At 39.5% G+C, this 115343-nt stretch carries 106 protein-coding genes and 2 tRNA genes (2 of these 108 only partly in view); 55 read left to right on the plus strand and 53 right to left on the minus strand.

The features are described 5' to 3' along the window. Positions 1-1347, minus strand: partial view of a cytoplasmic membrane protein ImpL63 gene (gene impL63, locus EHQ52_RS01365; RefSeq protein WP_135613501.1) — the 5' portion only. 330 nt of this gene lie to the left of the window's left edge; only the first 1347 of its 1677 coding nucleotides appear in the window; it begins with the start codon at positions 1345-1347; its stop codon lies beyond the left edge, outside the window. 336 nt (positions 1348-1683) lie between these two features. Between impL63 and EHQ52_RS01370 the strand changes: the two genes are divergently transcribed. The 3 genes from EHQ52_RS01370 (at position 1684) to metW (ending at position 4822) form a co-directional block, all read left to right on the plus strand. Next, the gene (locus tag EHQ52_RS01370; RefSeq protein WP_135613502.1) at positions 1684-2988 is read left to right on the plus strand and encodes an O-acetylhomoserine aminocarboxypropyltransferase/cysteine synthase family protein; all 1305 of its coding nucleotides are present in this window, start codon (positions 1684-1686) and stop codon (positions 2986-2988) included. 116 nt (positions 2989-3104) lie between these two features. Further along, on the plus strand, positions 3105-4214 hold the full coding sequence (gene metX, locus EHQ52_RS01375; protein ID WP_135613503.1) for a homoserine O-acetyltransferase MetX: 1110 nt from the start codon (positions 3105-3107) through the stop codon (positions 4212-4214). Continuing rightward, positions 4211-4822: a methionine biosynthesis protein MetW gene (gene metW, locus EHQ52_RS01380; RefSeq protein ID WP_135613504.1), complete on the plus strand. Its 612-nt coding sequence runs from the start codon at positions 4211-4213 to the stop codon at positions 4820-4822. Before metX ends, metW begins: the two co-directional genes overlap by 4 nt. Positions 4823-5031: 209 nt before the next feature. Here the strand turns inward: metW and EHQ52_RS01390 are convergent, their stop codons facing one another. Then, entirely contained in the window at positions 5032-5259 is a 228-nt protein-coding gene (locus tag EHQ52_RS01390; RefSeq protein ID WP_135613505.1) for a hypothetical protein, read from the minus strand. Positions 5260-5492: 233 nt separating this feature from the next. Continuing rightward, on the minus strand, positions 5493-6548 hold the full coding sequence (locus EHQ52_RS01395) for a D-alanine--D-alanine ligase (protein ID WP_135613506.1): 1056 nt from the start codon (positions 6546-6548) through the stop codon (positions 5493-5495). A 38-nt stretch (positions 6549-6586) separates the two neighbouring features. Between EHQ52_RS01395 and EHQ52_RS01400 the strand changes: the two genes are divergently transcribed. The 5 genes from EHQ52_RS01400 (at position 6587) to EHQ52_RS01420 (ending at position 11284) form a co-directional block, all read left to right on the plus strand. Beyond that, positions 6587-7987, plus strand: coding sequence for a hypothetical protein (locus EHQ52_RS01400; protein ID WP_135613507.1), 1401 nt, complete (start codon positions 6587-6589; stop codon positions 7985-7987). Positions 7988-7992: 5 nt separating this feature from the next. Continuing rightward, positions 7993-8772 (plus strand): MlaE family ABC transporter permease, encoded by a 780-nt coding sequence (locus EHQ52_RS01405; protein WP_135613508.1) that lies wholly within the window; start codon positions 7993-7995, stop codon positions 8770-8772. 2 nt (positions 8773-8774) lie between these two features. Further along, a complete protein-coding gene (locus tag EHQ52_RS01410; protein WP_135613509.1) occupies positions 8775-9542 on the plus strand; it encodes an ABC transporter ATP-binding protein in 768 nt (255 codons plus the stop codon). A gap of 68 nt (positions 9543-9610) precedes the next feature. Next, a complete protein-coding gene (gene mce, locus EHQ52_RS01415; RefSeq protein WP_135613510.1) occupies positions 9611-10360 on the plus strand; it encodes a mammalian cell entry protein Mce in 750 nt (249 codons plus the stop codon). A gap of 45 nt (positions 10361-10405) precedes the next feature. Next, complete coding sequence (locus EHQ52_RS01420) at positions 10406-11284, plus strand: NAD(P)-dependent oxidoreductase (RefSeq protein ID WP_135613511.1); 879 nt, start codon at positions 10406-10408, stop codon at positions 11282-11284. On the opposite strand, the gene EHQ52_RS01425 is transcribed toward EHQ52_RS01420, so the two are convergent. The 6 genes from EHQ52_RS01425 to EHQ52_RS01450 form a co-directional block, all read right to left on the minus strand. Continuing rightward, positions 11256-11816, minus strand: coding sequence for a GDYXXLXY domain-containing protein (locus tag EHQ52_RS01425; RefSeq protein ID WP_135613512.1), 561 nt, complete (start codon positions 11814-11816; stop codon positions 11256-11258). The two genes, EHQ52_RS01420 and EHQ52_RS01425, sit on opposite strands and share 29 nt — an antisense overlap. Further along, on the minus strand, positions 11813-13006 hold the full coding sequence (locus tag EHQ52_RS01430) for a DUF2157 domain-containing protein (RefSeq protein WP_135613513.1): 1194 nt from the start codon (positions 13004-13006) through the stop codon (positions 11813-11815). The genes EHQ52_RS01425 and EHQ52_RS01430 overlap by 4 nt, the downstream gene beginning before the upstream one ends. 100 nt (positions 13007-13106) lie before the next feature. Next, positions 13107-13970, minus strand: coding sequence for a M48 family metalloprotease (locus EHQ52_RS01435; RefSeq protein ID WP_135613514.1), 864 nt, complete (start codon positions 13968-13970; stop codon positions 13107-13109). Between the two features lie 8 nt (positions 13971-13978). Further along, the gene (locus EHQ52_RS01440; RefSeq protein WP_135613515.1) at positions 13979-14833 is read right to left on the minus strand and encodes a DUF2797 domain-containing protein; all 855 of its coding nucleotides are present in this window, start codon (positions 14831-14833) and stop codon (positions 13979-13981) included. Further along, positions 14830-15432 carry an LIC_11883 family protein gene (locus EHQ52_RS01445; RefSeq protein ID WP_135613516.1) on the minus strand — a complete coding sequence of 201 codons (603 nt, stop codon included), beginning with the start codon at positions 15430-15432 and terminating at the stop codon, positions 14830-14832. The genes EHQ52_RS01440 and EHQ52_RS01445 overlap by 4 nt, the downstream gene beginning before the upstream one ends. Before the next feature lie 31 nt (positions 15433-15463). After that, entirely contained in the window at positions 15464-16723 is a 1260-nt protein-coding gene (locus tag EHQ52_RS01450) for an exo-beta-N-acetylmuramidase NamZ family protein (RefSeq protein ID WP_135613517.1), read from the minus strand. Positions 16724-16789: 66 nt separating this feature from the next. Here EHQ52_RS01450 and EHQ52_RS01455 point away from each other — a divergent pair, with 66 nt between their 5' ends. Then, the gene (locus tag EHQ52_RS01455; protein WP_135613518.1) at positions 16790-18037 is read left to right on the plus strand and encodes a lipoprotein LipL46; all 1248 of its coding nucleotides are present in this window, start codon (positions 16790-16792) and stop codon (positions 18035-18037) included. A 65-nt stretch (positions 18038-18102) separates the two neighbouring features. On the opposite strand, the gene EHQ52_RS01460 is transcribed toward EHQ52_RS01455, so the two are convergent. From EHQ52_RS01460 to EHQ52_RS01495, 8 genes are all read right to left on the minus strand, one after another. Next, positions 18103-18654 (minus strand): SRPBCC family protein, encoded by a 552-nt coding sequence (locus tag EHQ52_RS01460; RefSeq protein WP_135613519.1) that lies wholly within the window; start codon positions 18652-18654, stop codon positions 18103-18105. Between the two features lie 2 nt (positions 18655-18656). Continuing rightward, positions 18657-18977 carry an ArsR/SmtB family transcription factor gene (locus EHQ52_RS01465; RefSeq protein WP_135613520.1) on the minus strand — a complete coding sequence of 107 codons (321 nt, stop codon included), beginning with the start codon at positions 18975-18977 and terminating at the stop codon, positions 18657-18659. Positions 18978-19130: 153 nt separating this feature from the next. Continuing rightward, complete coding sequence (locus EHQ52_RS01470; protein ID WP_008590488.1) at positions 19131-19979, minus strand: flagellin N-terminal helical domain-containing protein; 849 nt, start codon at positions 19977-19979, stop codon at positions 19131-19133. 455 nt (positions 19980-20434) lie between these two features. After that, the gene (locus tag EHQ52_RS01475; RefSeq protein ID WP_008591598.1) at positions 20435-21280 is read right to left on the minus strand and encodes a flagellin N-terminal helical domain-containing protein; all 846 of its coding nucleotides are present in this window, start codon (positions 21278-21280) and stop codon (positions 20435-20437) included. A 402-nt stretch (positions 21281-21682) separates the two neighbouring features. Further along, positions 21683-22393: a DUF1361 domain-containing protein gene (locus EHQ52_RS01480; RefSeq protein ID WP_135613521.1), complete on the minus strand. Its 711-nt coding sequence runs from the start codon at positions 22391-22393 to the stop codon at positions 21683-21685. A gap of 67 nt (positions 22394-22460) precedes the next feature. Further along, the gene (creD, locus tag EHQ52_RS01485; RefSeq protein ID WP_135613522.1) at positions 22461-23795 is read right to left on the minus strand and encodes a cell envelope integrity protein CreD; all 1335 of its coding nucleotides are present in this window, start codon (positions 23793-23795) and stop codon (positions 22461-22463) included. Positions 23796-23877: 82 nt separating this feature from the next. Then, positions 23878-25305, minus strand: a complete 1428-nt coding sequence (gene creC / locus EHQ52_RS01490) for a two-component system sensor histidine kinase CreC (RefSeq protein WP_135613523.1) — start codon at positions 25303-25305, stop codon at positions 23878-23880. 4 nt (positions 25306-25309) lie between these two features. Beyond that, positions 25310-25987, minus strand: coding sequence for a response regulator (locus tag EHQ52_RS01495; RefSeq protein WP_135613524.1), 678 nt, complete (start codon positions 25985-25987; stop codon positions 25310-25312). A gap of 152 nt (positions 25988-26139) precedes the next feature. Between EHQ52_RS01495 and pdhA the strand changes: the two genes are divergently transcribed. The 4 genes from pdhA to fliG are packed head-to-tail and all read left to right on the plus strand — an operon-like array spanning position 26140 to position 30503. Beyond that, complete coding sequence (gene pdhA, locus EHQ52_RS01500) at positions 26140-27120, plus strand: pyruvate dehydrogenase (acetyl-transferring) E1 component subunit alpha (protein WP_135613525.1); 981 nt, start codon at positions 26140-26142, stop codon at positions 27118-27120. Continuing rightward, a complete protein-coding gene (locus tag EHQ52_RS01505) occupies positions 27120-28094 on the plus strand; it encodes a pyruvate dehydrogenase complex E1 component subunit beta (RefSeq protein WP_135613526.1) in 975 nt (324 codons plus the stop codon). The genes pdhA and EHQ52_RS01505 overlap by 1 nt, the downstream gene beginning before the upstream one ends. Positions 28095-28138: 44 nt before the next feature. Then, positions 28139-29461 (plus strand): pyruvate dehydrogenase complex dihydrolipoamide acetyltransferase, encoded by a 1323-nt coding sequence (locus tag EHQ52_RS01510; RefSeq protein WP_135613527.1) that lies wholly within the window; start codon positions 28139-28141, stop codon positions 29459-29461. Positions 29462-29483: 22 nt separating this feature from the next. Further along, positions 29484-30503, plus strand: coding sequence for a flagellar motor switch protein FliG (fliG, locus tag EHQ52_RS01515; RefSeq protein ID WP_135613528.1), 1020 nt, complete (start codon positions 29484-29486; stop codon positions 30501-30503). A gap of 38 nt (positions 30504-30541) precedes the next feature. Here the strand turns inward: fliG and EHQ52_RS01520 are convergent. Beyond that, positions 30542-30615 (minus strand) — tRNA-Asp (locus tag EHQ52_RS01520). Positions 30616-30743: 128 nt separating this feature from the next. Between EHQ52_RS01520 and EHQ52_RS01525 the strand changes: the two genes are divergently transcribed. The 4 genes from EHQ52_RS01525 (at position 30744) to lysS (ending at position 33754) form a co-directional block, all read left to right on the plus strand. Beyond that, positions 30744-31415 carry a CDP-alcohol phosphatidyltransferase family protein gene (locus EHQ52_RS01525; protein ID WP_135613529.1) on the plus strand — a complete coding sequence of 224 codons (672 nt, stop codon included), beginning with the start codon at positions 30744-30746 and terminating at the stop codon, positions 31413-31415. Between the two features lie 63 nt (positions 31416-31478). After that, positions 31479-31561: transfer RNA gene (locus EHQ52_RS01530), tRNA-Leu, on the plus strand. A 56-nt stretch (positions 31562-31617) separates the two neighbouring features. Beyond that, positions 31618-32253, plus strand: a complete 636-nt coding sequence (locus EHQ52_RS01535) for a hypothetical protein (protein WP_135613530.1) — start codon at positions 31618-31620, stop codon at positions 32251-32253. A 1-nt stretch (position 32254) separates the two neighbouring features. After that, positions 32255-33754 carry a lysine--tRNA ligase gene (lysS, locus tag EHQ52_RS01540; protein WP_135613531.1) on the plus strand — a complete coding sequence of 500 codons (1500 nt, stop codon included), beginning with the start codon at positions 32255-32257 and terminating at the stop codon, positions 33752-33754. Positions 33755-33831: 77 nt separating this feature from the next. Here the strand turns inward: lysS and EHQ52_RS01545 are convergent, their stop codons facing one another. Continuing rightward, complete coding sequence (locus EHQ52_RS01545; protein WP_135613956.1) at positions 33832-34377, minus strand: hypothetical protein; 546 nt, start codon at positions 34375-34377, stop codon at positions 33832-33834. Between the two features lie 111 nt (positions 34378-34488). Here EHQ52_RS01545 and serA point away from each other — a divergent pair, with 111 nt between their 5' ends. From serA to EHQ52_RS01600, 11 genes are all read left to right on the plus strand, one after another. Continuing rightward, positions 34489-35712, plus strand: a complete 1224-nt coding sequence (serA, locus tag EHQ52_RS01550) for a phosphoglycerate dehydrogenase (protein WP_135613532.1) — start codon at positions 34489-34491, stop codon at positions 35710-35712. Positions 35713-36210: 498 nt separating this feature from the next. Beyond that, entirely contained in the window at positions 36211-36789 is a 579-nt protein-coding gene (locus EHQ52_RS01555) for a papain-like cysteine protease family protein (protein WP_135613533.1), read from the plus strand. 40 nt (positions 36790-36829) lie between these two features. Further along, positions 36830-37990 (plus strand): hypothetical protein, encoded by a 1161-nt coding sequence (locus EHQ52_RS01560; protein ID WP_135613534.1) that lies wholly within the window; start codon positions 36830-36832, stop codon positions 37988-37990. A 57-nt stretch (positions 37991-38047) separates the two neighbouring features. Beyond that, the gene (locus tag EHQ52_RS01565; RefSeq protein WP_135613535.1) at positions 38048-38428 is read left to right on the plus strand and encodes a hypothetical protein; all 381 of its coding nucleotides are present in this window, start codon (positions 38048-38050) and stop codon (positions 38426-38428) included. A gap of 174 nt (positions 38429-38602) precedes the next feature. Then, a complete protein-coding gene (locus EHQ52_RS01570; RefSeq protein WP_135613536.1) occupies positions 38603-39889 on the plus strand; it encodes a hypothetical protein in 1287 nt (428 codons plus the stop codon). After that, entirely contained in the window at positions 39890-40939 is a 1050-nt protein-coding gene (locus tag EHQ52_RS01575) for a polyprenyl synthetase family protein (protein WP_135613537.1), read from the plus strand. It begins immediately after the preceding gene. Between the two features lie 25 nt (positions 40940-40964). After that, on the plus strand, positions 40965-42683 hold the full coding sequence (locus tag EHQ52_RS01580; RefSeq protein WP_135613538.1) for a hypothetical protein: 1719 nt from the start codon (positions 40965-40967) through the stop codon (positions 42681-42683). A 2-nt stretch (positions 42684-42685) separates the two neighbouring features. Further along, positions 42686-43375, plus strand: a complete 690-nt coding sequence (locus tag EHQ52_RS01585; protein WP_135613539.1) for an endonuclease/exonuclease/phosphatase family protein — start codon at positions 42686-42688, stop codon at positions 43373-43375. A 23-nt stretch (positions 43376-43398) separates the two neighbouring features. Next, positions 43399-44085: an exonuclease/endonuclease/phosphatase family protein gene (locus EHQ52_RS01590; RefSeq protein ID WP_135613540.1), complete on the plus strand. Its 687-nt coding sequence runs from the start codon at positions 43399-43401 to the stop codon at positions 44083-44085. A gap of 23 nt (positions 44086-44108) precedes the next feature. After that, complete coding sequence (locus EHQ52_RS01595; protein ID WP_135613541.1) at positions 44109-44924, plus strand: endonuclease/exonuclease/phosphatase family protein; 816 nt, start codon at positions 44109-44111, stop codon at positions 44922-44924. Between the two features lie 34 nt (positions 44925-44958). Continuing rightward, entirely contained in the window at positions 44959-48726 is a 3768-nt protein-coding gene (locus tag EHQ52_RS01600) for a hypothetical protein (protein ID WP_135613542.1), read from the plus strand. On the opposite strand, the gene EHQ52_RS01605 is transcribed toward EHQ52_RS01600, so the two are convergent. Both EHQ52_RS01605 and EHQ52_RS01610 read right to left on the minus strand, forming a co-directional pair. After that, positions 48723-49718 carry a hypothetical protein gene (locus tag EHQ52_RS01605; protein WP_135613543.1) on the minus strand — a complete coding sequence of 332 codons (996 nt, stop codon included), beginning with the start codon at positions 49716-49718 and terminating at the stop codon, positions 48723-48725. The genes EHQ52_RS01600 and EHQ52_RS01605 overlap by 4 nt on opposite strands. After that, positions 49715-51211 carry an FAD-binding oxidoreductase gene (locus tag EHQ52_RS01610; RefSeq protein ID WP_135613544.1) on the minus strand — a complete coding sequence of 499 codons (1497 nt, stop codon included), beginning with the start codon at positions 51209-51211 and terminating at the stop codon, positions 49715-49717. The genes EHQ52_RS01605 and EHQ52_RS01610 overlap by 4 nt, the downstream gene beginning before the upstream one ends. A 526-nt stretch (positions 51212-51737) precedes the next feature. Here EHQ52_RS01610 and EHQ52_RS01615 point away from each other — a divergent pair. After that, positions 51738-52043 carry a PilZ domain-containing protein gene (locus EHQ52_RS01615; RefSeq protein ID WP_208653431.1) on the plus strand — a complete coding sequence of 102 codons (306 nt, stop codon included), beginning with the start codon at positions 51738-51740 and terminating at the stop codon, positions 52041-52043. A gap of 69 nt (positions 52044-52112) precedes the next feature. Here the strand turns inward: EHQ52_RS01615 and EHQ52_RS01620 are convergent, their stop codons facing one another. The 4 genes from EHQ52_RS01620 to EHQ52_RS01635 form a co-directional block, all read right to left on the minus strand. Continuing rightward, positions 52113-52322 (minus strand): hypothetical protein, encoded by a 210-nt coding sequence (locus EHQ52_RS01620; RefSeq protein ID WP_008590531.1) that lies wholly within the window; start codon positions 52320-52322, stop codon positions 52113-52115. A gap of 168 nt (positions 52323-52490) precedes the next feature. Then, positions 52491-53384, minus strand: a complete 894-nt coding sequence (locus EHQ52_RS01625; RefSeq protein WP_135613545.1) for an alpha/beta fold hydrolase — start codon at positions 53382-53384, stop codon at positions 52491-52493. 4 nt (positions 53385-53388) lie between these two features. Then, positions 53389-53871, minus strand: coding sequence for a DUF309 domain-containing protein (locus EHQ52_RS01630; RefSeq protein ID WP_135613546.1), 483 nt, complete (start codon positions 53869-53871; stop codon positions 53389-53391). Then, complete coding sequence (locus EHQ52_RS01635) at positions 53855-55336, minus strand: aldo/keto reductase (RefSeq protein WP_135613547.1); 1482 nt, start codon at positions 55334-55336, stop codon at positions 53855-53857. Before EHQ52_RS01635 ends, EHQ52_RS01630 begins: the two co-directional genes overlap by 17 nt. A gap of 228 nt (positions 55337-55564) precedes the next feature. On the opposite strand from EHQ52_RS01635, the gene EHQ52_RS01640 reads away from it, so the two are divergent. From EHQ52_RS01640 to EHQ52_RS01650, 3 genes are read left to right on the plus strand one after another with little or no spacing between them, the layout of a single operon-like run. Further along, complete coding sequence (locus EHQ52_RS01640) at positions 55565-56266, plus strand: succinate dehydrogenase cytochrome b subunit (protein WP_135613548.1); 702 nt, start codon at positions 55565-55567, stop codon at positions 56264-56266. Further along, entirely contained in the window at positions 56266-58182 is a 1917-nt protein-coding gene (locus tag EHQ52_RS01645; RefSeq protein WP_135613549.1) for a fumarate reductase/succinate dehydrogenase flavoprotein subunit, read from the plus strand. The genes EHQ52_RS01640 and EHQ52_RS01645 overlap by 1 nt, the downstream gene beginning before the upstream one ends. Next, positions 58182-58913, plus strand: coding sequence for a succinate dehydrogenase/fumarate reductase iron-sulfur subunit (locus EHQ52_RS01650; RefSeq protein ID WP_135613550.1), 732 nt, complete (start codon positions 58182-58184; stop codon positions 58911-58913). The genes EHQ52_RS01645 and EHQ52_RS01650 overlap by 1 nt, the downstream gene beginning before the upstream one ends. Positions 58914-58973: 60 nt before the next feature. Here EHQ52_RS01650 and EHQ52_RS20000 read toward each other — a convergent pair whose 3' ends face one another. Next, on the minus strand, positions 58974-59864 hold the full coding sequence (locus EHQ52_RS20000) for a hypothetical protein (RefSeq protein WP_167492146.1): 891 nt from the start codon (positions 59862-59864) through the stop codon (positions 58974-58976). A gap of 116 nt (positions 59865-59980) precedes the next feature. Here EHQ52_RS20000 and EHQ52_RS20335 point away from each other — a divergent pair, with 116 nt between their 5' ends. Beyond that, positions 59981-60226 (plus strand): membrane protein insertion efficiency factor YidD, encoded by a 246-nt coding sequence (locus EHQ52_RS20335; RefSeq protein WP_244244762.1) that lies wholly within the window; start codon positions 59981-59983, stop codon positions 60224-60226. Here the strand turns inward: EHQ52_RS20335 and EHQ52_RS01660 are convergent. From EHQ52_RS01660 to EHQ52_RS01685, 6 genes are all read right to left on the minus strand, one after another. Continuing rightward, entirely contained in the window at positions 60213-60767 is a 555-nt protein-coding gene (locus EHQ52_RS01660; RefSeq protein ID WP_135613552.1) for a peptidase associated/transthyretin-like domain-containing protein, read from the minus strand. The genes EHQ52_RS20335 and EHQ52_RS01660 overlap by 14 nt on opposite strands. 129 nt (positions 60768-60896) lie before the next feature. Further along, positions 60897-61796, minus strand: coding sequence for a PALP domain-containing protein (locus tag EHQ52_RS01665; protein ID WP_135613553.1), 900 nt, complete (start codon positions 61794-61796; stop codon positions 60897-60899). 3 nt (positions 61797-61799) lie between these two features. Next, the gene (lepA, locus tag EHQ52_RS01670; protein ID WP_135613554.1) at positions 61800-63605 is read right to left on the minus strand and encodes a translation elongation factor 4; all 1806 of its coding nucleotides are present in this window, start codon (positions 63603-63605) and stop codon (positions 61800-61802) included. 104 nt (positions 63606-63709) lie between these two features. Further along, entirely contained in the window at positions 63710-64090 is a 381-nt protein-coding gene (locus EHQ52_RS01675) for a TIGR04452 family lipoprotein (RefSeq protein WP_135613555.1), read from the minus strand. A gap of 102 nt (positions 64091-64192) precedes the next feature. Next, positions 64193-65185 (minus strand): UDP-3-O-acyl-N-acetylglucosamine deacetylase, encoded by a 993-nt coding sequence (locus tag EHQ52_RS01680; RefSeq protein WP_135613556.1) that lies wholly within the window; start codon positions 65183-65185, stop codon positions 64193-64195. Between the two features lie 6 nt (positions 65186-65191). Next, a complete protein-coding gene (locus tag EHQ52_RS01685; RefSeq protein ID WP_135613557.1) occupies positions 65192-65875 on the minus strand; it encodes a DUF6989 domain-containing protein in 684 nt (227 codons plus the stop codon). A gap of 126 nt (positions 65876-66001) precedes the next feature. Here EHQ52_RS01685 and eno point away from each other — a divergent pair, with 126 nt between their 5' ends. The 7 genes from eno to lcpA are packed head-to-tail and all read left to right on the plus strand — an operon-like array spanning position 66002 to position 70876. After that, positions 66002-67300, plus strand: a complete 1299-nt coding sequence (eno, locus tag EHQ52_RS01690; RefSeq protein ID WP_135613558.1) for a phosphopyruvate hydratase — start codon at positions 66002-66004, stop codon at positions 67298-67300. A gap of 6 nt (positions 67301-67306) precedes the next feature. Beyond that, on the plus strand, positions 67307-67771 hold the full coding sequence (locus EHQ52_RS01695; protein WP_208653432.1) for an FtsB family cell division protein: 465 nt from the start codon (positions 67307-67309) through the stop codon (positions 67769-67771). Between the two features lie 10 nt (positions 67772-67781). Further along, positions 67782-68384 (plus strand): ClpP family protease, encoded by a 603-nt coding sequence (locus EHQ52_RS01700; RefSeq protein WP_135613559.1) that lies wholly within the window; start codon positions 67782-67784, stop codon positions 68382-68384. A gap of 10 nt (positions 68385-68394) precedes the next feature. Further along, positions 68395-68751: a hypothetical protein gene (locus EHQ52_RS01705; RefSeq protein WP_135613560.1), complete on the plus strand. Its 357-nt coding sequence runs from the start codon at positions 68395-68397 to the stop codon at positions 68749-68751. A 3-nt stretch (positions 68752-68754) separates the two neighbouring features. Beyond that, entirely contained in the window at positions 68755-69756 is a 1002-nt protein-coding gene (locus EHQ52_RS01710) for a YheT family hydrolase (protein ID WP_135613561.1), read from the plus strand. 27 nt (positions 69757-69783) lie between these two features. Next, entirely contained in the window at positions 69784-70329 is a 546-nt protein-coding gene (locus tag EHQ52_RS01715; protein WP_135613562.1) for a DUF4416 family protein, read from the plus strand. After that, the gene (gene lcpA / locus EHQ52_RS01720) at positions 70304-70876 is read left to right on the plus strand and encodes a complement regulator-acquiring protein LcpA (RefSeq protein ID WP_135613563.1); all 573 of its coding nucleotides are present in this window, start codon (positions 70304-70306) and stop codon (positions 70874-70876) included. The genes EHQ52_RS01715 and lcpA overlap by 26 nt, the downstream gene beginning before the upstream one ends. A gap of 29 nt (positions 70877-70905) precedes the next feature. On the opposite strand, the gene EHQ52_RS01725 is transcribed toward lcpA, so the two are convergent. Together EHQ52_RS01725 and EHQ52_RS01730 are read right to left on the minus strand one after the other, a co-directional pair. Next, positions 70906-71658 carry a diacylglycerol/polyprenol kinase family protein gene (locus tag EHQ52_RS01725; RefSeq protein ID WP_135613564.1) on the minus strand — a complete coding sequence of 251 codons (753 nt, stop codon included), beginning with the start codon at positions 71656-71658 and terminating at the stop codon, positions 70906-70908. Between the two features lie 37 nt (positions 71659-71695). Beyond that, positions 71696-72046, minus strand: a complete 351-nt coding sequence (locus EHQ52_RS01730; RefSeq protein WP_008590048.1) for an STAS domain-containing protein — start codon at positions 72044-72046, stop codon at positions 71696-71698. A 45-nt stretch (positions 72047-72091) separates the two neighbouring features. Here EHQ52_RS01730 and EHQ52_RS01735 point away from each other — a divergent pair, with 45 nt between their 5' ends. From EHQ52_RS01735 to EHQ52_RS01750, 4 genes are all read left to right on the plus strand, one after another. Then, complete coding sequence (locus tag EHQ52_RS01735) at positions 72092-72796, plus strand: hypothetical protein (RefSeq protein ID WP_135613565.1); 705 nt, start codon at positions 72092-72094, stop codon at positions 72794-72796. An 18-nt stretch (positions 72797-72814) separates the two neighbouring features. Beyond that, complete coding sequence (locus EHQ52_RS01740) at positions 72815-73162, plus strand: hypothetical protein (protein ID WP_135613566.1); 348 nt, start codon at positions 72815-72817, stop codon at positions 73160-73162. A gap of 40 nt (positions 73163-73202) precedes the next feature. Then, the gene (locus EHQ52_RS20005) at positions 73203-74738 is read left to right on the plus strand and encodes an LIC12015 family putative lipoprotein (RefSeq protein WP_167492150.1); all 1536 of its coding nucleotides are present in this window, start codon (positions 73203-73205) and stop codon (positions 74736-74738) included. A 303-nt stretch (positions 74739-75041) separates the two neighbouring features. After that, positions 75042-75449 (plus strand): helix-turn-helix domain-containing protein, encoded by a 408-nt coding sequence (locus EHQ52_RS01750; protein ID WP_010515694.1) that lies wholly within the window; start codon positions 75042-75044, stop codon positions 75447-75449. A gap of 115 nt (positions 75450-75564) precedes the next feature. On the opposite strand, the gene clpB is transcribed toward EHQ52_RS01750, so the two are convergent. Next, the gene (gene clpB / locus EHQ52_RS01755) at positions 75565-78132 is read right to left on the minus strand and encodes an ATP-dependent chaperone ClpB (protein WP_135613567.1); all 2568 of its coding nucleotides are present in this window, start codon (positions 78130-78132) and stop codon (positions 75565-75567) included. Positions 78133-78315: 183 nt separating this feature from the next. On the opposite strand from clpB, the gene EHQ52_RS01760 reads away from it, so the two are divergent. From EHQ52_RS01760 to EHQ52_RS01770, 3 genes are read left to right on the plus strand one after another with little or no spacing between them, the layout of a single operon-like run. Next, positions 78316-80124 (plus strand): sodium-dependent transporter, encoded by a 1809-nt coding sequence (locus EHQ52_RS01760; protein ID WP_135613568.1) that lies wholly within the window; start codon positions 78316-78318, stop codon positions 80122-80124. Positions 80125-80129: 5 nt separating this feature from the next. After that, complete coding sequence (locus EHQ52_RS01765) at positions 80130-82127, plus strand: ATP-dependent DNA helicase (RefSeq protein ID WP_135613569.1); 1998 nt, start codon at positions 80130-80132, stop codon at positions 82125-82127. Further along, positions 82124-82987, plus strand: a complete 864-nt coding sequence (locus EHQ52_RS01770) for a hypothetical protein (protein ID WP_135613570.1) — start codon at positions 82124-82126, stop codon at positions 82985-82987. Before EHQ52_RS01765 ends, EHQ52_RS01770 begins: the two co-directional genes overlap by 4 nt. On the opposite strand, the gene EHQ52_RS01775 is transcribed toward EHQ52_RS01770, so the two are convergent. Together EHQ52_RS01775 and asnS are read right to left on the minus strand one after the other, a co-directional pair. Continuing rightward, a complete protein-coding gene (locus EHQ52_RS01775) occupies positions 82956-83750 on the minus strand; it encodes a tetratricopeptide repeat protein (protein WP_135613571.1) in 795 nt (264 codons plus the stop codon). The two genes, EHQ52_RS01770 and EHQ52_RS01775, sit on opposite strands and share 32 nt — an antisense overlap. Before the next feature lie 157 nt (positions 83751-83907). After that, a complete protein-coding gene (gene asnS / locus EHQ52_RS01780; protein WP_135613572.1) occupies positions 83908-85215 on the minus strand; it encodes an asparagine--tRNA ligase in 1308 nt (435 codons plus the stop codon). A gap of 80 nt (positions 85216-85295) precedes the next feature. Between asnS and folD the strand changes: the two genes are divergently transcribed. The 5 genes from folD to EHQ52_RS01805 all read left to right on the plus strand — a co-directional run bounded on the left by folD (position 85296) and on the right by EHQ52_RS01805 (position 90642). Beyond that, the gene (folD, locus tag EHQ52_RS01785) at positions 85296-86150 is read left to right on the plus strand and encodes a bifunctional methylenetetrahydrofolate dehydrogenase/methenyltetrahydrofolate cyclohydrolase FolD (protein ID WP_135613573.1); all 855 of its coding nucleotides are present in this window, start codon (positions 85296-85298) and stop codon (positions 86148-86150) included. A gap of 16 nt (positions 86151-86166) precedes the next feature. Next, positions 86167-87132 carry an acetylxylan esterase gene (locus EHQ52_RS01790; protein ID WP_135613574.1) on the plus strand — a complete coding sequence of 322 codons (966 nt, stop codon included), beginning with the start codon at positions 86167-86169 and terminating at the stop codon, positions 87130-87132. Further along, positions 87129-88538, plus strand: coding sequence for a cysteine--tRNA ligase (gene cysS, locus EHQ52_RS01795; protein ID WP_135613575.1), 1410 nt, complete (start codon positions 87129-87131; stop codon positions 88536-88538). Before EHQ52_RS01790 ends, cysS begins: the two co-directional genes overlap by 4 nt. Next, positions 88535-89278 (plus strand): 23S rRNA (guanosine(2251)-2'-O)-methyltransferase RlmB, encoded by a 744-nt coding sequence (gene rlmB, locus EHQ52_RS01800; protein ID WP_135613576.1) that lies wholly within the window; start codon positions 88535-88537, stop codon positions 89276-89278. Before cysS ends, rlmB begins: the two co-directional genes overlap by 4 nt. A 191-nt stretch (positions 89279-89469) precedes the next feature. Beyond that, positions 89470-90642 carry an esterase/lipase family protein gene (locus EHQ52_RS01805; protein ID WP_135613577.1) on the plus strand — a complete coding sequence of 391 codons (1173 nt, stop codon included), beginning with the start codon at positions 89470-89472 and terminating at the stop codon, positions 90640-90642. A gap of 173 nt (positions 90643-90815) precedes the next feature. On the opposite strand, the gene hisF is transcribed toward EHQ52_RS01805, so the two are convergent. From hisF to hisD, 10 genes are read right to left on the minus strand one after another with little or no spacing between them, the layout of a single operon-like run. Next, complete coding sequence (gene hisF, locus EHQ52_RS01810; RefSeq protein WP_135613578.1) at positions 90816-91583, minus strand: imidazole glycerol phosphate synthase subunit HisF; 768 nt, start codon at positions 91581-91583, stop codon at positions 90816-90818. Continuing rightward, positions 91580-93040 (minus strand): Asp-tRNA(Asn)/Glu-tRNA(Gln) amidotransferase subunit GatA, encoded by a 1461-nt coding sequence (gene gatA / locus EHQ52_RS01815; RefSeq protein WP_135613579.1) that lies wholly within the window; start codon positions 93038-93040, stop codon positions 91580-91582. The genes hisF and gatA overlap by 4 nt, the downstream gene beginning before the upstream one ends. Beyond that, positions 93037-93327: an Asp-tRNA(Asn)/Glu-tRNA(Gln) amidotransferase subunit GatC gene (gene gatC, locus EHQ52_RS01820; RefSeq protein WP_100709968.1), complete on the minus strand. Its 291-nt coding sequence runs from the start codon at positions 93325-93327 to the stop codon at positions 93037-93039. The genes gatA and gatC overlap by 4 nt, the downstream gene beginning before the upstream one ends. A 22-nt stretch (positions 93328-93349) precedes the next feature. Further along, positions 93350-94765, minus strand: coding sequence for an undecaprenyl-phosphate glucose phosphotransferase (locus EHQ52_RS01825; RefSeq protein ID WP_135613580.1), 1416 nt, complete (start codon positions 94763-94765; stop codon positions 93350-93352). Position 94766: 1 nt separating this feature from the next. Next, positions 94767-97712: an LPS-assembly protein LptD gene (locus EHQ52_RS01830; protein WP_135613581.1), complete on the minus strand. Its 2946-nt coding sequence runs from the start codon at positions 97710-97712 to the stop codon at positions 94767-94769. A gap of 29 nt (positions 97713-97741) precedes the next feature. After that, complete coding sequence (locus EHQ52_RS01835; protein WP_135613582.1) at positions 97742-98587, minus strand: undecaprenyl-diphosphate phosphatase; 846 nt, start codon at positions 98585-98587, stop codon at positions 97742-97744. 22 nt (positions 98588-98609) lie between these two features. Continuing rightward, a complete protein-coding gene (locus EHQ52_RS01840; protein ID WP_135613583.1) occupies positions 98610-99350 on the minus strand; it encodes a lipoprotein LipL31 in 741 nt (246 codons plus the stop codon). A 50-nt stretch (positions 99351-99400) separates the two neighbouring features. Further along, complete coding sequence (gene mfd, locus EHQ52_RS01845; RefSeq protein WP_135613584.1) at positions 99401-102838, minus strand: transcription-repair coupling factor; 3438 nt, start codon at positions 102836-102838, stop codon at positions 99401-99403. 6 nt (positions 102839-102844) lie between these two features. After that, entirely contained in the window at positions 102845-103696 is an 852-nt protein-coding gene (gene panC / locus EHQ52_RS01850) for a pantoate--beta-alanine ligase (protein WP_135613585.1), read from the minus strand. After that, entirely contained in the window at positions 103693-104985 is a 1293-nt protein-coding gene (gene hisD, locus EHQ52_RS01855; RefSeq protein ID WP_135613586.1) for a histidinol dehydrogenase, read from the minus strand. The genes panC and hisD overlap by 4 nt, the downstream gene beginning before the upstream one ends. 64 nt (positions 104986-105049) lie before the next feature. Between hisD and EHQ52_RS01860 the strand changes: the two genes are divergently transcribed. Next, positions 105050-105823 carry an exodeoxyribonuclease III gene (locus tag EHQ52_RS01860; protein ID WP_135613587.1) on the plus strand — a complete coding sequence of 258 codons (774 nt, stop codon included), beginning with the start codon at positions 105050-105052 and terminating at the stop codon, positions 105821-105823. Between the two features lie 2 nt (positions 105824-105825). Here the strand turns inward: EHQ52_RS01860 and EHQ52_RS01865 are convergent, their stop codons facing one another. Both EHQ52_RS01865 and EHQ52_RS01870 read right to left on the minus strand, forming a co-directional pair. Further along, positions 105826-106194 (minus strand): hypothetical protein, encoded by a 369-nt coding sequence (locus EHQ52_RS01865; protein WP_208653433.1) that lies wholly within the window; start codon positions 106192-106194, stop codon positions 105826-105828. A gap of 159 nt (positions 106195-106353) precedes the next feature. Beyond that, positions 106354-107391 (minus strand): diguanylate cyclase, encoded by a 1038-nt coding sequence (locus EHQ52_RS01870; RefSeq protein ID WP_135613589.1) that lies wholly within the window; start codon positions 107389-107391, stop codon positions 106354-106356. Positions 107392-107569: 178 nt separating this feature from the next. On the opposite strand from EHQ52_RS01870, the gene EHQ52_RS01875 reads away from it, so the two are divergent. After that, a complete protein-coding gene (locus tag EHQ52_RS01875; RefSeq protein WP_135613590.1) occupies positions 107570-108040 on the plus strand; it encodes a four-helix bundle copper-binding protein in 471 nt (156 codons plus the stop codon). On the opposite strand, the gene EHQ52_RS01880 is transcribed toward EHQ52_RS01875, so the two are convergent. The 4 genes from EHQ52_RS01880 to EHQ52_RS01895 all read right to left on the minus strand — a co-directional run bounded on the left by EHQ52_RS01880 (position 108037) and on the right by EHQ52_RS01895 (position 112712). Beyond that, complete coding sequence (locus tag EHQ52_RS01880) at positions 108037-109461, minus strand: sensor histidine kinase (protein WP_135613591.1); 1425 nt, start codon at positions 109459-109461, stop codon at positions 108037-108039. The genes EHQ52_RS01875 and EHQ52_RS01880 overlap by 4 nt on opposite strands. After that, on the minus strand, positions 109458-109901 hold the full coding sequence (locus EHQ52_RS01885; protein ID WP_135613592.1) for a response regulator: 444 nt from the start codon (positions 109899-109901) through the stop codon (positions 109458-109460). The genes EHQ52_RS01880 and EHQ52_RS01885 overlap by 4 nt, the downstream gene beginning before the upstream one ends. A 2-nt stretch (positions 109902-109903) precedes the next feature. Continuing rightward, on the minus strand, positions 109904-112132 hold the full coding sequence (locus EHQ52_RS01890) for a PAS domain S-box protein (RefSeq protein WP_135613593.1): 2229 nt from the start codon (positions 112130-112132) through the stop codon (positions 109904-109906). A 124-nt stretch (positions 112133-112256) separates the two neighbouring features. After that, positions 112257-112712 (minus strand): peptidylprolyl isomerase, encoded by a 456-nt coding sequence (locus tag EHQ52_RS01895; RefSeq protein ID WP_135613594.1) that lies wholly within the window; start codon positions 112710-112712, stop codon positions 112257-112259. A gap of 216 nt (positions 112713-112928) precedes the next feature. On the opposite strand from EHQ52_RS01895, the gene EHQ52_RS01900 reads away from it, so the two are divergent. Then, positions 112929-115343, plus strand: partial view of an adenylate/guanylate cyclase domain-containing protein gene (locus EHQ52_RS01900; RefSeq protein ID WP_135613595.1) — the 5' portion only. It continues 243 nt past the right edge of the window; 2415 of the gene's 2658 nt are visible here — the first part of the coding sequence; the start codon lies at positions 112929-112931; the stop codon falls past the right edge of the window.

Consider the following 115343-nt stretch of genomic DNA (forward strand, 5'->3'; position numbering starts at 1 on the left):
GGATGTGAAATATCCTTTCAGCCTTGCAGCATCCGGATCCAGAAGTTTAGCTGCTTCCAATTTTGTTACTGGAAGTTGAGAATTTACATTGGCTTGGTATCTTTCTAACTCATAAAAGCTATCGAAGTACATTGGAATATAATTCGCATCCATATTCCTGTATTCAGGTTTGATCTTAGCGTAAATATCTTTTCCGCCGAATCTGAACATTGCACCAGTGTGAGTTCCTTTAGAATTCAATATCTTGATCGTGTTTACATCATAGTAAGGAGTAACTTCTACATATTTTGTACTGATCAGTTTGTATTCTGCATCCATACCTTGGATGACCAATTTTTCTGATTGTTCGACAAGAGGATTATTATTGGAATCCAAACGTAAACGACCAGTTGTATCAAATGCAAGTTGTGTAGGAGCTTTTGTATCGAATGCAGTAGTATATCCTATAGAAAATCTATTCGCAAAATTGTCCTGATTGAAGAACTCTTTTAATTTTTCCTTACGAGACTCTGGTTTTTTCTCGATAGGGATCATTTCTTCTCTGATCTGGTGAGTCTTTTGGTCTTCTACCAATGCTCTGTATTTTTCTCTATCTTCTGGCTCTACTCCAGCTTCTTCATAAACTTTTTTTCGACCGGCCTCGTCTGCTACGTTTCCTTGTCCAAGTTGTAACATTCCGAATAGCTGGGATCTGCCTGTAAATAGATCAAATAATTTGAATGCGATTGCAAACGGACGAACGTACCCTCTGGCAGCACCTATCTCGTGAGTATAAACAGAGTTTGTAAATACCTGCAATCCACCATAATCATTATTAAAATCAGCCATGAGGCCAACATTATAAATGTCTATCCTCTGGTTATTCACATAACGGTTTACGATGGTTCCATGCCCTATATATCCATCAAAAAGTTTCCCTGCATAAAATGAAAAGGTTGTTTCACCTGGTTTATAAAGTCCGTACGTCCCATACCAAATATTATTGATAAGCCTTAGATAATCACTTTTTTGATCGTAATCAATTTTACGAATACTTCCCACTTTTAAGGTTGGATCTTTTGGATCCTGGTCATACGCAAGAAAGTTCATCGGAGCAGTGAGTGATAGTCCGAATTCTCCGCCAAAATTCAAATTTAAGGTAGGAGCAAGATATAGATAATAATCGTTATTAAACTTGTTCACCCCTGCATCAAATGTGAATGGATCAGGAGGTTGCATGAACTGTCTGCCAGGAGGCATCCAGAGCTGTGCTTCAAGCTCTTCCCCTGGTACTAAATAAAGGGAGAGAAGTATAATTCCCGGAAGTATTAGAGATTTCTTAATTAAATTCAAAAAGTTTAATTTCATATTTGAGCCGGAATTTCTCCGGGGACCGATTTCAATTCATCCAAAAATAGTACCACTAGTATCGTATTACAAACGTGGAATCTAAATGACTTACCGATTCTACCAGAACCTTGCGTTGAAAAACCAATAAAACAGGAACATTTCTCGTATTTTAGAAAATATTTTCCAAAATCTATAGATTTTCATTTCTTAAGGGATGAATTTTCGAAAGAAATTGCAAATCTGTTCTGAAACCCCCAACTTCCGCTATAGCGATTATTTTATCTTATTTATTAAATTTTAGATGGACATTGTAGAATAAATTTCTACACTCAGTAAAAAGGAGCCCTACTAGCGATGGCAAGAAACTATAAACCAGAAACAATCGTTCTTCACGGAGGACAGTCACCGGATCCAACTACCACATCCAGGGCAGTCCCTATTTACCAAACAACGTCCTATGTTTTTAAGGATACAGATCATGCAGCGAGATTATTCGGTCTCCAGGAATTCGGTAATATTTATACAAGGATTGGTAACCCAACTACTGATGTTCTAGAGCAAAGAGTTGCTGCATTAGAAGGTGGAGTTGCCGCCCTAGCAACCGCTTCCGGCCAATCCGCGGAAACATTAGCACTTTTGAATATAGTAGAAGCTGGACAGGAGATCGTAGCATCTTCTTCTCTTTATGGAGGAACTTATAATCTTCTTCACTATACTTTCCCTAAGTTGGGCATCAAAGTCCATTTTGTGGACCAGTCCAATCCGGAAAATTTCAAAAAAGCGATCAATGATAAGACTAGAGCAATCTTTGCTGAAACCTTAGGAAATCCTAAGTTGGATACTCTTGACATAGAAGCAGTTGCTAAGGTTGCTCACGAAGCTGGAGTTCCTCTTGTAATCGACAATACCCTACCTTCTCCTTATCTGATCCGTCCTATTGATTTTGGTGCGGACGTAGTAGTTCACTCTTTGACCAAGTTTTTAGGCGGTCATGGAACTTCCATCGGTGGGATCATTGTAGATTCAGGTAAATTCAATTGGGGAAACGGTAAGTTTAAGAATTTCACCGAGCCTGATCCAAGTTATCATGGCCTGAAATTCTGGGATGTATTCGGTAAGTTCGAACCATTTGGCGGAGTGAATATTGCATTCATCATTAAGGCTCGTGTCCAAGGTTTAAGAGATTTAGGACCTGCGATTTCTCCATTTAATGCGTTTAATATCCTACAAGGTATTGAAACTCTTCCTTTGAGGATTACTCAACATTCTCAGAATGCTCAGAAAGTTGCGGAATATCTTTCTAAACATCCTAAGGTAACTTGGGTGAACTACCCTGGTCTTCCAACTGACAAAAACTATGCTCTGGCTAAAAAATATCATACCAGAGGATTGTTCGGAGCGATCATAGGGTTCGGAGTGAAAGGTGGAATTCCTGAAGCGAAGAAGTTGATAGACGGTCTAGAATTATTCTCCTTGCTTGCAAACGTAGGAGATGCGAAATCACTTGCCATCCATCCGGCTTCTACTACTCACCAACAGTTGAGTCCAGAAGAACAATTGGCCGCGGGGGTGACTCCTGAGTTTATCAGACTGTCGGTTGGTCTAGAGCATATAGACGATATTATCACGGACCTGGACGAAGCACTGAAAAAGGTGTGACTTCCGACTCCGTTCAAAAAATCGTCTAATAATCGGCCACTTTCTCTTTTTACTTTCCTAAGCTTGCTTTGGATCGTCGAAAAAGGAAAGTGGCTTAGTTATTTGGAACTTAAATCATGGGATCGAATCAATCCGTTGGAATAGTAGAACCTAAAACCGCAGTGCTGGGAGATCTACGCCTGGACAACGGCTCCGTTCTTTCCCCTACCATAGTAGCCTACGAGACTTATGGAACTCTTTCTCCAAACAAAGACAATGCAATCTTAATCTGCCATGCACTTTCAGGTGACGCTCATGCAGCAGGCTTTCATTCAGAAGCAGACAAACGTCCTGGATGGTGGGATGAATATATTGGCCCTGGCAAATCATTTGATACAAATCAATATTTTATAATATCTTCTAATGTGATCGGTGGATGTAAGGGGTCGTCCGGACCTATGAGCACCAACCCAGTCAGCGGTAAACCTTATGGATCGAGCTTTCCTTTCGTTTCCATTAAGGATATGGTAGCTGCTCAAAAACTTTTAGTAGAATCTTTCGGTATCCAAAGATTGCTCTGTGTTGCTGGCGGCTCCATGGGTGGAATGCAAGCTTTACAATGGAGCATTTCTTATCCGGATGCTTTAGAGAATTGTATAATCCTTGCTTCTTCTGCTGAACATTCTGCGATGCAAATCGCTTTTAATGAAGTGGGAAGGCAAGCTATCCTCTCCGATCCGAATTGGAATAACGGCTTATACGAAGAGAGTGCAACTCCTAGAAAAGGTCTTGCACTCGCTCGAATGATGGGGCATATCACTTATCTTTCTGACCATAAGATGAGAGAAAAATTCGGCAGGAAACCTCCTATCGGAAACTTATTAAACTCTGATTTTGCGGTCGGAAGTTATCTGATCTATCAGGGAGAAAGTTTCGTAGATCGTTTTGATGCAAATTCATATATCTATGTGACCAAGGCATTAGATCATTTTAGCTTGGGCAAAGGACAAGAACTTACTAAAGCTCTTAGTCCAGCTCAATGTAGATTTTTAGTGGTCTCTTATAGTTCTGACTGGCTTTACCCACCTTCTCAATCCAGAGAGATCGTAAGAAGTTTAGAAGCTTCTGATAAAAGAGTCTTTTATGTGGAGCTTACTACGAACGAAGGCCATGATAGTTTTCTTCTTCCAAACCAAAGACAAGAAGATGTGATCCGAGGTTTTCTAAATATGCCGGTGAACGAATGATAGATTCTAAGATCTTAAGTAGCACTACTCTGAGTGAAAGACCGGACTTCGCGTATATTCTGGATACAATCTCACCAGGCTCCAGAGTTTTGGACCTTGGCTGTGGTAATGGAGATCTTCTCTATCTTCTAAAACAAAAAGGAATTAGAGGACAAGGGATCGAGAAGGATGAGGACGCAATCGTAGAATGTATCCGCAAGGGTGTGTATGTTCACCATGGAGATATTGACGAGGGCTTAAATCATCACGAAGACAAACGTTTTGATTATGTGATCTTAAACCAAACCATCCAAGAGACTAGACATCCCGGCGATATCATTAAGGAATGTTTGAGGATCGGTAAACGAGTGATCATCGTTTTCCCGAATTTTGGATACTGGGAAGTTCGTTTCAGAATCTTATTCCAAGGAAAAACGCCTGTTACGGATCTTCTTCCTTATCGTTGGTTCAATACACCAAACCTGCACTTTTTATCCGTTCTGGATTTCCAGGAATTCTGCGATATTCGTGGTTTTACGGTAGAAGACAGAGCATTCTTCACTGACTTAAAGCAGGTAAAGTTTAGTCCGAACTTTTTTGCAAAGTTAGCGCTTTTCCAGATTAGATAGTTTCGCACAGAGATCGCTGAGGACGCAGAGAATTTTCTCACGCAGAGACGCCAAGGCGCGGAGGGTCTCTTGTAGGAGTTCCACAACTGGGACCTGTCTATCTTAACAACTTTTGAAATTCCCTACTTTGGTGCAAGACCGCGTATAATAGTTTACAGAATGAAAAATATCTTCTTCAGCGCTAGGCTTAATTCTGACTTCTAAATTTGTCACTTTTTAGAATGTAAGATCCGATTTTTAAGCTCTGTCCAAGATATTCCGACTGTATTTTGTTCACTAGCAAATCTTTCATCCAATAACTGCTTATCTTCTTTAGAAACGTGAATCGCAGGATTTTTTAAGGCAATTTGATCCCATATAGTGGAAAGAGCATCGATCTGCTCTTCGATTTGCATACTTTGAATCTCACCTATCGTTATTTTAGGAAGGATATTCATTATTTAAATTTATACATCAAAATGTATCCAAAATCAAGTCAGAAATCTGAAAGATTTTCGCACGGAGTTCGCAGAGAACACAGAGATTTTCTCACGCAGAGACGCGAAGCCGCAGAGATCGGAAAGAAATTGCGATGTTGGGGTTCCTACATGCGAGTATAAAGTGGGGTGTTAGAGTTCCTACATCGCACACACAAAAAATCTCTCCGTGAACTCTGTGTTCTCCGCGCGAACTAGCCGACAGCGATCTTCCCTGCTCTTTCTAATGCCTGGTCGATCAAAGACTGGTACAATGTTTGGATTGGAATTCCTGCAGCTTTTGCTTGTTGAGGGATCAGACTAGTTTCCGTCATTCCGGGTAACGTATTTGTTTCGAGAACGAATGGAATTTCTCCCACGACTATAAAATCTGTTCTAGAGTAACCTTCGCATCCTAAAGTTTTATGAGCTAGGATGGATTGTTCCTGGATCTTGGAGATAATTTTTTCTGGTAAACGAGCAGGAGTAATCTCTTGAGAAAGTCCAGGTTTGTATTTGGATTCTACGTCGAAAAATTCACCACCTGGAATGATTTCAGTAGGAGGAAGTGCTTCTAAAATTCTTTTGGTATCTTCTTTCTTTTCCCAAACTCCGCAGGAAACTTCCGTTCCTTTTAAGAATTTCTGCAAGATCGCATGTTCCTCTGCATCAAAGAATTCAGGTAATCTTTTACGAAGATCTTCCGGTCCTTCTATCCTGAATGTATGAAAACTAGAACCGCCTTCTACCGGTTTTAGAAAAAGTGGATATTCTAAAGCTGAGTTTTCGACCGAAGTCGGATTTTCAGAATATTCTTTTTTCTTCAATTCCCAAAATGGAGCAACTGACATTCCAGCAAGTTGGAATAATCGATTTGCTCTGATCTTGTCCATTGCAAGCGCAGATGCTTTTACGTCTGAACCAGTGAATGGAATTCCAAGAACTTTTAAGAATCCTTGGACAGATCCGTCTTCACCGCTGGTTCCATGTAACCCTAAAAATGCTATATCACAATCTAATGAGGAAAATGCTCCGGCTACAGTAGAATGAAGTTCTTCGAATTCTTTTAAATACTCTTCTGGATTTTTGGAATTTCCTTCCGGAAACTCGGGTCGATACTCTTTAGGGATCACCCATCTGCCGTCTCTGGAAATCAGAATGGGTTTGACCGAATGTCCCATGGAAGACAAAGTTTTACTTATGAAAGTGCCTGTGCGCAGGGAAATTTCGTGTTCTGTGGAAGTTCCGCCGAATAAAACTGCAATTTTCAATGATCTAATCCCCTGTTGCTTAGGATTTCCTGGGAAGAATGATAAATAAGAATCTAGTACTGATCCTTTTCTTCCTAGTTTGTACGGAAAGTCTATTTTCAGAATACCCTTTCAAACCGGTTTCTCCTTATCCTTCCGATTACAAACAATTTTGGTTCTTATACCAATCTGAAAAAAGATTGGGAGAAGAAGAACATATCTTCAGACCATTCTTCTCCACTTATAAAGAAACCAAATCCAATTATAGATACGATACTTTCTTATTTCCGATTTACTATTCTGAAAAGACTGATTATTGGAGGGTCTGGAGTTTTCTATTCTTTGTTAGTGGAACAGAAACCTACCATGATGATATTGGTTGGGACGAGGACACTCTTTCTCCATTTCTGATCTGGGGAAAAGGAGAAACTGCTAGAGAGTCTTATTTAGGATTTTTTCCTTTGTTCGGAAGATTGCGAGGTAAAGCAAGTTATTCCGAACTGAACTTTACACTCTTCCCTCTTTATTCTAATTGGAAGTACAAGAATTATAATGCCCACGGGATCTTATGGCCTCTCGTCATGTGGGGAGGTTCAGAAGTCAGAAATGATTTACGGATCTTTCCTTTTTATTCTCATAAGATCCATAAAGGAAAATACGAACGTTATTCTGTTCTTTGGCCATTTATTCAATGGGGAAGTATCAATGAAGACAAGAGAGAACCATTCACTTATAAAATGTTTTGGCCCTTCTACCTTGCTAAGGATTCTGAATTTGGAAATATGAAAGCAAGAGCTTTTCTTTGGCTTCCTGTTTTAGGTTCTTTGTTTTCTTATGGGTACGATAAAAGGACGCATGAAAAAGATCTGAATGTTCTGTTTTTCCTTTTCCAATATGGCCAGAACGATGACGAGGATTACAGAAAATTAATCCTATTTCCTTTTTACGGTTATTATAGATTTGCGTACAAGGAAACCCGATTTTTCACTCCATTCTATTTTCGCTTGAGCACAGACAGCCATCATCTTAAATCTTCTGAAACTTATTTCATTCCATTTTGGTGGAGAACAAACAGGACTTACGTTCAGTGGGGAAGAGAAGATAATTATTATAAACTATGGCCGCTCTTTCGTTGGCATGAAGACAGAGAGGGCAACCTGACTTGGAATTTCCTTTCTTTATTTCCTATAAAATCAGAACTTGTGGAAAGGATCTGGGATCCAATTTGGTCCATCGTCGAGTATCAAAAATTATCTAATGGAGAAAAAAGACTCTCTTTTTTAATGAGATTTTATACCCAGAGATGGAACGAAGAAGAATTGCATATCCATGTGCCTTTGCTCGTGGAATACAGTTCAACTCCGGAAAAAACTTCTTATCAATTTTTATACGGTCTATTCGGATTAGAAAAAACTAAGAATAAGACTACGGTGCAGATTTTTTGGTGGATTAGGCTCTAATCGAAATGTTGGAATCCCTTAAAGAAAAAACGAATGATACTCTTTACTCTGCAGGTTATACGATTGTACTAATTGCAGAGACCTTCTTAAACCTAAGATTCACCGTTGAAAAACGGAAAGAAATTTTAGATCAAATGTTTATCGCAGGTGTAGGAAGTTTGTTTGTGGTATCGGTGGTTGCTGTTTTTACAGGAATGCTTCTTACCCTAAACACAGGACTTGGTCTAAAAGATTTCGGGGCAGAAGGACAGATCGGACTTCTTCTTACAATCACTCTCACCCGAGAGATGTCCCCTTTTATGACTGCGCTTATCTTAGCAGCATCAATTGGTTCTGCGATCGCTGCTGAGATCGGGACCATGAAAGTTTCTGAAGAAATAGATGCTCTCGAAGTGATGTCAATTGATCCAGTCAGATTTCTTGTATTTCCGAGAGTATTAGGTTTTTCTTTAATGGTTCCTGTGCTTTGTGTATATTCCAGTATATTAGGAATTTTAGGTGGAGCGATCGTAGGACATTTCCAATTGGGAATTGAATATATAGTATATTTCCAGGACGTGAATGAAAGGATCACTTCAATTCCAGGTCTAAAAGATCTTTATACGGGTTTATTCAAAGGTTATGTATTCGGTCTTATCATTTCTGCAATATCTTGTTCTCATGGTCTCCGAACTTCAGGTGGAGCCATAGGTGTGGGTAGAGCCACAAGAGAATCAGTTGTGACTTCTTTCTTGATGGTTATCTTTTTTGGTTATGTGATCACGGCGATCTTTTACAGGCAATAGTCATGGAAGAATACGCAATAGAACTTATCAATCTACACAAGGCTTTTGGACAAAGAAAGATCCTGAAAGGAATGAATCTCCAAGTAAAAAAGGGAGAAACAATGGTCGTGCTTGGACCTTCCGGAACTGGAAAATCAGTCACACTAAAACATATCACAGGCCTACTCGATCCGGATGCTGGAGAATGTAAGATCTTCGGAGAAAAAATCTCAGGTGTAGAAATTCCGGAAAGGGAAAGGATCCGTTCTAAAATGGGAGTTTTATTCCAGTCAGGAGCACTCATCAACTGGATGACTGTTTTTGATAACGTTGCACTTCCTTTAAGAGAGCATAAATTATATCCAGAAGAGGATATCCAACGTATCGTCGCCGAAAAACTCAGGTTAGTGGATATGACAGTCGCGAAAGATAATTTTCCGAACGATATCTCAGGTGGTATGAAGAAGAGAGCGGGACTCGCAAGAGCGATCGCCGCCAATCCAGAAATCATTTTATATGACGAGCCCACCTCTGGTCTAGATCCTGTTATGTCAAACGTGATCAACGAACTGATTATTCGTATCAAAAAAGAAACTGGTGCTGCCCAAGTTGTGGTCACACATGATATGTCCAGCGCGTATATGATAGCCGACCGCATTTCATTTTTTTATGGGGGACAGGTCTTATTTACTGGAACTCCGGAAGAAGTGCAGAATTCTCCAAACGAATTCATCCGTCAGTTTATCAATGGGCATACAAAGGGACCAATGATTCTGGAAACTAAGAATTGAAACCTGGGTCCTAAGAGAATATTCTGGATAAAAAGTCCGATATATATAATAAGAGTTTTGGATCCTAAATGAAATCCTTTCGTTATCTTTTAGTAGGTGCTATCTTTTCAGTCGCCTTGGTCGTAGTAGGTTATTTTACCGTTATGACTGAAGGTGGACCCGTCCAAAAACGGGGAGAATTCCTAAAAATCAATTTCAAAAACTCAGAAGGGATCAAGGTTGGAAACAAGGTCACCGTACAAGGTGTTCCATTTGGTTATGTTTCCAATATTCGACTCATCCAGATAGATGAGAACGGAGCTGTACTTCCTGCGGGAGAAGTAGGAGTCGCTACCAGGGTAGAAGTTACCATTCTTCTAAAAGAACCTGTACGTTTGTATGAAAATTATGATATTGCAATACGTAACGAAAGTTTGCTTTCCGGTAGAGTGATTTCCATAGACCCAGGAACTTCTGAATCCACAGAAGAAGGGAAAGGTACACCTAGGACCTTCCAGGTTGTGGATTATAAATCCGGAGCTTCTTCCTTAAAGGGAAGAGTATTGCAAGATCCACTCGTATCTCTTTCGGAACTCATCGCGGAAAACAGAGGAGATATTCGTAAAACTTTCTCTAACGTAGCTGATATCACTACTAAGATCAATACCGGAGATGGGACCTTAGGTAGGCTTATCAATAGAGATGATCTTCATACAAATGTGAATACTGTTTTAACGGACGCACAGATCGTTCTGAGAGAGCTTAGAGAAGGTCTGGAAGATACAAGGGAACAAGCCCCAGTCACAAGCTTTATCCGCGCAGCACTTAGCTCTTTCTAAAACCTTTTTCTTGCCAAATCAGGTTCTATACGGGAGACTTTCCCTATGTCTTCTCGTAAAATCGCAATCATCGGTACAGGAATTATGGGTAGAGGGATCGCAAATAATCTCTCTAAAGAAGGTCATTCTCTTCAATTATATGCTCGTAATCCAGAAAAGATCCGGGATCTAAAATCAGCAAATATTTCCATCCACGGAAATATCCAAGAAACTGTAAAAGATTCTGAAATTATAATACTTTGTCTTACAGAAGACAATGTGGTAGAAGAGTCAGTATTTTCCTCAGGACTTTTAGAAACAAAGGCAAAGTTTGTGATAGATGTTGGCACAACCTCCCCTTCCCTAACATCAAAACTAAATACTACATTCCAAAAACAGAATATTATTTTCTTAGACGCACCTATGACTGGTTCCAAAAATGCGGCCAGAGATGGACAGATCCTATTTATGGTAGGAGCAAAATCACAAAATGAGATCCAAGAGATCTCTTTTATATTTGAGATCTGCGGTAAGAACACTATTTATTGCGGAGAAGTGGGAGATGGACAGAAAGCAAAAATCGCTCTTAATATGGTGCAAGCTGGGATCTTCCAAGTTTATATGGAAGGTTTTTCTTTGGCAAAAAGCCAAGGTATAGATCCCTCTATCCTGAAATCTATTTTAGAACAATCTGCTGCTAAGTCTGGAATTTCAGAGTTTAAGTTTCCATTTGTATTCTCAGGAAATTACGAAACACATTTTGCTTTAAAGAATATGTATAAGGATCTTAAACATGCGCTCTCTTTAGGAAAAGAATCCGGGACAAAACTTCCGCTTTGCTCCGGATTAGATGAGATCTACCGCGCCGGTATAGACGCGGGTTTTGGTGAGAAGGATTATTGCAGCCTAAACGAGGTTACGGCGCAGATACCTCCGGCCAAATGATCTTTTCGATGAGACCGTTTCCGTTTTTATCTATTCTCAGCTGGATTTTGGCGCCCGGCTCTCGAAGTTTTTCTTCTAATTTTTGAGCGCCTTCTTCCGGGATAAAGTATTTGCGGAAAGGGTAATTAAAGTTTCCGTAATTACATTCTCCCTTGACGTAATTCCAACAAGTTGTATCGTTTTTGAGTTCGTTACAATCAGAGTAAAAACGTATTTCATATTCAGAAGGTTCTCTGGAGTCAAAACAAACACAGGTTTCTTTTTTAGTTAACTTACTTCCGTCCGCGGTTGCTGTTGCAGACTCTAACGAGGAAGAAACGTAATCTCCCTTTTGGCAAATATCATCCGAATATTTACGATCTATCTGAAATCTGAGATATTGTCCTGAAAGTAAATCTCTAGGATCATATCCTGTAATTGGAAGGATCAGAATTTTTCCATTCCTAAGATCGAATTCTCTTTCTAATGCAACGGATGCCAGAACGATAATTGGTAAAAATACCGCAAGAATTGAAATATTAAACTTCTTCATATTCCTAACTCCTCTTCTTCTTGAAAGAGTTGATTGGCAGCATCTCTAATCCTTTCTCTCATCTTAAAGACTAGGATACTAAAACCTAAAATAAATGCTCCTGATACTATCAGTCCAATTCCTGTAGCAAGTAAACTTCCGAATACTTCCAGATAGACAGATACAAATCGCACACCTAAAATCAAAAGAGACAAATCAAACCATCTTCTGGATGCGAAAAATAAAAAAGTAAATGGTATCCAAGCTAGAAAGAAAAAGATCATAGCTGGAAATTTTCCATACCAATGGAAGGTCTGAGGATAATTTAGGAATCCTAAGAAAATCCCTGAAATAGAAAGTAAGATAATCTTTCTGCGAGAAAAACGATTTCTAAAAATTTGAGAAACTGCAACGAGTAGAATTGGAATCAATAAAGGCCAATACCAAGCGAAAGGAAGATCGTATCTTCTGGCAAATTCAGGATCTGCATCCAAGTTCGGTATATCATGAGTCTCAAAACTTCCCCAAATAGAAGAGGTTAAAAAGAAACCGAAAGCCCAAAGTAAAAACGGATTCACCAGAATAGAGGTTTTACTCTCTTTAGTTTCCAATCTTTTTTCTGTAAAAATAGCAATTCCTGCAAATACCCAAGAAGCCACAAAGAAGAAGAGAGAAAAATAATGACTTCTTTCCTTCCAGCCGATATCAGGATGATTGTCTATCCAACTTAAGAAAGAAGAACTAAATACTGCGATCCAAAGATGTTGCAGTACTCTACCCGGATACATGATCACAAGTAAAATCGTAATCCCTGACCAAAGAAGCAACCCCTGGTATAATTTCCCCTGAGTATGATAAACTTGGGAAATCAGACCAATATTCGCAAAAAATAATACACAAAGAAGCAAAACTAAAAGGTAACGGATTGTATCATTCCAAATATCTTTACTTTGAGAATATAGGATTGTTATTCCTATCCCTGAAAGTATTGTAAAACTGCTGAATAATTTTACTGAATAATGGATCTTATCCCAGTTAGCAGCCACCATTGCGATGACTCCGAGTCCAATAACTACAATCCCTAATGCTAAAAAGGAATAGAATACATAAGGAATTTTTTTAGAATCTTCGAACTTAAGAATGGACTCAGACTGAGCCTGGCTTATGAGTCCGCCATCCACCCAAGTTTTTAATTTTTTCTTCCAATTCATAACGCGAAAGTTATCTGAATTGAATACAATTCAGTCAATCTTTCTTTCTATAAATTACTGCGAGAACTAGCCAGCTACGCAATTATCTGGCAAACTAAACTCAGTCTTCTTCTTTGCTTCCCAAAGATTTCCTTACATTACTACGGTATCTTTCTTTAAAATAAGACTTCGCAGTCGGTGGACCGATCTTAGCGTCTTTCAGCCTTTTTTCGTTAGCTGAAATTCTGTCCTCGTCCAGAGGGTGTGTGCTCAAATATTTTTCTAAAGGAATATCAGCACCCGCGAGTTCAGGATCTCCTTTCTTCTCCTTTTGGATATCCCGGAAAAAATCAGCGATCGCTCCAGGATAATAAGGAGTCGACCTCATATAATCGAAGCCGTATTCATCTGCTTCTTCTTCCATAGAACGAGAATTTGCAAGTCCCAATAGATTTGTAGAAAGCCCTGCAATTTCCGCCGCATGCTGTGCCAAATCCGGACCAAGCACAAATGAGAGAGCAAAATATATGGAGAAGTATAAAGTAATATTTGTGGATAATTGTTTTGTAGAATGCCTTCTCTCCGCATGAGCGATCTCATGAGAAAGAATACCGGCAAGAGTTGCCTCATTATTCACAAACTGAAGAAGTCCAGTATATACGAAAATATATCCGCCAGGTGCGCATATCGCATTGATGACTTTATCATCATCTATTATGGTTACCTTATATTTGAATTCGTCTTTGTATTTGATGGATTTGGATTTTAAGATCCGGTCCACAATTGATTGCAGGTATTTTTCTAAAGATTTATCTTTATAAACTTTACCGTGAGCATCTCCGGTTACTGCAGCCTTATAAAATTGTTCTCCTAAAAATCGATCCACGTCCAAAGGGAAAACAAAATCTACCATCCATCCACAGTTTTGGAGACTAAAAAGTAAAAATAGGACCAGGAAATATTTGCGAATAGAATTTTTATTCATGGAACAACTCACTCCGAGTATAAACGGATTTCGTAACCGCCGTAGGCGCGGATATTAATGACCACATCCTCGAACAAAAGATATTGTCCTTTGATGCCAAGTAATTTGGAATTTATTTCCATCCCCTTATCCGGGGAGAAAGATTTGGATTTTTCAGGATATGCTGAAATAGGATAGCTTAATTTTGTAATTTTTTGTTCATCGGATTCAGTATATGGAACTCCTAGGTCCCAGGAATCTAAAACTTCAAGTAGTTCTTTCTTTTTGGAGATTAGGTCAAATGGAACTGAATCTTCAGTTACCATCTTCTGCCATTTGGTTTTATCATCTATAATAGAGGTAAATTGTTTTTCAATGAGTCCTGCATCTCGTCTGGAAGAAACTTCTAATAGTGGAATCGCTTCTTGAGCGCCTTGGTCCACCCAACGATTGGATACAGGTTTTTCACGAGTGATCCCAACCTTGAGCCCGCTCGTATTTGCAAGATAAACAGTATGTTTTTGAAAGCAGTAACCTTCTCCCCATTCGGGCTCCCTGCAAGTTCCTAAATGAAAATGGCAGGTCTCTGGACGAAGAATACATAGATCATTTTCCGCTAATGTTTGGAAACAGTTGAAACAACTTCCCTGATTAAAACTTTTACTCGTAACTTTTCCGCAGTTTACACAACGGATCTTTCCGGTAAATTCAAGTTTTACCTTTTTACCTACAAGACTTCCGATCTTAAAATTTGCAGGAACAAGCCTGGCCTCTTGTTTTCCGGATTCTGAAGATGGATAAGAAGCTACTACCCAGATATATTCAACTGGGTCGATACCTTCGTGATCCATCATTCTTAAAAAACCGGCAGAGAGTTCCTTCATGGAAAATAGTATTCCTTACCACCAAGTGGTCTTAACAAAGAATCCACTTTTACGATTAAGATAGTACTTAATTCATGACCTTTCCAGTCAAAAACCACTATTTTATCTTCATAAGAATAATGACTTAGCTTTCCATCAGTATGATAGAATAATTTCAGATCGCTCTGGCCTTCTTTTCCGGGAAGAGAAAGAACTCCTTTTCCCGCGAGTGTTCTTCCTTCGTACCATTTTGCTTTTACAGGAACCGGAGGGATTGTTTTACTTGGGGTCAAACCATTGGTAGAAGACGCAGCATTAGGAGTTGTAGGTTCAGAGTTTTCTGCCAATTTATCTTCGAATGTAGAAGTCTTAAGTAGCGAACAATGGAAATTTCCTTCCAGTTTAGGGAAATCCTGGTTACATGCAGTTTCTTTTACATAGATTTCTTGGTCGAACGAAGCTCCAGTTCGAACACTTTGGGCAATCTTTGCGAATGCGTAAAATTTCAAACGGCCTAAAACTTCTTTTAAGCCGTATTCTTTCCATTCTCCGTTTTCATTTTCAGCGAAAATGGAGAATGAAAAACAAAGGGCGAGTATAATAACGAATCTGGTTCTCATAATATATCTTTCGAAATTAGTTTATAAAACATTAGTAGATCAGATATTTTTGGATCAGTCTATTTGTAGAAGATTCAGATTCTGCATATGTAGCTTTAAATTCTTCGTACGTTTTACCAGCATCTACTGATTCTCTGAATTTTTCGGTTCCCCAAAGAAAATCTATATTATGGGATCCGTCCGCATATTGTCTCCATTTGAAATCTTTATATTTTTTTTTCATAATGGAAGTCAGGTTATATGCCATTCTGATCGGGTCATATTTACGATTTACAACTGTTAGACGCAGGCCCCTGCAAATTTCTCCCTTAAAAGGACCGAATGTAGGTTTAAAGAATACACTTTGGTAATAATAATCACCTTTGCTGTCCTCATTCAATTCTGGGATAATATCTTCAGGTTCATTCATCCAAGGAGCGCCGAAATATACAAATGGAGCTTGTGTCCCTCTTCCTACAGAAACATTAACTCCTTCTAATAATACTAAACCTAGATAATTTCTTGCAGAATCTAACATAGGAAGATTTGGAGAAGGTGTGGACCAAGGGATCCCTTCTCTTTCCCAATCAAATCCTCTTTTAAAGTTTTCTGGTGAGATAATATCCAGTTTCACTTTTCCACCCAGATATTCTCCATTATAGAATGCAGCGGCTTCTCCCAGAGTCATACCTGTGAAAAATAAAGAAGGAAATTCACCTGCGAAATTTAAAAACTTCTTCTGTATACCTTCTCCCCTTGCACCTAAATATAATGCAGGATTTGGATGATCTAAAAGAATAAACTTGGTATTTGGATCAGGTAAATTATCCATCAAACGTTTGAGAACACTTACATAAGTATAACAACGCATTCCCATATCGACTACATCAAACACTACTGCGTCTGCACCTTTGAGTATTGCAGGGATCTCTGAGTTTTTAACTTTATAAATATGATAGATAGGAAGTTGAAAAGTCTCATCCATTGTAACTGGAGATTTGCTAAAGTCTTCTTCCAATCCTAAAAATCCATGTTCGAGTCCGATCAAATGTTTGATCTTAACTTTTTTATCCTTAAATTCTTTTAAGATCTTTTCTGGATGTCTTCCAATACCAGATGGATTTGTAACAAGCACAACGGATTTACCAGCAAGACTTGGAAGTACTTGTTCGTAAAAGGAAACTTCGGCAGGGATAATTTTTGATTTAGAAATATGACTTCTGGATGACGCTTCTACGCAGGAGCCTGAGGAAATTGTCAGAAAAAAAATGAGTAAAGTTAGGTTTTTTTTGTTTCTTTCTTTGAACCGCATGTAAGATACCTTATTTGTTCAGTAAATAGACAGAATTCAATACATCAAGGAGAAAAAGGAAGCGATATGGCAAAGCTGCCCATCCTGCGGATAACCGCTCTCACACTGATTTTAGGTTTCGCTTTTGCATGCGCAACGGGTGACGGATCCCGACGCAAGAAAAAAGAAGAATTCACTAGAGAAGGAAATACCATCACCGTAATCGGAGAAGCTCCGATTTATAACGGAGATATAGCGAACGCAAAACAAAGAGCGATCAAAGACGCAAAAGTTAATGCGGTACGTAAAGTTGTTGGTGAAGAAATTTCCAATAAAAGCCAAGCTTCCGACGGAGAAAGTTTAGGCTCTAGCCTACTTTCCAAGACCGATGCATTCGTAAAATCATACGATATCGTTTCGGAAGACCAAGGTAAAATAGATACTCAACCTATTTTAAAACTTACAGTTCGTTGTACTATCGAAGAATCTAAACTTTCCACTGCTGTAGAGGGTTTACTTGCTGATGTAGGAAATCCAAGAATTGTAGTTTTAGTTCCTTCTAAAGTTGGAGGAGCTCCAGTTGCTCCTTTAAGCAATGGTAATATTGCAGAAGCTGAGATCATCAAAGGACTCAAAAAAGCAGGAAACAAGATCGTAGATCCAGGAACTGCTTCTAAAACTGTTAAACCTTCTGGTTTGAATGCTGATGCAGTAAATTCTTTAGATGCAGGAGCTGCGATTTTAATCCAGGCTCAAGCTTCCGGAGCAGAAGTTCTAGTAGTTGGTTCAGTAGAAACTGAAGACCAAGCCCCTGTAACTGCGATCGGTGGAAAAACATTGGATAGGCCTTTATTCAATACTGCTGCGACCGGATCTTATAAAGTGATCCTGCTTTGGGGAGACGGAAAAATCGTCGATACCGGCACAGGAGACGGTCGAGCTGCGGATATTACGCAGAAAGTATCTCGTGAAAAAGCGATTGCTGCTTGGGCTGAAAGTGTTACCAAAAAAGTAAACAAACAACTAAAAGAAGAATGGTTCAATCTCACTGAGAATAATACAATCATTCTTAAGTTTACTGGATTGGATGCAGACGAATCCACTAAGTTCAAAGATGATCTAGCAGAATTAACTGCTGCAAAAGACATCAATGTTAGAGCAAGCAACGTAAGCGGTTCAGAGTGGGAAGTTACCTACCCAGGAAAAGACGCATTGTTTATGGACGAGTTAGTCTATAAAAAAGACAGAGGATTTACTTTCTTAGCTACTAAGAAAATGAATGTTAAGTCTGCTGCAAGAGGCGTGGTTACTTTGGAGTTCTCTCCTAATAAATAATCGGTTTATCAATCGATTCTAAAGGAAAGCCGGCGGTTTTGACGTCGGCTTTTTTTATTTTAAGATCACTTCTTAGCGATACTTTTTAGGGTCTCATGATAAATACTTTCATGATGAGTGAATGTCTGCCAAAACTTAGGAACTGATTCTTTATAAAGTTTAGAAACAAGAATATCCAAATGTGTATGCCAGCCGCTCGAAACCATAAGTTTACCAAATTCATCCACAAGTTTATAATGTCTTAATGTAAGAAGAACATCTTCTCCCTTTTCTTCTAGTTCAAAACTAACTTCAGAATTAGGATGCCAAGTAAAACTTAAAAAATGAGGAGCATCGATTGCAGTAATCGTTTCTACTCCGTTGATACCGTTTTCCATTTCCTTAAATCTTTCCGGATAAACTTTCTCATCAGAAAGAGAAGAATGCAAAAAGTTTAATTCTACTTTCCCACCTACCTTCAACTCCATAGTTCCGGAAGCAAGCCAGGTGCCTCTTTTTTCAGAATCAGTTAAATATTCCCAAACGGTTTCAATCGGCCCAGGTAATAATCTTTGGAAACGAACTTCGGAATCCGAAGTGAAGGTTCCATACGTTTTGTTCACAGATAGATCTTTCATCACTATCTTCTCCCTTTTTTTATTTTATTCGCTCTTAATTCTTTTTCCAGAAGATCAAGTCTTCCTTCCCAGAAAGTTTTTGCTCTATCAATCCAGTCTTGGATCTCTTTCCAACCTTTATAATCCAAGGAATGGATCCTCCTTTGTCCATCCACTCTCACTTGGATCAGATTACATTCTTTCAAAACCTTAAGGTGCTGAGATATCGCAGCGGAGCTTATATCAAAATGTCCCGCGATTTCTCCTGCACCCATTTCACCATTGAATAGTAGTTCTAAAATTTTGCGTCTGGTTGGATCCGCAATTGCATCTAAAGCTTGCATGAACATATATTTAAGTATTAACTTAATTAAGTCAATGCTTAAATATAAAATTTTAGAAAATTATAAGCAGGAATGTTTAGTAAAAATTGATTTTGACGATAGAAATAAAAAAAGCCACCGGAGTTTTCATCCGGTGGCGCCTGTTCCCGAAAACTACATTTGTAGAAGTTTGAGGACCGAATTCGGTTTTAGGTTTGCTTGCACTAACATCGCCGTACCACTCTGCACGAGTATTTGTTTTGTAGTTAGAGCAACCATCTCCTCCGCCATATCAGCGTCACGAATTCTGGACTCAGATGCCTGCATATTTTCATACGCTGCCATGAGACCTTTTGCGGAATGTTCCAGCCTATTAAAATAAGCTCCCATATCCGCCCTCTGCTTCATGATCTTTCCGAGCGCAGCATCGGCTAAGCCGATCACTTCATTCGCTTCCCCAGGAGAAGAAACCGCAATCGGTCTACCATCTGCCTTGGTAAGCTTTAAAGCTCGGGAAGTCATAGTTCCAATGAAGAACCTTTCCCTTTGGTTCTGGTTCGGTCCCATATGGAACCACATAGAAGCTCTTTTCGAACCTCTAGCGAAGTCTCCCTCGAACAATTTGAATCTATTGAACTCAGCTTGAGAAGCAATACGATCCACTTCGTCGACAAGGGCGGAAACTTCCACCTGAACCAATTGTCTGTCTTCGGGGCTGTAGATCCCGTTCGAGGTTTGGATAGCCAAAACCCGGATTCTTTGGATGATATCCGAAGACTGTTGAAGGAATCCTTCTGCAGTCTGGATGAAACTCATCCCATCTTCCGTATTTCTCTCCGCTTGCCTCAGCCCGTTGATCTGCGTTCTGAGTTTTTCGGAGACAGCCAAACCCGAAGCATCATCACCGGCAGAATTGATCCGCATGCCGGACGACAAAGCTTTCATGGTTTTATCCACAGCTAGCTCGTTGAACTTCAGAGAGCGGTGAGAATTCACCGCACTCAGGTTGTGATTGATAATCATCCTACACTCCTTGTAGAGAGTTTCCGGAGGATCTCCCTATCCTCCGATCGGACATGACCTGTCCGGTGCTCCGGGATGGACCCGGTCGGACCACCCGACAGGTCATTTTCTCCCGAGGAGATCTAGGATATTTTCAATCAACCATAAGAACGCAAAACTACGTTATGCGACCTTACAAAAGTACAATAAGCTTTAGGTTATTACTAACCCGGTTCGGTTTCTTCGGAATTCCTCCTTGGAAAAGGAACCGGAAAAAAATTGGGGAAAGAAGAAGATTAGACCCGACGTTTTTCCTGTACCTTTTCGTTATAGTCCGCAAAGCAGGCTTCAAGAGCCGGAGCTTGCGACGGCGATTAGGGTCTGTAGACAACGATAGCCGCTAACGCGGCTTCGGAGTTTTACAGAAAAGTTCCCGGTGCGGGAGCATCACTGCTCCCGCTGCCGGAAAGTCCTAATTACCTAAGTAACTGGAGGACAGACTGAGGTCTTACGTTAGCTTGCGCTAACATTGCAGTTCCTGATTGAACCAAAATTTGGTTCTTAGTGAATGCAACAGTTTCCTCTGCCATATCCGCGTCCCTGATTCTCGACTCTGAAGCTTGGATGTTCTCGTAAGCTACCATTAGGCCTTTAGATGCATGCTCTAAACGGTTATAGTAAGCTCCAAGATTTGCTCTTTGTTTGTTGATTTTCATTAAAGCATCGTCAAGAAAGCCGATTGCTTCGTTTGAAAGTTCCGCAGTAGAAAGAGTCAAAAGTGTTCCGTCAGACTTGATTAAGTTCAGAGCCTTAGCGGTCATAGTTGCGATATAGACACGTTCCCTCTGGTGCTGGTTCGGTCCGATGTGGAACCACATAGAAGCAGTTCTTGATCCACGAGCGAAATCGCCTTGGAGCAATGCCATCTTGTTGAACTCTGCTTGGGAGGAAATGCGATCAATTTCGTCTATAAGCTGAGAAACTTCTACTTGGATCATCTGACGGTCTTCTGCACCGTAGATTCCGTTGGAAGATTGGATAGCAAGTACACGGACCCTCTGGATGATATCATTAGTTTCCTGCAGATATCCTTCAGTTGTTTGGATCAGGGACATGCCGTCCTCAGTGTTTCTCTCCGCTTGGCGAAGTCCTTTCACCTGAGTTCTCATTTTCTCGGAAACGGCTAGACCGGATGCATCATCACCGGCGCGGTTGATACGCATACCGGAAGAAAGTGCCTCCATGTTTTTCGCCACTTCGTTGTTCTGGAACTTCAGAACGCGGTGGGAGTTAATCGCGGCTAAGTTATGGTTAATGATCATTTGTTTCCTCCTTGAAACTGAGATCATGAGCCCGGCGTCCGTGCCGGGATCTGTGCTGGTTTGGTTTTGGTCTTTTTTCTATATGTTTAAATGAAGGCTGAGATCTGGGATAAACCTAGAAATTCAGGGTTTCCTTCAGATATATCTTCGGTGAAGCACATGGCCTAGATTAATTTTGACGAAAATGAAGATTTTCGCTAATTTTAGCTATTTTTTGATGATTTTTAGCGATTTTTAAAGAAAGGAAGGAAATAGATTTGGAGAAATTTTCTAAAAAATTTTCCTTTTTTGGGCTCATCTAAAGTTTCGAGAAAACCGGAAATTTCCATAAGCATTTTTTTTATTTTTAGAAGAAGTTTCCGAATTCGTAACAAATCTTCCTAATCTAACCCTTCCCTGAAATTAAAAGCCCCTCCCCTGTAATGATCCTCTGACAGAATTAGAATTTAAACTCATTCCTCCCAATGATAATGCGAGAAGATAAGCGAGAAACATTCCACAGGATAAGAATCCGATCACTAAAAATAATTTCCAATTACCATATACAATATTCAGAAAGCCCCAAGAATCTAAAAAAAGAGACTGAGGATTTGCAATTAGGTCCCAGGAATTCCATCTATAAAATCTACCAATACAAACTCCCAAGATTGTGATTGGAGAAATTAAAACAACAAAAGCCCAGCCAAACCAATGATTGGTCTTATCATTCAAAACTAATTGTATCATTCTCAAAGATATAAAACCTGAAAATAATCCACACCAGGAAAAAGAAAAGATCATCAGTATATCAAACCAGATTGGAATCGAATTCCTGAGCCTTAAATGGACGAAATCTGTAACAATATAAGGAGCATTAGGAAAAAATAATAACCAAAGCCCTAATAAAATAAAAAAGAATAAACCTATTCTGCGATTTCTAAATTCATAATATGCGTAGATGAAATATGAGATAACTAAGGGAACTATTGCTAAAAATAAATTCCAAACTAAAAAAGAGAAACTTTTCTCTCTGGAAACTGAGATACGCATCGCAACTAAAAATACGCTAACAAAACAACTTAAAGAAAATACAAACAATTGTTGGATAAAAGGAATTTTACTGATTAATTTCATAATAATTTAACCTGGCAAAAATTCTTTCAGGGAAGATCTAAATCATCCCTGAAAGAAAATAAAAGTATTAAGCTGGTATTTGATCCTCTTTCGTTCCGAAAGAATACCAATCTATGTTTCGAGTGAGATGCATAAGTCCAGCTAAGGCAAAAAATACTGCTAAAGAGCCTAAAAGTAATGCATTCTCTTCCGAGGCAAGGATCACATATAAGAAGGTATAAAGAATCGTAAAATACCCTCCTGCCAGATACCCCCTTTTTTTATCTTTTAACACGGACGTAGCGTAATAAGATATCAATCCAGATACAGAAACGGATGCGCATATATAAGCTAAATTAAATCCAATATGTTCCGAAAGAGAAAGATTCAAAACATAGAATACCAGCATCGCCGCTCCGATCATTAAATACTGAAGAGGATGTAAGGTTTTTCCCCCGAAAATTTCCAAAAGGAAAAATAAAGCAAAACTTGCCATCAAAAACAAGATCGCATACTTCAAAGATCTTTCGGATTTCAAATAATGATCGGCAGGAATAATAAAACGAACTCCATATGCAGAATTTATAATAGATTCCGTATAAGAACCGGTCATGTCCTGGATCACTTGCGGGTAATTTCTTGCAAAATAAGAAGATTCCCAGGCGGCGTTAAATCCTTTTTCAGATACGGATCTTTCGCTTGGAAGGATCGAACCCTCGAAGGACGGATCTTTCCAGTCTGAGTGCATTTTAATAGAACTACTCTTTCCGACAGGAGCCACATAAATAGAATCAGATCCTTTTAAAGGAATATTTAATGAAAAGGAGATATTACCATTCCCTTCCTTAGGATTTAGTTTGGTATGAAGTCCTGCTGGGAAAAGATAAGAAGAAGATCCTGGCTGCAATGAAGTTTCATTTCCAGCCACATTGAATTTTACATCCTTACCTATTCCTTTTGGATCAGAAACAGATAGAATTACTCTTGCCTGAGACCATAAAATGGTTTTGGTCCGAGCTGGAAAATCAGTAATAGAAGGAGATTTAAAAGACCCTTCCATCTTAAAATCTCCAGAAAATAGTACAGTTTCGTAAATGGACCTTTTTCTTTTTTCTGCCTTCAAATTGGAATCAACGGTTAGATTCTCTGGCAGAATAAAAACTTCTCCACTTTCGCTATCTACTTCTTCCTCGTCTTGGACAGTCTTTTTAGTTTTTTCTAATTTGTATGGGATTACCAAAAATGGTCCTGCAATTACTTGGCTTGCACCCCATTTGGAATTCATCTCTTGTACGGCTTCTCTAGATCTATCCTGTCTTTCACTTACAAGGGATCCCATCATAAACAAAGGGATCACGAATCCGAACAACATCCCACCTAGAATAAATACTCTAACACCTATAGAGGTTTTTAATTTGCTCATCTATCACTCCTTGCCAGAAAGTATCTGCTATCTGAGTGATTTGATTATGAGTGAATTGTGTGGATTATGTGAGGAACCGGGCTTACGACCTGATTGGCAGGAAAAAAAGTGAAATCACTCCCTTCTCCCAATTGTTTATTTCTACCCGTCCTGAATGTAAATCAGCTACTTCTCGAACGAATGTTAGACCTAAACCAGAACTTTTTCTGCCGGTATCAGGTCTAGGCAAAGAGTAAAATCTTTCAAAAATCCTTTCTAGGGCGTAATCAGGAATATTCGGCCCCTCATTCCTGATCTCCATAAACCATTCTTTGTTTTCTAAAAGTCCGGTATTGATACTGATATCAGCATTTGCATAAGAAAAATCTAAAGCATTTTGTAAAAGATTTCGAAATGTTGTAATTAAAAAGAAACGATTTCCATCTATAAAAACATCTGGTCCGGACAAGTTCAACTTTATCTTTTTCCTATCTGCTTCCGGAGTCAAAGAATCCAGAACTTCTTGGACAAGTTCCTTCATGTTCAATCCGGTTTGTAACTCCAGAGTGGATACATTCTCCAAAGCACTTAGCTCTAATAGTTTTTCGATTACTGTTTGTATCCTTTTACTTTCTAATTGGACATTTTGCAAAAGGGGTTTTAGCCTTTTCGGATCCTCAGATAATAATTCCACAGAAGCAAGAATAGAAGATAAAGGGCTTTTTATCTCGTGAGTCAAAACCTGTATATAATTCTCTACATATTCTTTTCCCGCAATCTCACGTACGAGCTGATCCATCTGCTCTCCCAATTCTCTAATTTCGGGAACTCCTATCTTAGGTAGGCTTGGTCTTTTTTTGGAACGTAAGGAAGAAACATAAGCGGATAATTTTCGAATTGGAGAGAAGATGAAGTAAACTGCGATACAGAAAACGAGAGAGATAAAGACTGCAACAAAAAGACTTATCTTGTAAAACTTCTCCTTAGCAAAATCAATAAAAGGTAAAATACTTCCCTTAGGTTTTATTATAGTAAGAACGCCAGTTATTTTTCCTTTAAAGTAGATAGGTGCTGCAATGAATATTGCACTTTCTGTATCTGAAGCTCCTAGTTTACTAGATCTAACTCCATATTTTCCCTTTAAGGTAAGGAAAACGTCGTTGTATCTGAAATAATCTTCTCCCACTCTTTTTTCGGCAGAATCATAAAGTACAATCCCTTTCGCATCGGTTACATAAAATTCTAGATCAATCTTTCGTTTGGTATGATTATAGATCTTTGCATTAAAATTTTTCTCTTTAGCCTTTTTGAATGGGCCTCCTAATACTTTATTAATATTAGATTCAAAGCTAGCCTCAGGATGTTTTAAAAGTTCTTGTTCAATGAGAGAAGCGAGTACATGCACAGTATCGTTCATGGATTCTTCCACAGTTTCCATGTAACGAGGGCGAATAGATTCTTCGATCTTATCGACTAAATAGTAGAAACCGATCGAGAACGCAAAAAAAAACCGATGATGATCCGTATCCAAAGACTCATATAGATTCCTTCAAGCCGTATCCTTGTCCCCTTCTTGTCTCGATCGGATCCAAATCAGGGCGGATCTCTTTTAGCCTAGCTCTTAAATTTTTGATTAACGTATCCACAGCTCGATCAAAACTATCTTCTGGTTCTGTCCAAACCAAATCCATAATTTCTTCTCTGGTAAAAATTTTACCTCTTCGTTTGATGAATAATACCAAAGTTTTATATTCGTAAGGAGTTAAACCCAAGGACCTTCCATAATAATAAATTACTTTTTTATCCTCGTCCGTAACGAAATCGGTGGTCTTTTCTTCAGGTTTTCCGTCGTATCTTCGAAGTACAGCGCGAATTCTGGCAACTAACTCTCTTGGACTGAATGGCTTTACCATATAATCGTCGGCCCCGAGTTCCAGCCCAAGCACTCTGTCCAGTTCAGATTCTCTTGCGGTAAGTAGTATTACCGGTATAGAATATTTCTTTCTAAGCTCTTTTAAAATTTCTAAACCGCTAGAATCTGGAAGTCCTATGTCTAATACGAGTAAATCAGGAGATTCGGACAGAAGTGTAAAACATTCCTTACCCGTCATTGCTGTTAAAGCCCTAAATCCCTCCGATTCAAGGACTATACGAATTGTATCAATAATCCCTGGTTCATCTTCAGTTACGAGGATCGTGCGGGCAGAGTTCATTCAGAAAAAGGAAATAGGTAACTCTATCTAAGGAAAGGAAAATTTTTTCTAATATGAGCTTTTCATTTTTTTTCCAAAATTTCGGAAATCAGTTTGCATATCCTCGTTCTAAGAAGATATTTTGCGATTGTTTTCGTATTTCCTAAAGTACTATGAGCCAACCTAAAACAAAAAAAGAAACCGAAGATCTATTAGAATTATACAGACAAATGCTTTTGATCCGCCGCTTCGAAGAAGCATCTGCGAAGGCGTATAGCATGGGCAAAATTGGCGGCTTCTGCCATTTGTACATCGGTCAAGAAGCAGTGGGAGTGGGAGCAATCTCCGCTCTAGAAGAAAAGGATTATATAGTTTCCACCTATAGAGATCATGGTCACGCACTCGCCAGAGGTTTGGAACCCAAGTCTCTCATGGCAGAATTATACGGTAAAAAAACTGGGATTGTTTCCGGTAACGGTGGATCCATGCACTTCTTCGATAAGAAGAAACACTTCATGGGAGGACATGGGATCGTAGGTGGACATATCTCTCTCGCCGCCGGTATCGCATACGCATCCAAATACCGCGAAGATGGTGCAGTTACATTATGTTTTTTTGGAGAAGGTGCAGCAAATATAGGATCCTTCCATGAAGGAATGAACTTAGCTGCCATCTGGAAACTTCCTCTAGTAATGATTTGTGAGAACAATCATTACGCGATGGGAACTCCTGAGTATCGCGCGCTATCCGTCAAAGATGTTTCCGTAAGAGCAGCCGCTTATGATATCGCAAGAGATCATATAGAAGGTGACGAGGTCCGAAAAGTCAGAGAGCACGTCCGAGTCGCGGTGGAAAGAGCAAGAAGAGGAGAAGGTCCTACTCTTATGGAAATTTCCACATACAGATTTAGAGGTCACTCTATGTCAGACCCCGCAAAATATAGGACCAAAGAAGAATTAGATAAATATAAACAAGGCGATCCTCTTATCAAAGCAGAAAAGGATCTACTCTCCGCAGGCTGGGCCCAAGAAGAATTAACTAAGATGGATGAAATCATTCTCAAAACCGTTGAGGACTCAGTTGACTTCGCAGAAAAAAGTGAAGAACCACCTCTTGGCTGGCTGTACAAGCATGTTTATGCGGAGAATGTATAATGGCAGTACTCACTTATAGAGAAGCACTCAATCGAGCCATGACGGAAGAAATGGAGAAGGATCCGAATATCTTTCTCATGGGAGAAGAAGTAGGACATTACGAAGGAGCTTATAAAGTTTCCCAAGGAATGCTTGCCAAGTTCGGAGAAAAAAGAGTGATCGATACTCCAATTTCAGAGAACGGATTTGCTGGAGTCGGGATTGGAGCCGCTATGGTGGGACTTAGACCGATCATAGAATTTATGACCTGGAACTTCTCACTTGTTGCGATCGATCAGATCATTAACTCCGCAGCAAAAATGAACTATATGAGTGCTGGTCAATTTCCTATCCCGATCGTTTTCCGCGGTGCAGGTGGTGCTGGAGGAAGACTCGCTGCTCAACACTCTCAGTCATTCGAAAGTTGGTATGCACATATTCCTGGACTCAAAGTACTAGCACCTTATACGCCCTCCGATGCTTACGGACTATTAAAAACTTCCATCCGAGACAATAACCCTACCATCTTCATTGAAAGTGAAGTGTTATACGGCTCTAAGGGAGAAGTTCCTGAAGGAGAATTTTTGATCCCGATGGGTAAATCGGATATCAAAAGAGAAGGAACACAACTCACAATAGTCAGTTGGTCCAGAGCTCTCATGTATGTTCTTCCCGCAGCAGAAAAACTAGCAAAAGAAGGAATTTCAGTCGAAGTTTTAGATCTAAGAAGTATAAGACCTTTGGACGAGGAAGGGATTTTGGCTTCTGTCAGAAAAACAAACAAAGTTTTGATAGTAGAAGAAGGCTGGAATGTAGCAGGATTTGGCGCACAAGTAGCTTACCTGATCCAAAAAGAAGCATTCGATTATTTGGACGCTCCAATCGAAAGGATTACTCAAGAAGATGTTCCAATGCCTTATGCAGCAAACTTGGAAAAGTCCTCCCTTCCGAGTGAAGAAAAAATAATCAGAAAAGTCAGAGAAATGATTCAGTAAATCATAATATTTGAATATTATTATATTATAAATAGGAAAAATACATGGCAAAAATTTCCGAAATGACCCAGCTTTCTCCGACAATGTCAGAAGGTGTTTTGGTAAAATGGCTAAAGAAGAAGGGTGACTCAGTTGCTCCTGGAGAAATATTAGCCGAGGTCGAAACTGACAAAGCGGTCATGGAAATGGAAGCATTCGACGCCGGTGTAATTTTGGAAATTTTAGCCCAGGAAGGTGCCAAACTTCCTGTGGGAGCCCCAGTTGCAATTATAGGAAAGGCAGGAGAAGATATTACTTCCCTACTTTCAGAGGCAAAATCCAGATCTTCTGCAATATCTACCCCGACGACCAGTTCTAGTCCGGCTCCTGTGGCCCCGCCTTCTCCGGCGACTGCGCCTAAAAAGACAGAACCTGTAGTATCTTCGACACCTGAACCTGTCGAGGAAGCTCCTGCTCCAAAAGAGAGTTCCATTTCCAGAGGACTTTCTTCTTCTGCACTCGAAGGAAGGGTCAAGGCTTCTCCTTTGGCAAAAAGACTAGCCGAAGAAAGTGGAATTGATCTTTCTAAGGTTCGAGGAAGCGGACCAGACGGAAGAATTGTGAAACGGGATATTGAAAACGGGATCTCTGCATTTTCGGCCAGCGGAATATCTCCATTTGCTGGAGAAATTGTACAAGAAGAGAAACTTCCAATCTCAGGAATGAGAAAAACGATCGCATCTAGACTAGTTCATTCCAAAACCCACCAGCCCCATTTCTATTTGGATATGGAAATTGACGCAGATGCACTCGTTCATTTGAGAGAAAACTTCAATTCTGATCTAAAAGAATCAGGAGAAGAGATCAAACTTAGTATAAATGATTTTATTATAAGAGCTTCTGCGCTTGCGCTTCTAAAAGTACCTGAAGTAAATTCTTCCTGGAGAGAAGATCATATTCTTAAACATGGAAGAGTGGATATTGGTGTCGCAGTTTCTATCGAAGGAGGACTCATTACTCCTTATGTAAGAAACGCAGACAAAAGGTCTGTTTTGGAAATCGGTAGGACGGTAAAAGAGCTTGCTTCCCGTGCAAGGGAACGAAAACTCAAACCGGAAGAGTTTTCAGACGGAACCTTCACTGTTTCCAATTTGGGAATGTTCGGAGTGAATCGTTTTGCAGCGGTAATCAACGAACCTGAGGCTGCAATCCTCGCAGTAGGAAACGTGGTGTCTAAACCGGTAATCAAAAACGGAAATATTGTCCCCGGAAAAACTCTTTCAGTCTGCCTTTCCTGTGATCATAGAGTGGTAGACGGCGCGGTAGGTGCCGGTTGGTTGGAAGTGTTTCGAAATTTTCTGGAACATCCTCTTCGGTTACTTGCCTGATTTTTTAGTGGGCTAAGAAGCAGTGGATCAGGATTCCAATCTTAAAATAAGAGACCAAAAAGTTAAAAAGGCAGCAATGCTACTTCTATCCTTAGACAAGGATGCAGCTGCCAAGGCATTAGCCCAACTGGACGAGAAGTTGATTGAAGAGATCGTCCAGGAAATGGCAAAGATCAAAACAATCAGCAAGTCCGAAAAGGAAGAAGTTCTTTTAGATTTCCAAGGTTCCTTAAAAGATCTAGCTGCAGAATCCAGAGGCGGAATAGAAACCGCAAGAGAATTACTACAAAAGTCTTTAGGTAAAGAGAAGTCCGAAAACATATTAGGAAAACTAGATAGAAAGGACACTGAAGAGGATTTTTCCTTTTTAAACGATGCAGAACCTCAAACTCTTGCTCACCTACTCGCTCCGGAACATACTCAAACTATCGCAGTCACTCTTGCATTTTTACATCCTAAAAAAGCCGCCGAAACTCTTAAATTTTTACCAAAAGAACTCCAAAGTAAAGTGGCGCTTAGACTCGCAAATACTACTAAGACCCATCCGGATGCAATTCGTCAGATCGCAAAAGTTCTGAAGAAAAAATACGAACAAAGAGATAAATCTGAATTCAGCGAAGCCGGCGGAGCAGAAGCTCTCGCAAATATCCTGAATCATATGGATAAATCTTTGGAAGAAACAATTCTAAAAGAATTGGAAGAACAATCGCCAGAGCTCGCGTCTCAAGTTCGCGAAAAATTATACACATTCGAAGATGTACTTCTTCTTAACTCCAAAGAGATGAGACTTCTCATCAACCGAATTGCAGACGATGATCTAATTGCGATCGCACTCAGAGGAGCTTCCGACCAGATCAAGGTCCATTTTTTCGAGGCAATGTCCAAAAACAGAGCCAATGATATTCTAGAAAGTATGGATATCCGAGGAAAAGTGACCTTAAAAGAGATCACTGACGCAAGAAATACTGTTCTTACTGCACTACGTGATTTGGAAGAGATCGGGGAAATTATTATTAAAAAGGACTCGGAAGAGTTTATCTGATCCGCTTCGACTGCGGTCTTAGAAGTTTGAAAAATTTCCGGAGCTGACGGGACTCGAACCCGCGACATCCTGCGTGACAGGCAGGCACTCTAACCAGCTGAGCTACAGCTCCTTTTATGAAGAACATAATTTCTGAGCGGGCTCGGGGGTCAATTCGTTTATCTGAAAAAGGGATGAATTTTTAAGTCCCTTCCATAGCCTTTCCATTAGCGGAGTTTTTCCGACTGACGGCCTTATTAGATGCTCCACGAAAAAAAACCAAAGGATCTACTTGAAGAGAGGGTGTTTACTCTTTCTAATTTTCTATCCGTATCTAGAGTTTTACTTCTTCCTTTTTTTATACAATTCACCCGCAAACATATAGAGTCTCCTCGTAATAGCGAATATTTATTTTTAGCGATCGGCACCTGTGTTCTCGCAGTGCTTACGGATTTTCTAGACGGGTTTCTAGCCAGACTACTTTCTCAAGAATCTGTCTTGGGAAAATACCTGGATCCTATTTGCGATAAATTCGTTACCATCGGTGGACTCTCAGTAATTGTTCATTATTATCAGTTTCCTCTTTGGATCCTTCTCATTTATATCTTGAGAGAAATTTTAGGAGTTTGGTTGGGTGGATTCTTATATTTAAAAAGAGGCATCCAAGGAAAACCAAATTGGTGGGGGAAGATCGGAGTCGGTCTTGTTGCAGCTGCTGTTCTTTGGTATATGACTTTACCTTTGATCGGCCCTACTTTACCTGAAAATCATTTCTTCCTGCATCCTGAATATTCTGGTTATGTATTGGTCCTGATCTTAAGCATTGGAGTGGTCGCTTATTCCAAAAGGTATTGGAATATTGTGTTCCATCCTGAAAGATTCATCTTGGATCCGGAAGATAAAAAGCAAAAGAAAAAGTACGAACTGGTCTAATCTTAGTCTGGGTTGAATTTCCTTGACACGGAAGCCTAGCCACCCATTCTGTCAATCGCGACCGCTCGGGTGGTGGAATTGGTAGACACGCAAGCTTGAGGTGCTTGTGCCGGTTCGGTGTAGGGGTTCGAGTCCCCTCTCGAGCAATTCGTCCTACCTAAAACTCTTTCCCCATTTCGAAAAACCAACCCTCGGTAAAACTATGGCATCGGGTGCTCTCTCCGTTAAAGATTTCTTAGATAAAGCCAAACTTGTTTCATACGGCTTTTTCGGATTATTGATCCTATTTCTGATCTTATTCTTTTCCTCTCCTTATCTTTTAGTTTCGAAAGCAGATCCTAAAAAATCGGACGCACTTGTATTAGAAGCAATCGAAACAGGTAAAAAGGATAAATTCAAACAAGCAGCTGCTTTATGGAAAAAGGGCCTGGCTCCTGTGATCGTAATTCTACACTCTCCTCCTAACCAAGATTCTGATTTGGGGATTGTAGGAGATCCTAGTTCTTCTTTGCAAACCTATCTGGTTTCCTTGGGAGTGGATGAAACTAAGGTTTTAGTTTATACAGTAGAATCTGGTCCTCAGGAATTCCCTAAAACTCTCTTAAAGATCGCGCTGGATCGTCAGTGGAAAACTTTTCTTTTGATAGGAAAAGAATACGATTCTGCAACCTTGTTAAAATTATATAGAAACGTGTTAGAACCTGCGGGAATTTATATCGCTGTCTCCAAGGTAAGCGAAGGAATCGGATCCTGGGATTGGTTTACAAAACCAAAAAGCCTGGAATCCATCTTAGGAAGACTCTCGAAACATTTATATTTGATACTATTAGGAAATTAAAATGTCCCAAGACTTAAAAGAAACAAACGAACTTATCCAACAAAGGATCGAAAAGATCAAAAATCTAAAGGAAAAGGGTGTAGATCCCTACCCTATCAGATTTTTTCCTGATTCTGATTCAGCATCTTTAATAGAGATGTATTCTAAGACTCCTACTGGGCCTGAGAAAAAGTTTTTATTGGGCGGGCGTTTGCATTCCAAACGTGTGATGGGAAAAGCTAGCTTTGCTCATTTAAAAGATAAGTCGGGAGTTATCCAACTTTATGCAACTAGAGATGATCTGGGAGAAGAGAATTATACTCTTTTCAAAAGTTTAGATTTAGGAGATCTAATCGGTATAGAAGGTTATCTTTTCCAAACCCAAAAGGGAGAGACTACTCTTCATTTAACTTCAGTTACACTTCTCGCAAAATGTGTTCGTCCTCTTCCAGTTGTAAAAGAGAAAGATGGAGTTGTATACGATGCTTTCGCGGATGTGGAACAAAGATACAGAATGCGTTATGTGGACTTAGTAGTAAACGATAACGTCAGGGAAACTTTTATCACTCGCAGTAGGATCGTATCTGAAATCCGCAATTTCCTAACTTCTGAAGGATTTTTGGAAGTGGAAACTCCAATGATGCAGCCAATCGCAGGTGGTGCGGCAGCAAGACCATTCGTCACTCATCATAATACATTGGACATGCAATTATTCTTAAGGATCGCTCCTGAATTATATCTAAAACGTCTGATCGTAGGCGGATTAGATAGAGTATTCGAATTAAATCGTAACTTTAGGAACGAAGGAATTTCTACCAAACATAACCCTGAATTCACCATGATGGAAGCGTATATGGCTTATGGTGATATGGGAAAAATGTTAGAACTGACTGAAAAACTCATCACTACAGTTGCACAAAAGATCTGTGGAACTCTTAAGATCAAATACGGTAACGATTTAGTAGATCTTAGCCCTCCTTGGAGAAGAGTGAAATACGTGGATATTATCAAAGAATATTCAGGAATAGATTTCTCTCAGATAAAAACTCTGGAAGAAGCTAAAGAAAAAGCGAGTTCCGTAAAAGTAGACGCAGGCAAATGTACTTCTATTTGGAAAGTAGCTGACGAGGTATTCTCCGAAAAAGCGGAACCAAATCTGATCCAACCAGTATTTGTAACTGATTATCCAAAAGAACTTTCTCCATTAGCAAAATCTAATCCTGAAAATCCAGGTTATGTAGAAAGATTCGAGCCTTATATTGTAGGTAGAGAGATCGGAAATGCATTCTCCGAGTTAAATGATCCATTCGATCAAAAAGAAAGATTCGAAGATCAGGTTAAACAAAGAGAAGCAGGAGACGATGAGGCATTCATGATGGATGAGGATTATATCCGAGCACTTGAATATGGAATGCCACCTACTGGAGGTCTTGGGATCGGGATAGATCGTTTGGTGATGTTACTCACAAATTCTCAATCTATCCGTGATACCATCTTATTCCCTCTGATGAGACCAGAATAAAATAAGATAAAAAAAGCCCGAGAATTTCTCGGGCTTTTTTATTTATAACCCGAACCATAAGAAGTTCGGGCAATCACTTAATGATTTGTGATCGTTAGTTTTGCTTGGGAATCTAACTTTTCTTTTAAGTCTTTCAATAGAGATTTCAAACTTTCGCTATTGGAAGAACTTAAAGTAAATGTGCTCGTATTATCTCTAGAGGAAAAGCTGAACTGGACTTCTTTTGCGGAAAGCAATTTGTCGGCCACATCTGTAGGAAGAATGGAGACAACACGAACAGTATCACCGTAATCTGTAGAAGTTTTTCTAAGATTATGCCAAGTTTGGTCTAACTTCATAGAAATCCCGATCGGAAAACTTTCCTCGAAAGAGCTCATATAGTATTCCAAAAAGATTGGCTTCTCCCCTGTTTTATTTATCAGGATGCCCTTAAAATTCAAAGACCCAGGTTTTCCGACACTGCAGAAAATTGCCCCGGGACAGATAGGACCACTTCTGAATAGTGTCTGCTCCACTACTGGTTCCGGAAGGACTTGGACCCGAGCCGAGCAGGAATTCAGTAAAACTGCAAAAAACACGGCGAAGATAGAAACTTGTAAAAAAGAGAGATTAGAACGGATCATTAAAAGGCGGTCTCCAGTGATTTCCATTCCATTCTTCTCACGATCCCCGAAAGGTGAAGTAAAAAATCCGTTTTCAGAGAAGCCAAGGATACGTTCCATGGTAATAGAACTATGATTTCCTACCCGAAAGAAAAGATAAACGTCCTCCTCTTAGAGAATGTACACCAAGACGCATTCCAACTCTTTCAAAAAGACGGTTTTAATGTCCGCCTTCTTCCCCAAGCCCTGGGCGAAGACGAACTTTCGAAAGAAATCGAGAACATTCATGTTCTGGGTATCCGGAGTAAAACCAATCTGACTGCACCTGTTTTAGCCAAGGCAAAACGACTTATGACTGTGGGTTGTTTCTGTATTGGTACAAACCAAGTGGATTTAGCAGAAGCGGAGAAGAAAGGGATCCCAGTATTCAACGCACCTTATTCTAATACACGTTCAGTTGCGGAACTCGTAATTGCAGAAGTTGTAATGTTAGCAAGAAGGGTCCCGGACCATATCCGAAATACCCATGCAGGTATTTGGAATAAAATTTCTAAAAACTGTTTTGAGGTCCGTGGAAAAACTCTGGGGATCGTAGGTTACGGCCATATCGGAAGCCAGGTTTCCGTACTTGCGGAAGCAATGGGCCTAAAAGTGGTCTATTATGATACACAAACAGTTCTTCCTTTAGGAAATGCGACCCCTCTCAATTCTTACGAAGAATTATTATCTGTTTCTGATTTTGTTACATTTCATGTGCCTGAACTTCCAGAAACTACAAACCTTTATGCTGCTAAGGAAATCAAGGCTACTAAAAAAGGTGCTTATATCATCAATCTTTCCAGAGGAAAGGTTGTGGATCTGGAAGCTTTGGCTGAGGCAATTAAGTCAGGCCATATTGCAGGCGCGGGAATAGATGTTTTCCCACAAGAGCCTGAATCAAATAGCGATCCATTTATCACTCCATTGCAAAATTTACAAAACGTAATATTAACCCCTCATATCGGTGGTTCTACGGAAGAAGCTCAGAAAAATATAGGAACAGAAGTTGCTTCTAAACTTTTGAAGTTTGTAAATAACGGTTCCACTACTTTTGCTGTAAACTTCCCTCATCTGGAGTTAAATCCAATTCCTCAGGGAATGTATAGAATTCTAAATGTTCACAAAAACCAACCTGGGTTCTTGAAAGATATCAACAGTATGGTTTCTGAGATTGGAGCAAATATCAGTTCTCAACATTTAGGAACCAGCGCAGAAATTGGTTATCTATCTATGGTAATTAATATGAGCGTAGGTGATGAACTAAAAGAAAGAATAGAAAGACATCCTGGATCTCTTAAGACTAGAATTCTTTACTAATAACCTAGGCGGATTGAACCGCCGCTTAAAAATAAATCAGGCCTTTTTTATTCGATTTTTCGGCGAAGAAAGAAGGCCCTTTTTATTCTTATACATTCCTTTATTGATCCCCTAATCAGGCTTTTTCTCACAAATTTCCATTTGATTCCCGCAATATTATACTTCGGGCTATTCTGAAATTCAGACCTTTTAGCTCTTCTCATCCGTAAGAGCACCCATTATTTAATTCTTTTAACATTAGGCGTCTCATCCCCATCCCTTAAGGAACGAAAAATCCTACTCTAAAATAAACGCTAAAAAGAATCTAATCGGATCCAATTATAACTTAATTCATTGGATTCGAATAAAATTACTCAATATACTTCATATCAATGTCAATATAATCTTTTTGCAGTAAATTATTGCAAAACTAGTGACAGAAATTTTAACAAACATAGTCTCGGTTACTTTTGTAACCGCCTCCTGGCTAAAACGCTCTTTCAAGTAATTTAGAACTTTATGATTTCCTTAAAAATAGAACCGTCAATTAGCCGCGAAGAAAGAAATACCTCCACCTTATCCGAGATTCAGAGGGGAACGGTTTGTTTAAATTTTACACTTAATCGACAAGCTAGATCTAATTGGTGTTGGGCATCTATCGCAGAGGCTTGCGAAAAATATTTATTCGGAAAAGTAGTCACTCAAAACGATTTAGCGTACAAATTCCAATCCTATAAAAAGAAATCGGCTCTACCAAATTCTGAAGAGTCGAATCGCCAAGAATCACTAGAAAAAGTTCTCACCTTCTTAAGTTGTTACAGCCATTGGAATCCTGGGCGTCCTAACTTAGAACGAATCGACCAAGAAATACGTTCTTATAAACCTATCTTTCTTTCCTTGGATTGGAAAAATTCAGGCTCCCATTTCGTTGCATTGACCGGCTGTAGTCTCGAGAGAAACGAAATCCGGATAGACGATCCGTTACATGGATCTTCTTGGCAAAATTTCGATTTATTTCCTCAAACCTATCGTTCCGAAGGAACCGTTTGGAGAAACACTTATTGGGTCTCTGAATCCTTACTCCCAAAATATCAGTAAAATGAAGCATAATAAATCAATAATTTAAAGGATAAACCTCATGAGTGATTACGATCTACTGATCAATGTAAATGAAAGCGTCTTTAACCAGGCTCTTTCTTCCCTATACGGAAAAGAAAATCTCCGAAACAAACTTTTCAAAGGTACAAAAAGCGAAACGTATTTAAACACTCCGGTGAATGTAAGCTGGGATGTCTTAACGGCTCCTATTCTCTCTTTAAATCCTCCCACTGATGCGGATTGGAAATCTTCTTACAAACAGGACGGAAAAACTCCTAGTCCGGTTCAAAATGCATTTTTGATCAAATTTCCCAAACTCAAAGTTTCCAAAGATCAAAATGGTTCCGTATTAGATACTACATTGTCCGTCCAAGGCATCTGTTCTATCAAATTGGATATTAGTTCTAATCGTATTTCCATCGATTCCTATGCGTTGATTGTTGATATTTCCAATGCAAGTCCTTTGGACCAATTCATATACAAATCAATTATAATACCTCAAATTTTGAAAACAGCGGACAGTGCTCTTGAAGGAGGTCAAATCCCTTCACTGGATTTTCATGGGGCGAAATTCGGCGAGATCAATATATTTGTAGGCCAGGGAAGATTTTTGGCTTCCGCAAATTTAGAATCCAAAGCTAAAGCTGCTATTCCAAATTTGAATTCAATTCCGAACCAACCGTTTTTCATCCTAATCAGTAAGGAAGCATCTCAAAGTATAGTGAATCAAGAAACTGCGTCTTTGATCGGTAAAAAACAAAGCACTTCGGGTAGTAAAAGTTTCGGGATCGGCACCGCAAACTATGATGCTGCAGTTAGAATCAATCGTTTGGGAGTACAATTATTGGATGATCCTACTCAAGTATCATCCACTGCAGATCTTTCCATTACCGCCGGTGCCGGTGTTGATTTACTAGGTCCAGTAGTAGGCGCGATCGTAGACGCAGCAAAATATGTTGGATCAGGAGCAGCATATGTAGGAACCACTGTGGCAAACGGAGTTGTGGACGTTAGTAAAACCGTAGCCGGAGGGACTGTTGACGCTGCTAACGCTGTAGCTGGCGGTGCAACGACTGCCGCTAACGCTGTGGCCGACGGCGCAACGACTGCCGCTAACGCTGTGGCTGACGGTGCAACGACTGCCGCTAACGCTGTGGCTGACGGTGCAAAAACAGTCTGGAAAGCAATCTCAAGTTATTAATGTTCATCTTCAGTTCCCGTAAAATGGAATGTCTCGAAAATATATTAGGAGAATATAATGTCTGACATAGGAATTAATTACGACGCTAAAACGCAACCTTCTACCATCAATATCCAAAGTTCTTTGGCGATGTCAGGGAACTCCGTGAAGGTTACTATAAAAAATATAGGAAGTTTTACCCTTTTCATTACGCCTACCGGAAACATGGCGGAACAAGTGGTCTCCGGAATCGCTTGGCCTCTTGCTCAATACTTAAGTGTAACTGTCGTTCCACCTTTGATCAAAGATCTAATCGAAGGAAAGGAATTCGAGATCTTCACAATAAATCCTTCCCAACAATCCGTTGCAGGACAAACAATCACGATCGCTCCAGATAACCTAAACCTATCCAATTTTAACGGAATGTTATTAGTCCAAGGCAACTTAAAGGTCGGATAATTTCCAAAAGGAGGTTGTTGATTTATGAAAAGATCCCGTTACGAATTTCCAAAATCGCAAATCGAATTAAAATCTTTTTTAAAAGGGATAGACCTGGAGTTATTTCCAAACTCGAAAACACGAGAGTGCATATTATCAAGCTCTCCGGCTTATCCCTTGGCAAGATCTGTTTCTATGCCCCCAGATTGGGGTTATGAAAGCGGAGCTCTTTCGTTTCGTTTCGGAGAATTACATTGTAATGGTTATGATCTGATCCAATCCGAAGGAGTAATCGAATCAGAAGAAAATCAAAAGTTTTTAAAATTATTACTTAAAATTCCGAAACTGGATCTTTCCGGAAATTATTATGTGGAAGCAAAACCAGACCCAATCCCTGAAATCGATACGGCTGGAAATTTATCCGATCTTTCAGAGGAAAATCTAAGACCGAGGAAAGGTGGCGGTGATTCCGAAATCGGAAGTATAGATCCGGACAAAGAAAAATGGTTAGATCAAGCCAGAGATCAAAGAAATCGATTAAGCTCTACGCCTAACGGTCAGAAGATGCTAATTACTTATAATCAGCATAACGAAACCTACGACGAGGTATTCAAGACTTACCCCGCATTATCCACTGCTTGGCAAGCAGGAGGAGCGACCAAAGAAATGGCATCCGATACTTCTCAATCTGTCGAAAAAGATACGGTTGTAAACGATGCTAAAAAGAAATATTCCGGCGGAGTAACCTATAACGGAAATGCATTCGCACAACAATTGAACGTGGCAGCGGCCTGTTTATTTGCGGATCCGGATTTCGATCCCAGAACGGGGCCTCCCCCAGGAAGTAAATATTGGGATGCTGCGAAAGCAGCTCTCACTTTCGGGAAAGGAGTCGGCGGTAATACCAAAAACACCAAAGACAATGTGAACGAGATGAAACCATCCGAAGTTCATTCCACGGTAAATAATCATACTGGCGATCTACCTTCAGTTTCCGATCCGGAAGTCGTACAAATCCTTCAATCCTCGGACTTGGAACCAGGAGGAAGAATGGAAGGAGAATCCGATCCTAATAGAATCTTTTTGGACGAAGAGGATCGAAAAAGGATCGAAAAATTAAAGAACGCAATTCTAAGACAAAAGGCTGAAAATTCGGAAATACGAGGAAGGATCTTATTCGAGGGAGAAGTATCCGCTCTGATTCAAAATACTGTTCTCTCCTTCTCCCTTTTTCGAGACGAGGAAACCTCTTCCTGGAAAACATCTCCACTCATAATCGATATGCCTCCGTTCCATCTGGAAATAGACGATTCCAAATGGGAAGGAGAAGCGGGCTTGGTCGCAAAAGAAAGACTGGAAAGCATGTATTTCATCCGAAATCTATTTTATGATTCCTTAATAGAACGGATTTCTTCCGTTTTCGAAACAAGTTTAGAAAACTTTTTAAACAATCAATCGGATTTCGAAAAGGGCTCGAGATAAATGCCTTCCCTTTTGACAAAACCATCAAATTCGTCCACAGCTTCCGTTCAGTTTAAGGATCCTCTGGATGAAATTCGAGAAGGAGTCCTTTCGGAAGACCTGGAGAGGTTCTACGAACTTCTGGAAAAGGTATTATCTAAACAAAGACAGTATTTAACGAAAACAGAATATTCCTTATACTTCTCTGGAAAAAAAGTAAGGCCAATGATGCTTCTTCTTAGCTCCAGAATGGTGCACGGAAATTCTTCCTCTCTTCCATTCAAGTCCATCCAAGGAGCCGTTTCCTTGGAGATGTTGCATGTCGCGACACTTATACACGATGATATCATAGACCACGCTCATATACGCAGAGGAAACGAAACCGTAAATGCAGCGCGAGGAATGGAAAAGGCCATAATTCTGGGAGATATACAATTCGTAGAAGCGATTCGCGGTTTCGTGGATAGTATAGACGCTCAGGAAGATATGGGATTGGTCAAATCAGTTCTGGATACTGCCTTTAGAATTTGTTGTGGAGAGTTAGACGAACTAGAAACAAACGCTAGTCTTCCATTTTCAGAGCTTCATAAAAAATACAGAGAAACAATCGATCGAAAGACTGCGGTTCTTTTCGGCCTATCCTGTGAGTCCGGAGTCACACTCGCTGGGGGAAAAACAAGCGATGCAAGAAGAGCAGGCTTTTTTGGCAGAAGAGTAGGAAGAGCCTTCCAGATCATGGACGATATTTTGGATTTTGTAAACGATAGAAAAGGTTCCGGAAAAGAATTGGGAATCGATCTGAGTAGAAGAAGACTTTCACTTCCGATCATCTTCGCAATGGAAGAACTGGGATCGCAAAGTCCTCTTTCCCAGATTATTAGAGGAATGGAATATACGGACAAAACTCTTAAAGAAGCGGTCCGATCCCTTCGATTATCCTCCGCCCTACCCTTATCTTATGTGGAAGCCAGAAAGGAAATTGTGGATTCCTTGGAATACCTCAGACTTTTTCCGGACAATAGATACAAAAAATCCCTTACAGATATCGCGTTCTATGTAGTGAATCGGTGAAATTTTAGGAAATTCAAACGAAAGAATGAGCGCAGGACTATTCGGATTTATATTTAATACTCTTAGAAAGAGGGCGAATGATCCTCAAAATTCGAACCTATGGATCCCGAGAAAATTGCAGGAAGCAAGCGGGCCTAACATAGAAGGAAAACTTCTGCCATTATCCGGATCGAATTGGGACCTAGGATCGATCACCGGAGAAGCAGGAGATAATTTTCAGAATATTATAAAAAGTCAATGGTGGATCAGCAAGGTAGGTTTTGAAAGAAGAAAGGACCCCGAGCTAAAAAAACACCAGCCGATCGCCTGTCCTGAAAACCCTTATCCTAAATTATCGATGCCAGAGGTCACCATTAATGGGTTGGAAAACGTGTACATTCTACCTAATCCTATCATTCAAAAAACGGAAGAAGGATATAATTCGATTTTATCAATTAAGTTCGCTTATTATCAGGGCAAAGACGGGCTTCCTAGTCTAGAAAACTTTCGATTAGAGGGAAAATATTGTTTGGAACAAAACGTTTGCTCAGCACCTTTAACCCCCTCTGGAGTCCTCCCTTCACAATGTGACTCCTGGTACCCATCTGAGAATATAAAGGGAGAAGGCGATTTCACCTTATCGATAACCGATTTATACGCGGATCTGGTATTAAACGTTTTTATAGAAGGGAAAGGCTCCTCCCGTATACTAAGGACTAGAATCGAATCATTATCTGTACGGGGAGAAGTTCCTGATTCGGATCCTACCTTCTCGGTCGATGATCTAAACACGAAAACCGATTTAACGTTTATCGCGAATAATCTTTGGCTCCCGAAAGCGAAGGATGCGATTGAAAGCGAGGACGGAAGAAGAGGAATTGTTTCGAATCTGAACCAAACTCTGAATCGGACCGAAAATCTGCAAAAACTCTCCCAGATGTTGGAAAACCAACTCATTCAATTCTTGGATAACGTTCTTGGAGAAATTCCGAACGGTTTTCTTCCTAGTAACCAAGGCAAACAAGCGACAAACCCTGTGGATCGATATGTATTCGATCGAGTACGATTCTCCTTAAACGATCCCAAAAGTGATTATTATCTTCCCAAAATGATATTGAAGATCTCTGATCCAAGTTTGGAACCGTATATTTTTTCGGAGATCTCTCTTGGGAATCAATCTGTTAATATCTCCGATTTCGGAACTTTCGAATTTCAGAATATACTTTTACAGAATATGAAAATTTCCGGATTATCGAACGCAGTTGCATTACCTGAGACCTTACTTTTCAGGAGCAAAGGTTTCGATCTGGAAGTATCCGTCTCTTCCCTAAATCCTTCTCCAGAAATTCGAAGTTATAAAAACAAAAAAGAGACCGTGACTAAGGTTCCGAGCCCTCCACTACAAATTCTTACATCCTTCTCCATGTATGCAGAAGGGATAGATGATAAAATTTCAGGCGACCTGGAAGCCAAAATTTCCAAATCGAAACTAATCGCTTCCGTCGATTTTGAAGGAGAAGAATTGGAAGCACTTGAGATCAGTTTTTCAAAATTGCAATATGTTTCCCTCCTTCCAGATATCTCCGTCAAGATACTTGTGGAGTCGGCCTACCAAGACATCATCTCTTCCGTATTAAATCAGGATTCACTAAAACAAAAAGCGTTGGATGCGGGAAACTCAAAGGCCGTCGAAAACCTGAAAAAGATCGGACAATTCGCCACAGACGATGTAAAAAAAATCATCTCTTCAAAGTTGGACGGTTAAGAATGGCGAAGGTATTTTTTTGGAATCTAAAGAGGCTCGGTGCAGCCACGGAAGATATCATACAAGATAAAATAAAAGCGAGAACAGAAGAGAATACTCCGGATATAGTTTTCCTTTGTGAACTTAGTACTAAAGCGACTTTTCCGGATCCTCAAAATCTGACGTATCGCAAAGAAAGCGCGTATCAACTCTGTTATGGATGTTATAAGAATTCAGATAAAAGCAAAGGGATTCTTCAGAAATATACGCCGATCGCAACAGACGGATATAAAAGCGCAGGTTACAAAGGGGGAAATGATTTTACAGATTTAGCCGACAGAGCAGTCGCTTATTACGGCGTAGTAGACAAAGCTCACTTATACACGTTTCATGCGCCATCCAGGCATGATGATGTAAGAGCGATGGCATTTCTTGCCGCATCCTTAAACAAATTACATAGCCGAGCTCCATGGGTCTTAATTGGGGACTTTAATATTGACCCTAACTTATTAGCGAAAGCTCCAGTGGGTATTAACCTAGCAGATTTAATCTTACATACAAGAGAAGCTACCCACGAAAGAGGAGGAATCCTCGACTATGTATTAACCAATATCGATAAAGAAAGTATAAAATTAGAAGTGAGAGGAAGGTTCACCAGAGAACTTGAAGGTCTTACTGATCATATTCCAATCTTAGTAGAATGGCCAATTTGAGTTTAGGTTAGGCGAAACACACTATGAAACTCATGTTCTGGAACACTCAAAGATTAGGGCAATCTACGGATGATGCTTCCGTTAAATTGATTCAAGATACTATTGCCAAGTACAAACCGGATCTGCATATTTTATGTGAGTTGACTACTAGCGCCACTGCATTCACTCCCCAAAACCTGAATTATCGAAGACCGAACGACTTTCAACTTTGCTATTCTTACTATGATGCAAGAGTGGGAAAAAGTATTAACTTAATAAAAATCGTTCCGGAAAGCACAGACGATTATAAAGAAGCTCTATTTAAAGGTGGAAACGATTTCACAAGAATTGCGGACAGAGCCCTGGCGTATGCAGGCAGCGTCGGCGGTGTCCATCTATATGCCCTCCATGCTCCCGCATCAGGCAACGCTCTTAAAGCAGCATCATTCGTCGCATGCCACCTAAACGAATCCCACCAAGAAGATCCCTGGATCCTTATTGGAGATCTGAACGTAACTCCGGATACTTTAAAAGAGTCGAAAGTTGGCATCAACTTAAATTCGCTTATTTTAGATCCTGGAGTATCCACTCATATTAGGGGCAATACTTTGGATTATGCTCTTTCAAACATCGATATACGCAAAGCCAAAGATAAACGCTCTATCCAGATCAAAGTAGGAGACTTAAACAAAGACGCCTCCGATCATGCCCCCATCATTCTAACTTGGTAGAATATTCAGGAATTATTATTATAATGAAATTAGCATTTTGGAATACACAACGATTAGGAAAAAGCACAAGTATTTCGACTCAAAGACAGTTAATCATCAATACTAAAAAAAATGCCGAAGTAGCGATATTCTGTGAGTTGACGACTGCTTGTGAAATAATGATCCCACAAAATTTGACCAACCGGGTACCTAATCCGTCACAACTTTGTTATGGAGCTTTTCGTTGGATAAACGATAGCATAAGAATGGACATTTCTCTAAAAAAACTAACTCCAATGTCCACCAAGGAATATCAATCCATCGAATTCGACGGAGGAAATAACTTTAAGACTCTTTGCGATAGAGCTTTAGCCAAATGTGGAATATTAGACGGAGTTCATATATATAGTATCCACGGTCCTGCATCCGATAACGCTGCAAAAATAGTTTGGTTTGTCGTATGCTATCTGCAAAACATTCATGACGGAAAAGGAGAAAAGTGGATCTTCATTGGAGATCTGAATGCACCTCCTAGCAAATTAACGGAAGCATTAGGGCCAAAACCCGATCCGATCGGAATAAATAAACTGATAGTCGATCCTTTCAAAGCCACCCATGCTAAAGGAAAAACTTTAGATTATGCACTTACGAATTTAGATCTTAAAAAAGTTAAAATTGGGGTAGGAAAACTTAGTAAAGATTTTTCAGACCATACCCTGATCACCCTTGAATGGGAGAAAGTCTCCGATACGACCTCATTGGCATATTTAACTATAGATCCTAAAACAGGCAATACGATTGAAGTGGATGAAGCCGGAAAGCCATTGCACGAAGTAGACGATAGCAAGATGTCTGATTGAATAGTAATAATCATTATATCCAGGAGAAAAAATCATGACCATAGAAGAACTTTATAATTCCTTAATAATCACTAATAATTCCATATCATTGGATACTAATGTTCTAAATACGGATATTTGGAAAAAATTACTGCTTACCAATAATGGAAATCAACCGATCGTAATCTCTCAAGCCACCAAAACCAAAGAGAACGGGTTCGTAAAAATCATCGGAACAACTTCTTTTCAACTCGTCCCGAATCTTCCAGTACAAGCGACACTTCGAATTGACGATTTAGGAAAGATACAAATTAGGATCTATTTCAATCTGATCGGAGAAACAAAACTACCTAATTCTTGGAAATTCAGCCAAAGTTTTCCGAAACTCCCCGCGGAAGATAAAACAAAACTTTCCCTATTGGGAGACGAGGCCACATCAGTTTTGGACTCTCTTTGGTTAAGAAACGCATATTTTGTTCTAAGCACAGAAGATTTTGTGGAAGAAGGTTCAAAAATTCCGTTCTCTCAAGGACTGAACTTCAAGTCCATCCTTCGGCCGATGGGAATGTTAGGAGTTTTTGATTCTATTTTGCACGGAGATACTCAGGAAGTAAATTTTTATGGTAGGATCATACTCCCTCTTCCTACTGATTTGACCCCTGATTTGATTGCATGGACCTATCCCTGGGAAGTGAAGATCGAACCTCCCGGAATTCTTTTGAAAGCGGATTTAGGAGCGGATAAGAATATTACGGACTCATTAAGCATTAAGGATACTGAATTCGTAATTTACTCCCCTCATTCCCAAGAATGGTTAAGTAAGAATAGAAATTATCAGCCTGCCTATGCGCTTACTGCAATATTAGATATTCCCAGCGCTAAAATCAGCTGTAAGGTTACTGGAATTCTAAAGGCGGGCGAATCGGAAGTGGTCCTACAAGGAGACTTTCAAGGAGTAACTTTAGGCAAATTAGCGGATTTATTAGATATTACTGGATCCTCGGATTTATCCTCCAATCTGCCAGAAGAATTTTCCAAGGCGGGAAATCTATTAAGTGATTTAGCTTTGGAGACAATCTCTATCGGATTCAATGCGTCTTTGGGATCTGCTGGAGTTTCTTATGCGGCGATTCGGATTGGATTCCCGAATAAAACCTGGAAAGCGATACCTGGTGCGGTAGAATTTTCCGACTTCTCCGTTTTGTTCATTATCGCAAGCCCCTTCTCAGCTACGAAAAGAGGCATCTCCACCGTCATCGAAGGAAAAATGGATTTTGGCGGAGTGGACTTGGATGTGACTGCATATTTACCGAACTTCTCCATTCGCGCCGAGTTGGAAGAACCGGTGAATCTTTCTTTGTCCAAAGTGTTCGACAAATATTTTCCAGAACTTCCTTCACCTCCAGATATCTCCATCGATCGATTCATATTAGGTGCGGACGCAAAACGGAATTTTTCCGTTTATGCGGTGATAGGCGAAGAAAAACCCTGGGTTTTGGATTTAGGTCCAACCTCGATGACTATCTCGGATATAGAAGTTGATTTGAATAAACCTTCCGTCGGAGGCACTAACGGAAGTTTTTCAGGAACCATACAATTCTCCGACAATGTACTTCTACAGATTCGCTACGATATGCCCGGAGCTTTTTCGATTCGAAGCGAAATCGATCAGATCCGATTAAGCGAATTGATTGCAAGACTTAGCAATCAACTTGTGGATCTTCCCGGCGAATTCGATCTTACTTTCCGACAGTCCTCGATCCTAATCAGCAAACGTGAGCAGGATTTGGTTTTCTTATTCGGCACTCAAATAGACTCTTTCGGAAGTTTGGCTTTCGAGGCGAGAAAGATCGGCGGCGGAAAATGGGGCTATGCTTTTGGTCTGGATTTAAGTTCCTCAAAGGCTTCTTCTCTTCCAAGTTTGGGCGTTCTCTCCATCTTCGAAGATTTTTTCCATCTGCAAAAATTAACTTTAGTAGTTTCCTCCTTCGACAGCCCTGATTTCGCATTTCCTAATTTGGCTCAGTTCGAAAATCCACGGATCGCATCCAAAGATGTGAAACTTCCCGCACAATCTGGAGGATTAATCCAAGGATTAAATATTTACGGAGAATGGAGCATCAATTCCGGTGATCGCCAACAAGGGCTATTATCCAAATTTTTGGGTTTAAATCCGGTTCTCGGAATCACGTTACAAGTAGGTTCCATTCCTAGTAAAAATTCAAGACTATACGTTAGTTACAATACAACGATACAGGGCCATCCGTTCTCCTGCAAATTCGGCGGACAAATCCAAAACAATAGTATCGGAATTTTCCTAATGGGTTCCTTGACCGTAGATATTCAAGGAAATCCTCAGACATTCGACGTTACCCTGATATTTGTAGAAAACGGTGCATTCATTTCCGCAACCATGAAGGGAAATACTTCTGTGAATTTCTATACATTCAAGCTCAGCAATCTAGCATTAGAGGTAGGAATCAACTGGGAAGGAATTCCGAGTCTTGGAGTTGCTGCCACAATAGATGTGGGAGAAATAGAATCTTCCGTCGCAGTATTTTTCGATTCTACAAGACCGAGTAGAAGTTTGGTCGCAGGTTCTATCAGCAATGTAACTTTAAAGAAAATTTTGGACAATCTTGCAGGAGAACTGACGGAAAAACTTCCAGATGTAATCGAAAATGTTTTGGATCAGGTCGCGATAGAAGGTACCGGCGGTTTTAATATCCCGACAAGTTATGCAGACGATCTGGATAACCTAAAAATCGAATCTATTTCCTCAGCCTTTTCATCCATTGGGAAGATTTCTATTCCTTCTAGTTCTTCCCAAGTCTTACTCGTAGTTAATAAGCCTGGAACCACCTGGTACCTGACCGATTTGACAACGATGATGCATTATCAATTGTACAAAACCGGTAATACGATCGCTGTTTCTTTGGAAGCTCAACTATATGTCGCTCCTGAAAATACCACAATAGGAACTCTAATATTCCCGGCGGGATTTTTTATAAACGGGACCTTAAAGTTTTTCTCATTCGAAGTATCCGCAAAAATCCTAATCAATCGAAATCAAGGAATTGCAGTGGATGCTCAAATGGATAGGATCGTGATCGTTTCAGATTCTCTTTTCTGCATTCAAGCAGCAGAAGGAAGTGGAGGTCCAAAACTTTCGGTCTCTTCTTTTACTCAGAACGCACAACCCGAACCAAAGTTTAGGCCACCACATTTCTATATAAATGGTGAATTAAAATTTTTAGGCTTAAAAGACAGCGTTTTTGTAGAAGCCACCAAAAGTGGATTAACTTTTAAAATCCAAGGAAATTTGGCACTCGCTTGTGTTTTCGACCTACACGGATCCATCGGAGGTTCCAGTTATTTCTCCGCAGGAGGAAATGTGAAGGTAGGAATAGGAACCATAGATCTGGGAATATTAGGATCCGTGCATATAGATACTTCCATCCAGGCGGGCTTGGACGTAAAGGCTACTAACTCGGCTATGACCGCATCCTTACAGGCGGCATTCGAGTTTTTAGGAAGCACTCATAATATCGCGAAATTCAATTTAGATGTGGATTCCGATCCTCTTACGGATCTAGTAGGGATCTTAGAAGACAAGATTATGGACATTCTGAAGGGAATTTTCAAGGATCCAGCCAAATGGGCTGAGGCTCTCGGAGACAAAATCATAGATGGAGTAGAAGATGCAGAAAAAATTCTGACGGATTACTTCCACGTTCCTTTGGATCAGGCAAAACAAATCCTAAACGATGCGGGGCTTGCAATCAAAGCATGTGCCACCACTACAGCCGCGTCCATTCTTTAAGATTTTAATCCTTGCAAATTAGAACATTGGACTATCTCAACTTTCATTTCTTCCCAGTGATTTTGTTCGCAAATTTGGATACAATCCCTTAACAAAGAATGGATCAGATCTACTAAACGAGAGAATGCGCCTGAATTCTTAATGTCAATTTGAAGGATTTCCCAGCTAGGTAGATCCAATTCGTTTTTTCGAATAGAAATTTTTTCACACTTTATCCATAGATCTTTCTGCTCAGAATCGAGTAAAAACCACACTGAGTTTTTTTTTCGGGACATTAGATCCAGATGAATATCCTGAAGATCGTCCATGTATCTCCATGCCATCGAAAACTTTTGAATGAAAGTGGACAAAGAGCCTTTCACAATTCCGTCTTGATCTACCAATGCCCTTTCCCAAAGTTTCGGCACAATCGTCCAAATAGAAATCTGCTTGGTAAAAATTGAAGAATATTCTTTAAAATCGATCGGATCATCTGCTGGATCCATCCAAACTAGATACTCAAATAATTCCTCCTGAATCTTAGATTCATCTATATGAAATAAATTTGCAATTTTACGAGCTCCTTCTCCAAACGAATTCCAGGCCTGAGTCCTGAGCTGCAATTTTAATATATCAGTTTTCAATTGATTATCACAAAGATGATCATCCCATAAGTGAAGAAACAATGAAATAGAATGAGCAAACTTTGATAATTCAAGAATTCTAGGAGTAATTATATCTCGATACTTATCCCCTAGTCTGAAAAGAAATGACCATACAGGGATATAAAAAAGATCTATGAAATTTTCTCCTTCTTTAGCGTAAGATCGGATCCAATTTTTTGCATCACTGCGTAATTCTCGCGGAAGAAATTCACACAGTCCTAAAATCCGAGAATTCAAATCATCTGAAAATATTCGTAATTCATTCGTACGTTCAACGCTTCCGAAGTCTATTCCACTGAAGATTGTAGGAATTTCGATCGTAAGCGGGCTGAAGAATTTTTCACTCATCGAATGCCGTATTTTCCCGGAGAAAGTATCCCATTCGGATCAAGAACTTCTTTCAAAGATTTCAAGATCTCTAAGGAAAACATTTCAATTTCATTTTCTGAATCTAAAATTCCGGATCTATAAAATTTCAACTCTGCTTTTTTGAATTCACTCTTTAAGTTTCGATAACATTGCAGCGCGTTTTCGTCTGCTCCATCTTCTTCTTGGTCATAAAAAATCCCGGTGAGCATTTTTAAACTTCTGCCGACGGGTCTTAAAGAGATCATCGGTTCTAACCCATATGATGGAATAATAGTTCGAGCGATTTCCACGGCCATATCTATCATTCTCTTTTCCAAAGGTAAAAGTGGGGAGATCCATAAAACGCCACAACGGTCTCTATCCGGATCAGGATCTTTTGGAAATTCGATTTTCTTCCGCCAATATGCTCCTCGAAGTCCTTCTTGACTGGGAACTAGTCTCATATCCATTTTTAAGTCGGAGAAATGATGAATACTTGGAATATCGGCAAGTGCCCGAGAAATCAACTTTCTATAGTATTGTTCTTCTTCCGAATCGTTTGCAAAATATGTGATGGAACAAAACCATTCAGAAATTCCGAAAGGATCCAATTTTTTTCGAACAAGTTCTTTTGACAAACATTCCGATGGTGATGCAATGTCGAAGGGAAATTGCTCAACCTGGGAAAGAAAACGATAATCGTTTGAGATTTCTAAACTGCAATTGCCGTTAGTTCTTATTAAAAATTCTCGAATTAATTCCAAAAAGTTTCCTATCTTATTTTCTGTATAAGAAAAAAGAAATCTTCCGGTAAGACTCATGGACGGATGCAATAAGATGGTTATCCTTGTAATCACACCTAAATTGCTTTGGAAAAATAGACCGTTTAAAGAAGGCCCTGCATTTTCTTCCCAAATAAAATTTTGCAGAGTGTCTGATCCAAATTTTAAAATTTTTCCACTTGCCAAGACGACTTCAAGTATCTTTGCTTGAGCTGCAAAGTTTTCATACCTACCTTTCGCAATTCCCCTTTCCAAAAGATTTCCAACAACCGACGCTTTTGCGCTAGTCCCCGAAATTGGAGCTTCATATTTCGTGTCTTTTAGGAAAGTATATAAGTTTTCAAAAGTTACTCCCGGCTCAATTGCTACGAATCCGAGTTCGGGATCGAAATCCAAAATCCGATCCATCCGAGATAAGACCAAAAGTAAAGGGCTTTTGTATGGAGGAAGTGAAGATCCATACCCCCAATTTTTTCCTGTGCTTACAACATGCAAAGGGATCTTATATTCGCTTGCTACCTTTAGACAATCCGAAAGTTGCGCGGAATTTTCAGGATATAAGACCGTTCTTTCATCGACCGGAAAATAAAAGGTTGTTCTATTCCAAACTTCTCCTAGATCATTAGAATTCCGAATCCAATCAGGCCCTAAAATCTGCTCCCATTTTTCTAGAGCGGATTTAGGGATCGTGAAAGGCGGAGAGTGGGCCATATTTTTATTTTTTCCATGAAAACTTTCTATTTTTCTAATATAGAAAAGGGGTCGATCAGGAAATAGGATCGTTTCGAATATAAGAAAGATATAAATCTCAAAGAAAGCGTCAAGATGGAAATCCCGAATTTTACCCCTTCTAAATTTGTCGGAAACTACTTCAAATCGAGCCAATTCGCTTAATAGATTAGCAAATTTTTAGAACGAACCCTACTAGGAATCTCGATCTGCCATGTAGTAACTTCGACAAATTACTAGAATTTTAGTCATCGAAACCCCTCAAATCTGGCTACTTCTCCGCTATATACTGATATTTCTTCGATATATTAGAAAGTGACTTAATATTTTAGTGCGTTGCACGATTTTCTTTCTGTCCGGGGCCTAATATAAGGTTACTGGTATAGAATTTGCTATAAATAGGTTAATCGCCTGTCTGAACGATTATTTCAGGATCGTAAAACGATCTTAATCGGAACGTAAGCGACTTAATCTAAGCTCTTTCACATAAATCGGGAGGAAAACCGCCATGAAATACAATAGAATCCCCTCCACTCTTAACGTAGGCTTTCAGGTGTTAGAAAGTTCTAAGCTGAGGATTGCAGAAAATGTGCTCGTAGGAATCGTGCATAGAACAGAGGTCCCATGGGAACCGGGAACCAACCTGGCACTACAAGTTGGAACACTCAGTATCTCTGGTTCCATCGATATTCCAATGAAAGTGATCAAGTGTGATCGTGTTTCCGATGCAGAATACGATGTGTTCTTGAATTACACGGAAAAGGATTTTGATAAGATCAAGGAGATCGAAGAATTGATCCAGACCTTAGCTTAGGACTTTAAACAAACACCGGGGATGACCCGGTGTAGTTTTGGTCATATTAAAGGGATTCGCCTTTTTTGATTAGGCGACGAATAGATCCGCTTTTTGGATCATGGTGAGAGAAATTTTACTAGGGTTCGCTTTTTGTGGAAAATACACGATCTCTTCGCCTACGAGCCTTCTGTTTTTATCCAATTCGATAATAGAACCATCTTTTAAATGAAGAATGATATCTATTCCTCGGTAGTTTACGTATCTTTCCATTTGCTCTTTAAATTTGCTGCTTACCATGTTCGCCCCTAACTACAAAACGTTGGAGGAAAACTATTCCGGTACTGTAAAAGTACAAGTGTTTTTTGAAAAAACTCAGGAAATTTTTTTATGTCTCAGAAATATTCGTACTAAACATGTGTGAGTAAAAAGAACGTTATCCGACACTGATATATATTTAAAATCCGTTTACTTTAAATTTGTTACGTAGAATTCCTCAAGTATACCTTCAAGAATATCAGGACGATCGTGATGCATATTATGACCTGCATCTTCTATTTCAATATATTTTAAATTTCTAATATGAGAGAATACTTCCTTACTATCGTCGAGCGCGAGATGAGTTTTTTGTCCATAGACAACCAGAACATTACAAGAGATAGTTTCCCAAAGATGTCTGGTAAATTGAGGACTTAAAAATACTGGAGGCCCATTTTTATAAGAAGGATCACTCTTCCACATATAACCTCCCTCTTCTGCGGGTCTTGTTAATGTTTCTGTAATCTTTAAAAGCCTATCCTTAGGAAGTCTGGGGTAGATAGGCGCAAGTCTTGCTGCTGCGTCTTCTACCGATTTGAAATTTTTCTGGCGTTTTCTATCTTTTCCCGCAAGACTTTGTTCCCAATTTTCCAACCAGCCAAGAAACCTTCTTCTTTCCTTTTCAGGATCTTGGAGAGAACTAAATCCTTCCAAAGATACAAGACTTTCTACTCTTTCCGGATACAAACCTGCGATCCTAGAGCCAAGACCTCCTCCCATAGAATGCCCAAGTATATGGAATTTTTCAGGAAGAAATTTTTGGATGAATGTTGTGGTATCCACTAGCGGCAGCATGAAGTGGTAGAAACCTTCTCTTAACCAATCTGAATCCCCATGCCCTCTATAATCAAAACGATAAAGATCGAAATGTTTGGATAAATATTCTTCTTGGAACAAAAAGGTCTGGGAAGAATCCATAAATCCATGAAGTAAAAGTAATGCTCTACCCTTTCCATTATCTCTTTTTGTATAATGGAGTTTATAGCCGCCGGATTCGAAAAATCCACTTTTTTGGTTTTTATTTTGAGGATCCGAAACTTCCATAAAGTCACGATGCTGGGAAAACAGAACTTGAAAACAATTCCTTTGCGTTTTCTTTCATTTCAGGTAAGGAAAGTTCTTTAATTCGTTCGAGGTCCCAACTTTCTTCACTTTCAAAATTGCTTAAAAGTTTAGTTAAATAGTATACGATTAGGTTGTTTTCTTCCGCTCCGAGTGAGGAAAGTTCTCCAGTTTCGGAAAGTTTTAAGAACTTCTCCCTGGACTTCTCCGCTTGCATTTTAGATCCGCGTATATTTGGTTTTACAAAAATCTTATTCAAAGAAATAGCAAGTTGGATCCATCCGTGTAAAATAAGCCTTCTTCCACCTGTTTCCTTCTTCCATTGGAATTCGAATACTTCATGCAATTCGAAGTATCTTCCTTTTAGATAAAGTTTTCGTCCTTCTCCCCATGCATAGTCGAAGGTTGAGTCCGCGTCTCCTTGTTTCACTTTTTCTAAGATGGAAAGTATTTCAGGATCGAATTCCATTTTCTCCCCATCTGGATTCTGGGATTTTAGGCGGTTGTTTTTTGAAAATGGGAAGAATGTCCCGAACATACTTTCTTTTTCTCATTCCGAGTAAGACTGTTCCCTTTTCTAAAAGTGAAGCCAAATGAAATACCATGAGAGAAGATAAACTTTCAGGAGCTTCCCCATTGGAATGAAATCTGGAGACAAGGTTTTCGTATAGGCCGGATAAATTTTCAGAAGAGCGAATTTGTATTTGTCCTTCTAGTAATGGAAGTGCTGTGTTCAAAACTCGCAAATATTCTTCGGCGGACTCTTTTCCTTTTTCAGAATATACTTCGTCGATGACTCCTCTTAAGATTGGTATCCAGGATTTTTGCAGAAGGACCTGGAATTGTTCTTCGGAGCGTACCTTCTCCCCATATGTTTGCCAGAGTTTGGAAAGTGAATTTCGGTTCGGATTTTGGGAAAGTGGTTCGAGAAGAGAGGATTCGAGTTCTAGGATTTGTAGTATCTTCGACAGATCTGGAGCCTGGTTCTGAGGAGTATAAGACAATCGGACCATCCCCTTTCCTGCTTGGAAAGAGTTTAAAGGGCGGTTGATTAGAGGAAGAAGGTCGAAGTTACTACAAATTTCAAGTAGAGTCTTTCCTTCGGAATTTCGATTCCGAAGGAATCCGTCCTCATACCAATTCGCGGGAAACTGAATTACCGCAAATCCGTTTTCTTTTCCCGCAATTTTCTCCGCTATTTGTAGGCACTTCGACAAAGAAGTATGAGTATATTCTTCTTCAGGCAAAGGAAATGTATTACTGGAAATTCCGTAGAATTGGATTTTTCCTTCTTTTCTTGCCTTCTCTAAAAATAAAAAAGCCTCTTTGATCCTGCGATAGTATTCTGCTTGGGCTTCTTCTTTCGGAATTCCATTCTTTTCGGAATGGCTTAGGAAATATTCAGGATTATGTAATAAGAATGCATCGATGGTAGAAAGTCCCAGGCGTTTTCTGGATCTTTCCAATTGGTCTTCCAAAAATTCTGGTGAGATACAATGATAACAACCAGGTTGGTAATAAGTGATTTCCGGAAATTGGCCCTTCTCCTTTTCTTTGGACTCGACCAATTTCATATTTTTTCCTTGGATATATCCAGCCTTGGTAACTAAAAAAATTTCCTTTCTGTTAAGATGTCTTTTTTTGAAATTTTCATCCAGGACCTTCCCCACTAAACTTTCTGCTTCTCCATCTCCATAGTTGGCTGAGACATCAATAACGTTCACTCCGGAATGGAGAGCAAATTGAAGTGCTTCCTTATGTTCCGGATCTTCCAACCCAATCCTATATCCACCGAACGCGATTCGGGAAAGCCTAAGTTCTCTGAATAGAAAATAGCCGAGTCCTTCTCCCTTTTTTCCCGGGGAGAATTTTTCCTTCCTACCCTCATGAAGGGGCTCTATATACAAAGACTGAAACGGATCTCTATAAATCATTTGCGGTTTTTTGAATTTTCGCGTCGCACTATCGGACTAAATGAGACCAAGTCTAAATATTCCTCAGCAAATGTCCATTTTTTGTCTTTTAGTTTAAAAGTGCTTTTCGTCTGAACCTGATTTTTTATCCTACTTTGTAGAGGGATTCTAAATTCGATCTTTCGTTTTTTGCTCCCTTCCTCAAACAAATCGATGACTTCTTCCCATGATCCTCACAGGAGATTTTGAATGGATTTTCAAGCTGGATATCTAAGGTCGTCCATCGGTAGAAAGACTATCGTTGCGATTACCGGAATCATTCTCTTCGGCTTTGTGTTTGTACACATGCTGGGGAACCTCCAGATCTTCCAAGAACCGGATAAGATTAACACTTACGCTGAGTTCCTACACAATTTAGGCGGACTATTATGGCTGGCCCGCGGAATCCTTTTAGTAGCGTTCGTATTACACGTTTACTACGCCCTCAAATTGTCTCTTGAAAACAAGAAGGCAAGACCGGTTGGCTATGTAAAAGAAAGTACGATCCAAGCTACTTTGTCTTCCCGCTATATGGCTTTGACTGGTTCCGTATTACTCGCTTTCGTAATATACCATTTGCTTCATTTTACTATTGGTAAGATCCAGCCCGAAAACTTTGCTCTCCAAGAAACCATTGGCGACAGACAAAGACATGATGTTTACACTATGGTGATCTTAGGATTTAAAAACGTTTATGTTTCCGTTTCCTATATCGTAGCTATGACATTGCTTGCGTTTCATTTGCGTCATGGAGTTGCGAGTGTTTTCCAATCTCTTGGATTTAACACCACTTTTTGGGCGCCTAAGACGAACGCATTTGCGATCCTCTACGCTTTGACCATCTTCATCGGCAATGTTTCCATGCCGGTTGCCATTCTTCTTAACTTCGTGAAAGTTCCAGGAGCGCAATAATGAGTTTAGATTCCAAAATCCCATCGGGTCCCTTGGAAAAAAAATGGGACGATTATAAATCCCATATTAAATTAGTTAACCCGGCTAACAAAAGAAAATATACAGTTATCGTAATTGGTACTGGTCTCGCAGGTGGTTCCGCTTCTGCTACATTAGCTGAACTCGGATACAATGTTAAAACATTCTGCTTCCAAGACAGCCCACGTAGAGCTCACTCAATCGCAGCTCAAGGTGGTATCAACGCAGCAAAGAATTACCAAAATGACGGTGACTCAGTTTATCGTTTGTTCTATGATACGATCAAAGGCGGGGACTTCAGAGCAAGAGAAGCTAATGTTTATCGTTTAGCTCAAGTTTCTACAAACATCATTGACCAATGTGTTGCTCAAGGTGTTCCATTCGCGAGAGAATATGGCGGACATTTGGATAATAGATCCTTCGGTGGAGCACAAGTTTCCCGTACATTCTACGCGAAAGGTCAAACTGGACAACAGCTTCTATTAGGAGCCTACTCTGCACTTTCCAGACAAATCGGTTTAGGAAATGTGAAGATGTATCCTAGAACGGAGATGTTGGACGTGGTTGTGATCGATGGTCATGCAAAAGGTGTTGTGATCAGAGATCTAGTAACCGGCCAAGTAACCGTTCATTCTGCGGATGCAGTGGTTCTTGCTTCCGGCGGATATGGTAACGTATTTTATCTTTCTACAAACGCGAAAGGTTCTAACGTTACTGCAACTTTTAGAGCTTACAAAAAAGGTGCCTTCTTCGCTAACCCTTGTTACACTCAGATCCACCCTACTTGTATCCCAGTTTCTGGAGATCATCAGTCCAAATTAACTTTGATGTCTGAGTCTCTCCGAAATGACGGACGTATTTGGGTTCCTAAAAAACAGGGAGATACTCGGAACCCTGCGGATATCCCTGAGAGCGAAAGAGATTATTACTTAGAAAGAAAATACCCAAGTTATGGTAACCTTTGCCCTCGTGATATCGCATCCCGTTCTGCAAAAGAAGTTTGCGATGCAGGATTCGGCGTAGGACCAGGAGGCCAAGGTGTTTATCTAGACTTCTCCTCTGCGATCAATCGTTTGGGAGAACATACAATCGCTGAAAGATACGGTAACCTCTTCCAGATGTATGAGCAGATCACTGGAGAAAATCCTTATAAAGTTCCAATGAGAATTTATCCTGCAGTTCACTATACAATGGGCGGACTTTGGGTGGATTATAATCTGATGAGCAATCTTCCAGGTTTATTCGTGATTGGCGAAGCAAACTTCTCTGACCACGGAGCAAACAGACTTGGAGCTTCTGCGCTGATGCAAGGTCTTGCTGATGGATATTTCGTTCTTCCTTACACTATCGGAAATTATCTGGCAGAAGTTGGATTCGGAAAAACTCCTTCTACAGATCATGCTGAATTTAAGAAAGCAGAGACTGACGCAAATGCTCAGCTCAACAAATTCCTTAACATCAAAGGTAAGAGAACTGTTGATTCTTTCCATAAAGAACTCGGAAAGATCATGTGGAATAATTGCGGAATGGCAAGGACCGATAAGAGCTTAAAAGAAGCTCTCGTGAAAATTCCTGAGATCAGAGAAGAATTCTGGAAAAATGTAAACGTTCCTGGTTCCGGTTCTGATCTAAATCAATCCTTGGAAAAAGCAGGAAGAGTTGCAGACTTCTTAGAGTTCGGAGAACTTCTCTGCTTAGATGCTCTTACAAGAGAAGAATCTTGTGGAGGCCATTTCCGTACTGAACACCAGATGGATGACGGAGAAGCAAAACGTGACGACGATAAATTCTGTCATGCAACCGCTTGGGAATGGAAAGGAGTAGGAGCAAAACCTACTGAGCACAGAGAAAAACTGGAATTCGAGAATATTAAACTCGCTACGAGGAGCTACAAATAATGGACCTCAAACTAAAAGTCTGGAGACAGAAAAACGCAAAAGAGAAAGGCAAAATCGTAAATTACGATGCCAAAGATATTTCTCCTGATATGTCTTTCTTAGAAATGATAGACGTAGTTAACGAGGACCTGATCGTAAAAGGAGATGATCCAATTGCGTTCGAGCACGATTGTAGAGAAGGTATTTGCGGTTCTTGTAATATTATGATCAATGGAGAGGCTCATGGGCCTCTTCCTGGTGTGACCACCTGCCAACTTCATATGAGAAGTTTCAAGGATGGAGACACTATCTACTTAGAGCCTTGGAGAGCGAAAGCATTCCCAGTTATAAAGGATCTGGTAGTGGATCGTAGCGGTTTTGATAGGATCATCCAAGCGGGAGGATTCGTTAGTATCAATACCGGAGGGGCTCCTGACGCAAACGCATTACCTATTCCCAAAAAGGATGCAGACGTTGCGATGGATGCGGCAACCTGTATCGGTTGTGGCGCTTGTGTAGCTTCTTGTAAAAATGCTTCTGCGATGTTATTCGTTTCTGCGAAAGTTTCCCACCTTGCACTACTTCCTCAGGGCCAGGTAGAGAAAAAAGAACGTGTGAAAAACATGGTAAACGCAATGGACAAAGAAGGTTTCGGAAATTGTACAAACCAGTACGAGTGCGAAGCTGCTTGTCCTAAAGATATCAAAAGGGATTTCATCAGAGTTCTGAACAAAGAATTTATTCTTTCTTAAGAATTAGGATTTCCGGATTAAGAAGAAGGCCTTCGAAAGAGGGCCTTTTTTGTTTTTGGATCAAAATTGAAAAAGTTTAAATAAGATCTCCTTTTCCAGAATAGAAAGACTTACAAATTCTTTCTTTAACACTTCCAAAGTTTCGTATTTCCAATAATTATTATTACGATTCGCCGCCGAATAAGCTCCAATAATATTCGTAGTATAAGTTACTATAGAAACTCCCGAAACCAGATAAAACAAAACATTTGTAGGTTCAGCCACATACAATGCGTAAGTCGCAGATAGAACGACTAAATTTACAAAAAAAGAAGTAATTCCTTCTGCGAATTGATCCGCATACACCTGCCCTGTCCCTGGAATTATTGCAGAAAGCCCAGCAGCCAAATAAGGATTTTTAGATCTTTCCTGGATCTTTTTCAATTGAGCTGCCCAATATTCTTGAAACCTTTTGAATTCCTCCTCTGAGTGAGTATTCGAAAATTTTTCAAAAGAAGAAGGTTCTAAATTCTCCCAGTCTTTTGCCTGAATCAAATATACTAATACAGATTCGAGTCCTTCTAATCTACAATCTGAATAAAGACAAGATGACTTTTCCTTAGGATGATCAGCAAAATCTCTACCGGAACGAACTAAATTAGAAAAATCATATAGAATTCTAAACCGAATATCCTTCCAATCGGACTCCTGTAATGTATCTATATTCTTATTCTGTTTTAGATAAGCGAACATATGGAAGATCCGAATAGGATCACATTTTTTAGCCAGTAAGATTCTATTTAGTTCTATCTCAGCTTCTAGATACCTTTCTGACTTGTAATAAAAGGAAGCGTTACTTAAACTATCTAACTGTGAAGGATTTAGATTACAAGCATCCAAAGGAGAAGAGAATATATCCAAACTCCAAAACTGGACGAATAAAAATATGCTTATTACTAATATTCTTCTCATTCTGCCAAACTACTTCTTTTGCTCATAAAGAAGATCCAGAGGATCGTTTTTTTCTTACTAATATCGTATTAGATAGAATTCAAAAACACCAAACTAAGGACAGCAAATTCCAAAATGTGATCTGTCCGATGTCTCCTTCCTGCTCTCATTTTGTAAAAGAAGAATTCGAAACTTCCAGCTTCCTAACTGCCCTATTCCTTTCTATCAATAGGATCCTTTATGTGGAAAATAGGCTAATGCAAGAATTTGGGCAAAAAAGATATGTGTATAAAACAGGAAGGGGAAAACTGATCGATCATAAGCCGATCGACCAATTTTCAAGAGATTTCGATTCCTTTAAGCAGGGATTTACTGACGACTAGAAGAATCCAATTGGTAAAAATAACCACTATCCTTTTCGAAACGATGTCTTCCTATATCATTACATCTTAGATTATCACAAAGTCTTACTCTGTATTCGTTAGCTTCTATATATGCAGAACTATTCTTTCCGAATACTTTAGTCCCAACGATCATCTCCATACCTTGAGGTAAGTTAGAAACTACCAATGCGGAGTCCTTATTCATTGTTTTTTGATCGAATGCATTATCTATCGTATATTCTTGGTATGGCTTTGGCCCAATCACCCAAAGCACAGGAAATAAGAAACAAATCGCTCCGATCAATGCTCCATTTTTGATTTCTGTAGCCAAACGAACGTTTCTTAAGTATTTGCGATCTTTTCTAAATTCTAAATAATAATTTTCAAATATACCATCAGACATCACCACTTCCAAGGGAGTCTTTCCAAGCCTTTGACTTTGGTTATATACATCCAATCCAGGAGGATCAGTAATAATCTTAACAGTAGTCGTGCATTGCAATAAATACAAGCTAAGACATATAAGTAGAATCTTTCTCATCGGTAATCCAATATAAATGATAAGTTAGGTATTTTCCGACAGGCGAAGAGGTCAATTTCGTTTTTAATAAAACATAGAAATCACTCTATCCCAAAAGAGTTATGCGAAACCATCTCTATTTCTTTAGGGTTAGATGGATGTTACTCCCCCTTGTAGAATTCCACCTTGGTAAATATACAAAATCCGCCCTTCTAACTCTCTGTTTTCCATCATATATTCAATAATTCTAATGGATTTCGCCGCATAAATCGGCTCCAAATAAATTCCAAATCGTTTTTGATATTCTTTAGATATTTCCAGCCAGTGGTTTCCTTTTTTACCGTAAGAAAAATTTCCTTCTAATTTTTCTTTTGGATCGATCAGGTTTTCCCAAGGTAAATCTAAATTTGGAAGTCGAAGTGACGACAGATTAGATTCCATCCAAGGCCCAAACTTCTCCTTTTGGATTCCAAGACAAATTCCGGTGATGGGAAGTTTTCCCCATAAAATTCCAGAGATCCAAGTAAGTCCTGAGCCAATGTCTAAAACAATTCGATCATACTGAGCCGGATCTATTTCTTCCCAGAGCGAAAGGAGCCCTTCCAAGGCAGAAGATGCGAATAGATATTCAGGGATCAGGAATTCGTTGGGAGGGAGAGATTTTGTAGTAACTTCGACAGTTTTCCCCCATTCCTTCCTCGTAGGATATAATTCCAGGTCTGAAAACCGTTTCGTTATGATAGAAGCAGGAGTAATTAGCTTTGGATCTCTGGAATATCCCAGGATTTTTGTAGGCACTCCTACAAATTTAAAAAACAAACTCCCAGCCAGAATTGCATTAGAATGCAAATTCCCTTGTAAAATGACCTTTTGGATTTCTCCGGCTTGGAGTTTCGATTCTAAACTATTATAAATTCCGATTAGCTTTCGGATCTTGGTTCCTTGGGAAAAGAAGATACGATCTTCTCTTTTTATAAATAGCTCAGAAGAATGTATTTTGAGAACGGAATCTACTCCAGTTCTGCGGGGACGCAAAACGGAGTCTTTCAAAAATTAGTCCCCGGTTTTTAAGACTGCAAGGAAGGCTTCTTGAGGAATTTCTACGTTTCCGATCTGTTTCATCCTCTTCTTTCCTTCTTTCTGCTTCTCTAAAAGTTTTTTCTTACGGGTGATATCTCCACCATAACATTTAGCAGTTACGTTTTTACGAAGAGCAGAAATACTTTCTCTGGCGAGGATTTTTCCTCCAACCGCAGCTTGGATCGGGATCATAAATTGGTGGCGAGGAATGATCTCTTTTAATTTTTCGATGATCTCTCTACCACGGGATTCTGCTTTGGAACTATGGACGATCATAGAAAGCGCATCCACAGATTCTCCATTTACCAGAATGTCCATTTTAACAAGTCTCGAAGCTTTATATCCGCAAGGCTCATAATCTAAGGAAGCATAACCTCTGGTTAGAGATTTTAGTTTATCATAAAATTCGAAAATTAACTCAGCAAGAGGGATCTCATAGGTCAACTGTACCTTATCCTGAGAAAGATAAACTGTGTCCAACTGAACCCCCCTTTTATCAATCGCTAAGGACATGATATTTCCTACATATTCATTCGGAGTAATGATAGAAGCCTTTACATATGGTTCTTCTGTAGCTTCTATAAAAACCGGATCAGGAAATTTAGAAGGGTTATCTATATCGAATACTTCTCCGTTTTTCATTCGGATTGTATATTTTACGGAAGGTGCAGTGGTGATCAGATCAAGATTAAATTCTCTTTCTAATCTCTCTTGTACGATCTCCATGTGGAGAAGTCCCAGATATCCAACACGAAATCCGAATCCTAATGCGGCAGAACTTTCTTTTTCATAAACGAGTGCCGCATCGTTCAGTTTCATCTTCTCGATCGCATCTACGAGTTCTTCGAATTGTTCTCCCATAATTGGAAACAATCCCGCAAACACCATAGGTTTTGCATCTTTATAACCTGGAACCGCTTCTGTACTTGGATTAGAATATAAAGTTACTGTATCTCCAGTTCTTGCATCAGAAACTTTTTTGATACCTGCGATGATATATCCTACTTCTCCTGCTGTAAGAGAATCTGTAGGTGTTAAACCAATTCCCTTGATACCAACTTCGTTGACTGTAAAATCCTTTTGGCTACTCATCAAAAGGATACGGTCCCCTTTTTTAACGGACCCATCGAATACTCTGATCTTGATCACAACTCCCATATAAGGATCGAAATAAGAATCATAGATAAGTGCTTTAAGAGGACCTTTTGGATTTCCCTTCGGAGGAGGAATTTGTCTAGTGATTTCCTCTAAGACTGCTTGTACGTTCAGACCAGTTTTAGCGGAAATCGCCACCGCATTCTCCGCATCCAAACCCAAACTGTCTTCGATTTGAAGTTTGGTCTTCTCCACATCCGCTGCAGGAAGATCCACTTTATTCATAACTGGAATGATTGCTAAATCCTGCTCCATAGCAAGATAAAGGTTCGCAAGAGTTTGGGCTTCCACTCCTTGGCTAGCATCTACTATAAGAAGCACACCTTCGCATGCTTTTAAGGATCTGGATACTTCGTAAGTAAAATCCACATGGCCAGGAGTATCGATCAAGTTCATCGTATAAATATTACCGTCCGCTGCGGTATAATTGAAAGTGGCGTTGTTCGCCTTAATCGTGATCCCTCTCTCCCTTTCTATATCCATGGAGTCCAGGATCTGGTCTTTTTTTGTCCGATCATCAGTGATCCTGCCTATTTCCAAAAGTCTGTCAGCTAAAGTGGACTTACCATGGTCAATATGGGCTATAATTGAGAAATTGCGGATGAATTGTTGGCGATCGGACATTGCTAAAAACAAAGTCCAGCGAGACGGACCCCCTGAAAAGCCTTTTACTGGGGGAAATTTGTCCCCGGCCTGATTCAGAACCGAGGAGACTAATTGAAAAGGAACTAGTTTACATTTCCGTATATATTATTGTCAGGCTGAAGGTTCGAACATTGCCCGAATAGAACGCCAATTGTGGGAGCAAGCCCCAAAGCACCAAATAATTTGATCTCATCTACACATGCATCCACATCTTCCTTAGCGTAATATTCCCCTGGTTTAATCCCTGCCAGAATTGGTGGAAGATAGATATTGTTCACAAAAGTAGAGCCTGAAAAATCTCCAGTTGCGATTGCGTATAATTGAGCCGCGACAGTGGCAGCTTCTTGGATTTTATCCTTTACCTCGCTACTTTTATAACGATTCGTTAATCCAGTAGTGTTTAAAGCTACGCAGTTTACTGCGATCGTCAGGATAAATAAGAGCGGTAATATTCCGATCCTCATTGAAAACCTCTTTTGAGAAAATTTGGATTCCTTTTTGATTTTTTAAAACGAAACCGTTTCTATTACAAGTAGTTTTAGGTTTTCGAAATCATTTGCCAGAAATTAATTTCCGAACCGAATCCCATATTTTTCTAACTCTTCTGGATTACAGGAAAATTGAGCAATATCTATCTGTTTGTGATGATCAAAAAGAAAGGTTGTCATCTTTCCGAAAAATTTCCCTTCATATTTTTCTTCTACAAAACGTAACCAAGAAATGATATCTATCAATTCATGACAGATGAATTCGTAATTATAATCTGATCTTGGATCCTTAAATTTGTTCCGAATATTATAAATTTTATCTTCATCTAAAAGTAATACGTTTTCCAAAGTGAAAGGATAATCTTTTAATCCTCCGGCTAGTCCGATTTGGTAAAAACTTTCTGCGTCTTTTTTGTTACGGAACGCGGTGGTTCTTGCGTCCCCGAAATAAGAAAAATTTTCACGAGTCAGTTCGGTCACAATCCTGGATTTTCCGACTGTGGTCCCAGGATATTCCACTTGGTGGTCTATCAAAAGGCCTTTTGAATCCTGGATCGCAGGTTCCAATATACAATAACCCTTCTCCCAAACCAAAGCAAATGGAGAAGATACTGTGATCCTTTTTCTTTCCCCTAACCTTCTCCAATTTCCTTTAGCTTGGTCCATATAGACCCGATCACAATAATCGAATGTAGGAAAACTTGATTCAGTCAGAGTAAAATCAGCATATACCCCGAAAGCCAACATCCAAGCGAGAGGATGTTCGATTACTTTCACTTCTCCTAATTGTATATTATGATTTCCTTTAATACATTTCTGACTATCAAGATCGTATCTGATCCCATTCCAGCTAAAATCAGATTTTCCATTCTGAGAAGGACTTACTTTAATAATTGTATCTTTATTTTCGAAGGTAGCCTTACCATGTATTTGGAATTCATTTTGGATCGTATAAGAATAATCCGGATCTATATCCACCTTCTCCACAAACTCAGGAGGAAGAGTTAAAATTTCCGGATTTCGATCCGAGACTAGGTTTTTAATTTCTGAAATTTGGGTAAGTACCTTCATTCTTTCTTAGACTTTCCAGACACCTTCTACGAATAAATAACAGAAAGAGAGAGTCCCCAGATAAACAGACATGGTTGGGATTGCCCAAAGTAATTTTGTTCTAAAAGGTTTATGTTCTGTATGAAAATAAGCGAATGTAGCGAATATTCCCAATACAAATTCAGGAAACAGAACATAGATCGCTGTATGACCGATCATAGAAACATTCTGAGCATACCAAACTGGGATTAATCTCATAAATTCTTCGGACAAGAAGAAGATAACAAATGAACTTACTCCAGCTAACAGGTATTTGCTGATCGGATTTGCTTCCGGAAATCTTTTTTCAAATCTAGTAGAAACATATACTATGATAAATAGCGGAATGGTCCAGAGTCCCGCCATATAAGCAGAAACAGTTCCTATCTTATAAAATCCATCCTGGGGAAAAACTAAAACCCCAAGCACCTTGGATAAGAACCAGTCCGGGATCACTTGCAGAATACTTACAGGCAAAACAAAAAGGAAAATATCCATCCAACGATCATGATCCCAGACCTGAGCAACGATTGGCAGAGAGATATTATAGACTAGGACAAGAAAAAACATTCTCCAGCCTGTTGTAGCTGGGATTGGAAGTAATAAGACTATGATACATAGTATGGTGAAGGAGATATGAAAGAATATAGAATGCTTTTCTGTCGTTTTCATCCAGGGATTTCTAACTTTATAGTCCTTTCAGGCAATCTTTTTTCCTCCTTTTCCCGCTTGATTTATTTCCCCTTACCAAAAGGATTTCAGGAAAAATCTATAAGAGATAGGTATTATAAGAATCACATGTCTAAATCCTCCAAAATTTCGGCGATCCGCGCCCGCGAAATCATGGATTCCAGAGGAAATCCTACGGTAGAAGTAGATGTTAAACTGGAAGACGGCTCATTCGGTAGAGCTGCCGTCCCTTCCGGAGCCTCCACGGGAGAATACGAAGCAGTAGAATTGAGAGACGGAGACAAATCCCGTTATTTAGGCAAAGGTGTCCTGAAAGCAGTTGAGAATGTAAATGTAAAGATCAAAGACGTTCTGATTGGTGAAGATGCTTTAGACCAAAACAGAATTGATTCCCTGATGTTGGATAAGGACGGAACCAAAAACAAATCCAAATTAGGCGCAAACGCAATCCTTGGAACTTCCCTCGCAGTAGCAAAAGCGGCAGCTTCTCATACTGGACTTCCACTTTACAGATACATAGGTGGGAATTTCGCAAAAGAACTTCCAGTTCCAATGATGAATATCATCAACGGTGGAGCTCACGCAGACAATAACGTAGATTTCCAAGAATTTATGATACTCCCTGTAGGAGTAAATAGTTTCCGCGAAGCTTTAAGAGTTGGGGCAGAAGTTTTCCATAGCCTTAAGTCAGTTCTTAAATCCAAAAAATTAAATACTGCAGTCGGAGATGAGGGTGGATTCGCACCTGACCTGGCAAGCAACCTGGAAGGATTAGAAGTCATTCTCCAAGCTATCGAAAAAGCGGGTTATAAGCCTGAGAAAGACGTATTATTAGGTCTGGATGCTGCTTCTTCCGAGTTTTTCGACAAAACCAAGAAAAAGTACGTTCTGGGCGGAGAAGGAAATAAAGAGTTCTCTAGCGCAGAATTGGTAGAATACTATTCAAATCTAGTCTCAAAGTATCCGATCATTACTATTGAAGACGGTCTGGATGAGAACGACTGGGAAGGTTGGAAACTTCTAAGCGAGAAATTGGGTAAGAAGATCCAACTCGTAGGTGATGATCTATTCGTTACCAATATAGAAAAACTTTCTCAGGGAATTTCCCAAAAAGTGGGTAATTCCATCCTGATCAAAGTGAACCAAATCGGAAGTTTATCCGAAACATTGGCGTCCATCGATATGGCTAAAAAAGCCAAATATACGAATGTGATCAGCCATAGATCCGGAGAAACTGAGGACGTAACTATTTCGCATATCGCGGTAGGTACGAACGCGGGCCAGATCAAAACTGGTTCCCTTTCCAGGACCGATAGGATCGCTAAATATAACGAACTTTTGAGGATCGAAGAAGAATTAGGTTCTTCTGCGGTTTACAAAGGGAGAAATACATTCTATAATCTTTAAACTTCTATGGGCATGAATTTGGCGAACAAACTGTTTATACTTTTGCTCTTCCTTTCCGGAATGTTTTACTTCACGGTACTAGGAGAGTCAGGTTTGGTCGTACGATCTACCCTAGAAACCAGTCTTTCCAGCCTTCGTTTGGATGTGGAAAGACTGGAGTATGAGAATAGACAATTAGAAGAAAGGCAAAAACTTCTACGCGATGATAAAGTTGCGTTGGAAAAAGAAGCTAGAAAGTATTATCTTCTCTCCGAAAACGCACAAATTATCAAATTTAGGGAGCCAGAACCAAAAGCGGAGAATCGTCCGGTCCTTGCCTCCCGTCTAATTGCTTTAAGAGCGGACCGTGATATGCCGGTCCCTCCGATCCAGTTGCTTCGCTTTTTTTACGTTTCCTTTGTAGCTTTCGTATTTATTGGAGTTTTCAGGAAATTACGGAGGAAGAAACTGGAAGAACGAACCGCTGCTTAAGGGAGCCAGAATGTCTGAGACAGAAAAAATATCCGAAGTAATCGAAGAATTAGCCGGTAGCAAAATTTCCAAAAAGTTCATCGACCATAGAAAAATTTTTTTATGGGGTGCGGTTACTGATGAATCCGCAAAAGACATCGTAGGCAAACTACTCTATCTGGAAATGGCGGATCCAGGAAAAGAAATTACATTCTATATCAATAGCCCAGGTGGAGTTGTTACTTCCGGACTTACTATCTTCGACACAATGAAGATGATTACTTCTCCAGTTCATACAGTTTGTATGGGACTTGCTGCTTCCATGGGATCTGTTCTTTTAGCTGCCGGTGTAAAAGGAAAAAGATCTATTTGGCCTAATGGTAAGGTTATGATCCACCAACCAAGCATCGGTGGACAAATCGTAGCTCCAGCAACGGACCTACAGATCCATGCAGAAGAGATCCTAAAAACTAGAGCAAGATTGAATCAAATACTTGCAGAAGCTTGTGGTCATCCTGTTGAAAAATTAGAAGAAGATACAGACAGAGACTATTATATGGACGCAGAAGAAGCGATCAAGTACGGGATCGTAGATACTCTTGCGACTAAAATCGAATTCCCTAAACAAAATTAAGGTACTAATTTTGTCTGGTCCCTCTTCCTTAGAAGAAACCGTTCGCTCCTTTCTGGAAACAATCCCGGAAGGAGCTCCTTCTTCAGATAAAGAAATGCCTTCCCTATTTTTAGAATTCTCTGAGTTATTATTCGAGAATCCAGAACATACTTCTGAAAAAATTTTAATCTCCGATCTGGGAGGTTTCGAGCTGGATGAGTTCTTAAATTTTTATTTGGAAGATATGTTTCCGGATGATTCAAAGATCAGAGAGAAGGGAAAAGTTTTCTTAAAAAAATTCAGAAAGTTCTTAGATAAAAAATTCCCTTTAAAAAAGGAACAAGAAGAAGAGTGGAAAGAGTTTTTTAAAGAAAACGAGATCCGTTGATCTATGGAAACTTCTCATTTTCGACCTAAAAGATTCGTTTCAGGCAAACACGCTCAAACTATTTATAATACTCTTTTTCCTCCTGAAAATTCACTTAGGACTTCTTATTATTGCGAAGACATTCTTCTTACAGTAAGCGGAGAATCTGGTGATAAACTTTGGTTAGAACATAACCCTCCTGTTTCTTCTTATCGTAAGAGCGCTATTCCATCCAATGGATCTTATATACTCATGATCCATGGAATGGAAGGTGATTCAGAAAGTTCTTATCTAATATCTCTCGCTACTTCTGCTTTAGAAAGAGGATATGGAGTCATCCGTATGAATCTACGAAATTGTGGAAGAGGAAGAGGATTCGCTCGTAAATCGTATTACGCAGGCCAGTCTGAAGATCTACAAGATGTTATAGATTATATCCATGAATATCTTAACAAAAAGATCTTCGTTTCAGGATTTTCTCTCTCAGCAAATTTGGTCCTAAAATTTTTTGGAGAATCCAGAAACCATAAGTCACTCGGATTTTCAGCTGTTTCCCCTCCTCTGGATCTTGCCAAAAATTGTGATTTTATAGATTCACTTTCAGGAAGATTTTATAGAAATCATTTTATCAGTAGTTTTAAGAAGAAGATCAAAGAAGGCATTTTAGACCTAACTCCTTTACAGTTAGAAAATTCCAAAAAAGTAAAAACATTTTTCGACTTCGATGATATGATCACCGCTCCTTCTTTCGGATATCCGAGTGCAATGGAATATTATAAAAAGAACTCTTGTATCAATTATATACAATCCATCACATCTCCAGGAATTCTAATCCATGCAGAAGATGATCCTGTGGTCCCTTTATTCGAGTGGAATTCGATCAATTGGTCCAAACTTCCGAACCTAAAAACTATTTTGACCAAACAAGGAGGCCATGTTGGATTTGTGACTGATTCCAAACCTGACCTTCCGGATGGTCGCTGGCTTACTAAAATTCTGCTGGATTATTTCGATTCAAAATTATAATCTGCTGACTGAAACTAGCCTATACAAGTGAATTCTAAACAAATATCTTCCAAACCCAAAAAACCTCTTCCAGCTTCTTTCTTTATAGTGGTTTCCTATGAAAATGAAGAGGCCTATTATCGTTTGAAAGAAAAAGCAGAAGACACATTCTCTCAGGCCTTATACGAATCTAAACCACTTCCTAAATGGACCCATCAATTTGAGAATTTTTTAGATTCTCCTATCGGAAGATTTACTCGTATCCTTTCTTTAAAGCGTAGGATTTCCAGAGAAGAACTTCCTAGCCTCCAAAAAGAATGTATTAAATTCCAAACTTCTCTGCGAAAATCAGATGAATCTATTAGAATATTGCCTGGTTATTTGACTCCTTATAATTTGGTTTTAGCTTCTTTGGAAGAAGATCTACATAGGATCTATATGTTCCATGGAGTATTCGCTGAGATCATCTATACTTACCAGGGGCAAAAATGGATCCCTCAAAGTTCTTCTTCTGAATTTTTTAAACATCCTGAAGTTCTATACTTTTTTACTAATTTACGAGAATCTTATGTTAGCTCTTTGGAAAAACGTTAAACTAATATCTTTATCCCTAATTGTATTCGCTGCCTGCGAACCTACTGTTCTTTCCGTTAGTAATGTGGAACTTTGTGACTATTTTACAAGAGATGGAGTATGCAGAGAACCTTCTCCATTGAATAAAAAATACTCAGTGGATATCCCGAATATAAAAAAGCCAAACACATGGGAAGAATTAGGGAATTATTTGTATTTCCATGCTCGTGAAACTCCAGGTTTTGTCCTCAGAATGAATCGTAAAATGAGTCCTGAAGAAAGAAAACAGATCCAAGAAACTTATTTTGCAATGTATGAATTTGCAGGTGTAAAAGGTAAAATGGAAGGTTTTGAAATTGGAGAAGATTGGATCGGTTCTTTTAATTACCTAGGCTCTATGGTAAAGGAAAAACAAAAAAAGGAAAATCGTTTAGGCCAATACCCTTACGAGACTTCTATCTTTCCGACAGATTTAGAATTTACCTGGTCTGCGAAGGGAATTAAAGGTAGCACTAAGACAAAAATTGATTTTGTTTACCATGTTCTTCCCGCAGAAAAAACTCCTTAAAGTTTTTCCGGAAGGATATTTCAGTTTTTTTAATATGTTTCGAAAATCTGGGCCGGATTTAGGAAAATCTGGCCTATACTTAAATCTAAAGTAAAATACGCAAATACTCCCAGGACAACAGCAGAAACAACTGGTATCAAAAGATTATCATCTACGATCCCATTCCAATACGTCCCACTGTAAAGCTCAGTTACGGCAGCTGCAATCACTGCCGGCAAAACTAAAATTATATTCTGCCAAAATTCTCCGGAAGAAAATTGGTAGATCCCAAATTCTCTAGTGCCGGACTGAACCACATAAATAAACCAAAGTCCTACAATTGTAGAAGATAGAATGAATGCTAAGATCCCTTCTTTGGATTTTCCATTTGAAAATCTATTCTTTCCAAAATGAGTTCCAACCCAAGCAGCCATTGGATCTCCGATCACTAAGAATAATAAGGAAAGAATTGCGATATCAGGAGGAAAGAAAAACACAACTAACGTGATAGAAAGAAAATAAGGGAAGGTTCCGTTTATCCTGGACTTCTCTTCTTCTTTTAATAAAGGACCTGCGAACTTTACAAATACTGTTTGAACAATTGGAATATGGAATCTTGCCCATTCGAGTAAAACCAAAAGTCCAAGACATAGGATCAGTAAAACTGTGATGATTGCTCGGGTTGCATACACTAACAAAAATTGTCCGTGAAATACATCGAAATAATAGAAGGCAGGAATGATCAGACCAAGTAAATGCCAGGCCTTTCTAAAATAATTAAAAGAAGTTTTTTCAGATTTCATTTTCTATTTCCGAGATTCCATCTTAGATCTGAGAATATCAACGTTTAGATGCCATCTTTAAGGCGGCCTCTTCGTCGTTTGCGATTAGGAAAAATCCACTCAAGCCTGCCATTTTAAAAACATTGATCACGGCTTTGGAGATATTTACAAGGACGAGTTTGTTCTTACTGGAAAAACTGGATTGGCTTACTTCCTTTAAGGCCTGGACCCCAGTAGAGGATACCAAATGTACGTCTTCCATATCCATGATGACCGGTCCCTGGCGAACTGCCAAGGAAAGCACATCCTTAAATTTTTTCTCCGTAAAGGAGTTGATAGAACCCTGCAATTTCAGAACTTGAACGCTGTCTATCTTTTCCGTTGAGATGATAATCTCGTTCAGGATCATATCGGTTCGATTCGTCAAGATACCGTAATTTCATAATAGATACAAATGGTTTTTCTATTCTTCACCTCAGCTTATCTGTTTTTCAAAACCTATGGATTTCCATTCTCCGGTTCCTTGGTGCTTTGTCTTACGATCGCATTTTCCCAGTTCCATTCTTCTAAAACACTTAGACCCAATCTAAGTTTTTTACTTTTTCCTGCCTCTATATGTGCACTTTCCTTCTGGGATGGAACATCTGCCGAATTCATTTTGGATCTGGTCTCTTTGAGTCTTGCAGGATTGATCTCTTCTGGGGGGTTTTCTTTTTTAGGAAGTCGTTCCCCAGCATTTAAGGAGACTTTAGGGATCTTAATATTAGCAGGCTCATGTATCCTTTCCTTTTCCAGAAGGGAACTTTCTCCTTTTTTAATACCTGCACTTTCCTTATTTCTAATTTTATCCATTCCGAAACAGGTTCGTATTATTATTTTAGGACTTTGTGTTTTACTTTCAGGAATTTGGATCTTATATCAGCCGGCTCCTCTTGGTTTAGAACCATCCTTATTCAAATCAGTATTGTTATTTTTAGGAATGATCTGGGTCATCTGGAAAGGAAAGAAGGACCTTCTTAGCAGTCTCTTATTTTCTACCTTCTTCCTTCTTATATGCCTATCCAAACCGGGAGAAGAGTTGATGATCCTCACTTGCGGACTCTTTTTTTCCTACTTGCAAGAAGCAGCATGGGGCCTAGACTCAGGAACTGAAGTTTAAAGTTCCAGGTCTTATTCCATGAAAATTAAAGTGGCTCATCTTTTACGCAAAACGGAAGAAATAGATCGGGACCTGACCGAACTAGGCAAGATCAAGGATAGAATTGCAGCAGACCGGGATTATTCCGAATCTTTAAAAGTATCTATTGGAGCAGAGATGGATAAGCTATCTTCTCAAAAACAAGAGATGCTTTCTATGAAGACAAAGGAAACTCCTTCCGATTGGAATTCTTCTGGACTACCTTCAGGCGTTAGGGCAGCCGAAGGACTTTACCAAGATAACGAAAAACGCCTAACTCGCGAAATATCCGTTGAAATCCAAGGTAAGAAGCAGCAACCTGCCCGAAAGACCATCCATAAATACTAGTCTTTTCGAGATCCGAAAAGAACAGGTTATATAAAACAACATGAACAAAAAAATAATCGTACTCTCCTTCCTGGCGGCATTACTCTTTCAGTGTAATTCAGACTCGGAAGCATTAGCCTCTTTCAAAGGTGGCACAGTTACCAGAAAAGAACTCAGGAACTTCTACCAATTAAATACAGGCGGACGCAAACCAGAGCCGAATCATCCAACCAAAGAAGAACAAACTCAACTTCTAGAAACTCTAGGTCTTTTCAAATTGATCTCTTTGTACAATACAGAAAAGAAACTTGTATCCGAAGATGAATTAGCAGTTTTTCTAAAATATTCTAAACCTCAGATGGCTGCTTCTTTCCTACAAAGAAATTTAGCGGAGAAGTTAGAACAAACTGGTAAATTAAAATTCGGTTTCGTAAGAGCAATCGCGGTTTTCTCTATGGATCCTAAAGAGGAAGCGGTTACCAAACAAAGAGCGGAGAGTATTTTCGAAGGTATCCAAAAACTTTCCGGAAAAAAAGAAATCATCCAATATGTAGTAGATCATACTGATCAACCTGCTTACAAAGCGGTGGGTGGATTATTAGAACCACAATGTTTAAATTGTGGAAATGATCCTAACCTTGCTCTTTACCAAGAGGCTGCTCAGAACGAAGGAAAGTGGATCTTAAAAGAGATCGAAGACCAACTTCCTCCAGGAGCAGATCCTAAAACTCCTAGAAGGAAAAAATTCCTGATCTTAAGAGTAGAAAGAGTAGAAACAATCTACGCTTCAAGAGTTGGAAAATTTTTCTCTAAAGAATTTGGAAAACTAAGAAGTCTTGCTAAAAAATATATTGAGACACCGGAACTCCCAGACCAAATCAAAGCAGATGTAAAACGTAATTATCTGGATCTGAAAATAGACGAAATTGCTCCTCGTTACGAAGACTTCATGAAAAAAAGATTTTTGTTTAGCGCAGTTAGCGAACAAGAAGAACAATTAGTGAAAAATGCTGGTTTCGAAAAAGCGGTTATCACTCAAGATAATCTGAACACTTTCAATCATGATTCCGTTCTGTTGACCAATACCAAAACGGGTGAAACTGTTAAGTTCAAAGATGTTTTGAATGAGTTGGAACAATTAGCAAAACAGAGCGGTCTTGATTCTTCTAAACTAGATGATAAGGCGAATGTGCTCCAATTTTTCAGACAACAATATGTTTGGTATAAGATAGCCGGTCAGTCTACTGAATTGAAAGAAGCTTTAGAATCTAAGGATTTCCAAGATATGTTCAATGTAATGAAATTATATATTGTTCAACCATTGGTATTCAAAAGAGAACTTCCTAGTGATGTAACAGTTTCAGAAGCTGAAATGAGAGAGCAGTATGAAGCTGCCAAAATGTTCTCTTACTCTAAAGCAAATCCTAACAATCCTCAAGACAGGATCCCTATGCCTTACGGAGAAGTTAGAGAAAAAATCAAAGAAGATTTGACCCGAGCTAAAAAACAAAACTATGTTAGAGAACTTACTCAAAAGCTAAAAACAGATTACCAATTCATTCTGGATTCAAGCAGATTGAAAGAAGGTAAGATCTAATCGTATAACTCTTGTTTACGATAGCTTAGTATCCCTGTTCAGTAGTCCGAAGTATAAAGGCCCATAACCTTTTCGGACTACTGACCGCGTTCTACAATTTCCTAGAAAGTCTAACGGCCTTTTTTTATTGAATAAGACTTCAAATGCTTGATTCTTATTCTTATCTCTCTTAGTATTAGCCGACTTTGGAAAAAATTTCTATACTTAAGTGCCTGTTGGGCACGATGGAAATTTATTCTTGAGGCAAAGTAAGGTCGTTTTAAAACGGTTAAAAAGGGGAAAAGAATGAACAACCACATCTATATGCTCCGTAAAAAACGGGGAATCAAGCAATATGATATGGCAAGGGCTCTGGGTGTATCCCCTAGCTACCTTTCCAAAATTGAAACCGGAAGCCAAGCTCCTACTGAAAAATTCAGACAGGCTTGCGCTAAATATTTGAAAACGACATTAGATAAACTGTTCAACGAAAGTCCGGTAGAAGAGGTTTATCCTGAATTCAGCCAAGGACTTACCAATAAACTCTGGGCAAAACGCAGAGAATTGGGCATCAAACAATATGATATGGCTAAAAAATTAAAGGTCTCAACTCCTTTCCTTTCTAAAGTGGAGTTAGGACTATTAGAGCCGCCTGAAGATTTCAAGAGCATGGCTTCTAAAGTTTTAAAAATGAAAAAAGAGGAATTATTTCTACATAAAGTAGAATTCTAAATCGAACACGGGAGGTTAAACTCCCGTAAGCAATACAGCACATTCTTTTCCCTTACTATGTGCTGTCTTAGTGAAACCCCAGGTTGTGATAAACCCGGGGTTTTTTATTTTCAGACTACTTCACAGAGACTGAACTGCCGGAATAATCCAAGACGATACTCTGCCCTTCTTTGAATTCACCCTTCAGTATAAAATTACTGAGAGCGTTTCCAATTTCCCTTTGGACTAGTCTTTTCAAAGGTCTTGCTCCGTATTCAGGATCAAAACCAGCCTGCACTATATGTTTTTTTAATGCAGGAGTGAAACTAACTGTAAGTCCATTCTCCGCTGCTTTTTTAGCCATGATCTGCAATTGTAGTTCTGCGATCTTAGCGATCATTGACTCATCTACAGACTTGAATAGGATCACTTCATCCAAACGGTTCAAGAACTCAGGTTTGAAATGTTTTTTCAATCTTTGGTCTACCATTCTTTCTTTTTCTTCTTCCGAATATTCTGTAGAACTTAAAATCTCAGAACCAATATTAGAAGTGAGAATGATGACTGTATTCTTAAAGTCTACATTTCTTCCTTTAGAGTCAGTCAATCTACCCTCATCTAATATCTGTAAGAAGATATTGAATACTTCAGGATGAGCCTTCTCCACCTCGTCGAATAAGAGCACGGAATAAGGTCTGCGTCTTACTGCTTCTGTTAATTGCCCACCTTCATCATGACCTATATAACCAGGAGGAGCTCCTATCAATCTGGATACTGAATGAGCTTCCATATACTCACTCATGTCAATTCGAAGCATTGCATTCACATCATCGAATAAGAACTCGGACAATGCTTTTGCAGTTTCCGTTTTACCCACACCTGTAGGTCCCAAGAATAAGAATGTACCGATAGGACGATTTGGATCTGCGATACCTGCTCTGGATCTACGGATCGCTTCGGACAATAATTCCAAAGCATGATCCTGGCCGATCACCTTGATCTTAAGTGAATCTTCCATTTTGAGAAGTTTTGCCTTCTCTCCTTGGAGCATTTTAGATACAGGAATCCCAGTCCAACGAGAAACTATATTCGCTATATCTTCCTCATCTACTTCTTCTTTTAGAAGTCTTCCCGGACCGGAGATTTTTTTGAGTTCCGCGTTTGCCTTCTCCATTTCTTTGGAGAGTTCTATTAATTTTCCGTAACGAATTTCTGCGACTCTATTGATCTCTCCCCTTCTTTCTGCTTCTGCTTCGAGGACTTTGTATTTATCCGTTTCTTCTTTGATTTCCTTAATTTTGGAAATTTTAGATTTTTCAAGATCCCAACGAGCTTTCAGATTTCTGAATAGTTCTTCCTGCTCAGAAAGTTCTTTTCCAATATTCTCCACTCTTTGTTTGGAAGCTGGATCCGTTTCTCTTTTAAGAGCCTCTTTTTCGATCTTCAAAGACTGGATCTTTTTACTTAGTTTGTCCAATTCTTCCGGCATAGAATCCATTTCTATCCTCATCTTGGAACTTGCCTCGTCTATTAGATCCACTGCCTTATCCGGAAGAAAACGATCCGCTATATAACGATTCGATAAACTAGCCGCAGCAACGATCGCGGAATCCAATATTTTGATCCCGTGATGTAATTCGTATCTATCTTTTAAACCACGCAGAATAGTAACCGTTTCTTCCACACTTGGTTCTTTTACATAAACAGGTTGGAACCTTCTTTCTAAGGCTGCGTCCTTTTCTATATACTTTTGGTATTCCTTTAAGGTGGTTGCACCTATACAACGAAGTTCTCCACGTGCAAGCATCGGTTTCAGCATATTAGAAGCATCCATTGCTCCTTCTTGCGCGCCTGCCCCCACAAGTGTATGGATCTCATCTATAAATAGTATAATATTTCCATCACTATGTTTTACTTCGTCGAGGGTGGCTTTCAGTCTTTCTTCAAATTCCCCCCGATACTTTGCACCAGCGATCATTGCTCCCAGATCCAGAGCATAGATGGTCTTAGTCTTAATTCCTTCTGGAACTTCTCCTTGTATGATCTTACCTGCGAGCCCTTCTACAATTGCAGTTTTACCCACACCAGGTTCACCGATTAGGACTGGGTTATTTTTGGTCCTGCGAGAAAGTACTTGGATGGTCCTTCTGATCTCCTCGTCCCTTCCAATGACTGGGTCCAGCTTACCTAGTTTAGCCAGCTCATTTAGATTTTTTGCATATTTATTCAAGGCATCTGCCTTGTTTTCCGGAGTATCATCCATGATGGGTTGTCCTTTTCTAAGTTCTAATACTGCTTTTAATAATTTAGGGTAATCGAGTCCTAATCGATTGAATTCTTGGCGAAGTGAAGAAATACCATTCTTCAAAAATGCTAAGAGAACATGATCTGTAGAAAGATATTCATCCTTCAGCTCTGCCCGAACTTTGTCGGAAGATTGTAGGAGTGAAATAGACGCTCTGGAGAATCCCTTCTCCGAGTGACCTTCTACCCTTGGAAGTTTTATGATCGCTTCTTCTGTCTTGCGTCGGAAGTCAGACAGATTCAAACCTAGCTTAGAAAACAAAGGAGGAGCAAACCCATCTCCTTGGCCTAGGATCTGAGCAATGATATGTTCCTCTTGTATCTCTGGGTTCTTATCGTAAGAGCTTTGAGCACCTGAAAGCGCTTCATTCAATTTTAATGTGATCTTATCTAGTTTCATTTTTGTACGAATCCATTCTGTATTCGAGTTGGTACTTAGACTGAGCCGGCAGTCATATTTCTCCAAATTTCTGCCAGAAAGTCAGAGGAGATTTTCACCCTATTATGTCCCGTTTTTTTCCATTTTCAAATCCGAATTCGTTTTGACAAGGGAGACTATTTTACTGGGATTATAGAGCATCACATGTCTAAAGAATCGCCCAAGGAAAGTTGGAAATCCCGCACTGGACTCATATTAACCGTTGCCTCTGGAGCAATCGGACTCGGAAATTTCCTCCGATTTCCGGGGCAGGCAGTGCAGAATGGAGGAGGAGCTTTCCTTCTCCCCTATATCATCAGTTTTATCCTAGTTGGGATCCCAGTCTGCATCACTGAATGGGTGATGGGAAGAATGGGTGGAGAACAAGGTCATAGTTTTCCGAATCTATTCCGTGCCTATCTTTCCGGTGTTCCTCTTAGACTGCTTGGAGCGATTGGAGTTACAATTCCTCTATTGATATATGTCTATTATGTTTTTGTAGAAGCATGGTGCCTTGCCTACGCTTTCGATTTTGTAACTGGAAGTATCAGTTTAAATTCAGGAAATGGTGACCTGAATTCTCTCATCCAAAATTCTTCCAATCATTTCCATACATTGGTGGGTGCAAAAGAAAATGGAAGTGCTGTGCAAGGTAAAATTTTTTATGCCACACTCGCTTGTTTTCTAATGAACTTTATTCTAGTATATAGAGGGATCGCAAAAGGACTGGAAGTATTCGCCAAGATCGCAGTTCCTTCTATGTTAATCTGTTCGGTTATCGTTCTTGTCAGAGTATTAACTTTAGATAATATAGAACTTGGACTCGCACAAATGTGGAATCCGGATTGGTCTGCATTAGGAGAAGCAAAGGTTTGGATCTCTGCTGCAGGCCAGATATTCTTTACTTTATCCGCAGGTTTTGGCATCGCTTTAGTATTCTCGAGTTACTTAAAAAAAGAAAATGATGTGATCTTATCTTCCGTTTCCGCAGCTTCTTTAAATGAATTTGTAGAAGTTGCATTCGGTGGGATGATCACGATCCCTGTCGCATTTTTGTTCTTAGGACTTTCAGCTACTTCTTTTGGAACATTCGGAATGGGGTTTATTGCACTTCCTTCTGTGTTTGCGCTAATGCCTGGAGGTTCATTCTTTGGAGCAATCTGGTATTTTGTATTATTCTTAGCCGCACTCACCTCTTCTGTAACAATGTTACAACCAGTGATCGTATTTCTGGAAGAAGCTTTTCATATCAGAAGAAGGACTTCCAGTTTTATACTTTTCCTTTTCACATTTGGACTTTCTTTCCCGATTTTGTATTTTAATAAAAACTTCAATGCACTGGACCAAGCTGATTTTTGGGTAGGAACAGTTTTAATTTATATATTGGCAACATTGCAGATCGTAATTTTCGGCTGGGTGATTGGAGCGAAAAAAGGTTTGGAAGAAGGTCATAAGGGTGCACAGGCCCAACTTCCTAAATTTTTCTGGTGGGTGATCCAATATATAACACCTGCATTTTTGCTGATCGTATTTGGAATGTTTCTCTACCAAAACCTGGGATCTTATATCAATAAGATGGATGTGGATTGGATGATCGCAAATGCAGCACAAGGAACAGATCCTGAAGAAGCAAAATTCCAAGCATTGATCTCTCGTTATGTATTTTTGGCAATTATTGCTGTATTTGGACTCGTATATCTACTTGTTCATCTCAGCTTTAAAGGCAAAGAAGAATCAAAAAACAAATCCACGAACAAAGTGCTACCAATCTTTTTGGGAAGTTTTATACTGATACTAGCTTTCTTTATGAATGTCTTTCCTTACAAAGAAACCGCTTCTATCAAGAAAGCATTCGGGTCAGTTTCTCCTGAATTAACCTTGGATGGAACTCTTATCATGTGGACCTCTTTAGGTTTAGTAACCCTTCTATCCTTATATTGTGTGATCAAACTTTTCCGAACCAGGGAAGCGTGAGTGTTTTGAGTAGAGTAGAAGAACAATTCAAAAAACTTTCCAAACTCTGGCCTGATTTCGAATCCAGATCGGGTCAGATCCAAATGGCAAATAGTGTAGAACAAGCATTTGCAAGCTCAGAACATCTGATCGTAGAAGCAGGAACTGGTGTAGGAAAATCATTAGCGTATCTGATCCCCGCAGCAATCAGCGCATTAGAAGGAGAAGAGATCGTAGTCATCTCCACGGAAACAAAAGCTCTCCAAGACCAGTTGATCCGAAAAGATATACCTCTTGTTTCTCAAATTTTGGGACAAGAAGTGAAGGCTGAAATTGCGATGGGAGCTTCTAATTACGTTTGTAAAAGAAAATTAGGAAATGTTCTCACACAAGGAACCTTCGGCCCTGAGATGATGGAACATCTAAATTCTTTTAAAGATTGGGTTTCTAATTCAGAATCGGGAAGAAGGCAAGAATACGATGGATACGCCTCTCCTGATTTTTGGTCCAAGGTAACAAGAGAAGCAGATTCATGCTTAGGAAGAAGTTGCCCTAACTTCTCCCATTCTTTTTATTTTTTAGAAAGAGCTAAATGGCAAAAATCAAATTTACTGATCGTAAACCATTCTTTACTCGCAGCTCATATAGCATCTGATTTTAATATTCTTCCAGATTTCAAAAAGATAGTAGTGGATGAGGCTCATAATTTTCCGGAAGTTTTAGGAAATGCATTCAGAATAGAATTATCCTCATTAGAGATCCAGAAACTATTACAAGGTGTTTGGAATTCCCAGAAAAAATCTGGCTTAGGCGCAAGACTCAATTCTCCTAAGATCAATGATCTAACAAATCTTGCAGGAGAAAAACTTTTCCTTTGTTTTAATAAAGTAGTGGGAGAACTTCCTCTTAACTTTTACGGTTCCCAGAGAATTCGCAGGCCATTAAAAATGGACGGCGGAGAATTAGAAGCCGCATTAGATTCTTTGCAAGAAGCACTTCTGATTGAATTGAAAAAATATTCTAAAGATAGTGATGAGATAGAAGAAAAAGAGATTGCGATGGAGATAGAAATGTCTTCAGGACGTATAGGTCAAATCGCAGAAGGTTTACATCTTTTCCGCACAATGGATGAGGGAGAAAGAGTATATTGGGCGGATCCTCCGAATACAAAAACAAAGGAGATGTTCCCTAAACTTCTGACCCAACCATTAAAATCTGAAACAATCCTTCGAGAAGTTCTAGAACCAAGAACTGAAAGTATGGTATTTACTTCTGCTACACTTTCTACTAATAAAGGTGATCTAAGTTATTTTGCAGATCGGATCGGAAGATTACCTTCTCGTTCTAAACTTGTAGCATCTCCTTTTCCTTATGAAAAAAATGCACTTTTGTTTTTGCCTAAAGATATTAAGGACGCAACTGAATCTGCAGAAAGAAATGCTGCAGACCTTTCTCGTTATATCTTAAAACTGATCGAACTCACAAAAGGTGGAGCATTCGTTTTATTTACTTCTAATAAATCATTGAATGAAATTATAGAAACGATCCGGCCTCTTACCGATCTTCCAATCATTTCTCAATTAGAGATGGGACCGGAAGCAGCAAAAAATAGATTTTTAGCAGAAAAGGATGCGGTCCTTTTTGGTGTATCTTCCTTCTGGCAGGGAGTGGACATCAGAGGTGATAAACTCAGATCCGTAATTCTGACTAAACTTCCTTTCCAACCGCCGAATGATCCAGTTCTTGAGGCAAGAAGTGAGAAGTTAAAAGAGAAAGGTGGAAATCCTTTTAAAGATCTACAACTTCCTTACGCAACCACAGTATTGAAACAAGGTTTTGGAAGATTGATCCGTTCAGAAAAAGATACTGGAATTGTAAGTTTACTCGATTCCCGTATATGGACAAAGTCTTATGGCACGGATCTAATTAATGCTCTTCCTCCTGCAAAACGGATCTCTGAATGGAATCAATTAAAATTAGAATATTCTAAACTTCCTAATTATTCTTCCGGAGAAGCAGTATGAAACGTAAAGCCCTCGTATTCTTTTTAATCTCTGGAATTTCTCTTTTTGCATGGGAGTCCAAGGACAAAACAGAAACGATCGTAAATTGGAGAACAGGAGAGATCAGTAAAACTGTAGAAGTTAAACTTCCTAAAATTTCATTCCACCCGGATGATCCAGACTATAATAAGATCGGAACCGCAAAAAATATTACGGAAGCCAGAAACATCGCCAAAGAAACTGCAAAAGAAGAAATTAAAAAATATTTATATAGAAGTATGGAAAATTTAAAATTGGATTCCAATCTTCTACTCCGCGAAAAAATAGCACAAGACGAATCCTTTCGAGAAATATTCCAAGAGATCTATGAGAAGGAACCGATCGAGATCCATAACCAGTTCAAAGGAAATGATTTAGTTGCTACAGGTATTCTTTCACTAAAAGGGAAAAAAGGAATTCTATCTCATATCACTTTACCCTATTCTTCTGAAAATTTTCCGGAAGCTCATCCGATCCATAACCCTGCAGACTCATATACAGGACTTATAGTAGATGCAAGACATCTAGAAGTTGTGCCTGCCTTATTTTCAGAGATCAGAGATGAGGATGGAGTCGGGATCTATTCTCCATTATTCGTTAAAAAAAGTTCCATAGTGAATTACGGATATATTCGTTATTTTTCTAAAGTACAAGATGCAATGAAGGAAGAAGTCGCGGGTTATAAACCTCTTTTGACTACTGCGCTAGGTGTTTCTGGAAAATTAGGAGCTGACCTTGTGATCTCCAACGAGGACGCGGAGAAGGTCTTGGCCTCCCCTAAATCCAGGGAGGCTCTTTTGAAAGGGAGGGTTATCGTGATTCTAGGGAAACGAGAGAAGTAAATACCTCTTCTGCCTTTTTATAAGACTCAGAGAATAAATACGCATATCCCAGATCTAAGAGTTCAGTTCTAGAAAGTTCTTTTTTCCTAGCTTCGTATTTAGAGATATTTTTAATCCTATCTGAATACTCAGTCACCTTATCTTCGAAAGAAGGGATCTCGCCTGCACCTGGAAGTTTTTCCAGAATATTACAAGCCTCTTCAAATCTTCCAATATGAACAAAACATAATCCTAAAGCAGCCAGAACATCTCTGTCTTCTTTTAGGCTTTCTGAATTTTCTTTAAATACTTTAAGAGCTTCTTCAAACTTTCTTAAATGATATAAGGAGAAGAATTCCAGTTTGGAAAAATATCCGTCGGTCCAAAGAGCTTTATATCTTTGGATCAGATCAGCACATGCTTTGTGGGCTCCCACTTCTTCGCATGCTTTGATCCCTGTGGTTAAGATAGAATATGATACTAGACTGGAAGATGCCTTGAAGTATTCGTGAAATAATACTGCGGCCTCTTTTGCATTTCCTTTTGCTTTATGCAGATAAGCACCAAGCAAAGGTGTTAGGACCGTTTTTCCTTCTAAAGGAAAATTATTGGCAGTATTCGTTTCCGTTTCGAATTCGCAAACAGCTCTTAAATGATTTAAGAACATGTTTTTCGGATTCTTCTCCGCTAATTTGGATACTTCCTCGTACGCTCCTGTTTCAAAGAGTTCCCAAGCGGACTCTTCTAAGGAAAGCTGTGTGGAAAGGGCGGAACTTTTAGCCATACGATACCTCTATTTCTGGTATCGGTAATATCTGAATTTTTTACCGGTTTTTTTTTGCGTAAGTAAACCGGTTTCGCACAGAGAACGCGGAGTTCACAGAGTTTAAAAAGTAAAAAACAGCCTCTGTGTTCTTTGCGAACTCTGCGCGAAATAGTCCTTAAGGGTACAATCTTTCCATCATACGAGGATAAGGGATACATTCTCGAACATGCTGTAGTCCACAGATCCAAGCGACCAGTCTTTCTGTTCCAAGCCCAAAACCGGAATGAGGAACGGAGCCATATTTTCGAAGCTCCAAATACCATTCATAGGATTCTACTGGCAGGTTTTCTTCCTGGAGGCGTTTAGTTATGGTTTCGTAATTTTCTTCCCTTTCGGAGCCGCCTATGATCTCCCCCACTCCATCCGGAGCGATCAAGTCCGCGTTAAGCACTGTTCTTGGATCTTCTGGGTTGACCTTCATATAGAATGCTTTTGCTTCTCTTGGATATTTTTGGATAAAAACAGGTCCGCCGAATTTTTGGCAAAGCATCTGTTCTCTTTCTGAATTGATATCATCTCCCCAGGTGATATCTTCTCCTTGGGATTGCAGGTATTCTAAAGCTTCTTTATAATCGATAAGAGCAAATGGTTTAGAAATATAATCGAGTAATGGAGAAAGATCTCTTTCCAAAACTTTCAATTCGGGCCCGCAGACAGCTATAGTTTCTTTGATGACCGTTTTTACAAAATCTTCCTGCAATTTTAGATTTTCTGCATGTGTTAAAAATGCGGTTTCTGCTTCTACCATCCAGAATTCTGTTAAATGCCTTCTGGTTTTGCTCTTCTCCGCTCTGAATGTTGGGCCATAACAATAAACCTTATTATGAGCAAATATTGCAGTTTCTAAATATAATTGTCCCGTTTGAGCCAGGTATGCATTTCCAAGATCAAAATATTCTGTAGAGAATAATGTTCCTGCAGATTCTCCAATGGAGCCTGTTAAGATAGGAGTATCTATCAAAGTGAATTGATTACTATGGAAATATTTTCTGATCTGGTAAGAGAGTTCACTTCTGACTTTTATGATCGCAAGCTGCTTACTGGACCTTAACCAAAGGTGTCTTTGGGAAAGTAGGAAGTCTATTCCATGTTCTTTGGGAGTGATCGGATAATTATCTGATTCTCCCACCTTCTTGAAAGAAGAAAGCACAAGTTCAAATCCAATGGGAGACTTTTCATTCTCCACTAATTTGCCGATTACCTCGACTGAAGTTTCTTGTTTTAGGTGTTTGATCTCTGAAAACAGATCTTCTCCCAAAATTTCTTTTTCTGCGAGTACCTGTAATATCTTTCCTGAATTTCTCAGACTTAAAAATTGTCTGGCGTTAGATCCTCTCAAACCGTGGACCCAACCTTGGATACGTACGGTTTGGTTTACATGTTCCGGCAAACGATTTAGGTCAATGGTAGAAACTTCGGACATGATCCTATTTTAAGCATTCTACCCGACTGAAAAGGATTATTTTCGGATGACATCGGGACCGGAAGCTAAATCCTGAACCCATGACTGCGATTTTACTGGATGGCAAAAAACTTTCCCAAAAGATAAAAGATTCTATCGCCGAAGAGATCAAAACTCTTACGGCTTCCGGAAAAAAGCCCCCGAAACTCGCAACAATCCTGGTCGGTAGCGATCCGGCTTCTGCCACTTACGTAAATATGAAAGTCAAGTCCTGCCACGCAGTGGGAATGATCTCCGAAAAAATCGAACTTCCTGAAACTACGACCACTCAGGAATTACTCGCGGTCATTGATAAGCTGAATGCGGATCCGGACACCCACGGAATTCTTCTGCAACATCCTACCCCTCCTCAAATAGACGAAAGAGCGGCATTCGATCGGATTGATTTGAAGAAGGATGTGGACGGAGTTACTACATTATCCTTCGGGAAATTGTCCATGGGAGTGGAAACCTATCTTCCTTGCACTCCGTATGGTATGGTCCTTCTTCTAAAAGAATACGGGATTGATCCTGCGGGAAAAAGAGCCGTGGTTGTAGGACGTTCTCCTATTTTGGGAAAACCTATGGCGATGCTTCTGACAGAAATGAACGCAACTGTTACTCTATGTCATTCCAGAACCCAAAACCTACCTGAAATCGTGGCACAAGCTGATATCGTTGTGGGTGCTGTGGGAAAACCTGAATTTATCAAAGCGGATTGGATCAAACCGGGAGCGGTATTATTGGATGCCGGTTATAATGCAGGAAACGTAGGAGATATCGAAATTTCCAAGGCATGGGAAAAATCCTCTCATTATACTCCTGTTCCGGGAGGTGTAGGACCTATGACAATTTCAGTCCTTCTTCTCCAGACATTGTATTCTGCAAAAGATCACTTTACACCCCCGTTGAAATGAAAACGATGTATCTCTGATGGCTATCAGTTTCGACGAGTGCTTCCAGACTTATCCTCCCTTCTCACCTCCAGCGGATTTGGACGATTTTTGGGCGGAGTCGATCCGAGAACTCAAAGGATTTCCGGTTAAAAACCAAACCAAGGCCCTGCTCAAAGGGACCATTTTAAAAGAAACCATCTACGATATTTCTTTCCAATCTTATGGAAACGCTACTCTTACCGGCAGTTTGGTGATCCCAAGAAAAAGAGGGGATCTTCCTGTTCTTGTCTATTTCCACGATTATGCAAAAGATAGACCTCAAATTATCAAAGGTCTGACAGAAGCTGGAGTTGCACAACTGATCCTAGACGTTAGAGGCCATGGCACTCAACTCATCCGTCCAGTTTTGAAAGAAGGAGAAATTCCTGACCCGGATTGGACCCCAGGATATTACAGAAAAGGATTAGAAGCTAAAGAATCCTTCTTCTTAAAAGCAAATTACTTAGATGTGATCCGCACGATCGAATTTTTAAGACTTACTGATGGGATTGATGGAGATAAGATCATCCTAGCTGGAAAAGGTATCGGTGCTTCTATGGCATTATTCGGTGCTGCCAATTCTCCAAGAGTAAAAGCACTTATATTAGAAACTCCTAATTTTTGCCATGTGGACGATACTCAATTGAAATTGGGGACAAGCTGGTCTAAAGAAGTTTCAGAACAAATTGCAAATGCAAAATCCAAAAAAGCTCAGGTCAAAAAGAACCTTTCTTATTTTGATAGTTTGAATTTTTCCAAGAAGATCAAGATCCCTACTCTGGTTTCAGTCGGGATGGACGATAAGGTTTCTCATCCTAAGTCCGTCTTTGCATTATTCAATCATTTAGTCTGCGACAAAAGGATGCAAGTATATCCTACGGAAGGTAACGAAGCAGGTATCGCAGGGGACAAACAGAATTTGGCCAATTTGGAATTCTCGAAAGAGATCCTGTTCCCTGAATGAAAGAAATCCGTTTCCATAATTCTCTTAGCGGAAACAAAGAAGTATTTCGTCCGGAGTTTCCAGACAGAGTCAGAGTATATTCCTGCGGACCTACAGTTTATAATTTTGCTCACCTCGGAAATTTACGCGCGTTCTTATTCGTAGATTTGCTTAGACGTGCCTTAGTCGCATTCGGTTATAAACCGGATATGACAATGAACATCACCGATATCGATGATAAGATCATCCGTGAATCCTTGGCACAAGGAAAAGAGATCAGAGAATTTACAGAACCTTGGGTAAAAGCATTCCAAGAAGATTTAGAATCTCTGAATATTCAAAAATTAGAACATTATCCTAGAGCGACTGATTCTATTCCTTCTATGGTGGAGATCATAAAACATCTCCAAAATCAAGGTTTAGTCTATGAAAAAGACGGAAGTTTGTATTATTCCATCTCCAAATTTAAGAATTATGGAAAACTTTCCAAAATTGATGTAAGCGGGATGAAAACCGGTACTCGTTACGATACTGACGAATACGATAAAGACGATGTAAGAGACTTCGTTCTTTGGAAATTCCCGAAACAAGACAACGAACCTTCTTGGGAGACTGAAATAGGTTCCGGAAGACCTGGCTGGCATTTAGAATGTTCGGCAATGGTGCGTGACGTGTATGGTTCCGGAGTGGATATCCATACCGGAGGAGTGGATCTTACCTTCCCCCACCATGAAAATGAAATTGCACAAAGTGAAGGCGCTTATCCAGAAGAATCATTCGTAAAGTATTGGCTGCATTCTGAACATCTACTCGTAAACGGAGAAAAGATGGCCAAGTCCAAGGGAAACTTTTTTACCCTGAGAGATTTGGTAAAAGAAGGAGCGGAACCCAAGAATATCCGATTCCTCCTACTTTCTGCACATTACAGAAGTAAATTAAACTTCACAAAAGAAAGATTAGAAGAAGCTTCACAGTCAGTTTCTAAGATCCAAAACTGTATCAATCGATTATTAGATGAATTATCTAAGTCCGGGAAAACATTCCAAGTACAAGGGAAAGTAGATATAGCTGTATGGGACGAATTTTTAGAAAGTCTTGCAGATGATCTAAACATATCTAAATTTTTGGCTTCTGTTTTTGAATTGGTTAAAGATTCAAATCAATACTTGGATCAAAATTCTTCAGCTGAAAATGAGATCACCAAAAGACTAGAATTATTTTACAAAATAGATTCCATCTTAGGAGTTTTAAGTTTCGAAAGAAAGGTAGAAGTTTTAGATTCTGAGATAGATGAATTAGTAAGACAAAGACAAGAAGCCCGCAAAAACAAAAACTTTGCAGAATCAGACAGACTCAGAGATAAATTGAACGAGTTAGGAATTATAATCGAAGACACAAAAGAAGGTCTTCGCTGGAAAAGAAAATGAGCCGCCAGGAATATATCTACGGAAGAAGAAATATCCGAGAAATTCTGGAACGACATCTCGAAAAAGGTTCCGAACTTTCCTTCCAAGAAATTTGGCTAACTTCTGGAGCCAAAAAAGAATTAGAAGAAATTCTTTCCGAATTAGGAGACAAACTTCTAATCAAAGAAGCGTCCCCGAGTAAGTTAGATAAAATGGCTCCCGGTGTGAATCACCAGGGTGTGCTTGCACTTAGAATACAACTACATTCCGGAGATAAAAAATCATTCGATTCTCACCTGGAAAATTGTAAGGGACCAATCCTGGTTTTGGATCGTATCCAAGATCCTGGTAACCTGGGAAATATTTTAAGAACGGCAGAATGTTTCGGAGTAGAAACAGTTCTTATTCCAGATAGAGATTCCTCAGGTATCACGCCTGCAGTGGAAAAAGTAGCTTCAGGTGCACTCGCCTATTTAAATGTTTTTAAAGTAGGAAACCTCGCACAAATATTAGAAAAATTGCAAAAACGAAATTTTTGGGTCGTTTCTACTTCCGACAAAGGAACAGAAGATTGGTCCAAAATTCCAGCTTGGGAAGAACTCGTGATCCTAATGGGAAATGAAGGAGAAGGTCTGAAAAGGATTCTAATGGAGAAATCGGATTTTACAGTCCGCATCCCACTTCATGGTCATATCTCCTCTTTAAATGTGACAGTCGCCACAGGCATCGTATTAGATCGTTTAAAAAACCGACCGAAGTAAATCTATTCAAACATTTATTTCCTTTCCGTTACGATAGAAAGAAGAGCCTATATCAAATTCTAGCTTGCGGTTTTTCTGGATTGCTCCCAAACTTTAAAGAACATGTAGTTCAAACTGTTAGTTTGTAATGTTGTAGTAATTCCTACATTTACACTTCATGTAATATCTATATAGTATTCAGGTCCTTTAGCATGAAAAGATTTTTATCCTTCAGAACTCTGTTCTTATTTTTTACAATTCTATCTTTTGGGAATTGTGAGTATCTCCAGGACAGAATCACCCCTTCTGACAGTAAATCATTAGGAGACCAGCTTAAGGATTATCTCATCTCTGGTTTCTTTGCAGAACAGAACCACGCTCTGTATAAATTTTCTACTGTGATCCCTAACTTGCAGCCTGAAAATCTTTCTCCTCTATATTTCCAAGACCCTTATTTTCAGAGGGATAACAGACCTAAGATAGTATTCATACATGGTTGGGATTTTGCAGAAAGGCAAACAGATCCTCCTACTGATTTTAATAAAAAAGTAACAAACCTACTTGGGACCTGGAACCAAGGGCTTGCATTTGTTACCGATAATGCAACACCTCCCAGCAACTATACAGGGAGCGTATATGATAATTTTGAAATATATGTTTTTACCTATAGAACTTCCGATTACATCGAAGTAAACGGAAGAAGATTTATAGATTCCTTAAATGCTGCATTTAACTCTTCTGATAAGGTCGTTGTCGTGGCTCACTCGATGGGAGGATTAGTTTCCAGAGCTGCAATCCAACATGCAAATAATACTGAGGACGTGATAGATCATATTGTAAGCTTAGGAACTCCTTATTATGGATCTCCATACTCTTCACCACAATATACCGGAAATTTGAGTTCGATAGGAACAATCATCAAATTTATGACAGATACTCCCGGCGGACAAGGTCTTGCCTATACGAACGGGATCAGTTCCGGAGTGACTGCGATCAACCCTCCCATCACGGATGGGACCGACCAAGCGTTTAACTTCTTTTTAGAAAGTATGATCGCAAATACTTCCAAAGACTCCATTACAACTGTTTACGGCGGTAATATGGGCTCTGGAAATTGCAGCGACACTGACCATGCTGCTACCTATCGAGCGGCTTGTGTTGTAATCACAAATGGAGATCCAATGTTTACTCAATCGGACGGAATTGTTCCTTTAGATTCTGCGCTCTTGAATGGAAGAGCGGGGTTCGATCATACTGTTTCGAATATGGATCATTCTCAAATGTCTTTTAGGAATGAGGGCGGGCAAGCTGGTGGACTGACAGCTGTAAAAACACATTTTGATAATGTGTTCAATGAAGTTTTTTTAATCGTGAGTGGGTTGTAGGAACTCCAACAGATTTGGGGATCGGGGCGGCCCCCGCCCGAATCTTGGGTGGTGGGGAGTGGCTCGTGGGAGAATTGCCTCCCGGCTCTATATCACGAAATTCTCAATTTAGCAAGCTTGATTCGCGCACTAAAATAGCGGAATGTGGATTCCAAATTCCGGTCGCACTCCTATTAGAGTCTGACTTTGATCCCCATTTCTTGCATATTTTCTTTGGTCTCTCTGATAGTAAATTCTCCAAAATGAAAAATGGATGCTGCGAGCACTGCATCTGCTTTTCCTCTTAGGATTGCTTCTACCATATGTTCCGGATTTCCGGCTCCACCACTTGCAATAATAGGAATTTCTAAATTAGAAGAAAATGATTTTAGAAGTTGGATATCGAAACCCTTTTTAGTTCCATCACGATCCATGGATGTGAGCAAAATTTCTCCAGCGCCTCTCTCCTGGGCTTCTTTTCCCCAATCGAGTGCGTCTCGTCCTGTTTCAGTTCTTCCGCCGTGTAGGAACACTTCATATCTTTGTCTGTCTGGATGGAATTTTACATCTACTGCGCATACGATACATTGCGAACCGTAAATTTCTGAGGAGGCACGAAGAAGGTCCGGATTTTGGAAAGCAGCAGTATTAATGGAAACCTTATCTGCTCCTTTTTCTAAAACCGCTTTCACATCATCTAATGTGCGAATTCCTCCACCAACAGTGAAAGGGATAAATATCCTTTCTGCAACTGCTTCTACCAAATGGATTAAAATATCTCGTTTGTCGCTAGAAGCTGTGATGTCTAAGAAGCATAACTCGTCCGCGAGATTTTTTTCGTAAACGACTGCAGACTCAACTGGATCTCCCGCATCCACAAGATTTACGAAATTCACTCCTTTGACTACCCTGCCGTCTTTGATGTCCAGGCAGGGAATAATTCTCGCGGCGAGTTCACTCATTTGATCGTTTCAGGCAACTGAACCTTAGAAGCCCAGTCAGAGATCATTTTAGCAAAACCGAATATTTTATCTTCATGCAGAGCAGGAGCAGTGATCTGTAAACCGATCGGAAGTCCTTTGGAATCAGTCCCGATCGGAACAGACATTGCAGGAACTCCAGCCAAATTTACAGAAGTAGTTAAGATATCTGCCTTATACATTTGGATCGGATCAGAGGTTTTTTCCCCCACTTTGAATGCAGTTGTAGGAGAAGTCGGCTGAAGGATTAGATCCACTTTAGAAAAATAACTTTCGTATTCTTTTTTGATCAGAACACGAGCTTTCTGTGCTCTTCCATAATACGCATCGTAATATCCAGCAGATAAGGAGAATGTTCCGAGTAAGATCCTTCTTTGGACTTCTTTACCAAAACCTTCACTTCTGCTTGTTACATATAGATCTTCCAGTTTACCGCTTGGATCTTTTCTTTGTCCAAAACGGATCCCATCAAATCTAGAAAGATTTGAGGAACATTCTGCAGTAGCGATAATATAATAGATCGGAATAGAATTAGATAGAAGAGAAAAATCCAGGTCCACAAGTTGAGCACCTTTCGATTCTAACTCCGCTAAAAGAGACTCATATGCTTTTGCAATATCAGGTTCAATCTCAGAAGTGATTTTCATCTTCCCTATTCTCAAACCTTTCCAAGGAAGTTCTTTTACCTTAGAAGGATCGAATGCAGGAATATTTTTAGAAGTAGCATCTCTCTGGTCTTTACCAGAGATTACTGAATACACGTCGATAATACCGTCGATATCTTTGGACAATGGACCGATCTGATCCAAGCTAGAGGCATAAGCCACGAGTCCATATCTGGAAACAGTTCCGTAAGTTGGTTTTAGACCATAAATCCCACAAAGAGATGCAGGCTGCCTAACGGACCCTCCAGTATCAGAACCAAGTGCAACAGGCACAAAAGAAGCAGCAACCGCTGCAGCCGATCCTCCTGAGGATCCACCTGGAATTCTCGCAGTATCAAATGGATTTTTAGTTACCTGATAAGCAGAATTCTCTGTAGAAGAACCCATAGCAAACTCATCCATATTCGCTCTTGGAATAAGAACAAAACCTTTTGCTAAAAGTTTTTCAATAGCAGTCGCATGAAATGGAGAACGATAATTTTCTAAAATTTTAGAAGCGCAAGAAGTGATCGTATTCTCAATGCAAATATTATCTTTCACTCCGATTGGAATTCCATCAAATTCGGAGAGAGGTTTGCCTGATTTTCTTCTTTCAGTACTTTCCGCAGCAGCCTTTAAGATACTTTCTTTTTCCCAAGAAAGAAATGCTTTAATTTTAGAATCTTCTGCCTCTATACGAGAGATCAAAGATTGGATTAAATCTGTAGGAGTAAATTCTCCTGAATTTAAACTTTTTTTAATATCAGAATATTTTAATTTCCAAAGTTCTTTCATGTTTCGATCACCTTTGGAACCACGAAGTATCCGTTTTGGAAACTAGGGGCGAAGGATTCTATCTGAGAACGGCTTAAACCTTCTGCCGCTTTATCCGGGCGAACTGAATTTCCTTCGTTCGGATATAAGTCCTCATCAGATACAGAACTCACATTTAACTCAGTGATCGTATCCACATAATTCAATACTTTGTTAAAATCCGTAAGGAAGTTTTGGATATCCTTAGGATCTATTTTGAGCCTAGATAACTCTGCGATTTTTTGAAGGGATTCTTCGTTTAGGTTCACGGCCTTCGTTCTCCTTTTTCCCTTAATAGGCGTTCTTATCCATCACACCCTTTAAAGGTGTAAGAAGGATGATTTTAATATCCAACCAAAGAGACCAGTTTTCTATATAGTAGATATCCGCATCAATTCTATCATCGATAGAAGTGTCTCCTCTAAGACCCTGCACTTGCGCAAGACCAGTAATTCCAGCCTTGACCGCATGCCTTCTCATATAATGTCTATGATCCGTTTTGAATTTTTCGACAAAATGAGGTCTTTCGGGTCTTGGACCCACCACGGACATATCTCCTAAAAGCACATTAAAAAACTGAGGTATTTCGTCAAGGGAGGTCTTACGAAGGATCTTACCAATCGTGGTCACTCTTGGATCATTTTGGACAGTCCACGTGGTCTCTGACTGGGACTTGGTCTGGACAACCATACTTCTAAACTTAAGCATCTTAAAACTTTTATTGTCCAGCCCTACTCTTTCTTGGTGATAGAATACAGGACCTCTAGAAGTTAATTTGATCAGTAGAGCAATGATCAAAAATACCGGTGAAAAAAGAATGATGAAGAAAAGAGAGAATAGAATATCAAAACTTCTTTTGATAACTCGATTATAACCTAAACGTACAGGAATATTTCGGATGGAAATAACGGGAAGACCGTCCATCTCATCCACTCTTCCTTTTGCCTTAATAAACTCTTGGAAGCCAGGGATCACTTTTAAGTCGATACCTTCTGTATCACATGCATCTAAAACTGTTTCCAGACAGTCTCCTTCTGCATTATTCAAAGCATAAACAACCAGATCAGGTTTGATCTCAGACAAAACTTTTTCGATCTTGTCCGTCTTTCCTAAAAGCACCATATCCTTGCGAATTGCCTTTGAACTTCCTGAACTTACATAACCTATGATCTGATATCCATAGATCTGATGTCTTTGCACTGAGTCCGCAAAACGAGCCGCGGTTTCTCTTGTTCCAATCACAAGTACCCTACGTAAATTATATCCCTTGCTTCTCAGATATCTTAGGAATTGGCGGGCGAGAAGATGAAGAAGCCCGATCGAAAAGATATTTGTTCCTGCAAAAACTAAAATGAAAGAACGAGAAAATCTTTCGCTTCCAAAATCTCCTCTAAAGAAGAATAACATGGATAACACGAAGAGTAAATTTAAGAACACTCCTCCAAAAATTGCAAGGAACTCATCTAAGAAAGATAAACCTCTTCTTGGATGATATAGATCTATGAATAAGAAAACGATTACTTGCGAAACGGAAAGTACAGAGCCTAATATAAAATAACTTTCTAGATCAATATAAGATCTATCTATTCCTGTTGGATCTCCTACATAAAAACGAAGTAGGAATGCGAAACCACAACTTCCCAACGAGAAGATCAGGTCCAAGAAGACGAATAATAATTTAAAAGTTTGGCTTCTCTCTTTCAGCATATTATTCCGACTCGACTCCTTCTGTGTAACCTGCTCTAAGAGGACGTTTTCTAAATCTAAATAGACGGATCCTGGAAAGTTGGGAAGAATCTTCCTGGCCTAAACTGAAATCCGTTAAAGATATGGAGAAGAATATAGACTGGTCGTAAAAAGTCACCTGACTTGCACCAGTAGTTCCTCCAGGCACAGATCTAAGATCACTACTTAGACCTAATCTGAAATTCATAGTGTGAAGATTATATTTTAAGACCGCCATTGCACGGTTGACATTCATAGCGGTGTTTTGTCTTGCTTGGGTTCCATTAATCCCAGAACCATTGATAATATCCTGACCTAAATTCGTAGGATTCATATTCATCGAAGTAAATGGAGAAGTTGGATCGGTATTCAAAATATATCTTTGGTAATAATAATTATCCGTTTGGTTTGTGTATCTCCAAGGTTCAGTAACCCTAGAATCTATTTCTGCCTCAATACCAAACTCTCTTGTGATATCTATACTTGCCTTAGCATAGATCCTATAATTGTCCATCATAGAAGCATAATAGATATGATACCAGGTCCCGCCGACTTCCAGCTCACGAATATATCTCAAGAATGGAAGCCTAAAGCCTCCCATCTTGTAAGAAAGAGTGAAGTTATTGGATAAAGGACGATGCAGAGGTGTATGATACACAAAATCGTTATTAAAGAATATTCCTGTGTAAAAACTTCTCTTTCTTTCTAAAAGAGTTCTCTTTCGTTTGCTAAATCCATCTAAGAAGTCAATATAACCTGCAAAACGGAATACTGTATAATACCATCTCTCCTGGCTTGTAGGTTGAGGTTGGTATTCATCTGAAAAAGTCCTGAGATCTCGAATTGTTTTAAGAGAAATTTCAAAATTCTCAAGAGCATAACTTTCCAAAGAAAGTTCCAACTCATGCTGACGATTTTTCATCAGAATTGGATCCTGCAATTCAGGCTTCTCCGCTTCTAATTTACGATAAGTTGTATTAAAAAACAGGACAGGAGCACCAATTCTCAAATTGGTGTTTGTTCTAAAGTATTGATAACTATCCCTTGATAAACTTCTTTCCAAGGAAGTGAAATTCGTATTAACAGTATCTGAACTTCCCGCAGGCAATTGAGCAGATTGTTTTTTAGCACCATAATAAACACTCGGAGCCAAAGACACATAACTTCCAAAATTCATAGAAGTCCTAAACCCAGTCTCACCTTGTAAAAAGTTTTGGGTCCTTAGAACATTATCTTTATAGTCTCCGTTTGGATTATCATAACTTCCATCGGAGGTAGGTATTTTCAATTTCTCTTGGGTAGGAACTCCATAAAATCTCATCAATGTATTTGTTAAATACACATCCCAGTACACTGGGGTTTCGAAATAAGGAAGTCTTGCAATCTCAGAACTATTCTTGATCGTAACGGATGGAAGAACATCCACTGTAGGGAAATAACCAGACTTGGTAAGAGGAGAAAGGTTATAGAAGAGCATATTTCTCTTCATGTTGATATTAACGGAAAGGTCTCCCCTATTCTCCGTATAATCCAATTTCCACTCTAAGTTGTTACGAACATAACCATAACGAACATCTCTGAACGTATATAATGACTGTAAACTATTACTTGGTTGGTATCTATTCCCGTATTCGTATTCGAATAAACGATTTGTAAAATTCTCATATTGAACGGAAAGATTTCGTGTAACATCCTTCTCCGTATTATTCATTTTAGAATTTAAGAATATTCTACCCTTCCACCAAGGATCTCTATCCTCCCCAATATTAGGAATATTGGTCCCCCAATAATTTCCCTTATCCACTTGATTGGTAACTGCACTTGTTCCGAGACCATAATTTGCAAATCTATCTTCAAAACCGGAAGTAATCTGGTAGGCCTTGTGATTTGCAAAACCTATATCTATCAAATAGTTTAGATTAGTACTTTGCCTCCACATTTCCAGTTGGAAGGCTTGTCCTGTCTTTTCGTAGAAGTCCGCTCTGGCTTTGTAACCCATTGGGGTCCAGGACGTACTAGGAATAGTGGACCATTGCAATGAGTTTTGGATAAATAAACCTTGTGTATTGTTCTTACCTGCTTGGGTGGTCCAACCGTTCCCCAGGTTATTATTATAGAAGAATGGAAGCCAAAATACTGTTGTACCTCCTACCTGGAATCGAACATTAGTTCCTACAACTGTTCTATCCTGATAAAGAACTACCTTATCTACTTTGAAAGAATAATGCGGTTTTTCAGCATTACATGTTGTGAAATACCCCATCTCCAACATATAACGTTTATCATCTAATTTTTTGATTTTTTCACCGAAGAAATAAGCAGGTGCAACTGTACCTTTTGTATTATAGACAACACCTTTATCCAATCTATAATCGTAGATGAATTTATCTCCAGTGATCTTAGCTCGGCCATCTTCGAATTTGATCCCGCCTTCTGCGTACACTTCTTGGCGATCTGAATCCACAGAGATAGTTTCTGCTTCTAGAGTTCCGGATCTAAGCTTGATACGAACTCTACCTCTTAGAACCAAAACTCCGCCCTTGGTTTGGTCCACTCTCATGAGCTCACCTTCGGCGGCGTTCTCGATTACCATCGGGAGATCTTTTTTCGCAGTTCCGGCTAACGCGGCGAGATCGGGTTTATTATCTTCCTTCTCCCCTAAAGCAGCTTTTAATCTTTTACGTCTGGTGTAGATGGAACCTTCTCTGGAAAGACCCAGGTTTTCCAACTGCTCATCTACTTCTCTTTCGCTAAGTACTTCGATGGATTTGTTTAAAAGGCGGTTTCTGGTCTTAACAACAGACCTTTGGGTATCGTCTTCAGAGTTCGCATCGGCCCCAGGACCCTTAGGGCCTAGGTCGACCGGTTGCCCCCAAAGCAAGGTAGGCAAAAAAAGTAAAAATAGACAATTTCGGATCCAGGGGCGCATTCCGATCTAAGCCACACTATTGTGTCGGGTCAGCCCTGCATCACTAATTTGTAGAAAGAAAGCACTGAGATCCCAAGAAGTATCCGATACCAGCCGAATCCGGTAAAAGAATGGGTTTGTAGGTATTTTAGGAACCATTTGATCACGAAAAAACAAAGTAAAAAGGATAGAACAAAACCCAAACCCAAGATCGGCAAATTCTCCAAATTTAGCACTGACCTATGTTTGAATAATTTATAAGCACTTGCCAAGAATAAAACTGGAACCGCAACGAAGAAGGAAAACTCAGCAGAACTTCTGGTGTCTTTTCCTAAAAATCTGGCAGTTACGATTGTCGCTCCGGATCTGGAAACTCCAGGAACCAAAGCTAAACATTGGAAGATACCGATCAGGATAGCATCCTTCATTCCGATAGGTTCACTCGTTTTGATCTTTTCTCTTTTTTGGAACCAGAACTCTGAAGCTAAGATCAGAATTCCTCCAATAAGCCAAGCTCCTCCCAAGATCGCCAAGATATCTTCTCTCGCTTTGATCTTATCTAAAAATCCTCTGAATAGAAATCCAGCAGCCAAGATAGGCAAAAATCCAATCGTAACTCTTGTTAAGAAAAGGAATCCTTCCTTGTTTTCTTCTTTGCGGAGAAGGTAACGTACTGCCGATCTTCCCTGCTCTAAAAACTTCTCCCGGTATAGAACGACTACAGAGAGGATCGCTCCACTTTGGATAAATATATCGAATAAGTCGTCGAAGTCAGCTCCCTCTGAAAATGGATAAAAGGAGGAGAATAAGAAAAGGTGTCCTGTGGAGGACACCGGTAAGAATTCCGTAATCGCTTCAATTACGCTACGGAAGATTGCATTTAGATATGAATTCAAATCGCCTAAAAAATTTCTATTTTTACTTAGTTTCTGCTGCAGGAGCAGCTTCAGGCGCTGGCGTCGAAGTCGTTGTCTCCGGTGCTGGAGCCTCTACCTTGTTAACACCAGGGATAGAAAATTCTTTATCCAGATATTTTTCCAGATCAAACTTTTCGTTATGTTTAATAGCGACAGTTTCTTTGATTCTATCTAATACTGATTTATAAATTTCTTCAGATTTTCTTCCCTTGATCTGAGCTCTTGCAGCGTCATAACATTGCTCTAAAGTTAAAGACTCAGCTTGTTTGTATTTAGTCCGAAGCTCTTGACAACCTTGTGCTAAATCTTGCTCAGAAATTTTGATCCTGGATTCGATCTGCTCAGCAATATACATTCCATAGATCAATTGCATTTCTTGGAACTTTAAGATTTCTTTAATATCGGATCTTTTGCTAAATCCACTTTTGTCTGCTGCAGATTTTACAACCATCATCTCATGGTAACGATCGAAAAATCTTCTTTTCTTAAACTCAGGGCGAAGTTGCAAAAATGCTTGAGGCACTTTGCTTTCTTCTTCGATAAACAAAAATTTAATTACGTTCTTCTTTTCAATGTTTTGAGTACGGCTTAATGAATCTAAAGCAGTATCAAGTGCACTTTCAAAACTTGAAATGGTAATTTTATTGCCGTCGATGGACTCAATAACTGGAGTCCCGTCTCCACAATATGCGAAAGAGAAAAAAGATAAGAGTAAAGTGAGGGAGAAATATAGCCGTTTCATCTGTGTTGGAATTCCTACGCAAAAAATAGGAGAACCGGGCCTGGCGTCCATTACTTTTTGTCGGGTAACATTTCCGTTAAGAAGTACACAAGTTTCACAAGTTTGTCCTTTTGGTTGGCCTTCCCGGGAACATATAGAAGAACATTTGGTTCTCTTGGGTTCATTGTAAGACCCATCCGAGCGGAAATCAAGTTTACGATTTTGTCATAACTGCCTAAGAAATGTGTTCCCAATTTTAGTCGGATCTCTTCCCCGAGCTCAGATACAGATTCGAATCCCAAAACAGAAGCCAAGGTCCTGATTTTCTCCAACATTAAGAAAGTTTTTGCTTCTTCTGGAGGTTCACCGAAACGATCCGTCATTTCTTGAGTGACTTCTTCTATTTCATCCAGGTCTCTTGCACCTTCGAATCGTTTATAAAATTCTATTTTCTGTCTTGTATCTGGTATATAAGATTCAGGAATGAAGAAGTTAGAATCCAAATTGATAGCAGTCCTTACTTCAATTTTTACTTCTTCTCCTTTAATCCTTGCAATTGCTTCTTCCAACATCTGCACATACAGATCGAAGCCGACTTCCATGATATCTCCGGATTGTTCTTTACCTAAAAGATTTCCTGCACCTCGGATCTCTAAGTCACGCATCGCAACCTTAAATCCGGAGCCGAGTTCTTGGTATTCGTAGATAGTGTTCAGACGTTTTTCCGCATCTTCAGTCACCACTCTGTCCTTAGGAAGAAGAAGATATGCAAACGCTTTTCGGTCACTTCTTCCTACCCTGCCTCGGATCTGGTAAAGCTGAGAAAGTCCGAATAAGTCCGCTCTTTTAACGATCAGAGTATTCACATTTGGGATATCTATCCCAGATTCAATGATGGTAGTAGTAACTAAAATATCAAATTTGCGTGCATAAAAATCTACAAGAGTTTCTTCGATCTCGTCCTCAGTCATCTGGCCATGAAGAACACCGATGGCGGCCTCTGGTACAATTTCGTTTAATCTTTTAGTCTCTTGTTCAATAGATTCTACTCTATTATAAAGATAGAATACTTGTCCTTCCCTTGCAAGTTCCGTGCGAATTGCATCTCTTAGGACTTCTTCATCCTCTTCGATCACATATGTTTCCACACTTTGTCGATTTTTAGGAGGAGTTGCAATGATAGAAAGTTCTCTGATCCCGGTCAAAGCCATATGAAGAGTTCGAGGGATTGGAGTTGCAGTCAAAGTCAGAACATCCACAAGGTTTTTGATCTTCTTAATGGATTCCTTATGGTTCACTCCAAATCTTTGCTCTTCGTCTATGATAAGAAGTCCCAGATTTTTAGGCTGGACAGAATTTGCTAAAACAGCATGAGTTCCGATAAGCATATCCACTTTTCCGGAAGCGAAACGTTTCAGAACGTCTCGGGTTTCTGCTGCAGTTCTAAGGCGAGAAACGAGTTCCACAGTGATTGGATAATTCTCGAATCTCTTTTTCATATTATTATAATGTTGTAAGGCAAGGATCGTAGTTGGCGCAAGCATTAGGATCTGTTTACCGGCCATTGCAACTTTAAACGCTGCTCGGATCGCAACTTCTGTTTTTCCGTAACCAACATCCCCGCAAATCAAACGATCCATTGGTTTTATAGATTCTAGATCTTTTTTAACTGCCTCAATTGCTTCTATTTGGTCTGGAGTTTCTTCATATTCAAATTCTGCTTCGAACTCTTCCTGATAAATTGTGTCTGGAGGAAAAGCATACCCTTGTAGTTTGATCCGATTCGAATACATATGGACCAAATCTTCCGCAAGACCTTCGACTGCTTTTTGGACTCTGTCTTTTGTTTTTTTCCAGGTGCTTTTGCCAAGGCTATCTAATCTTGGTCTTTCTGTTCCGCCAACAAATCTTTGGACCAAAGAAATTTGATCCAAAGGAACAAATAACGTATCACCGCCATAGTATTCTAATTTTAGAAAGTCCCTTTCTTTTCCACCCGCATTTACTCTTTCTATTTTGAGGAATTTTCCAACTCCGTGGTTTACGTGAACTACGAAGTCCCCTTCTTTCAGGTCTAGGAAACTTTGGATGGCCTTGCTATTTTGTTTTTTGAACCTTGTTTTACGTTTATATTCTCTTCCAAATACATCGTTTTCGGATAAGAACATCAATTTCTCTTCTTCCCATAAGAAACCGTTCCTTATTTCAGAAACTGCTAAATACACTTCTTCTTTAGATTTGTTAGGTAGAAGGATTGGTTCTGGCTCGGATGTTTCTTGGTTTAATAAACGAATTCCTTCTGATTCAAAAAGTCCCAAAAGCCTTTGTGTTTGTGCCTCAAAAGAAGAAGTAAGAATGATCTTCCATTCACCTTCCGCTTTCAATTCTCCTATTTTTTCGCGGACTTCTCTGATCTTTCCTTTAAAAGAAGGAGCCGAATGCAAAGGACAGACCAGATCTTCTGCCTTGCTTGGCGGAAGTTGTGTAAATTTGATACCACTTAGATTTTCTAAAATTTCTGATTCTTCTTTATCTCTTAAAAGGACAGAAGGAGGAGCACATAAGATCTCTTTACTTCTTTTTTCATAAAGAGCGTCATATTCTCTCAATAAATGAGAATATCTTTCTTTTGCTCCATTTGGGTCAGGAAAAACGAGTCCTGGTTTCGATTTAAAAAAAGATAATATTCCTTTATTCTCCCGAACCATAGGGATCAATTCTTCATAATATGTCCCGCCTGAATCATCAGGGATTTCTGGCAAATGCAAAGATTTATCTGCGTTTATGATTAGGTTTCTATATTTCTCTTTTTGAGAATCAGTTAGAATGAATTCATCTGCAGGAAGTAAAAACGCTTCTTCCAAATTTTCCAAAGATCTTTGGGTTTCAGGATCGAATGTTCGAATAGATTCTACATCGTCTCCAAAAAAATCGATCCGAATAGGATCAGCGGAGAAGGAGGAAAACACATCTAAGATCCCACCTTTCAAACTGAACTCGCCGAATGCCTGGCACATATCCACTCTGTGATAACCAAGCCGAACAAGATCTCTCATTAAATTTTCGGGTTGGATCTCTTGGCCTATCTTTACAGACAAGGATCTTTCCATCAGGGCAGAAGATTCTGGAAGAGTTTTCAAAAAACCTGAAACAGAAGTGAATACTAAAACTTTTTCCCCGGACAAGATACGAGCAAGGGCCTGTATCCTTTCTCTTTTCATCTCCGCTGGATAACGCATATACTCGTAAGGCAGAACTTCCTGGCCAGGAAGATAACAAACGAGATCCGGCTCTAAATAACTTAAACTTTCTCTATATAAAAACTCTGATTCAGTATTTGTGGGAGAGATTACAATTTTAGAATTTTTCTGGGACTGAAAGATAACGGAAGATAGAAGAGAATGAACTGAATTTGGTACAGAAGAAATTTTAGAATTCTCTTTTGTAGAAGAGAAAAGATCTTCCAGAGATTTTTTCCAATCGGATTGAGTGGAAACAGACTTAGCCATATTAATTTAAGAACCCTTTACGGTTATATTATCGATCAATCTTACCTGCCCCAAAAAGGCAGCAACAGCGAGAAGGATTTCTCCTCTTAGAATAGGAAGTTCTCCTAATGTATTCGCATCCAAAATTTCCAGATAATCAGTTTGTATTTTAGAAGAAGAATCCAAAACATCTCTCATCACATTCAGGACTTCTGCAGGATCTTTTTCTCCTTGTTTGATCAGGCTCTCACCTAAACGCAAAGCTCTGATTAAAAGCAAAGCTTCTTCTTTTTCAGGTCCGGTCAAACGTGCGTTTCTGGAACTGAGGGCCAAACCTTCTCTTGAGCGGACTGTATCCACTCCAATGATCTCCATTGGAAATCCAAGTGCTCGAACAAAATCTTTTACGACCAAATATTGTTGGTAATCCTTCTTACCAAAATAAGAACGATCCGCTGGGATTATATGGAACAAACGAGAAAGAACTAAAAGAACACCTTCAAAATGGCCAGGACGAGTTGTAGCATCCAGATTTTTCATTAAATGAGGGATTCGTAATTCTACTGCTGGAATTCCACCCGGATACATTGTATCCTTATCCGGTAAAAAAACCAAATCTACCTTGGACGATTTACAAATTTCTAAATCACCTTCCGTATTGATCGGATATTTTTCGTAATCTTCTGGATCGTTGAATTGTGCAGGATTTACAAAAATAGAAACTACAGTCTTTGCATTTTCGGCAGCAGAACGAACGAATAGATTCGAATGTCCTTCATGCAAAAATCCCATAGTAGGAGCAAAACCCACTGAAAGTTTTTCGGACTTCCAGGAGAGAATTTGGTTTCTGACTTCGTTTGGATCCTTGGATACGATCATGGTTGTCCGTTTTGAGAAAGGCGCACTTTTACTGAATTTCCATGTTCTTCATCCAAACCTTCAAATTCGGAGAGAACTTTTACATACGGATATAATTTTTCTAGAGAGTCCCTGGTCACTTCTTGGTAGGTCACTCTTTTTAAGAATGTAAGAACTCCTAAAGAAGAAAAGATCCGACTTCCCCCAGCCGTTGGAAGAATATGATTTGTTCCGCTGATATAATCTCCCATAGCAACAGGAGAATAAGGTCCTAAAAATACAGAACCTGCATGTCTGATCTTCTTAAATAATTCCAGATAGTTTTCAGTTTGGATCTCCAAATGTTCAGGAGCATATAAATTAGAGAAGTTTACACATTCATCTAAATTAGGAAATACTAATATCCAACTTTCGTTCTCGATCGAGGCTCTTTTGATCGCCTCTCTTTTAGGTCTTTCTTTTAGAGCCTTGTCTATTTCATCCGAGACTTTTTTAGCAAACTCCATGGAATCAGTACAAAGTATTGCGGCCGAATCTTCTCCATGTTCTGCTTGGGAAAGTAAATCTGCTGCCACCCAGTTCGGATTTGCGAAAATATCTGCGATCACAAGGACTTCGCTTGGGCCTGCGGGGCTGTCTATTCCGATCACTCCTTGTCCGCTTAATAAAACTTTTGCAGCAGTCACAAATTTATTCCCAGGTCCGATCACAAATTCAGAACGAGAAATTGTTTCCGTTCCATAAGATGCCGCCGCAATTCCTTGCGCACCTCCCACTGTTACAATAGAATCTGCACCTGCAATTTTAGCAGCAGCGTATAATCCGTCGGGAATCCCATCTTTTTGAGGAGGAGTAACTATCTGAATATGTTTTACACCTGCAATCTTTGCAGGGATCACTCCCATTAAAATGGTAGAAGGATATAATGCCTTTCCACCAGGAGCATATACAGTGACTGATTCTATTGGAGTATAACGAATTCCTAATGTATTTCCTGAAACTTTTACATCTAGGTCGGAAGGAATTTGAGCCTTATGGAATGTTTCAATATTCTCTTTTGCCTTTTCTAATGCGGCAACAAGCTCTGGGTCCGCATTTCCTTTCCATTCTGAGACTGGATAAACCAATTTTTCAGGCCTAAGTTTGTCGAATTTTTGGGTAAGCTCATAAACAGCCTTATCCCCACCATCTCGGACCTGTTCCAAAATAGGACGTACCAGGGCCAAAGTGTCATTTAGATCTTGCTTTGCTCTCTGGAGAATGGGTTCTAAGGAAAAATCCTTGCCTATCTCCCTGATACGAATGCTCATACGGACATTTTTTTTCTTTGCCCGGACTTAGCATCCCGAAAATCCTGGGAACTCTTTTACACCTATGAAAGTTTTCTGTCTGAACTGCAATGGAATCCGATCCGCCTGGGGCAAGGGCCTGGGGGATGTAATCTCTTCTGAAAAACCCGATTTTGTTTGTTTCCAAGAAACCAAAGCACAACCCGACCAACTCAGTTCGGAAATGTGGGAAAAACTAGGATACAAAGCGTTCTTCCATTCAGCTGTTAAAAAAGGTTACTCAGGAGTTTCACTTTGGAGCAAACAAGAACCTAAAAAAGTGACCTATGGACTCGGCCTGGATGAATTTGATAAAGAAGGAAGAAGTGTACTTGCTGAATTTGATTCATATGCTATATGGACTGTTTACTTTCCATCCGGAACCACGGGTGACGTGAGACAAGCCGCCAAGATGAGATTTTTGGAAGAATTCCTAAAAATTTCTGCAAAGTTAAAAAAGAAACATTCCAATATCATCCTATGCGGTGATGTGAATATTGCTCATACTGAAACAGACATACATGATCCAAAAGGAAATGCAAAGAATAGCGGTTTCCTTCCGGAAGAAAGAGCTTGGGTGACTAAATTTCTTTCTACAGGCTGGGTGGATAGTTTTAGGGAATTATATCCGAATAAACAGGAATATACCTGGTGGACTTTTAGAGCTGGAGCGAGAGGGAATAATAAGGGTTGGAGGATCGATTACTTTTTTGTGACTCCTGAGCTTAAATCCAAACTTAAAAAACTCACAGTGAAAAAAGATCCAATCCTATCAGATCATGCAGCGATGATCTTAGAAGTTGATCTTCCTAAAAAGTAAAATTACTTTTTAGGAAGTGTAAGATCTATCTTTGGAAGATTCTTTTTTAAAAATTCAGAAAGTTCTGATTCGAATACCAAAACAGTATCCGTAATTCTTTCAGAAGATTTAGATTTCACTACCTTCTTATCCAAAAGTTTTCCAGAAAATAATAACGGTTCCTTCCAAAAAGGTACACGTATCTCTATTACAGCGTTACTTCCTTCCGGATCTGGATGAAAACGATCCAGGGTAAAGCTAAGCGCTGTACCTTGGATGCCTTCCCAAGTTGCTTGAAAATCTCCGGAAGAAGAATGCACCTGCACTGGAACCTTTACGGTCTCAAAAAACCTGTTTTTGAATTCCTGTACTATTTTATCCAATATAGCCATTTCTATCTCTATGTATCGTTTAATAACAGATGAGACTTAGTGCGATGCAAACAAATTTCCAATTTTATCAAAAAAATTCAGAAGAATCATGACAATAGTGGAAAAAATTGAGAAATAAGACCTAGGTCCCTAGTATTCTAGACCATAGGCAAACTGCTATTATTTAAAGTGAGTGCTTCTATTTCTTCCGTCTTCTTTGGATTTATAGAGGGCTTTGTCTGCTTCTTCTAAAAACTTTATGGTGTCCTTATCTTTTCCAGACATACGAGTGCTGATCCCAATACTGACGGAAACAAATTCAGAAGTTTGAGAAGCTTCATGGGGAATCTTCAGTTCTTGGACCCTGGACCTGATATTTTCAGCAACAAGCATTGCTTTCTCTGCATCAGTTTCAGGAAGAATGACAGCAAACTCTTCGCCGCCGTAACGTGCAGGAAAATCCCCTGCTCTTCTTGCAGTATTTTTTAAGACCCCTGCGACCTGGCGGATACATTCATCTCCTGCTTGGTGACCGTATGTATCATTATACTTTTTGAAAAAATCTATATCTAATAGAAGTAGAGAGATCGGTTTTTCAGAACGGCAGGCTCTTTTCCATTCTACTTCTAAGATCTCGTCGAAAAATCTTCTGTTCCAAATTCCAGAAAGACCATCAGTTCTTGAGACTCTAAGTAATGTTTGGTATGCTTCTGAAAGTTTATCAGTGATCTCTTCCAGATCTCTTTCTCTTTGTTTTCTTTGGAGCATCTCATGGCGAAGTCTCAAAGTAGAACGAACCCTTGCTCTTAACTCATGCGCATCAAAAGGTTTTGTAACGTAATCGATTGCGCCCAATTCAAATGCGGATTCTAAGGTTTGGGTATCATGGATTGCTGTGATGATAATAACAGGTAGGTCTGAAAATTCTTCCTTAGAACTTAAGGTGCGTAGAATGTCCAAACCGTTCATTCCTCCAGGAAGAAGAATGTCCAAAAGTAAAAGTGAAATATCTTTTTTGTTTTCTGGGTTTCCTTGTAGGCCTAACCATTCCAAGGCTGTTTCAGGTGATTGGGTAGAAATCACATCTCCGTATCCCGCTTTTTTAAGGATCCTTTCTACGAGCAGGCAATTTTCTGGAGCATCGTCCAGAATGAGAATTTTGTCCGATTCGCCAATCGCTGCGGATGATTCGCTTTTTTCTTTCGTTGGTCCGAACATTTTAACTGGTGTAATTCATCCGACGAGTCTTTTCAATTAGAGCTACTTCGTGGGAAGAATTTTCCAAACCTATTCTAAAAGTTCCGAAAAGAAAGCGGTTTTTTTTAGGGTTTTCAACCTATTTTCAGGCGACGAAAACCGGATTCTGGAATAATTTAGAGCCCCGAGGGAGGTTCCTTTGGAACAGAAAATATCTAGAAAACAAATCCTTGGCCTGGGTGCAACTACCGCGGCTCTACTCGCGAGTTCTTCCGTTTTAGGACATGAGCACGGCGATAAAAAAGCTTCCAAAAAGAAGAAGGCAGACAAAATTTCCGTGCCAGGCACAGCGATCGAAGCTTCCTCTGCTTGTATTTTAAAAGGTAGAGTCTGCATCAATATGTGTGTGGACGTGCTTGCAGAAGGTCATAAAGAAATGGCAGATTGCCTTAGATCTGTGGAAGAGACTATAGCTCTTTGTGACGCATTCATTGTATTGTCTTCCTTGGGTTCTGCTTCTACTAAAAAATTAGCATCTATTTGCTTAGAGTCTTGTGAAAGATGTGCGGCTCAATGTGATAAACATGCAGATCACCACGAAGAATGTAAGGCATGTTCAGAAGCTTGTAAGGCTTGTATTTCCGAATTCAAAAAATTACTAGCAGCTTAATACGCAAATTCTATCTGGAATCGGGTTCCTGGAGCTGAAGTATTGATGTCCAATTTTGCCTTTAACTGTTTGGATAAGATCCGGATCAGTTGTAAACCTAAGGTCTCTTTGGCTTCAATCTGAGGATAATCCGGGATCCCTTTTCCATCGTCTCCCACTTCTAAATAGAATATCCCATTTCCGGATTTTGCTTTTATGTAAAACTGTCCCTTCTTCTTTTCCGGATACGCATATTTGATAGAATTTGTAGCGATCTCATTGATCATCATTCCAATTGGAAGTGCCTTCTCAACAGCTAAACTCAAATTTCCAACATCTACTATTCTGCCAATTTCAGAACCGATCCCATACACATTCCAAAGATTATCGAGTAACTTATCCACATAAGAACCGAGGCCGATCTCAGCTAAATTTTTAGAATTATAAAGTTCATTATGAACTAAAGACATGGAGTAAATTCTACTTTCCGTATCTCTAAGTTCTCTTGTTACTTCCTTATTCTTTGCATAATTTGCCTGCAGGTTTAGAAGGCTTGCCATGATCTGCAGATTGTTTTTTACCCTATGATGGATTTCTTGCAGAAGTGCTTCCTTATCTCTCAATGATTGGATTAGATTATCCTCAGACTGTTTCCATTTGGTCATGTCCACTAAGATCGCAAGAACCACTTCCTTTCCTTCTAACTGGAATCTATAAGAAGTGATCTCCATTAGGAGAGGAGTTCCTTCCTTGGATCTATGCACATGAGTTTCCGGAATATTTTTACCATTATGAAGAGCCAAATATTGCCTACGCTCTCCAGAACCTCCAATAAACAGATCTGAAAATTTCATATGAAGAAGTTCTTCTCTATCATAACCATAGATACGTTCTGTTTCTTGGTTTAGATCCAAGACACTTTCACAGTCAAAATTATACAAAACGATTGGATGAGGATTATGTTCAAAAATAAGTCTATATCTTTTTTCATTCTCTTTGATAAGGAACGCCTGCTCTTCTAGCTTGGACAACATGTCCTGTCTTTCTATCGCATAAAGAATCGATCTTAATAGAAGATGAGAATCAAATTTACCTTTGATCAAATAATCTTGGCCGCCTGACTGCAAGGCTTCCATTGCAATCGTTTCATCTTGGGTCCCTGAACAGATTACGATCGGAATTTTAGGATAGGATTTTTTAATAGCTTCTAAACCATCCAAGCCAAAACTATCAGGCAAAGTTAGATCTAGAAGAACACAATCTATCTCTTCTCCATGATCTCTTAATACTTCTAAGGCATCTGCAACTGTGGGAGAATGTTCCAAACGTACCCCAGAAGGATCTGCTTCTTTCAAAAATATTTCGAACAAACGAGAATCATCCTCGTTGTCCTCGACTACTAAAATTTGTTTCACCCGGACTGATACAACTCTTGCATTCATCTTGGAGGCAACCTCGAAGTTTTGAACCAATAGATGCGTAATGTATCCATCGCTTCCAAAAAATTATCGTATTCCACCGGTTTCTGTATATATGAGTTCGCGTGTAAGTTAAAAGTCGCAATAATATCTCTGTCAGATCCAGAGGTAGTCAATACCACTACTGGAATCCTTTTGTATTCTGGATCTGATTTAAGTTCTTCTAGAACTTCTAATCCATTCTTTTTAGGAAGATTCAAATCCAATAAGATCAAGTCTGGGCGTCTTGCTCCTACAAATTCACCTTCTCCTTTTACGAAGTCGATCGCTTCTTCTCCGTCTTTTGCCACAAAAAGTCTTTTTTCGGATTTAAGATCGTTCAGCGCTTCTATAGTAAGCCGAACATCCGCGGGATTGTCCTCAACAAGAAGAATATCAAAATATTGTTTAGAAGAAGTATTCATGATTAAACCTCAGGCAGAGAGAAAAAGAACTCGGACCCTTTTCCTAAAGAAGACTGGACCCAAATTTTTCCCCCGTGATTCTCCACGATCTTTTTACAAATAGACAACCCTATCCCAGTTCCTGGATATTCAGACCTTGTATGCAATTTTTGGAATATGATAAAAATACGATCAAAGTATTTGGGATCCATGCCTATCCCATTATCAGAGACACAAAAAACATTTGCGCCGGGCACATGTTTTACCTTGATATGGATTTCAGGGTTCCTGGCAGGAGAACGGAATTTAATCCCATTCGAGATTAGATTACTGAATAAACGCCTGACCTGGTCATGGTCGGCATACACTTCCGGGAAAGGGCCTTCTAAAACTAAATTTGTGTGAGTTTCTTGAATTACAGAAGAAAGATCTTTTTGGACCTCGTCCAGGATCAGATTCGGATCTCCTTTGGATTTTTTTACAGAATCTGAACCAACTCTGGAATAACTCAAAAGGCTCTCAATCAGTCCCTGTTGCCTTTTTGCGGCCTCTACGGATACTTGGATGAATTCTTTCATCTCAGGTTTTATTTCTCCTGAGAATTTTCTCTCTAATAATTGAAGATAGCTTGCGATTGTCCTAAGAGGTTCTTGCAAGTCGTGAGATGCTATATATGCAAACTGTTCCAGTTCCTTATTTGTTTTTGCGAGACCTTGGAGAGCTTCTTCCAATGATTTTCTGGATTCTACTTTTTCAGAAATGTCCCGGTTTACCATAATAAGACCAGGAACCAAATAACCTTCTGCATTAATTTTTTTGAAATTACTTTCGATCATGATCTTTTTGCCTGATCTTAATGTATGAATGAGTTCCCTTTTGGAAGCTCCTAAGTTTTCCCAATCCTCCATGGCCGCTTTATAATTTTCCTCAGAAATCCAGTCCTCTTCAAATAGAGAAGTATAATGTTTTCCTAAACATTCCCCCTCTTCTACCTCATACATTTTTGCAGCATAACTATTATAATAGGTGATCTTCATATCACCGTCTAAAGCGATGATCGCGTCGTTGATCTGGGAAATGACTTCCATATTGAACCGGTTCTCACGACTGATCCGCACTCGTTCGGAAACATCCATCGCGGAAACGAGAACCGCCTCTGTTTCCTGGAACTGAATAGGAGAAGAAACTATATCCAAATATACAGTACTTCCATCTTTTCGTAGATGTTTCATTTCTGGAAAAAAATTCGGGCCGAGCTTGAGGCCTTTGATCTTCTCCCTCATAAACTCTCTTTCTTCAGGAAGCCTGAGTTCTTCTGCGCCTTTTTCTAAAAATTCTTTTTCAGAATATCCGTAAGTTTGGATAGCTGTCTGGTTTACCGCTAATATCTTAAGTGAAGATCTTTCAAAAACGAACATGATTTGAGGATTATTTTGGAATAAATTCCGATACTTCTCTTCATTCTTGCGAATTCTATCTTCGTATTCTTTTCGATCCGAAATATCATAAACAATTCCTAATATTTCCTGGATACGCCGGTTCTTTCCGATCCTTGGATACATTCTTGTTTCCAAGAGAAGACCATTTTGGTTGGTATGATAAATACTCTCTTCTCCCTGAAGAGATTTAGAGAATGCTTCCATTACTTCAGGGCGGTTTCCCGCTCTTTCAAAGATGGTTTTGCCTACCACATCTTTAGGATTGATCTTTAATCTTTCTAATCCTTTTCCGTCAGCGAGTATGATCCTTCCATCCGTAGAAATGGAAAATACAACTACAGGTAATACACCGATTAAAGTTTCAAAATCTATCGTACGTTTTTCTAATATATCTTCCGCAATTTTACGATCCGTAATATCCAGAGAAACTCCTACGAGTCCCCTGACCTTTCCATCTTCTCCTATTGCAGGAGAGATCCTTACTGAAAAATGCCTTCCTAAAAATACCGTCTCTGCACTGATCTCTTTTCCTGAAAGTACTAACTTTAAAGCATCCGTTTGTTCCAGGCGACGGATGGTTCCATCTTCTTCCCTTAATTCTGCGTTCCATTCATGTTGAACAAAGTTAGTCCCTATGAATGCACTTGAATCCAGGCCAAGCATGTCTAACGCCTTGCCAGAAGCAAAATTCATGAGTCCATTCTCGTCTGCGGAAAATAGTACGATGGGGGAATTGGAAAGTATATAATCCAGTAAGGATTTCGGATTTCCTGGAGCGGATTGATTTGATAATATTTGAGAACGAGAACCCATAAATAGATCCGCCCGGAATAAAAATTCCGGGCAGGGGGCTCTAATTATGGCGAAATATAGATATTTTCAAGCATATTTCGACTTTTTGTGGAGTTTGTGGAATAAATACCCCATAAGGGATACGTTAGATGATCTCTATCTTCTCAATTACCACTGGTTGGACTGGGCGGTCTCCCGGAGCAGTAGGAGTTTCGGAAATAGTTTGAACTATGTCTTCTCCCGCACTCACATGACCAAAAACTGCATGGCGATTATCCAGATATAGATTATCTTTCACATTGATGAAAAACTGAGAGCCTCCAGTATTCGGTCCAGCATTCGCCATAGAGATAGTAAACTTTTTGTTTTTAAGTTCCGGATGAAATTCATCTTGGATCTTATACCCTGGTCCACCAGTTCCGGTTCCTTGAGGGCAACCGCCTTGTATCATAAAATTTGCAATAATCCTGTGAAAAACCAGACCATCATAAAAGCCTTTTTGAGCCAATTGGATGAAATTCCCGGCAGTGATCGGAGCCTTTTCATCTTCCAATAAAACGGAGAAGGTCCCTCGGTTGGTGGTAAACTTAGCAGTTGCCATAAATATCCTCAAAGTCCAAATTCTCAACGATGTCCGTATAATCAACAAAATAGGTATCCTAGATTGGGAAGAACGCATTCGACTTGTTTTCAATATAGAATGCGGTTGTTCCGATAATTTAACGGAGGATTTCCAGAATCTACTTTCCGCTAGACGGATCGATTTTTTAGCTTTCTAAAAGAGAATTTTTTATTCCGGAACTTCCTTAGGAACAAAATGCCATCATCTACAAAATACATTCCCTTTGGACCAAATGGTGCAGTCGCCTTCTGGGCAAGAGCGAAGGATAAGATCCAAAACCAGGACGAGCTAAGAGCCTGGGCAGACTTAGGGATCAAAACTGTAGTCTGCGTATTTTCTGAAAAAGGTTCCTCTTTAGTCACCGATTTAGAGGAAGTTTTACATGCAGGAGAATGGAAATTATTCGCATTAGAAATTCCTCCTGGACCGGAAACAAATGAGTCAGTATTCCACTCTGCTTGGAAATTAATATCTGCAGCAGCAAAATCTAATATATTATTTTTAATTCCGGAAGAATTAGAAGAAAGATGGGAAGTGATACTTTCCAAAATGGTAATTTCTTCTTATCCACATATCGCCACAGGAGAGTTAGGTGCTTGGTTCCCAAGTTTACAAGGACAAGCAGAAGTCGAATTCTTAGGAGAATTTAAAACCTATGCTTCTCGCAAAAAAGCTCCTAAAGAAATCCCAGATTCTACAAGAGGAGAATTTTCACTTTTCCTAAAGGAACTTCCTTTGGCGGTTTCTGGGATAGAACTCGGAGTTTTCAAGAACGGTCATAAAGATCCTAACGGAAAGAAGAAGGTCCCGAAATTCCAAGAGACTGAAAGTTTTCGCACCTTGGAAAGTAAGCCAGTTATCTCCTTTGATACAGTATTTTCTGGAGAAAAACAAGAATCCGAAACTGCCGCGGCTGTTTCAGAAGCTCCAAAAACTCCCGCAACATCAGAAAAGAAGAATATTCCAAAAAAGGAAACTACTCCTAATCCTGCTGCAGATGTTGGAGATTTAGCAACCACTGCAAAATTCCCACTTCAGCTTAAACTAATGGCAGTGATCTCACTTTTACTCACTGTTACAGTTTCCACAGTTATTTTATATGCATCCAGCGAATTCAAAAAGAATTACGAAGTTAGAGTATTAGAAACCAACTTCTCTTTGGTGAATATCTTAGGGATCAAAGTAAAATCAGATCTAAAAGATATTCGTGATAAAGGTAAAACTCTTACAGAAAAACTTTTAGATCCAAAAGGCCCTGGTGCTTATGCGGATCTATTCTTCAGGAACGAACCTGATTTTCTTTTAGCAGGAATTTATTCTGCCGAAGGAGATAAGCTTAAAAAAAGAACAGTTCTATACAATGATTCTTACTTAGAAGGAATTTCATCCAACAGAGAAGAACTGGATGCCGCAGTTTCTCAAAAGGAATCTCACTTTTTGAAAACAATCCAGTCTGGCGGAAGAATAGACAATCTCACTCCTAATTTTAAAGAACCTACTTTTTCTATTTCTGTTTATGATTCTCAGAGTAAGTCTATTCTACTCTATATCATCCGTGCAGAAAGACTTCTAGCTGTATTCCAAAAACAAGATATTAACGTTCCATTCTTGATCAATGGAGATGGGGACCTGATTGCACATCATGATCTTCAACTTCTTGCATCTCAAACAAATTGGGCGGACCTTCCTATTTTTGAAACAATGCTTTCTTCCGTAAGAGAAGATAGCCAACAAACTAGATACGAAGATTCTACTAAGACTAAATATTACGGCTCTTATCAAAAATTAGGTTTTGGCGGATCCGGTGTAATAGTCGCAGTTCCGGAAGAAAAAGTTTTTGAGATGGTATATCGCATCCAGACCAAAAACCTTCTAATCATGGCGATCGCACTTTGTATCGCACTCATTATTGTATTCTTCCTCGCAAGAACCATCACAATTCCTGTATTAAAACTTTTAACCGCCACAGTAGAGATCGCTAAAGGAAATTTTAGGATCGGGATCAAGTCCAGTACAAAGGACGAGATTGGCGTTTTGACTGATTATTTCGTGAGTATGGGAAAAGGCCTCGAAGAAAGAGAGAAGGTAAAGGATGCTCTCGGCCGTTTCGTAAACAAAGAGATCGCAGAGATGGTCCTTAATAAAGAACTAACTCTGGGTGGAGAAAGAAAGATGTGTGCCATCTTCTTCTCAGATATTCGTTCCTTTACAGCTATATCAGAAAAACTGCAACCAGAAGAAGTAGTAGAATTCTTAAACGAATACATGACAGAGATGGTTCGTTGCGTGAACGACACTCATGGGATCGTGGATAAGTTTATCGGAGACGCTATCATGGCGACTTGGGGAGCAGTTCGCACCTCAGAACATGACGCAGAAAATGCAGTGAACGGCGCACTTTTAATGAGAGCCGCACTTATTAAGTTCAATGAGGGAAGAGGCGGAGATAAAAAACCGGTCATCCGTATTGGTTGTGGTCTTAACTTTGGACCAGTGATCGCAGGCCAGATCGGTTCCGAAGAAAGATTGGAATATACTGTGATCGGTGACGCAGTGAACCTCGCCTCTCGTGTGGAAGCGTTGAACAAACCTTTTGGTACAGACATTTTA

This window comes from Leptospira koniambonensis, assembly GCF_004769555.1.
In the GTDB taxonomy this organism is placed as follows: domain Bacteria; phylum Spirochaetota; class Leptospiria; order Leptospirales; family Leptospiraceae; genus Leptospira_B; species Leptospira_B koniambonensis.

Bases quoted from the DNA above. Each gene is read 5' to 3' on its own strand.
- EHQ52_RS01825 (WP_135613580.1), bottom strand. From the start codon at position 94,765: ATGCTGAAAGAGAGAAGCCAAACTTTTAAATTATTATTCGTCTTCTTG.
- EHQ52_RS01890 (WP_135613593.1), bottom strand. From the start codon at position 112,132: ATGGGTTCTCGTTCTCAAATATTATCAAATCAATCCGCTCCAGGAAAT.
- EHQ52_RS01565 (WP_135613535.1), top strand. From the start codon at position 38,048: ATGTCTGACATAGGAATTAATTACGACGCTAAAACGCAACCTTCTACC.
- EHQ52_RS01700 (WP_135613559.1), top strand. From the start codon at position 67,782: ATGTCTGAGACAGAAAAAATATCCGAAGTAATCGAAGAATTAGCCGGT.
- EHQ52_RS01555 (WP_135613533.1), top strand. From the start codon at position 36,211: ATGATTTCCTTAAAAATAGAACCGTCAATTAGCCGCGAAGAAAGAAAT.
- EHQ52_RS01865 (WP_208653433.1), bottom strand. From the start codon at position 106,194: ATGGCTATATTGGATAAAATAGTACAGGAATTCAAAAACAGGTTTTTT.
- EHQ52_RS01840 (WP_135613583.1), bottom strand. From the start codon at position 99,350: ATGAAACGGCTATATTTCTCCCTCACTTTACTCTTATCTTTTTTCTCT.
- EHQ52_RS01695 (WP_208653432.1), top strand. From the start codon at position 67,307: ATGGGCATGAATTTGGCGAACAAACTGTTTATACTTTTGCTCTTCCTT.
- EHQ52_RS01460 (WP_135613519.1), bottom strand. From the start codon at position 18,654: ATGAAAGATCTATCTGTGAACAAAACGTATGGAACCTTCACTTCGGAT.
- EHQ52_RS01470 (WP_008590488.1), bottom strand. From the start codon at position 19,979: ATGATTATCAATCACAACCTGAGTGCGGTGAATTCTCACCGCTCTCTG.
- EHQ52_RS01445 (WP_135613516.1), bottom strand. From the start codon at position 15,432: ATGAGAACCAGATTCGTTATTATACTCGCCCTTTGTTTTTCATTCTCC.
- EHQ52_RS01480 (WP_135613521.1), bottom strand. From the start codon at position 22,393: ATGAAATTAATCAGTAAAATTCCTTTTATCCAACAATTGTTTGTATTT.
- metX (WP_135613503.1), top strand. From the start codon at position 3,105: ATGGGATCGAATCAATCCGTTGGAATAGTAGAACCTAAAACCGCAGTG.
- EHQ52_RS01860 (WP_135613587.1), top strand. From the start codon at position 105,050: ATGAAAGTTTTCTGTCTGAACTGCAATGGAATCCGATCCGCCTGGGGC.
- rlmB (WP_135613576.1), top strand. From the start codon at position 88,535: ATGAGCCGCCAGGAATATATCTACGGAAGAAGAAATATCCGAGAAATT.
- EHQ52_RS01465 (WP_135613520.1), bottom strand. From the start codon at position 18,977: ATGCAAGCTTTAGATGCAATTGCGGATCCAACCAGACGCAAAATTTTA.
- EHQ52_RS01410 (WP_135613509.1), top strand. From the start codon at position 8,775: ATGGAAGAATACGCAATAGAACTTATCAATCTACACAAGGCTTTTGGA.
- EHQ52_RS01370 (WP_135613502.1), top strand. From the start codon at position 1,684: ATGGCAAGAAACTATAAACCAGAAACAATCGTTCTTCACGGAGGACAG.
- EHQ52_RS01680 (WP_135613556.1), bottom strand. From the start codon at position 65,185: ATGAAGGTACTTACCCAAATTTCAGAAATTAAAAACCTAGTCTCGGAT.
- EHQ52_RS01640 (WP_135613548.1), top strand. From the start codon at position 55,565: ATGGATTTTCAAGCTGGATATCTAAGGTCGTCCATCGGTAGAAAGACT.
- EHQ52_RS01735 (WP_135613565.1), top strand. From the start codon at position 72,092: ATGGTTTTTCTATTCTTCACCTCAGCTTATCTGTTTTTCAAAACCTAT.
- EHQ52_RS01605 (WP_135613543.1), bottom strand. From the start codon at position 49,718: ATGAGTGAAAAATTCTTCAGCCCGCTTACGATCGAAATTCCTACAATC.
- EHQ52_RS01790 (WP_135613574.1), top strand. From the start codon at position 86,167: ATGGCTATCAGTTTCGACGAGTGCTTCCAGACTTATCCTCCCTTCTCA.
- EHQ52_RS01675 (WP_135613555.1), bottom strand. From the start codon at position 64,090: ATGAGGATCGGAATATTACCGCTCTTATTTATCCTGACGATCGCAGTA.
- EHQ52_RS01685 (WP_135613557.1), bottom strand. From the start codon at position 65,875: ATGAAAACGACAGAAAAGCATTCTATATTCTTTCATATCTCCTTCACC.
- EHQ52_RS01770 (WP_135613570.1), top strand. From the start codon at position 82,124: ATGAAACGTAAAGCCCTCGTATTCTTTTTAATCTCTGGAATTTCTCTT.
- EHQ52_RS01635 (WP_135613547.1), bottom strand. From the start codon at position 55,336: ATGATTTATAGAGATCCGTTTCAGTCTTTGTATATAGAGCCCCTTCAT.
- EHQ52_RS01870 (WP_135613589.1), bottom strand. From the start codon at position 107,391: ATGTTCGGACCAACGAAAGAAAAAAGCGAATCATCCGCAGCGATTGGC.
- EHQ52_RS01450 (WP_135613517.1), bottom strand. From the start codon at position 16,723: ATGCGGTTCAAAGAAAGAAACAAAAAAAACCTAACTTTACTCATTTTT.
- EHQ52_RS01600 (WP_135613542.1), top strand. From the start codon at position 44,959: ATGACCATAGAAGAACTTTATAATTCCTTAATAATCACTAATAATTCC.
- EHQ52_RS01420 (WP_135613511.1), top strand. From the start codon at position 10,406: ATGTCTTCTCGTAAAATCGCAATCATCGGTACAGGAATTATGGGTAGA.
- EHQ52_RS01510 (WP_135613527.1), top strand. From the start codon at position 28,139: ATGGCAAAAATTTCCGAAATGACCCAGCTTTCTCCGACAATGTCAGAA.
- EHQ52_RS01440 (WP_135613515.1), bottom strand. From the start codon at position 14,833: ATGAAGGAACTCTCTGCCGGTTTTTTAAGAATGATGGATCACGAAGGT.
- EHQ52_RS01625 (WP_135613545.1), bottom strand. From the start codon at position 53,384: ATGGAAGTTTCGGATCCTCAAAATAAAAACCAAAAAAGTGGATTTTTC.
- EHQ52_RS01725 (WP_135613564.1), bottom strand. From the start codon at position 71,658: ATGAAATCTGAAAAAACTTCTTTTAATTATTTTAGAAAGGCCTGGCAT.
- EHQ52_RS01585 (WP_135613539.1), top strand. From the start codon at position 42,686: ATGGCGAAGGTATTTTTTTGGAATCTAAAGAGGCTCGGTGCAGCCACG.
- metW (WP_135613504.1), top strand. From the start codon at position 4,211: ATGATAGATTCTAAGATCTTAAGTAGCACTACTCTGAGTGAAAGACCG.
- EHQ52_RS01390 (WP_135613505.1), bottom strand. From the start codon at position 5,259: ATGAATATCCTTCCTAAAATAACGATAGGTGAGATTCAAAGTATGCAA.
- EHQ52_RS01760 (WP_135613568.1), top strand. From the start codon at position 78,316: ATGTCTAAAGAATCGCCCAAGGAAAGTTGGAAATCCCGCACTGGACTC.
- gatA (WP_135613579.1), bottom strand. From the start codon at position 93,040: ATGAAAGAACTTTGGAAATTAAAATATTCTGATATTAAAAAAAGTTTA.
- EHQ52_RS01660 (WP_135613552.1), bottom strand. From the start codon at position 60,767: ATGAGAAAGATTCTACTTATATGTCTTAGCTTGTATTTATTGCAATGC.
- EHQ52_RS01615 (WP_208653431.1), top strand. From the start codon at position 51,738: ATGAAATACAATAGAATCCCCTCCACTCTTAACGTAGGCTTTCAGGTG.
- hisF (WP_135613578.1), bottom strand. From the start codon at position 91,583: ATGAGTGAACTCGCCGCGAGAATTATTCCCTGCCTGGACATCAAAGAC.
- EHQ52_RS01455 (WP_135613518.1), top strand. From the start codon at position 16,790: ATGGCAAAGCTGCCCATCCTGCGGATAACCGCTCTCACACTGATTTTA.
- mfd (WP_135613584.1), bottom strand. From the start codon at position 102,838: ATGGCTAAGTCTGTTTCCACTCAATCCGATTGGAAAAAATCTCTGGAA.
- pdhA (WP_135613525.1), top strand. From the start codon at position 26,140: ATGAGCCAACCTAAAACAAAAAAAGAAACCGAAGATCTATTAGAATTA.
- EHQ52_RS01535 (WP_135613530.1), top strand. From the start codon at position 31,618: ATGGCATCGGGTGCTCTCTCCGTTAAAGATTTCTTAGATAAAGCCAAA.
- EHQ52_RS01895 (WP_135613594.1), bottom strand. From the start codon at position 112,712: ATGGCAACTGCTAAGTTTACCACCAACCGAGGGACCTTCTCCGTTTTA.
- panC (WP_135613585.1), bottom strand. From the start codon at position 103,696: ATGATCGTATCCAAGGATCCAAACGAAGTCAGAAACCAAATTCTCTCC.
- asnS (WP_135613572.1), bottom strand. From the start codon at position 85,215: ATGTCCGAAGTTTCTACCATTGACCTAAATCGTTTGCCGGAACATGTA.
- EHQ52_RS01645 (WP_135613549.1), top strand. From the start codon at position 56,266: ATGAGTTTAGATTCCAAAATCCCATCGGGTCCCTTGGAAAAAAAATGG.
- serA (WP_135613532.1), top strand. From the start codon at position 34,489: ATGATTTCCTACCCGAAAGAAAAGATAAACGTCCTCCTCTTAGAGAAT.
- EHQ52_RS01710 (WP_135613561.1), top strand. From the start codon at position 68,755: ATGGAAACTTCTCATTTTCGACCTAAAAGATTCGTTTCAGGCAAACAC.
- EHQ52_RS01430 (WP_135613513.1), bottom strand. From the start codon at position 13,006: ATGAATTGGAAGAAAAAATTAAAAACTTGGGTGGATGGCGGACTCATA.
- EHQ52_RS01400 (WP_135613507.1), top strand. From the start codon at position 6,587: ATGATAAATAAGAATCTAGTACTGATCCTTTTCTTCCTAGTTTGTACG.
- mce (WP_135613510.1), top strand. From the start codon at position 9,611: ATGAAATCCTTTCGTTATCTTTTAGTAGGTGCTATCTTTTCAGTCGCC.
- EHQ52_RS01620 (WP_008590531.1), bottom strand. From the start codon at position 52,322: ATGGTAAGCAGCAAATTTAAAGAGCAAATGGAAAGATACGTAAACTAC.
- lcpA (WP_135613563.1), top strand. From the start codon at position 70,304: ATGTTAGCTCTTTGGAAAAACGTTAAACTAATATCTTTATCCCTAATT.
- hisD (WP_135613586.1), bottom strand. From the start codon at position 104,985: ATGAGCATTCGTATCAGGGAGATAGGCAAGGATTTTTCCTTAGAACCC.
- EHQ52_RS01740 (WP_135613566.1), top strand. From the start codon at position 72,815: ATGAAAATTAAAGTGGCTCATCTTTTACGCAAAACGGAAGAAATAGAT.
- EHQ52_RS20005 (WP_167492150.1), top strand. From the start codon at position 73,203: ATGAACAAAAAAATAATCGTACTCTCCTTCCTGGCGGCATTACTCTTT.
- EHQ52_RS01570 (WP_135613536.1), top strand. From the start codon at position 38,603: ATGCCCCCAGATTGGGGTTATGAAAGCGGAGCTCTTTCGTTTCGTTTC.
- EHQ52_RS01525 (WP_135613529.1), top strand. From the start codon at position 30,744: ATGCTCCACGAAAAAAAACCAAAGGATCTACTTGAAGAGAGGGTGTTT.
- folD (WP_135613573.1), top strand. From the start codon at position 85,296: ATGACTGCGATTTTACTGGATGGCAAAAAACTTTCCCAAAAGATAAAA.
- EHQ52_RS01805 (WP_135613577.1), top strand. From the start codon at position 89,470: ATGAAAAGATTTTTATCCTTCAGAACTCTGTTCTTATTTTTTACAATT.
- EHQ52_RS01885 (WP_135613592.1), bottom strand. From the start codon at position 109,901: ATGAATACTTCTTCTAAACAATATTTTGATATTCTTCTTGTTGAGGAC.
- EHQ52_RS01575 (WP_135613537.1), top strand. From the start codon at position 39,890: ATGCCTTCCCTTTTGACAAAACCATCAAATTCGTCCACAGCTTCCGTT.
- creD (WP_135613522.1), bottom strand. From the start codon at position 23,795: ATGAGCAAATTAAAAACCTCTATAGGTGTTAGAGTATTTATTCTAGGT.
- EHQ52_RS01545 (WP_135613956.1), bottom strand. From the start codon at position 34,377: ATGATCCGTTCTAATCTCTCTTTTTTACAAGTTTCTATCTTCGCCGTG.
- EHQ52_RS01405 (WP_135613508.1), top strand. From the start codon at position 7,993: ATGTTGGAATCCCTTAAAGAAAAAACGAATGATACTCTTTACTCTGCA.
- EHQ52_RS01630 (WP_135613546.1), bottom strand. From the start codon at position 53,871: ATGGAATTCGATCCTGAAATACTTTCCATCTTAGAAAAAGTGAAACAA.
- EHQ52_RS01595 (WP_135613541.1), top strand. From the start codon at position 44,109: ATGAAATTAGCATTTTGGAATACACAACGATTAGGAAAAAGCACAAGT.
- EHQ52_RS01590 (WP_135613540.1), top strand. From the start codon at position 43,399: ATGAAACTCATGTTCTGGAACACTCAAAGATTAGGGCAATCTACGGAT.
- EHQ52_RS01730 (WP_008590048.1), bottom strand. From the start codon at position 72,046: ATGATCCTGAACGAGATTATCATCTCAACGGAAAAGATAGACAGCGTT.
- EHQ52_RS01830 (WP_135613581.1), bottom strand. From the start codon at position 97,712: ATGCGCCCCTGGATCCGAAATTGTCTATTTTTACTTTTTTTGCCTACC.
- EHQ52_RS01560 (WP_135613534.1), top strand. From the start codon at position 36,830: ATGAGTGATTACGATCTACTGATCAATGTAAATGAAAGCGTCTTTAAC.
- EHQ52_RS01750 (WP_010515694.1), top strand. From the start codon at position 75,042: ATGCTCCGTAAAAAACGGGGAATCAAGCAATATGATATGGCAAGGGCT.
- lepA (WP_135613554.1), bottom strand. From the start codon at position 63,605: ATGTCCGATCGCCAACAATTCATCCGCAATTTCTCAATTATAGCCCAT.
- EHQ52_RS01650 (WP_135613550.1), top strand. From the start codon at position 58,182: ATGGACCTCAAACTAAAAGTCTGGAGACAGAAAAACGCAAAAGAGAAA.
- EHQ52_RS01610 (WP_135613544.1), bottom strand. From the start codon at position 51,211: ATGGCCCACTCTCCGCCTTTCACGATCCCTAAATCCGCTCTAGAAAAA.
- EHQ52_RS01880 (WP_135613591.1), bottom strand. From the start codon at position 109,461: ATGAATGCAAGAGTTGTATCAGTCCGGGTGAAACAAATTTTAGTAGTC.
- EHQ52_RS01505 (WP_135613526.1), top strand. From the start codon at position 27,120: ATGGCAGTACTCACTTATAGAGAAGCACTCAATCGAGCCATGACGGAA.
- EHQ52_RS01435 (WP_135613514.1), bottom strand. From the start codon at position 13,970: ATGAATAAAAATTCTATTCGCAAATATTTCCTGGTCCTATTTTTACTT.
- lysS (WP_135613531.1), top strand. From the start codon at position 32,255: ATGTCCCAAGACTTAAAAGAAACAAACGAACTTATCCAACAAAGGATC.
- cysS (WP_135613575.1), top strand. From the start codon at position 87,129: ATGAAAGAAATCCGTTTCCATAATTCTCTTAGCGGAAACAAAGAAGTA.
- EHQ52_RS01495 (WP_135613524.1), bottom strand. From the start codon at position 25,987: ATGAACTCTGCCCGCACGATCCTCGTAACTGAAGATGAACCAGGGATT.
- EHQ52_RS01425 (WP_135613512.1), bottom strand. From the start codon at position 11,816: ATGAAGAAGTTTAATATTTCAATTCTTGCGGTATTTTTACCAATTATC.
- EHQ52_RS01475 (WP_008591598.1), bottom strand. From the start codon at position 21,280: ATGATCATTAACCATAACTTAGCCGCGATTAACTCCCACCGCGTTCTG.
- clpB (WP_135613567.1), bottom strand. From the start codon at position 78,132: ATGAAACTAGATAAGATCACATTAAAATTGAATGAAGCGCTTTCAGGT.
- EHQ52_RS01775 (WP_135613571.1), bottom strand. From the start codon at position 83,750: ATGGCTAAAAGTTCCGCCCTTTCCACACAGCTTTCCTTAGAAGAGTCC.
- EHQ52_RS20000 (WP_167492146.1), bottom strand. From the start codon at position 59,864: ATGAGAAGAATATTAGTAATAAGCATATTTTTATTCGTCCAGTTTTGG.
- eno (WP_135613558.1), top strand. From the start codon at position 66,002: ATGTCTAAATCCTCCAAAATTTCGGCGATCCGCGCCCGCGAAATCATG.
- EHQ52_RS01580 (WP_135613538.1), top strand. From the start codon at position 40,965: ATGAGCGCAGGACTATTCGGATTTATATTTAATACTCTTAGAAAGAGG.